Origin of the sequence: Arsenophonus sp. PmNCSU2021_1 (assembly GCF_036919435.1) — a bacterium.
Classification (GTDB): Bacteria; Pseudomonadota; Gammaproteobacteria; order Enterobacterales; family Enterobacteriaceae; genus Arsenophonus; species Arsenophonus nilaparvatae.
On the sequence record NZ_JAZHPL010000001.1, the window covers coordinates 112,044 to 226,650 of the forward strand.

Here is a 114,607-nt window from a genome sequence, read left to right on the forward strand (position 1 = left end):
TCGAGAACGTGACCACTGGTCGGCAGAGATTTGTCAGTTAAAAATGCCAAAATTGATAGAACAACTTGCGTTAAATGCTTATAAGGAAGCGTTAAGTGAAACGGAAATTTGTTTACATTTACGCTCAACGCAACGGCATTTGAATACTGAACCGGCGCATAAAACATTAACAAAAGCCTTGAGTGAGTTATATGGTAAGCCGATAAAACTGGTTATCATTGAAGATGATAATTCAGCCGTCAAGACACCTTTGGAATGGCGGCAGGTAATTTATGAAGAGAAGCTAGCACAGGCCCGTCAATCTATTATAGTGGATAAAACGATTCAGACTTTGCGCACGCTGTTTGATGCGCAGTTAGATGAAGAAAGTATTCGGCCGGTGTAGCCAAATGCATACCTTTAAGTATAATGTTGCAATGTTAAAATCTATTTTTGTAACAGATCAGAAAGAGAGAATATTATGTTTGGTAAAGGTGGGCTGGGTAACCTGATGAAACAGGCTCAGCAAATGCAAGAAAAGATGCAAAAAGTTCAAGAAGAGATTGCTAACATGGAGGTTACCGGCGAATCGGGTGCAGGTCTTGTTAAAGTAGCCATTAATGGCGCGCATAATTGTCGTCGGATTGAAATTGATCCTAGTTTAATGGCAGATGATAAAGATATGTTAGAGGATCTTATTGCTGCTGCATTTAATGATGCTGCGCGTCGTATAGAAGAAGCCCAAAAAGAAAAAATGGCCAATGTATCTAATGGCATGCAATTACCTCCAGGCTTTAAGATGCCATTTTGATGCAAACGAGCCCTCTTCTTGAATCTTTAATGGAAGCGCTACGCTGTTTACCTGGTGTAGGACCAAAATCAGCGCAACGTATGGCTTTCCATCTTCTGCAACGCAATCGTAGTGGTGGCATGCAATTGGCTCAGGCATTAACACGTGCAATGTCGGAAATTGGCCATTGTCAGGGTTGTCGAACATTTACTGAAAAAGATCACTGTTCTATTTGTACTAATCCGAGGCGTCAACAAACTGGCCAAATATGTGTAGTTGAAAGTCCGGCTGATATTTATGCAATTGAACAAACAGGGCAGTTTGCCGGGCGTTATTTTGTTTTAATGGGGCATTTGTCGCCATTAGATGGTGTTGGACCTAAGGATATCGGCCTGGAAAGCTTAGCCGATAAACTCGCGACTGAGACGGTATCAGAAGTGATCCTGGCGACCAATCCAACAATTGAAGGGGAAGCAACCGCTAATTATATTGCTGGCATATGTGCTCAATATGGGGTGATGGCCAGTCGTATTGCTCATGGCATTCCTGTTGGCGGTGAGCTTGAAATGGTTGACGGAACCACGCTATCACATTCAATTATTGGCCGTCAGAAAATTAATTATTGATAGTATAAGCGTAATATAAAATAAACATATGCAGAGGTTAAATACTCTGCTTATTTTTTTGTGAAAAAGTTAATCATATCGGCTATCAAGCACGCTTTTCACGACCGTGAACTTGAAATTTTCAAGTTATATCCCCATCTGAGTTTCATAACCATTCAACCTAATAAAATTATTCTAAAATTGAGGCTATTTAATGAGTATGAAAGGACAAGAAACTCTTGGATTTAAATCAGAAGTAAAACAGTTATTGCAATTGATGATCCATTCTCTTTATTCCAATAAAGAAATCTTTCTACGCGAGCTGATTTCAAACGCATCTGATGCAGCGGATAAATTACGTTTTAAAGCACTATCACAATCTGATCTTTATGAAAATGACTGTGATTTAAGAGTTAGAATTGCTATTGATAAAGACAAAAAAACTTTAACAATTAGTGATAACGGCATTGGCATGGCGCGCGAAGAGGTTATTGATAATTTAGGGACGATTGCTAAATCTGGCACCAAGGCTTTTTTACAGTCTTTAGGTAACGAACAAGCGAAAGATAGCCCATTAATCGGTCAGTTTGGTGTTGGTTTCTATTCAGCTTTTATTGTTGCAGATAAAGTGACAGTGCGTACTCGGGCAGCGGGCGTAGCCGCCGATAAAGGGGTTTTTTGGCAATCTCAGGGTGAGGGTGAATATACTGTTGCTGATATTGAAAAAGCAGAGCGTGGGACTGAAATTACCTTACATTTACGTGAAGACCAAACGGAATTCTTAGATAACTGGCGTTTGCGTTCAGTGATCAGCAAATATTCAGATCATATTGCCCTGCCAGTGGAAATTGAAGCTAAGAACGAAGAAGATGATACTGTTATTTGGGAAAAAATTAATAAAGCCCAGGCGCTATGGACACGTAACAAAAACGATATTACGGCTGAAGAATATAAAGAGTTTTATAAGCATGTTTCCCATGATTATGCAGATCCTTTAATATGGAGTCATAATCGGGTAGAGGGTAAACAAGAATATACCAGCCTACTTTATATACCGACTAAAGCGCCTTTTGATTTATGGAATCGTGATAATAAACATGGTTTAAAGCTTTATGTTCATCGTGTTTTTATTATGGATGAAGCAGAGCAATTTATGCCAAATTACTTACGTTTTGTCCGTGGGTTAGTTGACTCAAATGACTTACCATTAAATGTTTCGCGCGAAATTTTACAAGATAGTGATATCACCCGTAGTTTGCGCAGTGCATTAACCAAACGTGCATTGCAAATGTTGGAAAAATTAGCCAAAAGTGAACCTGAACAGTATCAACAATTCTGGCAGGAATTTGGACTAGTGCTGAAAGAGGGGCCTGCGGAAGATACAACTAATAAAGAAGCGATTACTAAATTATTACGCTTTGCATCAACGCATAATGAGAGTAATTTACAGAATGTTTCTTTAGAAGATTATGTTAGTCGTATGATTGAAGGGCAGGAAAAGATCTATTACATTACTGCAGATAGTTATGCCGCTGCGAAAAATAGCCCGCATTTAGAATTATTCCGTAAAAAAGGGATTGAAGTTTTATTATTATCTGATCGGATTGATGAGTGGATGATGAACTATTTGCCAGAGTTTGAAGGCAAATCCTTTCAATCTGTTAGTAAGACAGATGAGTCACTAGAAAAACTGGCTGATGAAGATAAGAAAGAGGAAGAAGAGACAGATAAAAAACTGGAGCCTTTCGTTGAGCGGGTAAAAAAATTATTAGGCGAACGGGTGAAGGAAGTGAAGTTAACACACCGTTTAACAGACACGCCTGCAATCGTGACGACCGATGCGAATGATATGAGTACTCAGATGGCAAAACTTTTTGCTGCGGTGGGTCAATCAGCGCCGGAAGTAAAATATAATTTTGAACTTAATCCTGAACATCCATTAGTTAAAAAAGCGACAGAGCTAACTGATGATGGCTTATTTTCTGAGTGGATAGAGGTATTATTAGATCAGGCGTTGTTTGTTGAACAAGGTAGCCTAGAAGATCCTAATCAATTTATTCGCCGTATGAATAAGTTACTTTTGGGCTAAAATTTATTTAATTAACCAAGTTGTTCATAAAACCACGTTTTAGTTATTTTAAGACGTGGGTTGTTTTTTTTAACGAAAATAATTTGATTATTCAATGGTTATCTGTTTTCTTGAGTTATAGGTATGCCTAATGATAAGGTAACTTTTCTTTCAAATTATAAAAATGAAATAGCAAGGGGTTTACGCAATGCGTATTATTTTGCTCGGCGCGCCAGGCGCAGGTAAGGGGACTCAGGCACAATTCATCATGGAAAAGTATGGTATTCCACAAATTTCTACCGGTGATATGCTACGTGCTGCCGTAAAGGCGGGTTCAGAGTTGGGTCTACAAGCGAAAGAATTAATGGATAATGGTAAGCTTGTCACTGATGAATTAGTTATTGCTTTAGTTAAACAGCGTATAGCCCAGGATGATTGCCGAAACGGTTTCTTACTAGATGGATTTCCTCGCACTATCCCACAAGCAGACGCAATGAAAAATGCGGGTATTGCGGTGGATTATGTGTTGGAGTTTGATGTACCCGATGAAATTATTGTTGAACGCATTGTTGGTCGTCGAGTTCATACGCCTTCGGGGCGTGTTTATCATATTAAATTTAACCCACCGAAAAGAGCAAACAGAGATGATATTACCGGTGAAGAATTAAGCATTCGCAAAGATGATCAAGAAGAAACGGTCCGCAAGCGATTAGTGGAATATCATCAGTTAACTGAGCCTTTAATTGCTTATTATCGTCAAGAAGCTGCTGCTGATCATACTAAGTACTTTAAATTGGATGGTACCCGTAAGGTTACTGAAGTCAGTGAAGAGCTGGCTAACATTTTAGGTTAGTTGTTAGTTGATAAAATAGGCATCCAATTTGGGTGCCTATTTTTTATTTATGGCTAATTAGTGGAAATAAAAATATTTAATAAGTTATGATAAAGTTATAAATAATTAGCGATAAATAAAATGGAGCCAAGTGGCATGAGCATTAAGAAGTATGGTGTTTTATTAGTTAATTTAGGGACGCCTGATGCACCAACGCCTACAGCAGTGAAACGTTTTTTGGCAGAATTTCTTAGTGATGTAAGAGTTATTGATATTTCGAGGATAATTTGGAAGCCGCTATTACATTTGGTTATTTTACCAATACGCTCGCCAAGAGTAGCTAAATTATATCGGTCAATTTGGACCGAAGCTGGTTCCCCATTGCTAAATTATAGTTTGCAACAGCGGGCTGCGCTGGCAAAACAACTGCCCGATATTCCTGTGGAATTAGGTATGAGTTATGGTTCGCCTGCTATTGCCGAAGCAATTGATAAACTATTAATTCAGCAGGTTGAAAATATTATTGTGTTACCGCTTTATCCACAATATTCTTGTTCAACCACAGCGGCAGTTTTTGATGCGATTAGCCGAGCGTTAAAAAAATATCGAACGATACCCGGTCTTAACTTTATTCGTAGTTATGCTGCTCACCCTTCTTATATTGATGCATTAAAAAGGTCGGTGGAGTTAAGTTTTGAACGCTATGGTACACCAGAGAGATTATTGCTTTCTTATCATGGTATTCCTAAACGGTACGCAGAAACAGGTGATATTTATCCGCAGGAATGCGAACTGACAACCCGTTTACTCAGTGAATTAATTAATTTCCCTGCTGATAAAATCATCATGACTTATCAGTCACGCTTTGGCCGTGAGCCTTGGCTTACACCTTATACAGATATTACCTTAAAAAGGTTGGCAAAGCATGGAATAAAACATGTTCAGCTGTTGTGCCCAGGTTTCTCGGTGGACTCTTTGGAAACTCTAGAAGAGATTGCTGAGCAGAATAAGAAATTATTTTATGCTGCTGGTGGCGAAAAATATCATTATATACCTGCGCTTAATGCCTCTGAGAGTCATATTATATTAATGGCTGAATTAGTCACAGATTTAGCCATTATTTAAATGGAAATCTAGCTAAAACTAAAAGTTATTTTAATGATTGTAATGCTATTACATATTTAAATTTATCGCTATAACTAATTGTTTTAAATGATTAATTTTAATTAATGCTTATAAAATCCCATATTGAATCCAGTAATATTAATTATTTATTGTATAAAATATTAAATAATTTTTATGACATTTAGTCGGTTTTAAGAAATTTTTTATTATTTACTTTTATATTTTAGAATAATTAGTATTTGGTTAAATTTTATTTGATTATTTTAGTATGCTAATTAGTTGAAATATAGTGATTGCAAAAATAAAAACATTATTGATAAAAATGAGTTGTGTGTTTTATTAATTTTGGCAATATAGAATATTATGACTAAACTTTTCTAGTTCGATGATAATTATTTGATTATTTAGTTATTCAAGCCTGTGTAAGATAAAAGTAGATGAGCATTTATAATTATTTATTAACAACATAACTGTTAGAAGCTATAACCTATGACAAATAGACCATTATTAGATGCAACTACAGAACTCGACCCCTCTTTTTATTCTGCCGATACGAAACAAGATGATGAAATTGATTTATTTGAACTTTTTTCTATTCTTTATCGATCTAAATTGTTGATTGCGATTTTTGTTGCCGTATTGTCCGCAGCCGCTTTTTGTTGGTCGTTATTTTTACCACAAAAATGGGCAAGCAAAGCCATGATTGTTCAACCTACCGCTCAAGAAACGTTTAAGCTGAATGAATTCCTTAGTCAATTAAGAGTAATGGATGTTGAAACAAATATCGATGCTGAGCAAGTTTATGCAAAATTTCTTGATGCTTATCGTTCTCAGTTGTTACAGGAAAATTTTCTGAAAAGTAGTTACTATTTTCAGCAGTTAGTTAAATCAACAGAGTCACAACCCTTAGAGAGAGAAGAACAGCTTTTACGTGATATGATAAATAATATTACTGTTGGCAACGTCATTTTTAGTAAAAATGCAAAAAATAATGTAGATAATATTACGCAGCCGATAGAAGCAAGCGTAGAGTTTTCGGCGGCAACTGCTCAAGATGCCAAGAATTTATTGTCTGATTATCTGCGTTATGTTGGCTCTAGTATACGACAGGAAATTAAAGCCGAGTTAAATGAAAAAATAGCACAACAAATTGTTTATGCTAAAGGTAAATATGCTATTAAGTTGACGGCTTTAAAAAATGCTAATCGGGTTGCGGTTCAGCGGTTGAAGAATTCGTTAACAATAGCTTAATCTGTTGGAGTTAAAAAAACCGGTTTCAACTACTCATAACTTTATTCAAGATGATTTAGATTACCCTATTGCATTAGGTTCAGAAGCTTTAGCTAAAAAGTTAGCTATTATTGAACAGGATAATGATCAGCTACCATTAGATCCTGAACTTTTAAATAGCCAACAATATATCCAGCAATTACAGGCGTTAGGCACTAAAAATATTTGGTTTCAGCCGGTGAAATATATACAAAAGCCAACTTTACCGCTTGCTAAACAGGCACCCAAGCAAATGTATATAGTTGTATTAGCTGGACTAGCCGGTTTAATTTTGGGTTGTGTTTATGTTTTATTACGTCATATGATAAATAGCCGCAAGCAACAAGTCTGATGAGATAATTTTATATAAGCGGCAGGTAATTTTCCTGCTGCTCAATGATGTTAGTTATGTTAGACTCGCTCCTTTCGTTATTACTAATCTACCTATTATGAAATTCCCTGGTCAATGTAAGTCCAAGCACTATTTTCCTGTTAGTCTTCGAGATCCCTTATTATCCAATCAAAAGTTAATCAATAGTGACAGTGATCATGCATATATAGTTGGTATAGATCAAACTTTGGTTGATATTGAAGCAAAAGTTGATGATGATTTTATTCAGTGTTATCAACTTAGTCAGGGGCACTCACTCGTTATTGAAGAGACTACTGCTGAAGAACTTTATCGTGAGTTAACGGAGCGCAATCTTATTAGTCATGAATTTGCTGGTGGCACGATAGGGAATACTTTACATAATTACTCGTTATTAGCTGATGATAGATCTGTGTTATTGGGTACGATGTGTAATAACATTCAAATTGGTAGCTATGCCTATCGTTATTTATGCCATACTTCGAGCCGGATGGATTTAAATTATTTACAGGGTGTTGATGGTCCGATTGGTCGCTGTTTTACCTTAATTACGGAAAATGGTGAACGAACATTTGCAATTAGTCCAGGGTTAATGAACCAATTGCGTCCTGATAGTATTCCAGAGCAAATTATTGCAGAAGCATCAGCACTGGTTATTACTGCTTATCTTGTCCGCTGCCAACCTGGTGAACCGATGCCTGCCGCAACAATGCAAGCAATAGAGTATGCTAAAAAACATGATGTGCCGGTGGTACTGACATTGGGCACTAAATTTGTTATTGCCGATGATCCCTCCTTTTGGCAAGATTTTCTCGCTAAATAGTTTCTGTTGTGGCAATGAACGAAGATGAAGCGTTAGAGTTGACGGGGATCAAAGATCCCTTATTAGCTGCCGATAAAGTGCTTGATTGGGTTGATCTGGTGCTTTGTACCGCCGGTGCTGATGGACTCTACATGGCTGGTTATACCGAATCAACTATAAAGAAGTAATTTATTTGATACTTGTGGGAACATCCGGGAATTGGCGGGAACTCATGGGATTTCTTAGGGTTAGCTCGGATTTATCTATTTGATACCGATGAGCAAAATATGAACAAAAATGAGCCTATAGGCAAAATATTTGATACTTACTGCAATGGATTTAATACCGTTTTAAAATAGCTTTAATATAGTAAAAAGCATTAGCTTAGCAAGCGCCTCAAGCACTGGCTTGGTGCTTATGATTTATTTCTTCAGAAAGGGTACTACATTGCTTGATTTCACGCAAAATCTCTCTTACGCGATTAGGTGGTAATTCCTGCAAACTAAGAGCTGCCTCCCTTGCCTCTCCTGAAAGTTTAAGTAAATCTACACCCCCCTGTTCTAGTAATAAAGCTAATAATTCAGCACCTTTGCGCCCAAGTAATCTAGCTAACTTTTCCCGTTCTACAGGCTCCAACGACCTTAAAATAGCATTAAGATCTTGCAAGTTACGATCAAGTAATGACTCATTCTGTTGTGGCTGTTGTGGCTGTTGTGGCTGTTGTGGCTGTTGTGGCTGCTGGCCATTAACTAACCAATCAATACTGACATTTTCTTTACAAGCGATTTTTTGAATCATACTTAGTAAAGGTTGAGTATTTTTGCTTAAGTAGTTATTCAAAGTTGATGTTGGAATCCCCCAGTCTTTTGCGGCTGCTCGTACACTTCTGCTACCTATAAGTGCTTTCAATCGGTCTTTAAAACTTTCTTTTTCAGTATGTTGCAAAGAAAAATCTTTGCTTTTAGCATCTGTCATTTTCTTTTCCTCTAATTTATTGAATCAAAAGGCTTTGTTTTAACTTGAGCAATTTTCGTGTTAAAAACGAAAAGAAAGGAGCTAATTTGCTTTACTTTGATTCAAGTTAAGATAATAATATCTATGGATAACACACCCATGTTATCTGCATATCTAACCTTTTAGGATAATCGAATAATGCTTATAAATGAAGTTTTAAACCGTGATTGGCACCGCCAACATATTGTGGCTGCGGTGCATGTGAAAGGGTTCACACTTCGCCAGCTCTCCGTTCAGGCAGGATTAAAGCCAGATTCACTAAAAAACGTGCTATATCGCCCCTGTAAAAAATACGAACGTATTGTTGCGGAGGCGATCGGTGTTGCTCCTGAAGAAATCTGGCCAAGTCGGTATCGTCGTGCCCGTGAGGTAGCCTGATTATGTTTGTATCAGTGAATGAATTAATCGGGATACCTGGTTTACCTAGTACTGTGCAAGGCTTGCGTTGGTCTCTAAATAAATGGGCCGCTGGTTCTGTTTCGATGAAACGCAAACGTCCAGGCACCAAGGCTTACGAGTACCACATTGATTGCTTACCACCTGAAGCCCAGAACGCGATCCGTGAGCGTCATCTTCAACAACTGATGATCGCTGCACCGGTGGATGATGCTGCCAAACAACCCACTGTATCAAAGGTCAACACCGATCCGGAGAAGCTTGGCAAGTTGGACGTTTATCGCCGTTGCCCTGCGTTGATTGGCAATAAACTGGCCGACCTGACGGACAAGCAGCGCCAGATTGCCGATGCGAGAATGTTACTGGTACAGCATATCCTTACTATCGGCCAACAGCCGCGTTATAGCTGCGCACAGGCCATCCGCTTTATTGTCCAGCAGGCGAAAAAAGGCCAGTTGCCCGAAAGCATCGCGCAAGCGGCACAGGTGGCTAATGCCAAGAAGGGCAAAAGCCGTCAACTCAGTGAAATCACCCTTAAGCGCTGGCTGGCCGACTACAAAAAAGCCGCCACGCCCGCCGAGCGCCTGATTATCTTGGCACCGGGTAAGCGCGAGGTGGTCAAACCGGAGCAGATAGCCTGGTTACATGACTATCTGGCGCACTATCGCAAGCCAAACGGGTGCAGCATGAAAGAGGCCTATGTGGATTTTTGCGCCGAATGGCAACAACGCTATGCCGATGAGCCGCTGATGTTGGCCGCGCAGCCTTCCTACGATGCGGTGCTGTACGCGATGGAGAAACTCCCCGAAATCGTCAAACAGCGCGGGCGCAAAACCGGCAGCGAATATCGCCAGCTGGAAGGGTTTGTCCGCCGCGACTGGACCAGCCTGCCGGTTAACTACGTCTGGATTGGCGACGGTCACGGCATGAAGATGAAAGTCGCCCATCCCGACCACGGTCAACCCTTTTCGCCGGAAGTGACTTTTATTATCGATGGCAGCTGCCGCTATATCACCGGCTGGAGCCTGTCGCTCTCCGAGAACGTGATTGCCGTTACCGATGCCCTGCGGTATGGCATTGCCACTCACGGCAAACCGTTTCTCTACTACTCAGATAACGGCAGTGGTGAAACCAATCTCACCCTGGATGCAGACGTGACCGGTATTCTGCGGCGGCTCGAGATTGACCACCCGACCGGTATCGCCGGCAATCCCCAGGGGCGCGGCATTATCGAACGCCTTAACCGTACCTTGCCCATGTACCTTGCCCGCCGCTTTGCCACTTATTACGGTACCGGCGCTGACCGGGAAACCGTGCGCAAGACTGGCAAGGCGCTTAAATCCGCCTTAAACGCTCAGGCAAAGGGCCATGCACTGACGGTCGCCCAGCAGAGCACGTTACGCAAGCTGCCCTCCTGGGAGAGGCTGATTGATGAAATCAAGGCCGGGGTCGAGTGGTACAACGCCCGTCCGCACAGTGAATTACCCAAACGCCCCGATGGCCAGCATTACAGTCCGGCCGAGTTTCGCCGCTGGAAGCTGGAAAACGAAGCCACCGAGCTGGAGTGGCTGACACAGTTTGAACTGCGCGACCTGTTTATGCCACAGACCGAGCGCACGGTCAGGCGCTGTGAAATCCGTTTCCTTAACAATATTTATTATGCCGCCAAACTGGCCGAGGAGCACGACCGCAAGGTGTTAATCAGTTACGACATTCACGATGCCAGCAAGGTTATCGTGCGCCGTATGGACGGTACTTACCTCTGTGACGCCCTGTGGGACGGCAATAAACAGCTGGCCTTCCCGGTAACGGCGGAATACCACAACCGGCAGCAACGTATCAAAGGGATGCGTAAGCGGGGTGAGGAGAAAGTGGCATTAGCAGAGGCAGAAAATACCCTGACGTTGCCGGCTGAAAAAGTCAATGACCTCGGCTTACCGGTCAATGTTTATCGGCAATTGGGGAATACCGCATTAAAAGCTGAGGTTGAAGAACAGAGCGACCTTGATGCGGAAGCCGCGTTACAACGGGGTTTGGCATTACTGGAAGCCCAGCAGATTGACCCGCTGTTGTAAAAAAGCCATCTGGTCGGCAAACCGAATGGCCTTATCGAAACACAAAAACACTTTCTTTCAAAGAGGCAAGATGATGACTCAAAATGATGATCTTATCAAGACGCTGCATCAACTGATTGATTCAGGCCAGGTCACACAGGCGCAGATTGCCCGTGAAACCGGCCAGTCGAGTGCAGTGATATCCAGCTTTATCAACGGTAGTTATAACGGCAATAACCAGCGCGTCGGTGAACTGTTAACCCGCTGGCTGACGGATTATCAGCAAAAAAAGACTTTGCCCGCGCCGCCGCAGTTTGTGGAGACGGCCACGGTCAAGGAGATATGGGCGGTGTTCCAGTTTGTCCGGCTGGCGCAGTGCATGAATGTGATTGTCGGGGTGCCGGGGGTGGGCAAAACCTTTGCTGCCTGTCAGTACTGCCAGCATGCCAATACCTGGATGGTGACCCTTTCCCCGGCCCACGCCAGCATTACCGAGTGTCTGCTGGAGCTGGCGGAAGCGTTGGGTCTTAGCGACCTGCCCAAAAACAAGGGGACGCTGGCGCGCGCGATACGGCGGCGGCTGACCGGCACTCACGGGCTGGTGATTGTCGATGAGGCTGACCACCTGGGCATTGACGGCCTGGAGCAGCTGCGCGCCATTCAGGGTGCGACCGGGGTCGGGATGGTGCTGATTGGTAACCCGCGCGGCCTGTCGAAATCGGCCCGCTCAACCCAGGGGGCGGATGACTTGGCTCGGCTGTACAGCCGTATCGCCCGCTCCAAACGGCTGTTAAAGGCCAAAAAAGCCGATGTGACCGCGATTGCTGCCGCCTGGGGCATTACCGGCGAAAGTGAGCTGACGCTGGTACAGGCCATTGCCCAGAAAGCCGGTGCCTTGCGGGTATTGTCGCACACCCTGCGCCAGGCGTGGCTGATGGCCAGCGGTGATGCACAGGTCCAGCTGGGGGAAAAATACATCAAGGCGGCCTTCAGGGAGGTGTATACCGATACCGACCTGCTGCCGGCAAGGGGGTGAGTATGGGCGGTGTGCTCTTTACCGACAGCGCCGGACGCCAGGTGCTGCTCAATACCCGGCGGGTGGTGTCTGTCTCGCTGGAATCGTCACACAGCCTGTTAGTGTCGTTTGGCAACCGGGGAGACGCGCTCTATGTGTTGCCGGATGCGCAGGAGGTGATGATGCAGGTCTGTCATGACATGAACCAGTTACTCAGGAGAGCCAGTGATGAATAACCCTTTACGCCATGAAGTCCGCGCCCTGCGGCGTATGGCCCGCTACGCCAGCTATAACGTTGATGGCACTATCCGGCCCAATATTACCCTGTCACGCGGGGCAACGCCGTACCTCTGGCTGGACCGGTATGAGATGGCGGCGGCGACCTTGCCCCCGGCCCAGCAACAGTATTACCGGTGGCAGGGATTTGATGTGGATGTCTGGGAAGCGCTGCAACTGGGCTGTTATCTCTCTGGCCCAAGCCGGCGTCAGGCGTGGTACGCCGCCTGGCACACCTTACGGGCATTGCTGTCCGGGCGGTCAGTGCCGTCCGAATCGGGGCCGGTTTTACTGAGCACGCTACTGTATGAGGCTCGGTTATCAATGAAAAGGCTGAATAAGGAAAGGTCATCATGATGAACATGTTTGATGCCATGAACGCCGTGCGCCGCCGGCTACGTCAGGCGGGCAGCGACATCCTGCATACCCGGCGTTACTGCCAGCGCCCGTTTATAAAAATCACCCCGCCGGTACGCCCGGGGGAGAGGGATAACGCGACGGAAATCACCCTTTGCTGCCAGGGAGAGCGCCGTCAGGTGTATGCCCGCCAGATTGAGGGGTGTCTGGTGTATTGGGACACCACAGAAGAGAAGAGACCACAGGAGTGATAAAAGCGATGAAAAATAGCGTGCAACGTATGAAAAATCCCGCGAGCGAAGCCGTACCACAAAGTCGGGAAGCGGTCTGCCAGGCGATAAAAACCCTGGGCGATCTGAAACGGGAACAAGTGCGCACCGAGACGCAGATGAATGACGCGATTGCCAATATTACCGGGCAATATGTTCCCAGGCTTGAACAGCTGAAAAAAGAAGGCAAGGCATTACTTAACGGTATCCAGTCCTGGTGTGAAGCGCATCGTCAGGCGCTGACGCTCGACGGTAAAGTGAAAACGGTCAACTTTACCACCGGTACCGTCAGTTGGCGATTGCGTCCAGCCTCCTGCGCTATCCGTCATACGGATGAGGTCCTGGAGGTACTCCGACGTATGCAGCTTGAACGTTTTATTCGGGTAAAGGAAGAAATTAACAAGGAGGCGATTTTAAACGACCCCAGTGCCGTAAAAGGGATTGTCGGCATTACCGTGAAAAACGGTGTGGAGGACTTTGAAATCAAGCCTTTTGAACAAAAAGACGCCGGATAATTCCGCGCGCGTTATTTCGTTTTACCTCTAATAACCTGAGTTCGGGATAAGCGTTAGTTATGAGAAAATAAAAATAGCTCATTTATCAATAAAAACCTTTTAAAATCAATAAAATGATAAAAAAAGGAATATTTTTAGTTGGTTGTAGGTTAAAAAATAAGCTATTTTCTCTGCTAAAATCATGAAAAAAGCCAAAATTTAGCACTGTTTTATGTAATAATTTTAATTTAAGTAATTGAATATATAATGAAAAAATTTATATTCCTTATCCCGAACTCAGGTTCTAATAGTGTTAAATCCGGCGCGTGCGTCAGGGCTTCGTGCGCGCCAAATTCAGCCGAGGACATATTATGTCAGTGAATGAACAGTCTATTTATGATGCCGCCCTGGCGCCATGACCGGCAAATGTTAAAAACCATTGAGCGCTGTGGGGCACTGGCCGGCGCGCTGTGCCGTTTTCTTTCGCAGGGGCAGAATATGCGACAAGTCTGTCAAACCGTGGCGGACATGGAAATCATGCTCGCCCAGCTTCGCCTGAACGGTCTGGCGGCGATGATTGACGATGAAAAAGTGCGCAAGCTGGACGCCTTGTCGCAACGCCTATTGACCCAACAACCGGCGACGATAAACACGGGGGAAGGATAAGTCATGAACCGGGCTACCTTAATCAAACTTATCCATGTGGCCCGTCGGGAGTTGCAGCTGGACGAAGCGACCTACCGCGCGGCGCTGATGAAGGTGTGCGCCGATAAAACCAGTTGCCGGGAAATGACGGTACCCGAGCTGGTCAGGGTGTTACATGCCTTTCAGCAAAAAGGCTTTACCGTGCGTTCAAAGCCGGTTTTACGCGGCGTTAAACCCGCGTCACCGGTCGCTAAAATCCTTGCCATCTGGCAGACCATGCACCGCCAGGGGTTTGTGCAGTCCGGCGATGAGGCAGCACTGAATGCCTGGATAAGGCGTACCACGGCAAGGGAGAACGGTGGCCTGGGGGTGGCACAGCTGGCCTGGCTCAATCAGGATAACGCCCTGGCCGTCAAGGTGCTTGAAAGTCTTAAGCGCTGGCATCGGCGCTGCATGCTGGCGACACTCCCCCCGGGTACGCCGGCTGAAAGTTATCCGCGCGTTTGTCAGCGTTATGAGGCCGAGACCCGTGTATCGTCATAACGTCGGTAACGGGGTATCTTCACCGTGGGCAGAAGGGGCGTCTCGCTTTAGGGTTATGGGATAATATATTGTATAATAACATTATTACTCAACTCACCTGATGAGGTAGACGATGAAGATACAACAAGCAGATTTACTCGCCGATGATACCCAGCTGCATGCGTTAATTGACCGAATAGACACGGTGGATGAGGAAACCTTACAGCCTCAGTGGCCACAATTACTCGCCGCGTTGGTGGATGTGATGGATAATGAACTGCAACGCCAGGGATTTACCGCCCCCCAATCTCGCCCTCTGGCGCGTAAAATGGCGGCGGCCCTGGCCGCGTATGCGGGTGGGCGTAACTATTATTTGCCCAAAGGCGACAGTCTGCTTACGGCGTTACGCGACGATGAAATTTTCCACCGCTGGCAGCAGGGCACACCGATTGAAACGCTACGCAAGGCATACCGGCTCGGCCAGATACAGATTTATAAAGTGATTGCCACCCAGCGCCAGCGCTATGTCAAGCGTACCCAACCCGCCCTGTTTGCCGACTAACCCCTGCTAACGTATCCGAACAATCGACTGGCCCCCAGGGGACGGATTGTTAACGGAGCGTAATCCCCCGCCTTATCACGCAACGCTTACCCTGTGACCAGGAATCCCTGTATCAAGGTATCGCTATGCCGCCGTTGCCCGACCCGTTACGTAAAAAACTCCTCGCCGTCTCCGGTGCCGGTCTGTTGACTATTGCCGCCTGCTATACCGCGTTCTGGGAAGGTCACGCCCTCCAGCCCTATGCCGACAGCGGCGGGGTGCTGACGGTGTGCTACGGCCATACCGGTAGCGATATCACCCCCGAGACGACCCAAACGCCGGCGCAATGTGAGGCCCTGCTGGCGGCGGATATGCGCCAGGCTTTCGCTGTGATTGACCAGCAGGTCACCGTACCGCTGTCAGACGGGCAGCGCGTGGCGCTCGCGGCGTTTATTCACAATGTCGGGTCGGGGGCCTTTGCGCGCTCGACCCTGCTAAAGCGCCTGAATGCCGGCGATATCCCGGCGGCCTGCGATGAGTTTCGTCGCTGGGTTAAGGTGAAGGGCGTCACGCTGAACGGTCTGGTCAATCGCCGCGCCGCCGATGAATGGCTGTGTCGGCATGGACTGCCTGACCCCGAGGCGACGCTGTGAACACGTTACTTAAAACGGGGCTGACGCTGTGCCTGCTGGCGTTATTACTCGCTACTGCCGGCTGGCTCTGGCAACGTGAACGCCTGCGGGAAACCGCGCTGCACGACTTGCGCCAGGAGCGGGACGAAGCCTGGCAGGCACTGGCAGAGCAACGCCAAATACAGCAGGTATTTCATACCTTGGAGCAGACCGTCACGCATGAAAAACAACACCTGCGCGGAGAAAGCGAAAAGGACCGCCAACAGGTGCGCCAGCGGTTATCGTGGGTCAATTGTGCCCGTGAGCCTGTGCCTGGCCCTGTGGCTGACCGGGTGCGCCGCGCCGCCCGTGAAAGTGGTGACGTTGCCGCCCGTACCGCTCCCTGAAGGCTTACTGGCGGCCTGTCCGGCTCCGCTACCACCGGAGCCGTTGACCTTTGGGGCCAGCGTGGACTATTCCCTGCAACTGCTGGCCGTGATTAAACAGTGTAATGCCGACAAGGCCGCGTTGCGCCAGGCCGAGCATTACCGACAAGAGCAACCCCATGATGAGTAAACGATGGAAACGATAACCCCCTCAATACCGGACAACGGACGGACCCGAACCCCGCCCGCGCGTTATTGCGCCGCGTGCCGGGTTCCGATAGACCCGGCAAGGCTGGCCGTGATGCCCCAGGCGCGCTGCTGTGTGGCCTGCCAGGCACGACGGGAGCGGCGGCGTGTGGGTTAACGTGCTTAAAGACTCTATTGCCCCGGCGCTCTCTGCTGCCAGCACCGCAGGGGCGCTGTTTATGTGGCTGATGCGCCGCTCCTTTGCCGGACGCGAGCAGGTCGAGCGCCTTAACGCCCGTCTGCTGACGGTAGAAACCCAGCTGGGTAATGCGCCGTCGGCACAGACAGTGCATGCCCTGAAAGTGGAAATCACCGAGCTGCGCGGCGATTTGAAAGAAACCCGCGCCAGCTTGCAGGCGGTGACGCATCAGCTAGAGTTACTGGTGGAAAAAGCCCTTTACCGGAGTGACGGATGATTGACGATATTTTGACGCAAGACCAACGCCTGGTGATAGTGCGTTCACTGAATGAGTATCACGGCGAATTAAATGAATCGGTGTTGCAGGACTGCCTCGACGCCTACGGTCATAAGGTGTCGCGCGACCGGGTGCGCGTGTTACTGGCCTGGCTGGCGGAGCAGGACCTGTTGCGGCTTGATACCTTGCCCGGGGGTTATCTAGTGGCCCATCTGAGCGGGCGCGGGCAGGAGGTCGCCGAGGGTCGCGCAACCGTGCCGGGCGTGAAGAAGCCACGTCGGCGCTAGGGAGGTCGCGATGGAAGAAAACCTCACGCGCGGGCGCGCCAGTAAGGTGGATTTATTACCGGCGGATATTCGTCAACGCCTGTTTGCCCTGCTGCGAGAAAAACGCATTACCCAGTTACAGATTGTGGACGAGATTAACCGCCTGATTGATGCCGCAGGCCTCCCGGTCGAGCAACAACTGTCCCGCTCAGGGGTGAACCGGCTGGCAACGCAAAACGAGCGCGTGGCGCGGGATTTACGCGAGCTGCGTGAGCAGACCCGCGCCCTGACCGCTGAACTGGGCGAAAAACCCACCGGCGAAACCTCGCGGCTGATTATGGAGATGGCGCGCTCCCTGCTGTTCAAGGGCATCCGCAAGCACCAGATTGCCAGCCAGGATAACGACGAGATTGATATTGATTTTCTCAAAGAAGCCATGCTGGCCGCCCAGCGCCTGGAGCGCACGGCAGAGATGAGCCACAAGCGCGAGGCACAAATCCGCCAGGCTTATGCTGAGGAAGCGGCGAATGCCGTCAGTGAAGCGCTCCGTGGACAAGAGGGCATGAGTCACCAGATGGAAAGCAAAATCCGCGACATTTTGCTGGGTAAGGCCTAATGCATTTTTTAACGGTTTGATTTTTAATGGAAACAGACAATGCGAACCGCTGAACAACCGGCCCCGATGCACCGATTGACCGACCCGCGCAAAATTGACCTGCGCGAGGCCACCCGCGCCTGCGGCGTCGATGTGCCCGAATCACTGGCGTTACCCGAAAATGAACCGGTGTTTTTGCCTTATCAACAACGCTGGTTCCTCGACGACAGCCCGGTGTGCATTGCCGAAAAATCCCGCCGTACCGGCCTGACCTGGGCCGAGGCCGGGCGCAACGTCATCACCGCCAGCAAGTCGCGGCGCGATGGCGGACGCAACGTGTTTTACGTCGGCAGCAAGAAGGAGATGGCGCTGGAATATATTGCCGCCTGCGCGCTGTTTGCCCGCGCCTTTAACCAGCTGGCCCAGGCCGATGTTTACGAGTCCACTTTCTGGGACAGCGAGAAACACGAGGAAATTCTCCAGTACATGATCCGCTTTCCGCACAGCGGCTTTAAAATTCAGGCGTTAAGCGCTCGCCCGTCCAACCTCCGTGGCTTGCAGGGCGACGTGGTGATTGACGAGGCGGCGTTCCATGAATCCCTTGAAGAGCTGCTCAAGGCGGCGCTGGCGCTCAACATGTGGGGCGCGCGGGTGCGGTTGATTTCCACCCATAACGGGGTCGATAACCCGTTTAATGCCTACATTCAGGACGCCCGCGAAGGGCGCAAGGATTACAGCCTGCACCGCATCACGCTCGATGAGGCGATTGGCGAGGGACTGTATCGCCGTATCTGCACGGTCACCGGGCAGATGTGGTCGCCTGACGCCGAAAAATCGTGGCGCGATAACCTGTATAAAAATGCCCCCAATCGCGAATGTGCCGAGGAGGAATACGGCTGTGTGCCGCGCAAGTCGGGCGGTGCCTATCTTGCCCGCCCGCTGATTGAGGCGGCGATGGCCCCGACAGGCCGTGTCCCCCTGCTGCGCTTTGAGGCCCCGGCGGTATTTGAACTGTGGAGCGCCGCGCAGCGTGAAGCTGAAGTGGAGGCCTGGTGTCAGGCGCACCTCGAGGCGGTGCTGACGACCCTTGCGCCGGACTGTCGTTACTGTTTCGGCGAGGACTTTGCTCGCAAGGGCGATCTGTCGGTGTTTGTGGTACTGGCCATCGCCCCGGATTTAAGCAAGCGCGAGGCGCTGCGCGTCGAGCTGCGCAACGTCACCTATGACCAGCAAAAGCAGATAATGCTCACCATCCTGACCCGGCTGCCGCGTCTGGTGGGGGCCGCCTTTGACGCCACCGGCAACGGCGGCTATCTGGCCGAAGCCGCCCGGCTGCATTTCGGCCCGGACATGGTGGATTGCGTCACGCTCTCGGCAAAATGGTATGCCGAATGGATGCCCAAACTGAAAGGTGAGCTGGAAGCGCAAAACCTGACCCTGGCCCGCCATCAGTCCACGCTGGATGATTTGCTGCATATCAAGGTAGTGAACGGGATACCGCAAATTGACAAGGGCCGCAGCAAGGATACGCCGTCAGGCGTTCAGGGCGCGCGCCGTCACGGCGACTATGCGGTGGCGCTCTGTATGGCCAACCGCGCCGCCGCGCTGGACGGTTTTGTGCTGGATGAGGCGGCCTGTCAGGCATTGCCAGCCCGTATCCGGGCGATGGAGTATGCCGATGAGGTCGGCGATGACGATGATAACGCTGATGAGCGAGGATGCTGGTAATGAAAAGGCTTGTAGATATTCAGGGACAGCCGCGGGTGTTTTCACCGGACAGCCAGACGGCAAAGACCGATATTCCCCAGGTGGCCAGCCGTGCGCCAGAACATCCGGCGTCCGGTATCACCCCTAACCGTGCCGCACGCTGTTTGCGGGCGGCAGAGCACGGTGACATGACCGCTCTGGTGGATTTGGCCGCCGATCTGGAAGAAAAAGATACCCATCTGTTTTCTGAACTCAGCAAGCGCCGCCTGGCGCTGCACAGTGTGGAATGGCGTATTCAGCCGCCGGATAACCCCAACGCCCAGGAGAAAGCCCAGGCAGTGGCGCTGGAAGCGCGGCTCACCGATGCGCCCTGGTTTGACAATGCGCTGTTTGACGCCACCGACGCCCTTCTCAAAGGCTATGCGATGCAGGAAATTATCTGGGGTCCCCGGCGCGGCGGCGAATTTTTCCCGCGCGCTGTCCACTGGCGCGATCCGGCGTTGTTCTGCGTCAATCCCGACGACTACCGCGAGCTGCGGCTGCGCGATGGCAGCTATGCCGGACAGGTGTTACAGCCGTTTGGCTGGATTTGCCATGAGGCCAAGGCCAAAACCGGCTACCCCGGCACCCAGGGGCTGGTGCGCACGCTGATTTGGCCGTTTATCTTCAAGAATTACAGCGTGCGGGATTTCGCCGAGTTTCTGGAGATTTACGGACTACCGTTGCGGGTGGGGAAATACCCCAGCGGCGCGAGTGCCGAGCAGAAAAGCGCCCTGATGCGGGCGGTGATGGATATTGGCCGCCGGGCCGGGGGGATTATTCCCGCCGGCATGAGCCTGGAGTTTGAGGCCGCCGCTAACGGTCAGTCTGACCCGTTTATGGCGATGATTGCCTGGGGAGAGCGCGCGATATCTAAAGCGATCCTCGGCGGGACACTGACCTCAGAGGCGGGCGATAAAGGCGCGCGCTCGCTGGGCGAGGTGCACAATGCGGTGCGCAAGGAGATCCGCAACGCCGATTTACGCCAGCTGTCACGGACCTTTAACCGTGATCTCATTTATCCGCTGCTGGCACTGAACAGCCCGGTCCCGCTTGACCCGCGGCGACTCCCCCGCCTGGTGTTTGATACGCTGGAATGTGAGGATATGGCCAGCTTTGCCGAGGCTATTCCCAAACTGGCGACCGGCATGGCGATACCGGTTTCCTGGATCTACGATAAGCTGCGCATTCCAGTGCCGGATGGCAATGAGGCGGTGTTTACCGTCTCGTCACCACCGGCAGTGGCGCAAACGGCGCTATCCGCGACCCTCACACCGGCAGCGCCGATAAGCGACGCGCTGGACGCGGTGCAGACAGCACTTGACGCCCCGGGATTGAACGCCAGTGCCGACCCGCTACTGGCACCGGTGATAGCCGCTATCCGTGAGCAGGGGCCAGAGGCGGCGCTGGAGCAGGCGGCGATTCTTTACCCCGAGATGGACGACCGCGCGCTGATTGAACTGCTGACCCGCGCCACCTTTGCACTGGAAGTCTGGGGGCGTCTCGATGCCACAACCGATTGATTTGGGCGTCGTCGCCCGCCTGCCGCCAAAAGAGGCCATCGCCTACTTCCGCGCCAAGGGGTATCACATCACCTGGAACTGGTTTGAGCAACAGGCGGACGTTCATGCCCGGATATTTACCGTCGCCAAGGCGGCGCGGCTGGACGTCCTGAGTGCGATCCGTGACGAGGTGGATAGAGCAAAATCACAGGGAATATCCCGGCAGGATTTTATCGACACGCTGACGCCCCGGCTGCAAACGCTCGGATGGTGGGGGAAGCAGGTCGTGGTCGACAGCCAGGGCAAGGCCGAAGTCGTACAACTGGGCAGCGCCCGCCGTCTGGCGACGATATATAACGTCAATACCCGCGTCGCCTATAATGCCGGGCGCTATGCACAGATGATGGCCACCGCAGACCTGTATCCCTACTGGCAGTATGTCGCCGTCGGGGATAGCCGCACCCGGCCCTCGCATGCCGCCCTGCATGGCAAGGTCTTTCGTTACGATCACCCCTTCTGGCAAAGTCATTACCCGCCCAACGGGTTTAACTGCCGCTGCCGGGTACGCGCCTTGTCAAAACGCCGACTCGATGCGTTGGGCCTGCACGTTACGGAAGAGGCCGGTCAGCTACACACGCATGAGGCAGCGGCGGGTGTCGATAAGCGTAGTGGGGAAATCGTCACCAGCCCCGTGACCACCTTTGATGATGGCAAGGTAAAAATGACGCCGGATGTGGGTTGGTCCTATCACCCCGGCGCGGCGGCGTTCGGTGTTGACCAGACCATGATCCGCAAACTCCTTGAGGTCAAAGACGCGGCGCTGCGTGAAGCCGTGGTGCAGGATCTGAACAACAGCCCGGTGCGTCAGTTGAGTTTTTCGCTGTGGGCCACGCGCATTATGCAAAGCCGGCGTGCCGGCAACGGCATTCACACGCTGGGCTTTTTGCCGGAAGCCATTGCCCGTGCGGTACAGGCACGCACGGGGCAAGCACCGGCCCGTCTGCTGGCAATGAGCGAAAAAAACCTGTTGCATGCCGACAGTGACAAGCACCCTAAAACCGGGGTGGCATTGTTGCCCGAGGATGTGGCCGCACTTCCTGGCTTGTTGGCAAAGCCTCAAGCTGTACTCTGGGATAAGGCTCACCAAAACCTGCTTTTTCTTGTGCCAGGAAAAGCGGGGCTGGCACGTATTGTGGTTAATGCGTCTTATGGCGTTAAGAAACACCCGGATACCCTGGATGTGGTGATCAATGCTTATCGCATTCTCAACCTCAATAAAGTGAAATCTGATTTGGCCGGTGGCAAGCTAGAACTGCTGGCAGGAACGTTAGACTAAACCGGTGGCAGGGATCGAACCTGCATACATGTTATGCCCCATTGCTGGGACTGACATCGACTTTACCATTAAGCGTACACCGGTCTATTGGCTGTATTTTAACCGACCCCCATACGGAGGGCAAGATGTCACAGACTGAATTAACCGCAGTGATTGATCGCCAGCGCCTGCAAACCCTGTTTGCTGAACTGCAACGCGTTGGCGAAGACGGCAAGGCGATCACCCGTATCGTTGCCGCCAGCCTCCTTTCGGCCACTGAGCAGGCGTTTGAACGCGAACGCGCGCCGGATACCGGGGCAGCTTGGGCACCCTTGAGCGATCCGTATCGCCGCTGGCGTGAGCGGCACGGCTATAGCCCGATCAAGGTGTTAACCCGTGAGGGCGATATGGCGCGCTCGGTGAGCATCGACTGGGGGGATAGCTGGGCGCGTATCGGGGCCAATGCGCCGCAGGCGGCCATCCATCAGTGGGGCGGCAAACCGGGGATGCGTCCGGGGCCGGCAGCCATCCCGGCCCGTCCGTTTATGGGACTGGATCCGACCGGCGAGCGGGATATCCTTGACGCCCTGGCGCAACGCCTGTCCAACGCCCTGCACCCATAAACGCCAGTGCGCCCCACCACGCGATGATGACGGAGAAGGTATACCTTGCATCAAAAAAATCTTTTGAACGCGCTACGGCGTTTTTGAAGGGGTTTTGAACGGGGTTATTCAGGCGATCGCCCGCCGTTGTCAGTGCCCATTGAAATCTGCCCCCCTGCCAACGTAAAACTGGCCCCCTCTTTGATTGTTAATGTAGCGTAATCCCACCGTCCGCACTCAGGCTGCCACACTGCCGGCATGACGACAAAACCCCCTGTTCCCAAGATAGCCTATGCGGTGCTCAACGCCGCGACGCTCTCGCCCTTTGATCATGACGGCTGGTGTCAGGTGATGCCCGCCGGCCATGTCCGGGCGCGTGACGGTCGCCCCGAGACGCCCGCCGAAGGCTGGCTGATTAACGAAGCCGCGTTTAACCGCATGGTGGCGCGGGTGGTGGCACTCAATCAGCCTGTCAAAATCGATTATAACCACCAGACGCTGTTTAAACAGGAAGCGGCCCCGGCAGCCGGCTTTGTTCCGGCTACCCCGGCACGTTTTCGCTGGGACGACAACACCGGGGTCTGGGTCAAGCCGGAGTGGAACCCGCCGGCGCTTGAGCGCCTAAAAAACAATGAATTTCCCTATTTTTCGCCGGTGATGGGCTATGACGCGCGCAGCGGCGAACCCCTGGAGCTAAGAATGTTAGCCATTACCGGCGATCCGGGTCTGACGGGCCTGCGCCCGGTGGCCGCTCTGAGCGCCGAAGATATCTACCAGGCGTTAACTGTTCCCCCTTCCTCCCCTAAGGAGCCTGCAATGAATCCATCGTTAACAGCGCTGCTGGCCGCGCTGGGCCTGACGGTGCCGGAGGGCGGCGAGCTGACCGATGAGGTCGCCACCGCCGCCCTGTCTGCCGTGACCACGCTAAAAAGCCAGGCGGACAAGGCTACCGCGCTGGAAACCACTATGGCGGCCCTGTCCGCTGACCTGAACGCCCTGAAAACCCAGGCACCGACGGCGGCCGTGGATTTACGCCGCTATGTCCCGGTCGAGACCTATAACGCGGTGCGTGAGCAGGTGGTGTCACTGTCCGCCGACCTGGGAAAAACCACCCTGGCGCAGACGCTGGACCAGGCCGAGCAGGACGGGCGGATATTGAAATCCGAGCGCCCCTACCTGGAAACACTCGGCGACCAGATGGGTGTGACGGCGCTGTCGGCGCAGCTAGCGACGCGCCAGCCGATAGCCGCCCTGACCCGGGTGCAGACCGAAACCCTGACGCTGCCGCCCGAAAACCGTGAAAAAACCGCCACCGTCGCCCTGTCGGCGGAAGAGTTACAGGCCGCGCGCGTGCTGGGGATGACCCCGGCGGCGTTCCAGAAAATCAAGACCGAGGACGCACTATAATGCCAACCCCCATTACCCCGTCGCAAATCACTGCCCTGATGACCGGCTTTCGCAAAGAGTTTCAGAACGGGCTGGCGATGGCCCCGTCTCACTATCAGCAGGTGGCGACCAGCGTGCCCTCGACGTCAAAATCCAATACCTACGGCTGGCTGGGGCAGTTTCCCGCGTTCCGTGAGTGGGTCGGTGCACGCAGTATCCAGCAGATGAAAGTCTATGGTTACACCATCAACAACAAGACCTATGAAGGTACGGTGGCCATTACCCGCGATGATTTCGAGGATGACAATCTGGGCGTGTATACCCCGCTGTTTCAGGAAATGGGGCGCGCTGCCGCCGCACAACCGGACGAACTGGTGTTTACCGCCTTGCGCGACGGCAATAAAACCGACTGCTACGACGGTAAACCTTTTTTTGATAGCGAGCATCCGGTCTATCCCAAGGTCGACGGCACCGGCACCGCCAAAAAGGTCGCCAACCAGTTGATTGAAAAAACCGGCACCGGGGCAACAGAAAAAGACTACGAGGGGGCGGTATGGTATCTGCTGGACTGCTCACGGGCGCTTAAACCGCTGATTTTCCAGAACCGCCGCCCGCCGGAGTTACTCGCCCTGACCAAGGTCGATGAGGGGCGCGCGTTTACCGATAACGAATTTGTCTTTGGTGCCTCCGCCCGGCGCAATGTGGGCTACGGCTTCTGGCAGATGGCTTACCGCATGCAGGCGTCACTGACGCTGGATAACCTCTGGAAAGGCTGGAGCGCCATGCGCGGCTTTAGTGCCGATGGCGGTCGCAAGCTGGGTATTCGCCCGACCCATCTGGTGGTGCCGGTGGAGCTGGAAAAAACCGCCACCCAGTTACTGGAGCGGGAATTACTGGCCGAGGGCAGCACCACGGTCTCTAACGAAATGAAAGGCAAGCTGACACTGTTGGTGGCGGATGCGCTCTAAACGCCCTTTAAACCGGGTTTTAACGGTCATTAACGGAGAGTCAGTGGATGTATGCCAGTGAGCAGGATTTACGCGCCCGCTATAGCGCCCCGTTGATAGAAAAACTGGTCGACGGGCGCGGCGATGAGGCGGCAGCCCGGCAGAAAGTGGACCAGGCGCTCAGCGATGCCAGCGCCCTGATGGACAGCTTTATCGCGGCCCGTTACGCGCTGCCGCTCTCGGTGGTGCCGTCGGTGCTGAAACAGCATGCCTGCACCCTGGCGTTTTACTACCTGAATGACGAGCGGGCCACTGAGCAAACCCGCCAGCGTTACCAGGATGCGCTGCGCTGGCTGGAGGCGGTGAAAAAGGGTGAACTGCCGCTCGGGGTGGATAACGATAACCAGGCTCCCGACAGTGCCGACCTGCCGCAGATGCAGGCCGAGGCGTCGGTGTTCGGGCGCAGGCAGAAGGGGTTTATCTGATGATTGTCTCCACCGAAAACGCCTTGCTGGCGCGACTACATGAGGTATTTGGCAACACGTTGCGTGATATCGCCACCCATCCCGGCGACTGGAGCGAGGCGGGGCTGCGTGATGTGCTACTTACACCGCCCTCGGTATATCTGGTGTGGCTGGGAGCGCAGGCGGGTCAAGTGAAAGGGGTGATTGACAGCCGTTTTGTTTTTTACGTGGTGGCCGAGGTTATCAATGGTGCCGAGGGAGACCGCCCCGGCCTCTACCAGATAGTGGCGCGGCTGATAGCGGGCTTGTCGGGTTTTCGTCCCGGTCATGCCGGACCGATGCGTTTTGAAGAAGGGCGCAACCTGTACACCGAGCAACAGGGGCAACATGGCGTGGTGCTGTATGGCACTTATTTCACCTGCGAGGAGCCGGTGCCGCCTTTGCTTCAGGATGACGGTGTGGATGCGTACCTGCGCCATTATCAAACCTTTACCCAGACGGACGGCAGCCCGCCGTTCGCCGCCCCTATCACCCTGCGCGGAGAGAACAACGACCATGAATGACACCGATAACGCTTTGATGCGCTTCCCTAACCCGCATGACTTACCGATGATTTTTGTGGTGCCGGCCCCGGAGCGTGCGGTGCGTGAACCGAATTCCCTGCGGATGTTACCGGATACGGGGGCCTGGGTGCCGCGCAATGCTTTCTGGCTAACACGCCTGCTGCGTTTCAAGGATGTGCTGGAAATCCCGCCCCCATCCAAACCGGCGGCCACCCGGCAAACGTCAGCCCCTGCCGCCTTGAGTAAACAGGAGTCGCCTTCATGACCATAAGCTTTAATGAAATCAGCGCCGGGGTTCGCCTACCGCTGACGCATATTGAGATTGATAATTCGCAGGCCGTCACCGGTACCCCGACCACGCTGACCCAGGTGCTGATGTTGGGTCAGGCCGCCATCAAGGACGGCAAGGTCGACGGCAGCGGCGCAGTAGACACGCCGGTCCGCATCACCCGCGCCGATCATGCCGCGACACTCTGGGGCCAGGGATCGATGCTGGCGGCGATGGTGAGGGAATTTTTAACCGATAACCCGGATGCGGTGTTAACCGTGATGGCGCAGGGTAACGGGGCGGGCAAGGCCGATGCCGGCAGCCTGACCTTATCGGGCACAGCACAACAGGCCGGGGTACTGAATGTCTATCTCGGCGGTGTGCGGGTGCGCGTGACGGTGGAGAAAGGCCAGCAGGGTAAGACGGTCGGTGATGCGTTGGCGACAGCGATTAATACCCTGCCGTCGCTGCCGGTGACCGCGGTGTCTGCCGCGCCGGGGGGTGAAAATGTCACTGCCGATCAAACGGTGGTGACCCTGACGGCACGGTTTATTTCCGACTATTCGGCGCAGGATATCCGCCTGAATTATTACGATGGCGAGATAACGCCGCCCGGGCTGGCAGTGACACTTGCCGCGCCCGCTGCACGGGCGACGAACCCTGATTTGGCCAACAGTATTGCCGCGCTGGGGGATACCCAGTATCACCATATTGTCATGCCCTGGCTCGATGCGGCTAATCTGAAATTATTGAGTGAAGCGCTGCGCGATCGCTGGGGACCGACCAAAATGTCTGACGGCATCGCCTGGGCGGCCCATACCGGCAGTCTGGGGGAAATCACCCAGTTCGGTAAGACGCGCAATGATTTTCTGCTGACCTGTAGCGGCATTCAGCGCGCCCCCGAGCCGGGCTATCTGTGGGCGGCCACCCTGTGCGCCATTGGCGCAAAACATTTAAGTCTTGATCCGGCGCGCCCGCTGCAAAGCCTGCGCCTGCCGCGACGGCTGGCGCCGGCATTGTCTGACCGGCTGCGCCCCAATGAGCGTAACCAGCTGCTGTATGACGGCATCGCTACCGTGACCGTGGGGGCCGACGATGGGGTGCAGATTGAGCGGCAGATAACCACCTATCGTACCAACGCCTATGGCGATCCGGATCCGTCTTACCTCGATGTGAATACCGTGGCGACGCTGTCTTATCTGCGCTATTCCACCGGGGTACGCATCACCCAGCGCTTTCCGCGCCATAAGCTGGCCGATGACGGTACGCCGGTGGCACCGGGGCAGGCGATGGTGACGCCGGCCATTATCCGCACCCAGTTACTGGCGCTGGCGATAGAGTGGCTGGAGGCGGGGCTGATTGAGAACTTCGAGCGCTTCCGCGACAGCCTGATTGTCGAGCGCAACAAAAACGACCGCAACCGGGTAGACGTACTGTGCAGGCCGGATGTGGTCAACCAGTTCCGCATTTTCGCAGAACAAATTCAGTTCATTTTGTAAGGGGGTACGATGGCATTTGGCAAACTGCAATACCAGGGCAAGGCCATTGTCCGGGTTAACGGGCAGGAATACCCGACCCTGACGGGGGCCACCTTTACCCCGTCCGGGGAAAAACGCGAGGAAGTGACCGGCGCACGCGTTTATGGCTACAAATCGACACCTCGCGCCGCCACGCTGGAATGCAAATTCCCGGCGCGGGGTGATCTGAGTGTGGACGTCATCAACGGCTGGCACGATGTCACGCTGGAGTTTGCCGCCGATTCCGGCGAAACGCACATGATGACCAACGCCTGGAGCAACGGGGAAGAATCCCTGACGGACGCGGGCGAAATTTCCGCCAAATTTACCGCCATTCGCAGCCAGCGTGTGGCGTAAGGAGCAAGCATGACCCACAGCATGGAAACCCTGGCGGCGGCCCACGAGGTTGAAGGGGTGTCGCCGGATATCGCCAGTGTCGCCGACGAACTGGCGCGCGGGCAACTGACCCTGGTTGACGGTCTGGTCACCGGCAGCGGTGATGATGAACAGCGCCATACGGACGTCACCCTGCGGCCATTAACCGGCAAGGACATTATTGATGCCGAATTGGCCGCCGAGCGGGTGGTGCAGACGGCTAACGGCTCAGAGTTAGTGCGTTCGCCAGCGATGGTGGAGTTTGAGCTGCTGCGCCGCCAGGTCGCCCGGCTGGGCAACCTCAACGGCCCATTGTCGCTGCTGCAACTGAAAAGCCTGTCGGCGCGGGATATTGAACGCCTTATCATCGCCCAGCGTCTGGGCGGCAGCGCGCTGGCCGGCCAGCTGGCGGCTGATGCGGGGCGACTGGATGCAGTGTCGGGAAAAAATTGAGGAAGCGGCGCTGATGCTCGCAACCGTTACCAAATCGGGCATGGACTGGGCGCTTTCCCTGCCGTTAATCCGGCTCTACCGGCACTGCCAGCAAGCCACCCATTTATTACAGCGTGAGTAACCGATGGCAGAAAAAAAAGTCAAAGCCGCCGTCATTGTTGACCTGCTGGGCACCCTGCCCCGGCAGGCGCGGCTGTTCGGTCAAAGTCTGGTCGGCATGGGGCGGCAAGGCGGCGCATCCCTGCACGGTCTCGGTCTGCGGGCGAATAGCCTGGGAAGTCAGCTTGACCGGCTGGGCCATCAGGGCCAGCGCACCTTTAGCGGTCTGCGCCTGGGGCTGGCGTCGGTGTCATCCGGTTTTGACCATCTGGAGACGCGCGCCAAGGCGGCCTATGGCGGCGTAGCACGCCTTTACGGGCTGCTGGCCGGGGGCGCGGCACTGGTTGGCCTGAAAAAAGCCTTTATCGACCCGGCGGCGGCAATGGAAAACATGACGCTGCGTCTGAACTCCCTGAACCATCATGATAAAGCCCAGACCGACGCTGACCTGAAATGGGCGCTACAGAATGCCAAGGACTCTACCTGGGGATTGCAAGGGGTGGTGCAGGAATACACCGCCAGTCGCGGGTTTGGCATAAGCCGTGAAGAAGCGCGCCACTTTATTACCATGCTGGAAGACCAGGGTGCGCGACACGGCTGGACGCTGCCGGAAGCCCAGGGAGCCTCTCTTCAGCTCAAACAGATGTATTCGCGCAAAAGCATTCAGGCGCAGGATGCAAGCCTGCTGACCGGCTATGGCATTGACGTCTATAGCGTGCTGGCAGAAAAGCTCGGCAAAAGCCGTAACGAACTGACCCAGCAAGGCGAAAAAGGGTTACTCGGGGCAAAATCGGTTGCGCTGTTGTTCCAGGCGCTGCGCGAGCAGGCCAAAGGGGCGCAGAAAGACGCCATGAACTCGTGGACGGGACTCACTTCCCAGCTGGGTCATGTCTGGCAGCAGTTCGCCGTCAAGGTAATGAATCAAGGGCCGTTTAAACGGCTTAAAACCGAGTTAAAAGACTTTCTGGATGTTGCCGGCGAGGCGCAGGAAAGCGGTTTGCAGGACCAATGGGCCAACCGGCTGGCCAGTCGTTTTAATGGCGTATTCGACAGCGCCCGCCGTGGGGTCACGCTGTTTAAAAATGGCCTGAACCGGGTCAATGCTGAATTGATAGCGCTACGCCAAGCCGGTTACGGCGACACCCTCGACACTATCGGCAAATATGCCGCTAACACCGCCAAAGCCATGCTGGCGATTTACGTCGCCTCGAAACTGGCCCGTGTCGGCATGGCGATAGCCCGTCCCGCCTGGGGGCTGTCGAGTGCGCCGGTACGCTATCCGTGGCGGGCTTATCGGTGGTGGTGTGGGCGCGGCAAAAATGCCCCGGCGGGTTTGCCTGGTCCCGCACCGTTTGCGATGGGCGGCGGACTGGGCGCGCCGGTGAGCGTGTTGGTCACCAACTGGCCGGCGGGCGGCGTCGGGGGTGGCAGTGAGACTTATGTCGATGGTAGCGGACGCACCCGCCGTAAAGGCTCGCGCCTGCGTCCGGGCCGTCCAGCGCTCTCGGTGCCGCGCTCCCGTTTGGGGCGGGCGGCCTCCGCCGTCTCAGGCTTCTTTGGCGGCCTGGTCAATCGCACTGGCGCACGGTTAAGCCGACTACCGGGCGTAAGCACGGTCGGGCGCTGGCTGTCCGGTGTGGGCGGCGGGTTGCGCGATATGGGGCAGCGCGCGCGTGGCCTGCTGGGTGGGGCCACGGCGCGGCTATCCGGTTTCACCGGCTGGCTGGGACGGTCTACGGGGGCACTCGGGCGCGGCGCAATGCGCCTGGGCGGCCCGGCGCTGACGGCGTTGTCGCTGGCCCCGACGCTGCTGGACAAGAATGCCAGCGCCGAGGATAAAGGTGGCGCACTGGGGTCGGCAACCGGGGCAACGGTGGGCGGCCTCGTCGGGGCCATCGGTGGCCCGATTGGGGCAGTGGCCGGCTCGATGCTGGGTAGCGTGCTCGGCGAAAAACTCGGCGGCTGGCTGGGCGATATCTACGCCCGGTGGGACAAGCAGGACGAGCAACAGGCGATGCCGCCACCCGTGAAAGCCCAGGCCGACATGCGTATCGCCCTGGCCCCGGGCCTGGTGCTGCAAAACAGCGCCGTCACCGACAGCAACGCCTTTGGCTTACAGCTCGATGTGTATAACGGCGATAATTATCATATTTATTGAGGTGCGCAGATGAAAAGTACCGGTCAGGGCCGCTTTCGCGGCGTGCCTTTCTGGGTTTACAAAGAGCAGCGCAGTCGCGGCGGTCGCCGGGTGGTGCGGCGGGAATATCCGCTGCGCGAACACGGCGGGGCAGACGATTTAGGAAAAAAACTGCCTGAGCACACCTTCACCCTGTCACTGACCGGCGATGATGTGCAGGCGCAGCGGGTACGGCTGACGCAGGCGCTCAATGCGCCGGGACCGGGCGAGCTGTTGCACCCGGACTGGGGTACGCTGTCGGTGCTGGTTGAACATTTTGAAAGCCGCTACAGCGTCGATAACCAGCGTCTGGTGGAGTTTACCGTCACGGTGGTGCCGGTGACCGATGAGACCGCCCCTACGGTGGCGCAAGATACCGCTGGGGTGGTCAATCACTTAGGGGATGGCACGCTGGCCGCACTCTTTTCCACCCTGGCTGACGGCTGGCAGACCTCGTTGCATGACGCGCAGGCATTAATGGATACCGTTAGCGAGCAGGCCAACACGCTGGAAAGCGCCCTCACGGGTCTGGGGCTGCTGGCCGATATGCAGAGCTTTATCGCCTCGTTTACCGCCCTGCGCGGCAATATCCAGGGCATTATCACCACCCCCGACCGCCTGGCGCTGGCCTTCAAGGGCATTTTTCAGGGCATACAGCGCCTGCCGGCTTACCCCCAACCTGAGCAGATAAAAAACCGGGCACGCGCGCCAGTCTCCCCGCAGCCCGGCGCTCTCCAGCACCAGATAGTCCAGCTGGCCGACCGGCTGGACAGCGCTTTGGTCCGTCAGGATCGCCTGCGCGATAGGCAGGGGCTGCAACCTGCCACTCGCGCCACGGTGCAACTGCTGCACAATACGCTGCGCCTGGCGGTGGCGGTGGTGCAGGTACAGATGTTGTCGTCCCTGCTTACCGCCAGTCTGGCGGCGGTCGGCCCAAACGCACCGGCGCAGGTGTTGCCACACACGGTCTCGCCCGCCCCGCTGCCGCTCAGTGACAGCGCCAGCGTCTGGCTGGAAAGTACGCCGGATGTGGTGCGCGTCAGCCAGCAGGTCGCGCGCCGACTGGATGCGTGTGCCCTGACCAGCTCGGCGCTGGGCTATCAGAGCCTGGCCTTGCAGGTGCGGGCGTTAAGCCGCGCCTTTGTGGCGGATTTATCCCATCGCGGCGTGGCGTTACCCGGCCTGATCCAGGCCGCAGTGACAATCACCGAGCCGGCGCTGGTGACCCTGTACCGCATCACCGGCGATGCGCGTGACACGGCGCGCTTTATTCGTCGCAACCGGCTGCGTCATCCGCTGTTTGTGCCGGGTGGCGAGCGCGTGGAGGTGCTCGGTGGCTGAGGTGGCGTTGCGCATCGACAACCGGATTTTTACCCACTGGCTCTCGGTCAGCATTACCCGGGGGCTGGCGCGTCTGGCCGGGGATTTTACCCTCGGGATCATGATGCCCGGCCAGGCGTTGCCCGACAGCCTGCGCGCCGGCGGGGCGCTGGCGCTGACCCTTGACGGGCAACCGGTCATCACCGGCTACCTGGACAGCGTATCGCACAAGATGGGGGCCGACGCGGCACAGGTCACGATAAAGGGCCGGGATAAAACCGGCGATCTGGTGGATTGTTCGGCGATCTATCCGGGCGGTCAATGGCGTCACCGCACCCTGCAACAGATTGCGCAAGACCTGTGCAGCCCTTTTGGCATTGCGGTGCGCTGGGCGGTGTCTGACCCCGAGGCCGCCAAACCCTTTACCTCCTTTACCCTTGAACTGTCTGAAAGCGTGGCGGATGTGCTGAGCCGGGCGGCGCGTCACCGGGGCGTTTTGGTGACCAGTGATGCCGACGGCGATCTGGTGTTTACCCAGGCGGCGAACACCGCCACTGACACCCTGCGTCTGGGGGAAAATCTGTTGTCCGCCGAGTACACCGAAGACTGGCGCGATCGCCACAGTCAATATCTGGTTAAAGGCCACGGCGGCGGCGGTGGGCACGCGGGCGACGCCAACACCAACGCGCTACGCGCTGCCCCCAAGGGAGAAAGCGACGATCCCGCGATTGCTCGTTACCGCCCCAAAGTGATTCTGGCTGACAGCAAACTGACCCCCGCCACCGCACGGGCGCGCGCGCTGCGGGAAAGTCGCCGGGCACTGGCCCAGTCAGAGCGCTTTACCGCCGTGGTCAAAGGGTGGCGGCGCGAAAGCGGCGAACTGTGGCAGACCAACCGGCTGACTCGCGTCATTGCGCCGCGTCTGTCGATGGTCAGTCGTGACCTTTTAATTAGCCAGGTGCGGTTTGATCTCGATGCAGACCAAGGGGAGCGTACAACGCTAATTCTTGCCCCACGCGAGGCGTTTATCGTGCCGGCGGAGGCGGAGCGTCAGGCCAACGGGGCTGACGGTGGCGTCGATGGCCTGGTGCGGGCCTGGCTTAACCAGGGGAATAAACTCGATGAGTAATATCGCACTGCAACGCCTGCTTGCCCCGGTGATGCGCGGGATCCGCCTGTTGTTCGGGCGGGGCGTCCTGACCGGGGTGAATGACGGTCTGAAAGCGCAAAACGTCCAGTTGACGGCGCTGGACGGCGAAACCTTCGATGAGGTCGAGCGCCCGCAACAATACGGGCATATCAGCGTGCCGTTGCCGGGGGCTGAGGTGGTGTTTGCCTGCCTGGGCGGCAGTCGTGATCAGGCGACAGTCCTGGTGATAGAAGACCGCCGTTATCGACCGACCGGGCTGCCCGCCGGGGATAGCGGCCTGTATCACTATGAAGGGCATCGCTTGCGTCTGACCCGGGACGGGCGCTGCATCATCACCTGTAAAACACTGGAAGTGGTCGCCGAGCAGGAGGCGGTGTTTAACACCCCGACCGCGCGTTTTACCGATGATGTGGTGATTGAGAAAAACCTGACGGTGAAACAGAACATGACGATTGCCGGGAACGCGGAGTCCCAAGGTCCCTTTGCCGCGCCGGAAGCCGTTATCGGTGGCGTCAAACACAGCACCCACCGCCATCAGGAAAATGGCCAGGGCAGTCTGACCGGGGGGCCGCAATGAGCGACGCGGCGCTGCGCTGGATGAATGGCGAGGGGATGCTGTTACAGGCGGGCGCAGATTTACTCGCCGACGACAGTCTGACGACCACGGTGCTGCTGTGTCTGTTTACCGACCGGCGCGCTGAGATCTCCGACCGTTTGCCGGATGGTGGCCATGACCGGCGCGGATGGTGGGCGGACAGTTATCGCGACCGCCCGGTGGGTTCTCGGCTGTGGCTGCTGTCACGGGAAAAGGCGCTGCCTGCGGTATTGGCGCGGGCAGAAGCCTACGCCCATGAGGCGCTGCGTGGCCTGCTGGACGCCGGGATGATCAGCCAGTTGCATTGCCAGGCGAGTGCCCCGCTGCCGGGCTGGCTGCGGCTGACCGTGCGCCTGACGCTCAAGGACGGCAGTGCGCGCCCGTTTACCTTTAAAGCCCGTTTGGAGGGGATGTAAATGCCGTATCAGATACCCACGCTCGGCGAGCTTATCAGCCAGACGCAGCAGGATGTGGCGCAACGCCTGCCGGGCGCGCTGCCGGCCGAGGACAGTCTGTTGGGGGCCATGGCGATGGCGCAGGCCGGGCTGTCGGCGCTGGAGCATGAGCACCTGGGCTGGATAGCCCGGCAGATTATTCCGAGCGATGCCGACGAGAGCGAGCTGCTCAAACATTGCGCCTTTTGGGGCGTGGTGCGCAAGCAGGCCGCCCGGGCCAGCGGCCCGGTCAGGCTGTCGCTGTATGATGCCGCCAGTGTGCCGGTTGGCGCGCGTTTGCAACGGGCCGACGGCGCGCTTTACCGCCTGACAGACGCCGCCCAAGGTAAGGCGGGAACCTTAACGGTTAACGTCGAGGCCGACCAGCCGGGGCTGGCAGGTGACTGCGGTGCGGGACAGACACTCGGTTTTGTCACCCCGGTTGCCGGGGTGGCCCCGCAGGCGCTGACCGATGCGCCCGGGATCCGGGGCGGCGCTGACCGCGAGCGCGTGGAGGAATTGCTGTCGCGCCTGCTGTATCGGGTGCAGTTTCCCCCAGGCGGCGGCACACGCTGGGATTACGAGCGCTGGGCGCGCGAGGTGCCGGGCGTCACCCGCAGCTGGTGTCTGCCCACCTGGAACGGGGCGGGCACGGTGGGCGTGACCTTCGTGATGGACCATCACCCGGATATCTTCCCCGGCCCGGCCGATATTGCGCGGGTGACCGACTATCTCGCGCGCCACCGGGACCCGGCCACCGGCGAGTGGGTCGGCCAACCGGAGGGGCCGACGGTGACGGTGTTTGCGCCGGGGGCAAAAAAGGTCGATATCACGCTGCGTATCGCCCCCAATACCCCGGATAACCAGGCCCGTATCCGCGAGGCGCTCAGGCAACTGTTTTACACCGCGGCCAAACCGGGCGAAACCCTGTTGCCCTCGGCATTCTGGCGCGTGCTGTCCGGGATAGGCGGACTGGATGATTACGCCCTGAAAACCCCGCTGACGCCGGTCAGTAGCGGAAAAACCGAGCTACTGGTGATGGGGGATATCACATGGCTTTAAAAGCACACCAACGCGCACTGCTGCAATTGCTGCCTAATGGCCTGGCCTGGGACAAAGCGCCGGATACGCTGCTGGCGTCGCTGGCCGACGGCCTGGCCCGCAGCACAGCACGCGTCACCGAACGCGCCGAGCAATTGTTGGCCGAGCGTTTTCCGCTGACCGCCACACGGTTGCTGGCTGACTGGGAGCGTTTTTTAGGGCTACCGGACTGTGATATCGGCGACGATGCCGGTATCGATGAGCGCCAGCGCTATGCGGCCAACAAGCTGCGGATGAAACCGAGCCTCAACCGGCAGTTTTACATTGACCTGGCGCGGTCTTATGGCTTTACGGTGAGCCTGAGCACCTTGCCGGATAATCAGTGGGTCACGATGGTGACGATTGAGACCCACGTGGACTATCGCCCGATGCATGTGCTTGACCCGATCACCACGCCGCTGCGTATTTATTACGCCGGGATACTCGAATGCCTGTTAAACCGCTATAAGCCGGCGCATCAGGACTTTCGCTATGTGTATGCTGACAAAAAGGAGAAAGGCTAATGTATTTTTTAGATAACAACAGCGGCATAGCCACCATGCCGCCGCTGAAAGAAACCCAGAGCACTACGCCGTTATGGTTTACCGAGGGTGACGGCCACAAGGGCATCAGCTGGCCGGGGGAGGACTGGTTCAATATCCAGCAAGCCGAACAACTGGCCTTGCTGGAAGCTGCGGGCATCCGCCCGGATAAGGGCAAGCTAAACCAGCTGACGTTGGCTATCCGGGCGATTATCGGTCAGGAGGCGTTACTGAAAACCCAGGCATTGGCGGAAATTGCCGCAGCGGGCAAAGGGGCACAGAAAAAGGCCCGTACGCATCTGGGCCTGGGCAAGCTGGCGACCCAGGACGGCATTCAGGAGGCGACGCTTCACCGCAAAGGGATAGTGCAGTTAAACAGTTCCCCTCGCAGCGCGGACGAAACTACCGCCGCGACGCCTAAAGCGGTCAATGACCGGGTGAATGCGGTTGTTGACAAAGCGCCGTCTGATTTAGATACGCTGAACAAGCTGGCGAAAGCGATCAGCAATAACCCCAAATTTGCTGAAAACGTCATGCAAATTTTGAGTCAAAAACTGGCAAAAAATGAGAATGGGGCCGACATCCCGGACAAAAATCAATTTATAAAAAACCTTGGTTTGTTAGAAACGGTAAATCTGGCTAAAAATGCCACACCCAATCAGCGTAAAATTAACGGCAAAACTCTCACTCAGGATGTGCAGCTAACTGCCACAGATGTTCATGCTGTTACACCCGAAGTATTGCGTGTCGAAATCCCGGTAGGTATTCCCCTGCCTTGGCCTGCTGAAAGAGCGCCGACCGGTTGGTTTATCTGCAACGGTGAGCCATTCGATAAGAAAAAATACCCGCTTTTAGCACTCGCCTATCCATCAGGAAAACTCCCTGATTTACGTGGTGAGTTTATTCGTGGCTGGGATGCTGGGCGAGGCGTGAATCCTAGGCGTAAGGTTTTATCGTCTGAAACTGCATCACTCGAGAGCCACGCTCATGGTTATCGGGACAGGTATTATGTTGAAGATGATGGTCCACTAGGCCACGCAAACAATAAAGAAAAAATGCCTGTAGGGTATAATGCAGATACAGGTTCACGTGCTACGGATGGAGATAATGATTCTTTTCTATTCATTGACAAAACAACGTCTAATGCAGGCGGTAGCGAAACCCGCCCGCGAAATGTCGCGTTTAACTACATTGTCAGGGCGGCCTGATAATGTTGAGTTAGTAGCAAACCAGCTCCCATGTTCTCGGCGCTTTAATCCCTGTTCTGGTATAATCTGCACTGATAATTAACGATTTTCCGACTATTTCGACATAAGTACCTAAATTGCCCTCGGGAGCAATACCTTTGTATTTTACCGTCGCGTTTGCCGAGAAAATGGCATGAGGGACGGGACAAGGTAAAGATACCGTATAAATCTGTCCGGCATTGAGTGGTGGTGTGATGCCCCATTGTCTGATAAGGCCGCTGTCACCACATTTCCACCATCCATTCGTAGCGAGGTGAGCTGTATTTTTTGCTCCTCGATTGTTAATCTGCATATTAAGCCAGCTGCTTAACGCCCCGCCCCAAATAGGGCCAGTTACATCACCATTTTCTTGATAAACCGCGGTTCTGCCGCCCCATGAGATATGCAAATTGCTATGAGTATTGATGGTTCCATCAATTTCTACACTCTTTAACCAATGCAATCGATCATTATTCCAGGAAGCTACTTTTGCATTATTAGCATAAAATGCCACGTTGCCATCGCCATTAGCCCGTAATCCTGAATCGTTATCGCCGATATGCACAGATTGGGTCACATGGAGGTTGCCATTGACGCTACCACCCGTTCGTTTATCCAGTGCATTTTTTGCACAATCTACCGTTTCCGTTAAACCAAGGTTTTATTGAATTCAGAATTTAGCTAATATTTTGACCAAAACCAGGCATAATAAGTCTTTTAGAGGAAGGTTAAGGGGCTAAAATGGCAAAAATAGGCTATATGAGGGTGTCAAAAAATGACCAAAACACCGATTTACAGCAAAAATCCTTGATTTGCGCAAATTGTGAACAGATTTTTGAGGATAAAATCAGCGGAAAAACAGACCAGAGACCCGGATTAAAACGTGCTCTAAACGCACTGAAATCGGGTGACACATTGGTGGTCTGGAAGCTGGATAGACTGGGTCGCAGCATTAAACATTTGATTACTTTAATATCCAAACTTGAAGATGAAGGCATTCATTTTCATAGTTTAACGGATTCTATCGACACCTCTTCGTCAGCAGGTCGTTTTTTCTTTCATGTGATGAGTGCCTTGGCGCAAATGGAGCGGGAGCTTATTGTTGAACGTACTCAGGCAGGTTTGGCTGCAGCGAGAAGCAGAGGACGAAGAAAAAAAACCGCTTTACCACGACGGCTGAACTTATGTTGCAACTCTCAACTGCAAAACGACAAAATAAGCTCAAACAATATCTATCACGTTCGGTGATGGCCCCGAAGTTATTGATCATAGATTAGATTGCATATCTACCGTTTGGGCGAGAGGAAGCAAACCTATTTTTCAATGTGATTGCCAAACGTTAGCAAAGACTTGAAAAATTTAGTGGAGTGTGAGACTAAAGAGACTGTATTTATTTAAGGGGGATAATAATGAGTGAATTTTCGGGAAAGGATTTATATCAAATAAAAATCACACTAATTGATAGTAAACCACTAATTTGGCGACGTTTGATCGTTCTGAAGACAATACCTCTTGATGAACTACACATGGTTATACAATTAGCTATGGGTTGGACAAATGATCATTTGTACAGTTTTGAAAAAGGAGATTTGCGATATGGAATGATTATGGACGATTTTAAAGAAACATATCTGCAAGATAGTACAGGTGTGCCTTTGAGCAAACTCCTTCGTAAGAAAGGAGAAAAAATGGTTTACTTATACGATTTCGGAGACAACTGGGATCATTGCATTTTGCTTGAAGAATCATCATTGCCTGATCAGGAATTACTCCAGCTCCCCATCTGTATAAAGGGAGCGGAAGCCTGCCCATCTGAAGACTCTGGGGGGCTTTGGGGATATTACCAAAAGCTCAAAGATATTCAAGATGTTGATAATCCAGAGCGTGAAGAATTACACGAGTGGCTAATGTGCGACATAGCTGAACGAGCATATGACCTTAAAACTATCAATCAGCGGTTGATTAATTTTTACTCTTGAAATATACACATGGAGTGTCCATAGTTCAAAAGGTAGCATTTTAAGTGCTACCTCTGAGACTAAGGTGAGAACATGAGTGCTCTATTGACGAGCAGTTTGGTTAATAAATATTCGCTATCTTGCCCTCGCTGGGACACAGCATCAAGAATTTAATCGGTTTAATCTCTGAATTGAAAGATAAAGGGATTCATTTTCATAGTTTGACAGATTCTATCAACATCTATTCGTAAGTAGGGCGTTCTTTTATGTGATGAACGCTTTGGGGCTAATGGAGCTTACAGCGGCGAGAAGCAGAGAGAGCGTATCGGCGGTAGGTCTTGCTCATTTATCTTATGTATAGGAACAGTAGGCTCAAGAATTACTTGAGTCCTGCCATAGTAGAAAAAAGCTTGTATTACTTTATCTAGTTTCATCGGCCATCATCTACAAATATTGTCCCGTTGATCGTACCACTAGAACAGACCAAAGTGCCTCCGATGAAAAATAACAGTGTAATTCCGTTGCACTGATGGAAACAAGAGTAGCTCACCATTTATCGCACGTTTTGGCTTCAAATATCGCACGCCGCATCAACAAACACTAAACGCCCTATCCTTTCACTAGAAAGAAAAGTGATAAATCGTGTTGAAAAAGCAATATCAATTTGTCCTACTAAAGTGTATGACACATTTAATAACTGCTGTTTGCCTATAGCAGCTCTATACAGCGCCAAACGTTTTAACAATAAACCTAAATCCAACTTTGGAGTCACTGCTAATGGTTGAGAATAAGAAAACAGTAAAAGTTAAAGAGGTAAAAATGCAAAACCACGAACCTGAATTAATGGGGAGTCAAAATACTGACGACCTATTAGATTTTCGTATTTATGCGCTAACTTTTTTCAATAACAAATTGACTTTATCAACCAATGACCGAAAAGATTTTTGGCTAGAAATCGCTCCCACCATTGGCTGGATAAAGTTTGAAAAACACAGCACGGAGGATGAATTTATCCCAAATGGAGCACTGTTTGTAGCCACTGAATTGCGTTCGGCATGTGATTTAACCCCTTACCCAATAATTCAAGCACGATGTGTTCTGTGGCGTCAGCGGGAAGCTGTTTTATCTGCTGTAAAAACAGCTTTTTTTCTTCAGAATCGTTAACATTTTGCTGAATAAATTCTCGAATAACCGCTAGAGATTCATTATGGAGTTTTACGGTAACGATCTTCAAAGAAGCTGAAATACCACCCTCCTCAGTAAGAAGGTTTATAGCGTCTTTGGTTGCTTTAATCAGATGTATTGCAGGTTCTTTTCCTGAAAGGCATTCAAGAATTCCTCCCTTAATCATTCCTTCTTCTTGCAAATAGGCGATGTTTTGAAGAAGCTTTTTCTTATCAACTAAACGTAAATGATCAGGAATATTTTCTGTTTCAATAACATCGGGATAATCGTACACCGCTAACTCAAGCAGTTCAAATTGTAAATTTCTATCGAAATTAGCTAATGAATCATTCATTACTCTACCTCTTGGTTGTTGTGGAAAACACCAAGTGTACCACTGCCGCCTGAGGTGGCTAAATAATCAGGTAATCAAATCAATTAAGAGTTAAATTGACTTTTAGCTAATTCAGAAAGAACTTGAGTCACTGTACCAGCATTAGCAAACAAAGTATCAACACATTTGCCTACAACAGATTCTGCGCCTTTTTCTTTCACTAGTTTTAAAAGCGTTTGCTTTTCTGGTTCAGCTAAATTAGCCGATCTGATAATTGTTTCAATTTGCTCAAGAGTATTTTTGTGTATTTTAATTGTAACGGCGTTTAGTTCACTACCGATAGTATCGGTATTGGCGTAATCAAAACCTTTAGCAGTTAAAGCCATATGCTCAACATAAAATAATGAATAATTATTATGACCTAAAACAACTGCACCTTTTTTAACAAGACCAATTTCAATCAAATAATTAAGATCTAATGCTAATTGATTAGTGCCTATCTTTTCCTCTAAAAAGTCAAATTTCTCAGTGCTTATTGGCTGCATGGGGCTATCAGGATTATTTAATTCTCGAATTAGCATTAAATGCCTCTCTTTAATTGGTGTCATTGAGCGTGTCATTCCTTTTTCTATGTGTTGTGGTGAGCATATAATAACCTGTTTTGTGTGTTGTGGTAAATACGCAAACCACTGCCGCCTGAGGTGGCTAAATAATCAGGCAATCAAATCAATTTCAGGATGTGTGAATGCGGCTCAGCGCTCGTGGGACAGTCAAGACTATAAATTATCTTTCAAAAATAGCTAAATATAGTTTGATTGCGTTTACCCGTCCGTGATGACTGTAATCGGACACCAAGTGGCACTTGGCACACATCCTACCTTTTCAGTAAATGTTAACGAGGGAGTACACATCATGAGATTGGATAATCCACACATTGTAACGGCAAAACACCCAAATATGGGAAATCTGGTTGGGGTGACTAATGGTAGCCGTAATTTGAGCGATGCGAAATACTTAAGCAGCATTGATATATGGAATGACGACGACATGGAAACAAGAACTTTCAAAACGATAATACACTGCTTAACAAAAGAAAATAATCGTCTCAAAAAAGAGAATTTAAGACTGATGAAGGTACATCGTGAGATTGCCGGGCTGTGCAGGACTTGAACCTGCAACCGAAGAATTAAACCCTCTGCTATATCATTAAGCTAACAGCCCTATGGTAATTATAGTGCAATAATTAGAAGAATTTGAGTATTGCTGTTGCAGCACTAACAATCCCTAACATGACAGCACTTAGCTTTATAAGGAGACTATTAGTTAAAGCTTCAACATCTTTTCGGACTAATGCTATATCAGAAGATAAATCTTTGCGAACATTAGAAATTTCAGCAGATAAATCTTTACGGACATCTGCAATTTGAGCATCAGTTTTTTCGAAACGTAAATTCATCTCAGCCGATAAGTCTTTACGAACATCAGCAATTTCAGCAGATAAGTCTTTGCGAACATCAGCGATTTGAGCTTCGTTTTTTTCAAAGCGAGCAACCATATCTTTACGTACGTCTTCTAAATCTCTTTTTGTTGCTACATCAGCAACCTTATGTGACTTACGTACAGCAATAGAAATTGCTTTTGCCTGCTCTTTTGGCAAACCTGCATTCTCTAATGTTTCGACAAATTCTTGTGTATCAAATGCAACCTGACCCATAACGTTATCCCCCTTTTTGGGAAGTATAACGGGTTTAGGGTTCAATCTGCAAAATCTTTCACGTTAATACCTTAATTCGTTTAACTACGGAGAAATATTTTTATGTCTAAATTAATTGTTATCGAAAATACCGTTGTTCGGCAAGATGCTTTCGGCCGTTACTGTCTAAATGATTTACATCGTGCAGCAGTTGCGCAAGGTAAAGTGACCGAATCTCAGCGGCCATCAGCTTTTTTAAAAAGCAAAGGTATTCGTAAGATAGCAAAAGCTTTAGGTAATAACTCATTAAACACAATGCATGGTGGCATTGAATCAGGAATTTGGGCTGTAGAAACATTAGCTATCCGTTACGCTACGTGGCTTAAAAAAGAAACAATTACATGAGTTTCGCACAGGCATATAAAGTTCTAGAAATGGCTTAAAAGCAATGGTTAATCTGTAAGTTACTAAAACACATAAATTTTATTAAATTACAATAACTTGTATTTAATTTATAAGGTTTTGTCTATTTATATATCATGCTGAATTAAACTTAAAAATAGCGCGTTTTTTTATTGGTGCGAAACTCGTGAATTATAGAAAAAAATAGAGCAACAACAGCCTGTAATTATAACCTAATAACTCATCAACAAGAATTTACCGATAAGATTAATGCGGGACTTATATTACTGGATTTTGCAAAAACAGAACTTAATCTCAAGCCTTCTGAAATAATTAACGCGACAAATAAATTGAGTAAGTACATAGGCATAGAAAATATTCTATCAACAGCCAATTTCCCAGACTGCTAAGCGTGATGATGAACGGGATTGCAGCATAATAAAACATTGACATTTTAAATACCCATTGACGAAAGAATAAATCATGCGCTATAGTTTACTTGCATCTGAAAAATCAGATGTCGGGTTTCACAGCTTCGGTGGTGGTAGTTAACCCTTATCTAAAGGTAAAAACTATGACTACTCAAACAATAACATTTCGTAATGTTCATTTTAATGTAATCCGTCGTAATAACCATATTTGGCTTACAGCTACAGAAATAGCTCAAGCTTTGGGTTATAAAAAATCAGATGCAGTAAGTCAGATCTATGATCGAAATGCGGATGAGTTTACCGCCGACATGACCTTGACACTCAATTTGAAGGTCAAGGGATTTGGTAACGGAAACTCAGAAAAAGAAGTGCGTATATTCTCCCTACGAGGTGCTCATCTTGTTGCTATGTTTGCTCGTACTCCAGTAGCCAAAGAATTCAGAAAATGGGTACTCGATATATTAGACAAGGAAGTTGGCAATCCACAACCCAGACCAGAAGCACCCGAACTCTTAAACGATAACGATACTCGTAACCTAGCTCATTTGGTATGGAGCATGGCGAATGGATTTAGATTTGAGAGAGCATGGACACAAGGTATTTGGTATGCGCTACGTGATGCGACAGGAGTTGCCTCACCTCAGCACTTCGAAGTCAATCAAATAGCAATAATCGCAGAAGAATGCCGACGAATTTACGGCATGACTAATACACTTAAATCCGCTATTTTTGATGCTGAAAAACAAGTTATTCGTCGTCTACTCCGCCATAAAGAAAATGTCGAGACGGTACTTCGTGAAATGCAACAACTGTTAGAAGCCAGTACTCACGAACACGATAGCGTCATGAGCCAATCACTTGAAAAATGGCAACAAGCGAACGTCAATCGCTTCCCCCAACGTAACTAAATAATCTTAACGCCCCTTTTCAGGGGCAATCATTCATCAATTTAACTATTGAGAGATTCTTACATGCAAAATTTAATCAATATCGAAACAAAAAACATTAGTGGTGAATTAATCCAAACGGTAAATGCTCGAGATCTACATGAATTTTTAGAGATTAAATCCAGATTTAATGACTGGATAAAAAATCGAATTAAAGAATATAACTTTATAGAAAACTTAGATTTTATAACGCTTACTAAAAATTTAGTAAGCGGTGGTTCAAGGGTTGACTATCACATTTCCCTCGACATGGCGAAAGAGCTATCAATGGTTGAACGCAACGAAAAGGGGAAACAGGCCAGGCAGTACTTCATTGAATGTGAAAGACGGATTTTACAACCTCAAACATTGCTACCAACAACCAAAGAACTGGCACTCATGGTTGTTCGGGCTGAGGAAGATAAAGAAAAGCTATTACTAGAAAACAAGAACCTCACAACAGAAATCGATAGCCTAAAAAACCTGTTTCAGGTTGGTATGTCACCCGTTCAGTTTTGCAAACAACTTAATGGCGTAAATATTAACCAGGTTAACCTTTTTCTAGAATCGCGTCATTTTCTCTACGATGCAGAAAAGGATATCAGCAAGGCTCATGTCTGGCGTGTTCATTCTTATGCAAGAGATAAATATTTAACCGAATCACCCTTCATCATGACAAACGATTACTGGCAACGTCAGTGTTACAAAATCGTTCTGCTAAAAAAGGGGGCTTCATGGCTATATAACCAATACCTCAAAACTAAGCTACCGATGAAGAAAGAGTGGAATGGTGAATTTACCCACGAAAAATATAGTCAGGTGGCATAAGGCGTAACGATGAACAAAGACAACATCCTGCTAGCACTGGCAAGAGAGGCAGCAAAGTTAGCGATTAATACCCAACGACAAGATATATGGCTAATCGCTTTATCACTGCAACTAAAAGCTTATGGAAAAAATCATCATGCCCCTTAAATCTGAAAAGGCGAAAAAACGCCATCTTAAAGAAAAAATTATCACTCTGCTACTGGATTCGTCCTTTTCACAAAATGAAATCGAGTTATTAGTCACAGAGATTAAAGCCAGAAAAAACAGGATGCTATTTCAGTTCGAGGAGGTCAAATGAACCCTTACGCCATGGAAGATTACTGGTACGAACAACAGCAAGAAATTGCTTATTGGGAGGACAGGCTGGACGACGAAATCAGCGAACTTGTCCAGCCTGTTTATGACTGCCTGCCTTCCTCAGTGATGCGAAAACTCAGTATTGAGGATTTTGACGATATCTGGAAGGCACTGTTTGACCATTTCAAAAATGAGAATATCCATCAGTACAAAGCACTTCGAGCGCCTAAGAGGAAATATCTATGAGCGAAACACAACATACCGAAAAAGAGAGCAGTTTTCAACAACAGGTTTGGGAAACGCTGTCGGCGATTAATGTTAACGATAAAGTTGAAAAGAAAAGCCGCCTTTCTTATCTCTCATGGGCGTGGGCGTGGGCGTGGGCGTGGGGCGTATTAATGGCACATTACCCAGAATCCTACTATGTCATTGATGCCGTTAGCTATAACAATGATGGCAGTGCGATGGTGTCATTAACCCTCACCGTCAAACAGGGTAATAACGAATGTCCGCGCAAAATGTGGTTACCCGTTATGGATTACCGGAATCAGGCTATTTCCAAACCTAACGCTGTTGATATCAACAAAGCGCTGATGCGCTGCCTCACTAAAGCCATTTCGATGTTTGGATTAGGATTTTATATCTATGCGGGTGAAGATTTACCTGAGCAAGAAAAAGTTGTGATGCAGAAAGAAGAAGCGCAACAAAAGGCTCGTTACAATCAATTAATCAAGGAATTAGAAATAGCAGCAAAAGGCGGTGTTGAATCAATGAAATCCCATTGGCTGCAATTAAAACCAGAAGAGACGGATATCATTGGCGAAGAAAATAAAATGGCTATTTATCGCAACATTGCAATGAAAAATGAGGCTAATCATGAAGCAGAAAACGGACGAGTGGTTTCAGGCAAGACTTGGGAAAGTCACCGCCAGCAATTTACACAAGGTGTTATCCAAAGGCAAGGGAACAACACAACGAAACTACCTCATGCAGTTAATCTGTGAAACGCTCACCGGACGACGAGAAGAAATTAAAACCAATCAGGCCATTGAACGGGGCATTGCCCTTGAACCTCAAGCCAGAGCACGATATTGCCTCAATGAGTTTGATGTCACGGTCACCGAAGTGGGCTTTATTCCCCACCCGACTATTGCGCTATTTGGTGCTAGTCCTGACGGTTTGGTGAATGATGATGGACTTATCGAAATAAAATGCCCCAACACCACTACCCACATTGAAACCATTATCACAGGAAAACCCAAACACGAATACCTGTTACAAATGCATGGGCAAATGACGTGTACAGGGAGAAACTGGTGCGATTTTGTCAGCTATGATGACAGACTCCCCCCTAACCTTGCCTACTATAAAATCCGAATTATCAAGGATGACAATTTAATTAACGAGATTGAACAGGCTGTTCAGGCATTTATTGAAAAATTGAAATCAGAAATCAACAAAATTAATCAATACGTGGAGGCTCCATGGCAAACCAGAACCAGTGTCACTTTACCGGACGCATCGGTAAATTAGAAATCCGCTACACCCAGGATAAAAATCCCATATCCGTATTTTCTCTCGCTATCAGCAAATCAAGAAAAGACAATAGCGGTCAATGGATTGATGACACAACATGGATAAACTGCAAGGCATTTAAGCAAATAGCCGAATATATTGAGAAGCATGCACAAAAAGGCACTTTTGTTCGTGTTACCACTGCCTATCAGGAAAATAAATGGACAGACAAATCCAGTCAGCAAAGGATATCCCCCGAATTTTTAGTCAATGACGTTGAAATATTGGGCAACCGGAAGGAAAGAAAACCGCAGGAAAGTCAAGGTAAAACGGGTATACCAACCACTAACCAGCCGAACAGTAACGCTATTCATCAAGCTGATTTTGAAGACGAAGATATACCTTTCTAGACGCTAATTATACCGGAGGTTAAGTTATGAAACTTAACATCATTAAATTATTAATCACGACATTATTGTTTATCAGCGCGGCATTTGCTTTCGAATTGATAGTTGGTCACATTGCGCATGCCGATACCATTATTGACCCACAAATCAGATTTAAACGTGGCGAATTAGGCAATATTCATTTAGGCGGGCAAGAGCTACTGGTTATTGGCATCATGCTAGTTCCTGCACTCTTAATCTATTTTGGGATATTTCTCGATACCTTGAAGAAATAGTTACAAAACAAGAAGTCATTACCCATCCTAATCTATTCCACTTAATCAACATCAATATTCATTTCATCAATTAATTTTGAGGTATTCCTATATGCAAAATTTAATCAATATCAAAACAAAAAACATCAATGGTGAATTAATCCAAACGGTTAACGCCCGTGATTTACATGCGTTTTTGGAAATCGGTAAAGATTTTACTACATGGATCAAAGACAGAATTAAGCAATACGGCTTTGCTGAAAATCAGGACTACATAATTGTAGAAAATTTGAGCTCCCCAAAATCGGGGAGCGCGAATTCTAGGCAACAAGTGCTTAAAGAATACGCAATCTCTCTCAATATGGCGAAAGAGCTATCCATGGTTGAGCGTAATGAGAAAGGGAAACAGGCGAGGCAGTACTTCGAATGCGAAAGACGGATTTTACAACCGTCATTACCGGGTAATTACATCGAAGCGCTGGAAGCCCTAGTTATCTCCGAAAAGGAAAAAGCCGTTATTACTGACCAGAGAGATCAAGCACTTCGAACAAAATCACAAATCAGCCGCACTCGTGAAGCTTCTGCAATGGGTAAACTTAGTGTGGCTACCCGTAAAAATCGGGAGCTAACAGAACGGTTGGGAGAAAGTTTTAAACATGCCACTATCACAGCAGTAAAGAATGCCACAGGGAAAGAATATAAATTTGCGCCACTTCGTCGATGGTGTCGTGAGAATCAGGTGGAAGCGACCGAAGTACCCGATATTCGTTATGGTCAGGTTAAGTCATGGCCTGCTGAATCATGGCTACAGGTATACGGTATCAATCTGAAATCGTTATTTGCTAATAGCCAACGTATTCACTAGAAATTGACAGCTATTTGGCACTTCCAAATATCTCAAAAAAAGACCAGCGCAAGGCTGGCCAACACCAGGGAAAATGTTGCTGTTAACCAACACACAACGGCAACAATACTACCACAAACACTTCATAAATGACCATATTTCAATCAACATTTACATTCATTTAATAAATAAAATCAAGAGTTTTACACTATTTATTAACAAATAACTAGAGGAACTGTATGAATAACACCCATGAATACCGAACAACGTTACATCATGTCAAAGCAGGGATGCAGGTTATTTATCATGGTGAGATGATGAAAATAATTGGATTGAAGGAGAAAAAATTAACAAACAAAGGATTGATATATCAATTTTATACCGATGGAGAAAACGGAACATTAACCGGAAATGGCGGCAATAAAATCACTGTGTTAGAAAAAATAGACGACTTGCATAAAAATAAAAGCGGGTATGTTTAGAAGATGAAGTGAAGTATGACCTGATACTCGCAGACCCACCCTGGCAATACCAAAACAAAGCATCAAACGGCGCAGCAAATAAATCCTAATACTCTTCCCCACAAATCATATCCCCTTACCTAACAAAGAACGAATATCACCATTCGTGCTTAGGCTATCTCTTTTTGTGGGGCAATGAAGCGCCTGAGAATAGTGTGAGTTTTTAAATGAGGATAAATAAACATGATTACTTTAGCGGAATGGAACGCTCGAAGGGATAGGCCACGCCGAATGGATACCGTCAGAATTTGGGCAAGAAACGGACTTATACAGCCCCCACCCATCAAGGACGGCAGAGAATACCTTGTCGAAGAATATGCCGTCAAAGTTAACTGTATTAGCGAAATTAGCCATCAAAGTATGTTGCTGCAAAGGATAGGTTATGACCGGAATCAGAAAAATAAAAAATAGAGATTTGCCCCCTAACCTGTACAAAAGAAATGGATATTATTCCTATAGAGACCCGCGTACACGGAAAGAATACGGATTAGGCAGAAACAAAGCCTATGCAATTAACGAGGCTATCAGTGCGAATCAGTTATTGCTCAATACAGAGAAAGTAAAACCTCTAACAGAAAGGATCGATGGACAGGGAAGTGTCTATTTTCATGAGTTTTTAGATAGATATGAAGAAATATTGAAAACAAGGGGCTTAAGAGAAAAAACATTAATAGATTACAAAAGTAAACTGTTAGCGATAAGAAAAGGAATTCTTGACGCGCCGATAGAAAATATTTCTACTAAAATGATCACCGACTTTATTCATGCATATATAATTGACGGAAAAACTTCCTCAGCAAGCATTTACAGAATAACACTAAAAGATATATTCAATGAAGCATATTGTTTAGGTATTATAAACAATAATCCTGTTTTACCTACAAAGTCACCAAAAGTTAAAGTACAAAGAACAAGGTTATCTTTAGATGATTTTAATTTAATTCTAGAATCAATAGATGATGAAGCACATTGGTTAACAATAGCCCTGAAATTAGCTTTAGTTACAGGTCAGAGAGTCTCTGATATATCAAAAATGAAATATGAAGATCTTCATGATGACAAGTTATGGATTATTCAACAAAAAACAGGAACTAAAATAGTTATTCCTTTAACCGTTGAAATAATAGGTATTAAGCTATCAGCCATAATAAAAATTAACGAAAACGATTCAGAATATATTATTAATGATGCTGGCAAAAAAGTTTCAATAGAAAAAATATCAAAAGGATTTGCAAAATTAAGGGATAAAACAAATTTAACATGGGAAGGTACACCTCCATCATTTCATGAAATAAGAAGTTTATCTGCAAGATTGTATACAGAGAAAAATGGCAGTGATTTTGCTCAAAAATTACTAGGCCATAAATCAGCGAAAATGACCGCAAAATATCAGGATGATAGAAATAATGGATGGATTGAAGTATAATTCATAGTGAATGAACAGTGAATTATAGTGATAAAGTAAATATAGTTTATTGATATATAATGAAAAAATATTGTAGCATCTTTGGAGATAGAAGATGGAGCACAATGAACAGCGAATGCTTTACCAGTGGTTAACTACCGGTTTGGCAAAAGGTAATTGTCGCATTCAGCTTGCTTATGTTGAAGGGGATGGTCAGTGGTGGTCATGGTTATCGAAAGATTCGGCAGGTATTTGGTGTGACCACTCTAATTGGCAGCAGGCGCTGCAAACCTATAGTGGTAGTGCTGATCCAACGCTTGTTACTGAAGATTTGTTTCCTTGCATTAGCGCAGCCTGGTTTGCATTGCTTGGTGAAACGGTTAATGCAAAATTGAGCCAACAGCCGATTAATTACCGGTTACCTAAGGGCATTTATCCCGTTATTACGGTAGATGAATGTCAGTTTGTGGTGGTTAATATTGGAGCAGAAAAGTGGCAGGCAGCTTTCGCAGATTGGACGCCATTTCAAGCCCCACCTGTGCAAGTGACGGTTAAATTGTTAGCCGGTTTTATTGCTGATTGTGAAAATATTCGTCATAAGTATGGTTATTGGTTAGCTGGTGATGTGGATATTCGACAAGGCGAAGCATTATTATGGTGGCATGAACCATTGGCTATCGTGACATTAACTGATGTTAATCAATTATGGGTAAAGGAAATCCGACCGACGGTTACATTTAACCAAATACCCTATTTAGCTCAGATTGCTACCATCGATTTGCCATTAGCACAACTGTATACCCTCATAGCCGCCGAAAATTTGACTGGTAAGGTGATGTTAGAGACACGAGTCTGTTTATTGCGAAATGAACAACGCGTTGCTTGGGGTGAGTTATTAACTGCTCGAACTGGGATGGCATTTCATTGTCTTGAACTTGAAAAATAGTTTTACTGTTTTTTCTTGCCTCTTTTTCTAATGCAATAATATTAAAAATATTTAGCTTAGACAAAAGAGGTAGAAAAAACAGTGTGTCATCAAACTAGATATGATCATGTTTATGATGACATGCAATGCATTTGATTTTATCAGATAAATACAGCAGGATTAACGATACGATTACCGCGCCAATAAGGTATAAATAGCCAGTGGCTTTGTCATGCCAGTCGAATAAAAACATGCAGAGTAGAATGAAATCGATGATATTAACAGAAAAGCGATTATCATCAATAAGTACGACACAATCAGCGATAGGCATTTTTTCATATAACCTCCTATTAGATTAGATGACAATATTATTTAAACATCTATCTTTCATTAATATGATCCTAATTATAGATGATTATTAACGGATCGTATAAAAAATTTAAATTTTTCATTATATTTAATATCTTTTGCTACCGTTAATAATCATTTTTTAGGCTATTATAAATTTTTTTGCAGCACTTATCGCCAGGCGGATGGTTGAATTTTTTTCAAAACATCATGACAGTGCTCTATTGCATAATCAATCATCAGATCATATAAAATGGCAGTGCAAGAAAAAGCGTTTTCGCAGCCAAGTAATCGATTCTTCCAATTATTAAAGGTATCTTGCGCAATCAGCGTGGGATCAAGTTTATGGGCTTTTTCCATTAAGGCGTAAGCATAATATCTTAGCATCAGAGGAGAATCCAATTCGGTACCAAACACAGCACTGGATGAATAACGGGTAAAAACAGCGGATAAAGCCAGCAGATGTTCAGCTTTATTTCGTTCGCTACTGTTAGCCAAATTATATAGTTTTATGATTTTATTATAATTTTCATTTTTTAAGCTATAGCCATGCTCAAAATCAAGCACATGAGTAAAAATCTCTTTTAGTGTCTGTTGCGACGCCTGATCAACTAATTTAGTGGTAGAAATATTGGATTTTTGTGCATTAAGGAATAGCGTGTCCAGCTGTTCGCCTAAATTTAGTGCTTCAATCAGCTTATTGAATGTTGCTTGGTGTTGGCTATAAGAAAAATGACTAGAAAACAGCGAGAAATCTTGGTTGAAGCATTCATCTAGACTGAATTGTTGCGGGCCTAAATTTTCGCCATCGTGAAAAATAAAAATGTTATTCCACTTGGTTTCCAGATCAGGATGTAGCATTTTTGTCAGAATATTTTCCGCAACTATTAATGTTCTACCTGCATTTTTCGGTGAAAGTAACAGATAGTTTTGCGCGTTGCTCTCTGCCCAATCTGCCTTTCCATCATAATTGCCAAATATTTCCTTAATTTGTTGATATGCTAGTTGTTGTTTTATTTCAGGAAGTTGTAGATATTGTTCATACAATTGGTTAGCCATTGGGGCGATTTTGCTATCAATATTTCCTACTGTTCTAGCAGCCAATATAGTTTGAATAAAGCTACTGTTAAATTGGGGGGAAACCATGAGTTTTGGTTGATGGTTAAAATAATCGAGAAAAATATTAATATTAGCAGGACGCGCTTCCAGCATATTAATTAATTGTGTTGAGGGGTTTGCCAGGTAATTATCCATCAGTTTATTGATAAAATTGCTAATTTCTTCATTGCGAATAAACGGCGGTTTACCCAAAATATCTAATAGTGGTAAAGTGACATGGCTGAGATTAATGTCTGGCTGGTCAAGGGAATGAACGAGCTGTAGAGCTAATTTGTTTTTTAGTTCACTATACCGGTTATCGATCGTATTAAGGCTAGTTAGCAGACTGCTTTGGTTGTTGAAATGATTCAGTAGTGCATCTAGGGTATCCTCATCCCACTCGCCAGGCAGGTGAAGGGTAAAACTGTCGTGTAAAGAAGCACCGGCAAAATTAGTGTTACTAATTGTTAACTCTTTTAAGATAGTATTACTCAGATCAGCGTTGCTAACATCGCTGTTCGCAAGGTTAGCCCCAGTTAGGTCAGCTTGATCAAAAATCGCCTCACGTAGTGTAAGGCCATTCAATTTGGCTTGCGTTAAATTGGCACTAGTGAAATTTACACCATTGATGTTAGTATCAACTAATATCACACCAGTTAGATTAGCCTTGGTCAGATTGGCGTCAGTCAAGTTAGCGTTCGCTATCTTAGCTTGCGCCAAATTGGCGCCAGTCAAATCACTATTAGTCAAGTTACTATTATTTAAGTAGGCTTCTTGCAGTATAGTTCCGTTCATTGCAGAGTTGACTAAATTAGTGTTACATAAATTAGCCTTAGTTAAGTTAGCTCCTGCTAATTGTGCTTCAATTTAGATTAGCCATGAGTAAATTAGCATTAGCCAGCTGAGTTTGGTTCATTATCGCTTTTGTTAGGTTAGCTTCCATGATGATAATGTCTTTCAGGTTAGATCTGCTTAGATTAGTACCTTGTAAATTTGCGTGAGCAAGGTTATGGTAGCCACCAAAAACTTGGGTAAGATCCATGTAACTTAAGTCTTCACTTGATAAGTTAAGTTTGCTCCCAATCCGGCGTTTTGCCAATTGTGTGCTTAATGCTTGCAGTTTTTGTTGTTGTGATTGGTAGAAAGAGGAAACTTCAGATTGAAGTGGCCAATTTTTAGCGGCTTCATTCGCCCGTTTGCCGCCCATTCCTTGAGTTTTTAGTTGATAAAGCCGCTCGCGGATTGACACTGGCGCTAATTTCAGTTCACCTGTCGAATTGCGCAGATATTTACAGCCAAAAAGGTATTCGTTTCCAGATTGATCTGCACCCAAATGTCTTTACCCCGCTGTTTACCGATCTTAACTACCTGAACCTCTTTTTCCAAATCAGGACGATAAGCCACCTCTATTTTAAACGGCTTAATCGGCTCATGCGGCAAATCTTGCGTTTTTTTTTCCAGTGCTTTGATTAATGGGGTTAATCCGCGAACTTTCTGCGCGGCGTTTTTTAAGGCATTAATACCTTTTCTTCCCCACGATATTAATAATTCAAAACCGGGATCCGCACCACGTAAAAAATTCACGCCTAAGTCTAAGTAAGTTTTAGCCGGTAAACGGTTTGCTATATGAGGAATACCAAATTTAACAAACTGTTTGCCCCCTTCACGTAATGCTTGTTTGAATGCCGCCTGCTTTAATGCGGTTCGTGTGCCATTAATTGCAGCCTCTCCGATCGCTATACTGAACCGCCCCCCAGCCTGCGCGCCTTTACCAATAAAGGGTAAAAAACCTAACAGATCAAATGCGCCTGCCATAATAGCCTGCTCGGTATTGCCCTTTTTCGCCTCGGTGATCATGGTATAAAATGGAATCAGACTTAAACACGAGTTTCGCACAAAACTAATTTGGGTACGCTAATAAAACACGGATTTGCTCAGTAATAGCACTTTTGATTACGTCCCAATTTTGTTGATAAAGGGTTATTTTTGCAGATATACGACGTTTATGTTGTTCAAACCACGCAGAAATAGCGAGAAAAATATGATTTCTTTGCGCTCGGCTCGTGCGAGCATGACAGCGTTCAATACCACAGTTTTGTTTAACTTCTCGATGATAAACTTCAACAGACCAACGTGCATCCATGATAGATTTGAGGTATTGACGGGTGGGATTCTCTTTGTTTGTTACTATGTAATCAATACGGCCGTTTTTGGCTGTAAATTTGAAAACGGTTACCCAACCATATCCTCGCAAGTGTATTGACGTTCCTTCTTCTGAGATGTCTAACTTGTTCAGTTGTTTGTTATGGTTAACAATCCTATTTTTCCTCAGCGTGGTTACCCAGATCCAACCATGAGAGCGAATTGATTTCAGGTTATCCAGGCTAGAATACCAAGCATCCATCACTACCGCTTCTGGCATGATCCCTCTTTTTTTAGCAAGAGTGAGCATTTCGGAAAAGTGCGTGTTTTTTGTTTTTCCATCAGAATCTTTATCATAAATACGATAATTGATAGGAATTGATTCAACCTTCGTCAGATCATGCCAAAGCAAATTAACTAAACCTATGCCAGCAATAACATCATGTTCATTACCTGAATATCGATAATGGACCATCTCTATTTTTTTACTACGTGTTTTGGCAATCAATGTATCATCGGCAATTAGTACGCAAGGGCTTTTTTTGTCTATAGAAGGTTCAACTAATCGCCATAGGTCTTTAGGTCTAAAACATCTATTTTTTAGCCATCGGCTAACAGTGTCATGAGATAAAGGCGATGGGCTTACTTCTGATAACGCTAAACCAGAGTATCTTAAACTGCTTACTTGTAAGAATGTTTTATAGATATCTTTAATACATGGATAACCCGACAAAATATGAACCCCCTGATTTTTTCTTGTTTTTAAATTTATACTTCTTTTTTGGAGATTGCGAAACTCGTGTTAAAATAAAAGCTTCCACTTTTTGCCGGGTTGTTTCCTCATAACCTGCCTGTTGCAGTTTTTCGCATAATTTTTCACCCCGCCGTTTAATAAGCTTGTCGATTAGCATGTCTGGCTTATCATTGGCGGTTTTTAAGCACAAAATGGCAGAGGGTTTTAATTTATAATCATCATCATCGCGTGCTTTACCATCATGATAAAACAGCTCAAGAATGGCGTTTTTATTATTGTCGACACGATGTAATTTATAATTGCCGATACCTTGTTTAGTGGTTAATGCATACATCCGTTGTTTGCCGTTAAATGTACACTTTAGCATATCGATCGATTCAGGTACGCGGCTGACAAATTCATCTGAATTCCTTATTCCTTGCCTTGCAGATGGCGGTAGCGGAACACTATTGAAACTATCAGTAGCATCAAATTTGACCTCCATCAGTTGAATGTCAGACTGTTGAATAAAAATTTGTTCTTCGTTGCTAAGTGAGTTAAAGGACTGAGGTAGTAGGATCTTTTCTATCTGTTCGGTCAGCTGAGCAATTTGTTGATTCTGATCTTTAAATACATTATCGATATTGGGTAATAATGGCGTCTCACCTCGCTGATTGGTATATTTAACCTCTCGATTTTTATACAAATAGTCATTTAACCAACCTTCATCAATATCATGCTGTTTTAATTGTTGGCGGGCAAGCTCTGGCCGGGATTGCCATTTCTGTAGCAAAGTAATCAGTTTGATAAAAGGATTATTTTGGCCAGATTGTTTTAAATAATCAAAATAACTGTCATATACGGACGTCATTGCCAATGGTGTTGCTGGTGAGCTATTTTCGCTGCTTAGCTGGCCATGGATCATGGCCGGTAATTTGAAATATTGATTATATTCAGCCGGGACAAGTTGTTCCTGCAAAAGCGCGGCTAGCAGCATACCGTTATTGCTGATATCTTCCAGACTCATGTTGTTAATTTCAGCACCACTTTCATTTAGTAATGTCATGCCAGCATGGAGCCTGTACATAAATTTGTATAATTGCCTGATTTTGATATGTTCAATCCAGCATCAAATGAAGGTTAATTTATGGACGAAAAACAATTGCAGGCTCTGGCTAATGAATTGGCCAAAAATCTCAAAACCCCTGACGATCTCAGCCAGTTCGATCGTCTGCTGAAGAAAATCAGCGTTGAGGCGGCTCTCAACGCCGAAATGTCCCACCATCTGGGCTACGATAAAAATCAGCCCAAACCGGGTGCCAACTCCCGCAACGGCTATTCCACAAAGACCGTTACCACCGGCGATGGTCCTCTGGAACTACGCACTCCGCGCGATCGTGACGGTTCTTTCGAACCGCAACTGGTGAAGAAAAACCAGACCCGGATCACCGGGATGGATAACCAGATTTTATCGTTGTACGCCAAAGGGATGACCACCCGCGAGATAGCGGCTGCGTTCAAAGAACTGTATGACGCGGATGTCTCACCGGCGCTGGTCTCGAAGGTCACCGATTCCGTGATGGAGCAGGTTACCGAATGGCAAAATCGCCCACTGGATGCAGTCTATCCTATTGTTTATCTTGACTGTATCGTCCTGAAGGTCCGGCAGGACAGTCGCGTCATCAATAAATCCGTGTTTCTGGCCCTGGGTATCAACATCGAAGGTCAGAAAGAACTGTTGGGTATGTGGCTGGCCGAAAACGAGGGCGCGAAGTTCTGGCTCAGTGTGCTGACATAACTAAAAAACCGTGGTCTGAACGATATCCTCATCGCCTGTGTCGACGGTCTGAAAGGCTTTCCGGACGCCATCAACACCGTGTATCCGGAAGCCCGCATTCAGCTGTGCATCGTGCATATGGTGCGTAACAGCCTGCGGTTCGTCTCCTGGAAGGACTACAAAGCCGTCACACGCGACCTGAAAGCCATCTATCAGGCTTCCACGGAAGAAGCAGGCCAGCAGGCGCTGGAAGCGTTCGCCAGCGCATGGGACAGCCGCTACCCGCAGATAAGCCGGAGCTGGCAGACAAACTGGGCCAACCTGGCGACGTTCTTCGCTTACCCGGCAGACATCCGCAAGGTGATCTACACAACGAATGCCATAGAGTCGCTGAACAGCGTGATCCGGCATGCCATCAAAAAGCGTAAGGTGTTCCCGACGGATGACGCAGTGAAAAAGGTGGTGTGGCTGGCAATCCAGGCGGCGTCACAGAAATGGACAATGCCGCTTAGGGACTGGCGTATGGCGATGAGCCGCTTTATTATCGAGTTCGGTGACCGCCTGGACGGTCACTACTGAGAAAAGGCATTTACACAGAATCGTGTACAGGGTCCAACCGATATTCATAAAGCTAGCACGCAGGATCCCAGCTGCTCCTAATGTGATGGCGATTAGTACCGCAGTTGACATTTCTTTACGCAAGATCTGCCATATGTGATTAATTGAAAGCTCTCCAATTGCCATTGAACGTACAATTGTTGATGTGATCTGAGTACCGCTGTTCCCACCTGTTCCTACCAATAGTGGAATAAAGAAGGCTAAAGCAATTACAGCCTCTAATTGATCTTCAAATGATTTAATGACAGTACTGGTATAAGCTTCCGCAATAAACAGTAAAAGTAACCAAACACTACGTTTTTTCCATAGAGCAAAAGGCGTCATTTGAAGGTAGGGTTTATCTAACGGTAAACTACCACCTTGCAGTTGAGCATCTTCGGTTGCATCATCTTCCAATATGCGATCAATTTCTCGTTCGCTAAGTGCACCAACTAATAATCCTTTATCTAACACTGGTACTAGATCAAAACCACAGTCATGCAACGATTTTGCTAATTCAGTGCGTTTATCACCAGGAGCAACAAAGAAAAAATTAGGTTGCATGAGTTGGTTGATACTATCACTTTCGTTAGGGTATTTTAATAGTGATTTCACTGATAAAATACCCATTAATTTATCATTAGTGGTAATGAAAATTTGGTTAGTAATACTATTTTCCTCAAGTTTTTCCAGAAAAACTTTTTTTGCTTCAGCGACAGAAATATGTTCTGGTAGAGTCATATAATTCTGGGTCATATATGAAGCCGCAGTCGCGTTTGTCTGGTCTACATGATAGCGAGGTTTAAATGTATTTTGTTGGATAGGTAAAGCCATATAACAGTCCCCTATAGGTGTTAATATCTCTCACCGGGGCGAACTAACGTGGGAAATGGATCCCAACGTTTAGCTTTTAGCTTCTAACAACGTATTCCAAGCGTAAAGTTACTTTTGTAAGACCTTGATTCGATCATACCTGTTTTACCAATACAAGCCTGTCTCCATGCAAGTACGGCAGTAACTTTTGTTTGTTAGGTAGCCTCGCCATAACGAGATCGTTTATTGTATTTCACGTCAACAATGTTGAACGCCAGCGATTATAAATTTACTTATCTTGATTACAATTTTTTCTTAAAGTTGTTTAGTTAAGATTTAACAAAATTAAATTTTAACTGTGAAAAATAAGGAAATATTGTTTTTATCTGATTATAAAGTAAAAGATATGTTTGTTTGAAATATGAATGGAGAAAAATTAGCTGGTTTTTAATCGAAATATTATAAATATTTTTAACTTTTTGTTTTTACTACCTTAAATCATTTCATTTATTTTATATAAGTGTTTCTGGAGCGATAATAGTAAATGCGCCTTTAACAATTAAAATAAATACGGCTGCCCATATTGCCGCTGATAATAAACAGATACTGTATACTTTAGTCCTATTCATTAATAACATGCCGGCGACTAATCGGATCATGTACCTTAATACTGCAATAAAACGTGAGGTAAATAACACCGTCATTCCTTGGTTTTGCAACTTGTTATGGGCATTATCAATAGTTCACGAGTTTCGCAATCTCCAAAAAAGAAGTATAAATTTAAAAACAAGAAAAAATCAGGGTGTTCATATTTTGTCGGGTTATCCATGTATTAAAGATATCTATAAAATATTCTTACAAGTAAGCAGTTTAAGATACTCTGGTTTAGCGTTATCAGGAGTAAGCCCATCGCCTTTATCTCATGACACTGTTAGCCGATGGCTAAAAAGTAGATGTTTTAGATCTAAAGACCTATGGCGATTAGTTGAACCTTCTATAGACAAAAAAAGCCCTTGCGTACTAATTGCCGATGATACATTGATTGCCAAAACACGTAGTAAAAAAATAGAGATGGTCCATTATCAATATTCAGGTAATGAACATGAGGTTATTGCTGGCATAGGTTTAGTTAATTTGCTTTGGCATGATCTGACGAAGGTTGAATCAATTCCTATCAATTATCGTATTTATGATAAAGATTCTGATGGAAAAATAAAAAACACGCACTTTTCCGAAATGCTCACTCTTGCTAAAAAAAGAGGGATCATGCCAGAAGCCGTAGTGATGGATGCTTGGTATTCTAGCCTGGATAACCTGAAATCAATTCGCTCTCATGGTTGGATCTGGGTAACCACGCTGAGGAAAAATAGGATTGTTAACCATAACAAACAACTGAACAAGTTAGACATCTCAGAAGAAGGAACGTCAATACACTTGCGAGGATATGGTTGGGTAACCGTTTTCAAATTTACAGCCAAAAACGGCCGTATTGATTACATAGTAACAAACAAAGAGAATCACACCCTTCAATACGTCAAATCTATCATGGATGCCCGTTGGTCTGTTGAAGTTTATCATCGAGAAGTTAAACAAAACTGTGGTATTGAACGCTGTCAGGCTCGCACGAGCTGAGCGCAAAGAAATCATATTTTTCTCGCTATTTCTGGGTGGTTTGAACAACATAAACGTCGTATATCTGAAAAAATAACCCTTTATCAACAAAATTGGGACGTAATCAAAAGTGCTATTACTGAGCAAATCCGTGTTTTATTAGCGTACCCAAATTAGTTTTGTGCGAAACTCGTGTCTACTTTGATTTGCCAGCCGCGCTTTTTAGCTTCAATTTCTAAGGCTTCTGCTGCCATAAAAGTATGAGCTACCCCAGTAGGACAAGCAGTCACGGCTAAAACACGCTGATTTTTTGCCACCGCTGGTTTGCTAAAATTGACCTTGTCCACAATAATCGCTTCTTTTTTGGCTATAGAGAGAATTTTTTCTGACTTACATATTGTCTGTGTTTCATCAGTAAAAAAAACTTTTTTACCAGTTAATTGGTATTCATCAGATATATTTTCACCAATAACAATAATTAGTTCCGCTTCTGCAATATTATCCGTTAATTTTAAGGATTGTTGTTGTATCTGTTGACATAATATTTGCTTAGCAAGATAGGTTCTTGGTGGCATTTCGGTGGCGTGGCTAACCAGGCACCGGACGAGTTGACCCACATTGCACCTTCTTCACCCAAGGAAATGACAACATGAGCAATGCCTTGAGTGCGTAATTGCTGTGCTGCTTTGGCAATTTCTTGATAGCTAGGTAAGGGGTGGCCAATCCAGCTTTCTAATTCATGTCGATTTGGTTTTACCAACCAAGGATTGGCTTTTAAACCAGCAATCAATGCTTCTCGGCTACTATCAAATATGACGCACATACATTGATCACGTAGCTGTTTCATCCAGTCACGAGTTTCGCACAAAACTAATTTGGGTACGCTAATAAAACACGGATTTGCTCAGTAATAGCACTTTTGATTACGTCCCAATTTTGTTGATAAAGGGTTATTTTTTCAGATATACGACGTTTATGTTGTTCAAACCACGCAGAAATAGCGAGAAAAATATGATTTCTTTGCGCTCGGCTCGTGCGAGCCTGACAGCGTTCAATACCAGAGTTTTGTTTAACTTCTCGATGATAAACTTCAACAGACCAACGGGCATCCATGATAGATTTGAGGTATTGACGGGTGGGATTCTCTTTGTTTGTTACTATGTAATCAATACGGCCGTTTTTGGCTGTAAATTTGAAAACGGTTACCCAACCATATCCTCGCAAGTGTATTGACGTTCCTTCTTCTGAGATGTCTAACTTGTTCAGTTGTTTGTTATGGTTAACAATCCTATTTTTCCTCAGCGTGGTTACCCAGATCCAACCATGAGAGGGAATTGATTTCAGGTTATCCAGGCTAGAATACCAAGCATCCATCACTACCGCTTCTGGCATGATCCCTCTTTTTTTAGCAAGAGTGAGCATTTCGGAAAAGTGCGTGTTTTTTGTTTTTCCATCAGAATCTTTATCATAAATACGATAATTGATAGGAATTGATTCAACCTTCGTCAGATCATGCCAAAGCAAATTAACTAAACCTATGCCAGCAATAACCTCATGTTCATTACCTGAATATTGATAATGGACCATCTCTATTTTTTTACTACGTGTTTTGGCAATCAATGTATCATCGGCAATTAGTACGCAAGGGCTTTTTTTGTCTATAGAAGGTTCAACTAATCGCCATAGGTCTTTAGGTCTAAAACATCTACTTTTTAGCCATCGGCTAACAGTGTCATGAGATAAAGGCGATGGGCTTACTCCTGATAACGCTAAACCAGAGTATCTTAAACTGCTTACTTGTAAGAATGTTTTATAGATATCTTTAATACATGGATAACCCGACAAAATATGAACACCCTGATTTTTTCTTGTTTTTAAATTTATACTTCTTTTTTGGAGATTGCGAAACTCGTGCCAGTCAGTAAAATCATCTAAATCGATACCTTTGGGTAAACTACCACTTACACATACCATCACGAGTTTCGCACCAATAAAAAAACGCTCTATTTTTAAGTTTAATTCAGCATAATATGTAAATAGATAAAACCTTATAAATTAAATATAACTTATTGTAAATTAAGTAAATTTATGCATTTCAGTAGTTTGCAGATTAATCATTACTTTTAAGCCATTTCTAGAATTTTATAGGCCTGTGCGAAACTCGTGACCATATCAAATTGGCTTAACCAGCTCAGTGAATCTTGAGCAAAATGCTGCCAATCCTGTTTGTTGACTTCAAAACCGGAAAAATTAAAATCACTAACTACACTATTTTTTCTGTCAATTTGACATTAATTCGAGTTCTACCTTCGATGACATGAAAACGATTTATGATCCCGCGTTCCTTAAAATCCTGTTGGAAACCGGTTAAATTTTCTTTCCCTAAAAAACCACCAACAGTGACATTAATATTTAGATTTTTTAATGTATTAGCAACATTAATGCCTTTACCTGCTGGATATAATCCATGGGTTTTAACTAAATTGACGGCACCTTTTTCAATATTGTCTAGCATACCGACTAAATCATAGGTGGGATTTAATGTAATGGTAGCAACCTTACTTTTCATGCAATTTCCTCATCCATATTAGCGCTAATGACCTGTTCAATAGCATGTAAGGTTGCTTGGGCGTCAGGGCCACTGATCTTAAATTGGATACGATGATTTTGACGTGCAACTAATCCAATGACACTCATTATATTATGGCCATTGGCGGGAATTCCGCTTCCATCCAAATTAGTAATAGTGACTTTGCTATTAAATTTTTTTATTGTATTAACTAATTGTCAACTTGGGCGTGCATGTAATCCATGTTTATTGTTTAACGTACACGAGTTTCGCACCAATAAAAAAACGCTCTATTTTTAAGTTTAATTCAGCATAATATGTAAATAGATAAAACCTTATAAATTAAATATAACTTATTGTAAATTAAGTGAATTTATGCATTTCAGTAACTTGCAGATTAATCATTACTTTTAAGCCATTTCTAGAATTTTATAGGTCTGTGCGAAACTCGTGACGTAAACTCCACGGATAGTGTCTCTTTTTCTTCGTTTGTTTCAGTCGTTAGCAAGCTAAATACTTGTACGGCATTTGATGCTTGTAATAATTTCGCTATTTTTTTATCGATCAATAAATTGGCCAGGTGATTTAAAGTATTATTAGCTAGATTATCTTTGAATGATAGAGTGATAAGTAGGCAAAGTTGATGATCTTGATAAGATAAAGGCTCTTTAGGGCGTGCAATGGCCATTGCTGTTTTTAGATTACCTTTTTTACTATCACTCAGCCAGATACCTTGGCCTAAATAAAGCGGTGGATTAGTGATCACATCAACGATAAAATCATTATTGATGGCATTTGCATCCTGTAAGTGATTAATATTTAACGCTTGTAGTGTCATGATATGGTCGGTATCAACATCTAAAGAGATCATGGAAGCGTTGAAAATGAAGTCATCAATCGACTCTTGGGCAAGCAATATATTATATATTGTGTCTATTGATGTCGTGGTTGCCAATCGCTTGGCAATATTTTCATCACTTAGAATATGTGTCAGTTGTCGTAATAAGGTTAAATGTTCCTCTGATTTAGCGGCGATGCCGATGACAATATAAGCTTTGTGGCCATTATCCCAATCTATGCCCTGTGGAAACTGAAATACTTGTACACCTGTCTGTAATACATTATGGCGCGTTTCTACGGTACCATGAGGAATCGCAATACCATTGCCTAAATAAGTTGACGCTTGATTTTCCCTTTTTTGCATACCGATTAGATAATCTGGCGTAACGTAACCCGCATTGATCAATGCTTGGGCAACTTGTGCGATGGCATGTTGTTTATGATAGGCAATTTGTGCTAAATGGATATCTTTTTTAGGCATATCAAACATGTTTTCTCCTATTCACATAAATGAGTGAAACGCTGCAGTTTTTATACAGTCAAACCACAAAAGCTATTTTAGGTTTTATTTTATGCAAGCTGAATCGTTTCAATTTGCATGTAACTTTAGATAAAAACAGATATATTTATCTAATGGTAATTTTTGTTTTTATGAGTTTGTTCACGAATAAAATGTTTTTTGATTTACTAAACGAAAAAATATAAGCCTAGGTTGGCAAAATAAAAAAATGAAAGTAAGTTAATTGATATAAAAATGTGATCTTAATAGTAGATTAAAATAAAATAAAATAAAATAATTAAATTTTAGTGATATATATTTTAATTTTGGGAAATATAATGCAACTTTGTTAATTAAAATTAAAATTAAAATTAAAATTAAAATTAAATTAATGTTGATAATTATTTGTATTTATTTTGCTTTAATCTGCATATAGCAATATTTTTCTGTGTAATATCAAATAGTAGTCTGGCTATTTAGTTATTTTTTGTTGAAGACTAAATAGTAAGATAATTTGGGCTAATTTTAATAATTAATTAAATATATGTGAAATATAATGTTTAATTGAGTGACAAATTGGTAAATATTTTTTCTTAATGTTATTAACTAATTATTTTTACATTTTAATGAAAAATGATAAAAAATGTTTATTTTTAGTTAAATAAAAAAACAATGATGCGACAACATTATTAACTGTTATTGGTGCAGGGATGCATAGTTATTGTTTTTTATTAATTAACCCGATAGTGAAATGTTATATTATAACATAAGTATTTTGCTATTTATCACTAATGAAGCATTTTTTATTTTAACTAGGCCACACAGGGAGTTTTCATTACTATGAATTGTGCTATAACTCGTCCGTCCAACGTTAGTAATCGATTATTATCGATCGATGCATTAAGGGGCATTGTCATGCTTTTAATGTTATTAGATCATGTGCGAGAAACATTTTTCCTTCATATGCAGGTCCCTGATCCAATGATAGCGGGTGAAACACCGGCTGATCTTTTTTTTAGTCGATTTACTGCTCATCTTTGTGCGCCGGTTTTTATTTTTTTGACCGGTTTATCGGCTTATTTGTATGGAAGTAAAAAAACATATTCCCAGTTAGCCACTAGTCAATTTTTATTTAAACGCGGGTTATTTCTTATCATCCTTGAACTCACGTTGATCAATTTTGCTTGGACTTTTCAATTACCGCCGGCAAAAATTTTTCTGCAGGTTATATGGGCGATTGGGTTTTCGATGATTGCCTTAGCAATTTTACTTTGGTTACCAAGATGGCTGCTGGTAGTGCTGACGGTTTTATTGATTGCGGGTCATAATCTATTAGATACATTGCATTTCCCAACCGATCATTTTATGCATATTCCTTGGGCAATACTGCATGATAGAGGATGGATTGAGATTACTGACAGTATCAAAGCGCGTACATCTTATCCAATACTACCATGGATCGGTTTAATTATATTTGGTTATTTGGCTGGTTCATGGTTTACAGAAAGTTGTAATCAGCAACAGCGATTAAAGAAACTAAATTGCTGGGGTGTTGGCCTGTTAGTTGGTTTTATTTGTTTAAGAACAATTAATATCTATGGCGATAAACCATGGATATTAGCGGGCTCTTGGCTGGATACCGTGATGAGTTTTTTGAATATTACCAAATATCCGCCCTCTTTATTATTCATTATGTTGACGCTGGGTATTGGCTTACTACTGCTTCGATTACTTGAGCTAAAACAAAATTTACCATGGTTAAAGCCCTTAGTAACCTATGGTTCAGTAACGATGTTTTTTTATATTTTGCATCTTTATATATTGAAATTTCTCTATTTGATCGCAGTGGCTATTTGGGGAACAAATCAAGGTGAGTATTTTGGTTTTGATCATGTTGCGATGATCTGGTTAGTGACCATCATATTAGCGATACTTTTTTATCCGTTTGTGAAGCTGTTTAGCCAGTTTAAAGCGCGCCGCAAGGATTTAATTTGGCTAAAATATCTATAAATTATTTGGCAAAATTACCTAGTGTGATGGGACGGAACTGGATGGTGAGAATTGATTCTAGTTAAAATAATTACCTACAGCAATTGTCCATATGTGATGAGTTAAATCTTCTGTTTATCATTTAGCCCACTTGATGTGGGCTTTTTTGTTTATTGATAGCTATCACTAAGCGTAATAATAGGGCGTAGCCGTTTGCCTGCCAACTTTGAGTTACCATAAAAAAGTTAGCAGTAATTTTATTTAATGATTGCAAATATATTGTGTTTTATAACCATAAGATTTACCTGTTTTCAATGGAGTAGTTTATTGAACTTGTTTTTTTATTTTTTTTGCTTTCTCTTCAATCTTTTTGGTAGCTATATTAATGTCTGCCAGAAATTCTCTTTTGCACGAGTTTCGCACAAAACTAATTTGGGCACGCTAATAAAACACGGATTTGCTCAGTAATAGCACTTTTGATTACGTCCCAATTTTGTTGATAAAGGGTTATTTTTTCAGATATACGACGTTTATGTTGTTCAAACCACGCAGAAATAGCGAGAAAAATATGATTTCTTTGCGCTCGGCTCGTGCGAGCCTGACAGCGTTCAATACCACAGTTTTGTTTAACTTCTCGATGATAAACTTCAACAGACCAACGGGCATCCATGATAGATTTGAGGTATTGACGGGTGGGATTCTCTTTGTTTGTTACTATGTAATCAATACGGCCGTTTTTGGCTGTAAATTTGAAAACGGTTACCCAACCATATCCTCGCAAGTGTATTGACGTTCCTTCTTCTGAGATGTCTAACTTGTTCAGTTGTTTGTTATGGTTAACAATCCTATTTTTCCTCAGCGTGGTTACCCAGATCCAACCATGAGAGCGAATTGATTTCAGGTTATCCAGGCTAGAATACCAAGCATCCATCACTACGGCTTCTGGCATGATCCCTCTTTTTTTAGCAAGAGTGAGCATTTCGGAAAAGTGCGTGTTTTTTGTTTTTCCATCAGAATCTTTATCATAAATCCGATAATTGATAGGAATTGATTCAACCTTCGTCAGATCATGCCAAAGCAAATTAACTAAACCTATGCCAGCAATAACCTCATGTTCATTACCTGAATATTGATAATGGACCATCACTATTTTTTTACTACGTGTTTTGGCAATCAATGTATCATCGGCAATTAGTACGCAAGGGCTTTTTTTGTCTATAGAAGGTTCAACTAATCGCCATAGGTCTTTAGGTCTAAAACATCTACTTTTTAGCCATCGGCTAACAGTGTCATGAGATAAAGGCGATGGGCTTACTTCTGATAACGCTAAACCAGAGTATCTTAAACTGCTTACTTGTAAGAATGTTTTATAGATATCTTTAATACATGGATAACCCGACAAAATATGAACACCCTGATTTTTTCTTGTTTTTAAATTTATACTTCTTTTTTGGAGATTGCGAAACTCGTGATGTAGTGGCTTTAATTTCTCCGTTGGGTAGTTTTAATCTGGCCAGTTTTGCATTACTCAAGTCAGCCTTAATAAATGTTGCGTCATCCAGATTAGTGCCCGCTATGGTAGCTCTTACTAACAATGCTGAGTCTAATACTGCATGATTGAATGTCGTGTTTTGAATGGTTGCATCGACCATGTTTACGCGAGTAAGTGTTGCGTGATCAAAATTAGCGCCAGCTATAGAGGCTCTTTCTAATAATGCTGAATCTAATTTTGCATATTTGAATGTCGTTTTTTCAATTTTTGCGTCGTTTAAATTTGCTTCAATTAATTTTGCATTATCAAATGTTGTATTTATAATATTCGTGTTTTGCAGATTGGCGTCGGATAAGTCTGTTCCGTTTAGATTTACATTTGAAAAATATGCCTCGCTTAAATCAATTCCTTCTAAAATTCTGGCAGATAGATCTGTATTTAATAAATGAATCTTTCCTTCCTTTATAAATATGTTTGGATCAACCCTATTGTTTAATAACATTAAAGTGGCGGTATTTTTAAATCCTTTTACATCAATATCTGAAGTAAAACTCTCTCCTGTTTGTCCTTCAACGGTAACAGATAATTTGTCTGAATGATATTCAGAGGGTTTAATAGCTACCGTGCAACCATCAAAATTAAATTTGAGTTCTTTAGGAATATGATAATAATTTGAATTGGCAATTTTTTCTTCTAGTGCGGTGGTCATTGTTTGCATGAAATTATCGTATTGTTTAGATAATTTTCTTTCCACCCCGCCTAGGGTAAAAAAGTTTATAATATGTTCAAATAAGCTTTTCGGTGACGTCGCTAATTCTTTTCCTTCTATCGGGTTAATATTTATTGCGTAATTAGTAAACATTGAACAACGATTGGGATCCATATTTATATATGCCATACTTCCTATTTCCCTAATAGTATTAAATTTAAAATAAGTGCAATTGGCTTATTTTTGATTAATGGTATTACAACAATAGATATATATTAATATTACTGAATATGTTATTAGTATTGATATATAATCAGATATATCGAATTTATACTATATAATTTTTCTAATTTTTTCTTTAAATTCAACATAATAATGCAATACAATAATTTATATTAATTAGATTATTTATTTTATCCAGATCGTTATTTCTTATAAGATAAGACGTATAAGCTTTTTAATATTCATATTTATTTTCTTGATGTTGTTCAACATCAATTATGCTTATAACCTATTATCAATACTTAAATTCTATCAATAGACTTTTGCAGATTTCCTAATGAGTTAGTTTATATTTTATCCATAACTTGGCTGTTAACTTTTGAATGCAAATTTATCAATAAGTTATTTTTGTTCAGTTATTGGCCATGAATTTAAACTGAAATAGTTAATAAATAAATTACACACAGCAAAATCATTAATTTCACTTATTTTGTTTATAAAACAAGCATATGATTTATAAAGACTAGACCCGCACTAAAACAGCACGTATAATGCACCCCACTTAGGCCCCTTGGCTCAGTGGTTAGAGCAGGCGACTCATAATCGCTTGGTCGCTGGTTCAAATCCAGCAGGGGCCACCAAATTTTAGCTATAATAGCAGCCAATTGATACCACTCTCCTATGAGTGGTTTTTGCTATTCTAAAGCCACAGATTTTGCTTGTCTTTGTAGGCAACGGATTTATCACTAACGGCCAGCAGCTAGCGGTGGCGACAATTATCGACGACATCAGTGCAATTAAAACAACCATTTCTGCTCTATAACTGGCAATAATTAATATTGATGGATAACTAAATATCAGATTGGAAATTGAATCGAGGGTGTTTAGGCAACATTTTGTTAGCGTTTTTACCATGTTATCTAATTACAGTAGCTAAAACTTTTATTAATGATCTGCTGAGTTAACATAACTATCAATAAAAAAGCACCTATCTAGAGGTGCTTTTTATTACTCTAAAGATAAATAAGCGTTATTCATCCAGGAAACTACGTAACACTTCTGAACGACTTGGATGGCGCAGTTTACGTAACGCTTTTGCTTCTATTTGTCGGATCCGCTCGCGAGTAACATCAAACTGTTTACCCACTTCCTCTAGCGTGTGATCCGTATTCATATCAATACCAAAGCGCATGCGCAGAACTTTTGCTTCACGGGTCGTTAAGCCAGCTAGAACTTCGTGGGTAGCTGATCTTAGACTTTCCGAGGTAGCAGAGTCTAACGGTAACTCTAGAGTAGTATCTTCAATGAAATCACCAAGATGTGAATCTTCATCATCGCCAATAGGTGTTTCCATCGAGATAGGTTCTTTAGCAATTTTTAGTACTTTACGGATTTTATCCTCAGGCATTAACATGCGTTCTGCCAATTCTTCAGGCGAGGGTTCACGACCCATTTCCTGTAACATTTGGCGAGAAATGCGGTTCAATTTGTTGATCGTTTCGATCATGTGCACTGGAATACGAATTGTGTGCGCCTGATCAGCAATTGAACGGGTGATCGCCTGTCGGATCCACCAGGTTGCATAAGTTGAAAACTTATAGCCACGACGGTATTCAAATTTATCAACCGCTTTCATTAGACCAATGTTACCTTCCTGGATCAGATCAAGGAATTGAAGGCCACGATTGGTATATTTTTTAGCAATAGAGATAACTAACCGTAAGTTAGCTTCAACCATCTCTTTTTTCGCTCGACGCGCTTTTGCTTCACCAATAGACATTCGGCGGTTAATATCTTTAACCTGTTCAATGGTTAAACCAGTCTCTTCTTCAATTTGTTGTAGTTTTTGCAACGAGCGTTGTATATCTTCTTCGACTTGAACTAATTTTTCAGACCAGGGTTTATTCATTGCTTTTGCCGCAGCTAACCAATTACCATTGGTTTCATTACCTGAGAATAGGGTAATGAAGTTTTTCTTCGGCATCTTGCATTGTTCAATACAGAGTTTCATGATGAGACGTTCTTGAGAACGAACACGTTCCATCATATCACGCATATTGTTCACTAAATAATCAAAATGTTTTGGTACTAAACGGAACTGTTTGAAAATCTCAGACAACTGCTCGATTTCTGCTACTGAATTAGCATGGTTACGGCCACTTTTTTGGATTTCAATGGACGTACGTTCATATTGCTCACGAAGTTCTGAAAATTTCTGTCGAGCGAGTTCTGGATCGACATTGTTTTCATCACTGTCGTCACTATCGTCGTCTTCGTCTTTATCTTCGTCATCATTTAAGGCTTCTTCCGGTAACACTGAACCGATATGTGTTGCTGTCGGTGCTAAATCCTCTTCGGCGTTTGGATCAACGAAGCCGGTAATAATATCAGATAGGCGGATTTCACCTTTTTCAACACGTTCGTATTGGTCTAATAGATAAGCGATAGCCTCAGGATATTCAGCAACAGAACACTGAACCTGATTAATGCCATCTTCGATGCGTTTAGCGATATCGATTTCACCTTCACGGGTCAGTAGTTCTACGGTGCCCATTTCACGCATATACATCCGCACAGGATCTGTTGTGCGGCCTATTTCACTTTCAACACTGGATAATACCTGGGCAGCAGCCTCAACAGCATCATCGTCAGTATCAGTTTCTGCCAGAATAAGATCGTCGGCATCAGGCGCTTCTTCCATCACTTGAATGCCCATATCATTAATCATTTGGATGATATCTTCTATCTGATCTGAATCGACGATATCTTCCGGCAGATGGTCGTTGACCTCAGCATAGGTCAGGTAGCCTTGCTCTTTACCTTTGGTAACTAGTAGCTTCAGCTGTGACTGCGGGTTTTGCTCCATAAGAGGGTATCCACACTTCATAATTTGGGTTGGTGTTGGTCGGCGAAAACAAGTCAGCCAACAATAAAATTAAAGGGAATTTAATTATTTTATGTGCCATGCCCTTTACATCATGGCAACTTACAGGCGCTTGCCCTACGTTATACGGCACTTAAGCCGGATGTTTTTTACTTTTTCAAGATTACTGCTTTATTCTTGCAACAGTAATTAAACGAACTTCTTCACGTTCTTCACTGGTTAAGCCTTCTGTTCGCTCTTTTGCCATCAGAAATGCGAACCTTTCATCAAGCGCGGTAATAAATAAATGCTCCAACGCATCCTTGAACATTTTTTCCGCTATCTCTTCTATCTCTATATCGTTCCAAGTTGCCAGTTTTTCAAGTTGTTTAACAAATTTATTATTACGATAGCATTCCAATAATTGACCAGTATTTATGCCAGGATGAGATTGACAAAGTTCAACTAACTCTAAAAACAGCGCTAATCCTGGTAATTGTGAGTGCTTAATTCCATCAAGAGTAGGAATTAGGCTGACAAAATTTGGATTTTGTACCAATAATGCGATCAATATTCGCATTGTTGTCGGTTTAATTTTTGGTGTCTGATAATTTGTTTTTTCCGCCGATCCTTTTTCGATCATGGCAAAAATACGCGAAGTATCAGGAATACCAATAAAATTACCTAATTCTTGTGCCAAATATAACTGTAAAGTATCACCAGGCACTTTTTTAATTAAAGGGATAGCAAGACGATTGAATTTTGCTTTACCTTCATGACTGCTTAAATCAACTTGTGCAAGCAATGTATCAAACAAAAATGTAGACAAAGAGTGGGATTTATCCATCCGTTGTTCAAAATTTGTTTTACCTTCTTTGCGTATTAGTGAATCAGGATCCTCGCCATCAGGTAAAAACATAAATTGTAGTTGGCGGCCATCACTCAAATAGGGAAGTGCCGTTTCAAGCGTTCGCCATGCGGCTTCGCGACCAGCTTTATCCCCATCATAACAACAAATAACCGTATCTGTTGTCCGAAAAAGTAACTGGATATGCTCTGCCGTGGTTGATGTACCTAATGACGCTACGGCATAATTAATACCAAATTGCGCCAGAGCGACAACATCCATATAACCTTCGACAACTAATAGTTTAGAAAGTGCCAGATTATTTTGTGTTGCTTCATATAAGCCGTATAATTGACGGCCTTTATGAAAAATCTCAGTTTCTGGTGAATTGAGATATTTTGGTAATGTGTCATCTAAAACACGGCCACCAAATGCTACGACACGTCCTCTACGATCCCGGATTGGAAACATTATACGTTCACGAAAGCGATCGTAAGTGCGGCCATTATTATTGGTAACTAACATACCAGCAGCATCTAGCTGTTTATGGCTATCAGCGTGTTTAGCGAAATGCTTGAGTAGGTTGTCCCAGCCGCTTGGGGCAAAACCGATAGAAAAGCGATAAATAACTTCATCACTTAAGCCGCGCTGTATTAAATATTGTTTTGCACTCTGCGAGTCTAATTTATTCAATAAATGTTGATAAAATTGATTAATTTCATCCATTAATTGATAAAGATTTTGTCGCTGATGCCGCTCTATTTGGTTTGAACTGTTGCCGGTTTCATAAGGAATTTCCAGTCCGTGCATGGTAGCCAGTTCTTCAATCGTTTCGACAAAATCAAGCTTGTCATAGTTCATCAAAAAATCAATGGCATTACCATGAGCGCCACAGCCAAAACAGTGATAAAATTGTTTATCGCCATTAACTGTAAATGAGGGCGTTTTTTCATTATGAAATGGACAACACGCGTGATAGTTTTTGCCTTGCTTTTTTAGCGGCATTTTAGTATCAATAAGATCAACGATATCGGTTCTGGCCAATAAATCATTGATAAATGTACGCGGGATTCGTCCAGCCATAAACTCTTCATTGATGAAAGATAACAAGCCGTGCTTCCTGTTAGAAAGCACGGCCTTCTTGTAATCACTTAATCACTGCTGTCGAATTGTTACGATTGTTGAACCGTAGCAATTAGTACAAACGAGTACGACGTGCGCTCTCGCGAGCCAATTTTTTAGAGTGGCGCTTTACTGCTGATGCTTTGTCACGTTTACGTACAGTCGTTGGTTTCTCATAGAACTCACGACGGCGCACTTCAGCTAATATTCCTGCTTTTTCGCAAGAACGCTTAAAACGACGTAGTGCTACGTCAAATGGCTCGTTTTCACGTACTTTAATTACCGGCATGTGCCTTTCACCTCAAAAAAATCGGTTTTTGCTAGCAATATCATAGCCAGCTGTCTTTAAAATGGTGCTGAATTTTACTTCAATGTGTAGGGCTTTGTAAAGTGCTGTATAAAAACGAAACGCACAAAATCACCCAATTATTTATTTTTAATAACAAAATAGTTGGCATAGTCTAGATGATAATGAATAAGCCCTACAAATTATTTATATTAATTATAACTGATTTAATCCAGATAGACAGTTATTTATTTGCTGAGAAGTTGCACCTTTTTTACATAAATAGTGATAAACTTGCGATATTAGCTAAGGTGGTGAGTAATATATGCGTGTTTTAGGTATAGAAACATCTTGCGATGAAACGGGTATCGCGATTTATGATGATCAATTAGGTTTATTAGCCAATCAATTATATAGCCAGGTAAAATTACATGCCGATTATGGCGGAGTGGTGCCTGAATTAGCTTCTCGCGATCATATTCGTAAAACAATTCCTTTAATTAAAGCGGCACTACAACAAGCGGATTCAACTGCTGGTGATATTGATGCGGTTGCTTATACCGCGGGTCCTGGTTTGATCGGTGCTTTATTGGTGGGAGCAACAATCGGGCGTTCATTAGCATTTGCTTGGCAAGTGCCGGCTATTCCTATTCATCACATGGAAGGGCATCTACTGGCGCCAATGCTGGAAGAAAATAGTCCTGAATTCCCTTTTGTAGCATTATTGGTCTCTGGTGGGCATACTCAGTTAATTAATGTAATAGCGATTGGTCAATATCAGTTATTAGGCGAATCAATTGATGATGCTGCGGGTGAAGCTTTTGATAAGACAGCAAAATTATTAGGTTTGGATTATCCGGGCGGGCCAGCACTCTCATTGATGGCAGGGCAGGGACAGGCTGGCTGTTTTGTATTTCCTCGTCCGATGACAGACCGCCCGGGACTGGATTTTAGTTTCTCAGGGTTAAAAACTTTTGCTGCCAATACCATTCGTAATAATAGTATGGATCAACAAACCGCTGCTGATATTGCTCGGGCATTTGAAGATGCTGTTGTGGATACATTAGTGATCAAATGTAAACGTGCTTTAGAACAAACGGGTTCTAAGCGTTTGGTTATGGCAGGTGGTGTAAGTGCAAATCGTACCTTACGGCTAAAAATGGCAGAATCGATAACAAAAATTGGCGGCCAGGTTTTTTATGCTCGACCAGAATTTTGTACTGATAATGGCGCAATGATAGCACTGGCCGGCATGATCCGTTTAAAAAATAGCGTAAGTAATAGCCTGGATATCAACGTGAAAGCACGTTGGCCACTAGCAGATTTATCACCGTTAGCAACAACAACTGTGCATAAATCGACTTAAAGTCTAAAAATTAACACAGTAATCAGTAGTTAATCATTTTTTTCTTGCTTTTTAGTGGCTTGAATCAGTTCTTTATTTGTTTTTTCGCTTTTTTTCTTTATTTTTTGCCATATACGGCTTTCTTGGCCTCTCCACAGACGCTGAATGTTATCATGATGGCGAAAGAGTATGAGACATGAAAGCATCGCAACCGGGAAGGTGAATTCCGGTTTAAACCACCAAACATAGAAGGGAGCTAATAGAGCAGTGACAATAGCTCCTAATGATGAATATCCACTGAGTAGTACAGTCAGTAGCCAGTTACCTGCGACAACGCCAGATAACCCCCAGCCAATGGCAACAATTGAGCCAAAAGCAGTAGCAACGCCTTTTCCACCTTTAAAACCAAAGAAAATGGGGTAAATATGGCCCAAACAGGCGGCAATGGCAATAATTCCAAGGTAAAAAGGAGGAATATTTAAATAATAGGCTAGCCATACTGGGATCATCCCTTTTAGGATGTCGCAAATGAGCACAGCTAAAGCAGCCGCTTTTCCACCAATGCGTAACACGTTGGTTGCTCCAGGATTCTCGGAACCATGGCGTCTGGGATCAGGAAGACCTATCAATCGGCAGATCAAGACGGCGCTGGAGATTGAACCACAGAGATAAGCGAAGATAATCATGCCAAGTGCGATTGCACTCATATCATTACTCCAAATAATCAAGACCTTTTTAACTTAACGCATTAATAATACATGTATTTTATCGAAGTATTATTTGCATACCGTGTTTTAAAGATCATAGGGATATCAGATCATTAATAAAATATACAGTATAGTTGTTAGTGAAACTAAGGAATATCTTTGCTAAATTTATTTTTTAGTTATAGTGAATTATTTTTCAACTTTTTGGTTTTTTTGCAAAATCTGTCAGCATGATAGTCGTTAATCTCCTATTATTGCCGCAAATTTTACTAAAATGAGTGATCATTGGGCCATTTTTGTCAATGATAATAGAGAAGTATCTGGAAAGCGATTATTTATCGCAATTAAAAAATGAGAGAAGGTTAAATGGACATTATATTTATTGAACAGTTATCAGTATTCACAACCATTGGTGCTTATGATTGGGAACAAACGATCCAACAGAAATTGTTGCTCGATATTGAGATGGGATGGGATAATCAGCGGGCAGCCAAAAGTGATCAAGTGGAAAATTGTTTAGATTATGCGCAGGTTAGCCAAGTGGTAATTAAACATATAGAAACACAAAAATTTGCATTGATAGAACGGGTTGCGCAGGAGATTGCTGATATTATTTTAAATCAGTTCAATAGTTGTTGGGTCCGCGTTAAAGTTTGTAAGCCAGGTGCGGTGGCGCAGGCTAAGCAGGTTGGTGTGATTATAGAGCGGACAAAATCTGTTTAGGTTAGCTTAAATCGGTAGAATGGTTTGTTGCTGCCACCAGTCAGTTAATGTTTGGATACGTTTTCGGTTAAGCTCATCCCTGATCGCGATCCCCGTTATACCCTGCTCAATAAGATCTTTGCTTGATACTTGTTGTACAGTCTTAAACGCTTCAATAACAAATTTAGCTTGTTGTGGATAAGTGATATGCTCTCGCCCTATCCGGCCGCGGGTATCTGCTTCACAGGCGATGACTAATTGATTGATACGCTCCGGCTTGCGCCAACTATCTAATTGATTAAATAGATTAATAACAGTTTCTGGTGTTAACTGATGAATTTGGTGGATTTGTTGATGAAAACGAGCCACTAATTTAGCTAATTCTTTCATTCTATTAGGAATACGTAGTCGATTGCACATAGCCTCAATTAGCGAAATACCTTTGCTAACATAATCGTCATGAGCGGGACATTGTTCAGATGGGGTCAGCGCTTTACCAAAGTCATGGCAGAGAGCAGCGAAGCGAGTTTCGACATTGTCAGTTAATGAGGCCGCTACCTTTAAGGTTAAAAGCGTATGTATTCCGGTATCTATTTCGGGATGTGATTTTGCCGCTGCCGGTGTGCCAAATAATTGATTAATTTCAGGAAAAAGAATAGCTAGCGCGCCACAATCATATAAGACACGAAAATAGATTTCAGGCGATAATGATTGTAGTGCTTTTTCCGTTTCTCCCCACACTCTTTCTGCGCTAATTGTACTAAGCTCATGATTAAAAACCATTTTTTTTATCAACGAATGTGTTTCATTGGCAATAGTAAATTTTTGGTTAGCTAGCCGAGCAGCAAAACGTGCCACTCTGAGTATTCGCAAAGGATCTTCGGCAAAAGCAGCGGAAACGTGGCGTAATAGGCGATTTTTTATATCCCGTTCACCATGGTAAGGATCAATCAGTTGGCCATCTTCAGTTTGCGCAATCGCATTGATGGTCAAATCTCGACGTAACAGATCCTCTTCTATCGTGACATCAGGTGCGGCATAGCAAGAAAAACCGGTATAGCCAACACCCGTTTTGCGTTCTGTACGAGCCAGGGCATACTCTTCACGTGTTTTTGGATGGAGAAAAAACGGGAAAATCCTTACCTACTTGCTGGAAACCTAATTTGATTAAATCATCTGGGGTAGCTCCGACTACTACCCAGTCACGATCAGAAACAGGCAACCCTAATAGCTGATCTCTTACCGCGCCCCCAACAAGATAAATCTGCATGGTATTTTTTTAATTCATCCAGCGTTCATTACGTTTTTTACGTCGTGGGATGAGATGAGGTAATAATAAACCAAAAATTAAACCTGCACCGGCAACGCCACCGCCATACATAAACCACTGTAAAATGAGCTCACGGCGATTATTATCAAGATTGATTTGTGCAATCTCTAATTTTTTTCCTGAGCGGATTAACTCATTTTTCAGTTTTTCGTTTTCTGCGGTTAGATTAGCAATAGTTTGATCACTGGCTGCCACTTTGCTTTGCATTTCACTGGTTTGATTATTCCAGTTACTATCAATGCTGGTCAATTTTTCACGTAATTCTTGATTTTCCTTTTCAAGTAAGGGAATACGTGCTTTTACACTGGGTGTTTTGCTGAGTTGATTTTTGGGTAACCAAGCAACTCGTCCTTTATAATCACGAACTTGGGCGTAGCCGGTTTCAGCATCTGTGTTCAATAACTGAACTTGATCACCACTTTTAAGGCTACCAATAATGCGATAATCGGTTCCAGGTCCTCGATGGATAAAGGTAGGCAGTTCATCAGAAACATAAAGCGTTTCTTCTGCTTGAGTTGTCATTGGCAGGTTAAATCCTATCAATGCTAAGATAAATAAAGGAAATTTTCTCATTGTATTCAACTATCTTCAAACTGTGAAAAAAGTGCTATTAGCTGATACTAATGCGTTAAATGTATTGATGCAAATCTAAAAAGGTAAAATAATAATTCTTTTAATTGATTTGCCATTATTAATAATATTTCATTTTTTATTATTTTCAGGTAAAAACCATAGAATAAAATTCTTTGTTAGTTATTTTTCTGGTGTTTAGTTATTAATATAGACTTAATTAATATTAGAATTGTTTGTTTTTAGAAAAAATTTTTTACTGTTAGTAAGGAAAAATGAATCACGCTTTGGCTGCTGTTTTCTGGCTTATTTATGTTAAACTTAAAACTCCTTTATATCGTTAGTCATGAAACTGTCCGTTTTTAATCAGCGACAGAGTAAATAGAAAAAATAACAATCTACATTAAGTATGCGTCTAGACAGTATAAATAAAAATAGAAACGTTTATCCTTCGGGGGAGAAATATCCGAAAATCTGGACTAAATATGCGTCAGCTAGAAATTGAATTAAAATTATCTGTTCTCCCGGAAGCTATTAAGCGGATCCGTGAAAAAATAATATGTTTTCGCTATACACATTTCTCCTTACATAAACTGTCAAATATCTATTTTGAAACAGTGGATCATCAATTACGTCGCTGGGATATGGGGTTAAGGATCCGCGGTTGTGATGGTCGTTATGAAATGACGATAAAAACTGCCGGTAAGGTTATTGGTGGTTTACATCAACGGCCTGAATATAATGTAGAAATTAATAAACCTGAGCTGAATCTTTTGGCATTTCCACGCGAAATATCGCCAAAAAATACCAATGTTGCTCATTTACAGTCACAGTTAACAACCTTGTTCTATACTGATTTCTCTCGTGAAAAATGGATTGTTACTTATCAGGGGAGTGAAATTGAAATTGTATTGGATCAAGGTAGCATTTATGCCGGTGCCAGAAAAAAACCAATTATGGAAATTGAACTGGAACTAAAAAAGGGCACATTGATCGAGCTGTTAGCGTTTGCAAAAGAGTTTGTTAACATTGAAGGGTTGCGTTTAGCAAATAAAAGTAAGGCTGAACGAGGCTATTCGTTAGTTCAACATAGCGACTATATTGATACTAAATACTTTTTGCCACACTGTAACTGGCATACTATGCCGATTGAACAGGGCTTAAACCAGTTATTAGCGTATTGGCAGCATTATGAAGAGTGTTGGTTAGATAATCAGCCACAAGCAAAGCAAAATTTGAGTCATTTGCTGGTATTGATACAGGCATTTTTAGTCCATTATTCTCATTCTATTCCTCATTTTGTTCAAGCATCGCCATTAAAAAAAATAATGGCATTATTGGCTACTGCGGATATTCAACCCCAGCAACTCTGTTATAGTGCGGATTGGTTGCGTTGCAAACTTGCTTTTACCCAATGGCTTACGGCTTTAACACTATCCTAATGAAAGGCATTTTATGAAATTGCTGCCATCAATCTTGGTTCAGCAGACGCAAAGGGTGGTAGATGATTTTCAGCGTTACGCGCCTGAACTTTTACCTCTATCGTCACAGGAAAAAATATTTTTTGCCTTAAGTGATTTTGCCTACTTGCAGATCAAAAACCATCCTGCCTGGTGGACGGTTATACGTCAACAGCCACCGCAAATAGGCGAATGGCAACATTATCATCAATGGTTAATCGAACAGCTAGCCAATATAACTGCCGAGGAAGAGTTGCAGCGGATCCTAAGGCAATTTCGCCATCAAATGCTGATTAGAATAGCGTGGCTACAGATATTACATAAGGATAGTACGCCGCAAATATTGCAGCATCTGAGTGTGCTTGCCGAAACGTTAATCATCGCTGCGAGAGATTGGTTGTATGTCCAGTATTGTCATAATTGGGGAACACCTTGTGATAACCTAGGGCAACCACAACCATTGTTGATCCTTGCTATGGGTAAGTTAGGCAGCGGAGAGTTAAATTTTTCATCTGATGTTGATTTGATTTTTGCCTTTCCTGAAAATGGAGTTACCCAAGGGGGTCGTCGTCAGATGGACAATGGCCAGTTTTTTACCCGATTAGGCCAAAAATTAATTAGCCTATTAACGCAAAAAACGATAGATGGTTTTGTCTATCGCGTTGATATGCGTCTACGTCCGTTTGGTGATAGTGGACCATTAGTTTTTAGTTTTGCTGCTTTAGAAGATTATTATCAGGAGCAGGGGCGCGACTGGGAACGTTATGCCATGATCAAAATGCGCATGATAGGTAATGATCGCTCAATTTATACTGATGGATTAAAAAATATGTTGCGCCCCTTTGTTTTTCGACGTTATATCGATTTTAGTGTTATTCAATCGTTGCGTAATATGAAAAACATGATAGCGCGTGAAGTACGCCGTCATGGTTGGCAGAATAATATTAAATTGGGTGCAGGTGGTATCCGTGAAATCGAATTTATTGGCCAGGTTTTTCAGTTAATTCGAGGTGGTCGTGAACCTAAATTGCGCTCACAGGCTTTGTTACCTACATTGATTGCAATCGGTGAGCTTTCATTGCTGACAAAGGAGCAAGTCACGCAATTAACGGATAATTATCTGTTTTTGCGTCGAGCAGAAAATATATTGCAATCGATTAATGATCAACAAAGCCAGACGTTACCTGAGCAAACTTTACATCCCGCTCGACTGGCATGGGCGATGGGGTTTGACGATTGGTCGGCGTTTTATCAGCAACTCATCGTCAGAATGCAAAGTGTCCACGCTATATTTAAGCAAATTATTGGCCAAGATGATGAGAAAAGCGATGATACGGAGTTAACATTTTTTGTCTATTTTTGGCAACAAATTGCTAATGAAAGTGAATTGCCCCCACTATTTTCTGAATTTAATGACGAAAAAAAGCAAAATATTATTAAACAGTTATGGCTATTTCACCAAGATTTAGCTAAGCGAACTATCGGTCCCCGTGGTCGTGATGTTCTTGATCAATTGATGCCAAAATTGATAGCTAAAATCTCTCATAGAGATGATATTAATAGTATTTTGCAACGAATTATTCTTTTGCTACTTAGTATAGTTAGCCGAACAACTTATTTAGAATTAATTTTAGAGTCTGAACAGGTATTAACCCATGTGATCCGTCTTTGTGCGGCTTCCCCAATGATCGCTGAGCAATTAGCTAGTCATCCGTTGTTACTGGATGAATTAATCGATTCCTTCTCACTATATCAGCCTTTACCTGTTACGGCTTATCGCGATGAATTGAGACAATATTTATTGCGTATTGATGAAGATGATGATGAACAGCAACTTGAAGCATTGCGGCAATTTAAACAAGCACAGCTGTTACGCATTGCGGCAGAAGATATTTCTGGTGTTCTTACTGTTATGAAAGTGAGTGATCATTTAACCTATTTAGCGGAAGCCATTATTGATGCAGTGGTAAGACGGGCGTGGAATAAGTTAATTAAGCGTTATGGTAAACCTGCTCATTTATCTCAACAACAAGCTGCTGTAACTGGTTTTGTAGTGGTTGGTTATGGTAAGCTAGGTGGCTTTGAATTGGGTTATGGTTCTGATTTAGATTTGGTTTTTTTGTTTGATTGCCCATTGGGTGTTGTTACCGATGGGCGACACATAATCGAAGCTCGCCAGTTTTATTTACGATTAGCTCAGCAAATTCTTCATCTTTTTAGTACGCGAACTTCATCGGGTATTCTTTATCAGGTAGATGCTCGTTTGCGTCCATCTGGTGAATCTGGCATGTTGGTAAGTACTTTGCAATCATTCGAGGATTATCAGAAAACGCAAGCATGGATCTGGGAGCATCAAGCTTTGATCCGAGCACGAACGATTTTCGCTGAACCGTCATTAGAACAAGAGTTTAATCGAATTCGACGCGAAGCACTGCTCATACCAAGAGAAGAAACGATATTACGTCAACAGATCGTTGAAATGCGACAAAAAATGTATCAGCATCAAGCTAATCGGCAGCAGGCATATTTTGATTTAAAAACCGATCCTGGTGGTATAACTGATATTGAATTTATTGCTCAATATCTGATATTACGTTACTGCGCAGACAATGTAGCATTACTCCGTTGGTCAGATAATGTACGTATTTTTACCATGTTAGCTGAATATGCTGTAATGCCTACCGAGGAAGCTGAAAAGTTAATTCAAATTTATACTGAAATGCGAGATACCTTGCATCATTTGTCATTACAGGCGTTACCCAGTAAAGTGTTAGTCTCTCAGTTTGAACAGCAACGTAAAAAAGTTCTGCTTAGTTGGCAAAAATGGTTTTATGCTAGTTAAGTTGAAATAGAATTGACTCGCCGTACTTTTAGTATGATTGATAGAGTTGGGCTATGTTACTATTGGTAGCAATCTTGATTGCGGTAATTTATTTGTAATTGGAGTATGGATGAAAATCACTCTCCCTGATTTTAAACAGGCTAGTATTTTGGTGATCGGCGATGTTATGTTAGATCGTTATTGGTATGGACTAACTAACCGAATTTCACCAGAAGCGCCGGTTCCGGTCGTTAAAGTGGAAATGAAAGAAGAACGTCCTGGTGGTGCTGCTAACGTTGCCATGAATATTGCAGCTTTGGGTGCTAATGTTCGTTTGCTAGGGCTGACTGGTATTGATGATGCTGCTGAAGTATTAACCGAGAAGCTTAATCAAGCTAATGTATGTTGTGATTTTGTTACATTATCAACGCATCCTACGATTACTAAGCTGAGAATTTTATCGCATAATCAACAACTTATTCGACTAGATTTTGAAGAAGGATTCGGTGATGTCGATATAAATCCGCTGTTAGATCGGATTCGGCAAGCTTTGCCACGCGTCGGGGCACTGGTATTGTCTGATTATGGTAAGGGTGCGTTAGCACAAATTTCGCAGATCATTGCATTAGCAAATGCTGCTCAAGTGCCAGTTCTTATTGATCCGAAAGGTAGTGATTTTGAACGTTATCGTGGAGCGACTTTATTAACTCCCAATATGTCTGAATTTGAAGCTATTGTTGGTAAATGTGCAAACAATAGCGAAATTGAGCAGAAAGGAATGAAGTTAATTGATTCCCTTGATCTTAAGGGATTACTTATCACTCGTTCAGAACGCGGGATGACACTGTTGCAGCGTGAAAAACCGCCTTTACATTTACCGACCCAAGCGCAGGAAGTTTATGATGTTACCGGAGCTGGTGATACGGTTATTGGTGTTTTGGCAACGGCGTTGGCGGCTCGACTCGATTTTCATCAAGCTTGTGTATTAGCTAATGCGGCTGCTGGAGTCGTGGTTGGAAAACTGGGTACTTCAACGGTATCACCCATTGAGCTGGAGAATGCCATTCATGGTCGAACTGATGATGGTTTTGGTGTGATGAATGAGCAGCAGCTAAAGCATGCTGTTGCAGCTGCCCGCAGCCGTGGCGAAAAGATTGTGATGACCAACGGTTGCTTTGATATCTTACATGCTGGGCATGTTATCTATTTAGCCAATGCACGTAAGTTAGGCGATCGATTAATTGTTGCGGTGAATAGTGATGCTTCAACTAAACGGCTAAAAGGTGATGATCGTCCTATTAATCCATTAGTTCAGCGTATGACCGTGTTAGGGGCGCTAGGTTCAGTAGATTGGGTGGTCTCTTTTGAAGAGGATACTCCTCAACGCCTGATCAGTGAAATCTTACCCGATGTATTAGTCAAAGGTGGCGATTATAAGCCGGAAGATATTGCTGGTAGCCAAGAGGTCTGGGCGGCAGGTGGTGAAGTTAAAGTGCTTAATTTTGAAGCGGGGCTGTCGACGACAAATATTATTAATACCATTATGAAAAGTGATTAATATTTTGAGATAAAAAATAGCGATGCCACGATAGTAGTATCGTGGCATTTTGTTATTCATTCTTGTTTTCGTTGGCTAGCCGTTTTTTTTCTAATTGTTCAATGCGTTTTTCCATTTGTGCCATTTTTTCACGGGTTCGCAGTAAAACTTGTGTTTGAATATCAAACTCTTCACGTGAGACTAAATCGAGTTTTCCTAACTGGGACTGTAATATTGCCCGTAGCTTTTTATCAAGATCTTCGCTTAAGTCGCGTATTCCTTGCGGTAAGGTATCTTTGATCTGGCGAACAACTTGTTCAATTTTTTTCGCGTCAAGCATTACGCTATCCTTTTAGGTCACAAATTATAATCTATAGGTTATTTAGTAGCAGATCTTAAAATAATCAGCTTACTTTGACAAAATTATTTTTAATAAATTTGCTGAGAATAATGGGTCTAAATTAGTGCAATAACCACTTAATACTAAGTTGGCTGACTATATAAATGAAAATACTATTCCACGATATATTTTGTTATTGTTGATTGCTACAGAATTATATTCACGATATAGTTTAGCTGTTTATCTCAGGGCGGAGTGAAATTCTCCACCGGCGGTGATATTTATTCTGTTAATTGAATAATTAAGTCCGCGAGCGTTCCATTATAGCATTTTGTGATGGAAGTCAGCAGATCCAGTGAGATTCTGGAACCGACGGTTATAGTCCGGATGGGAGAGAATAACGATATCTGTAGTTTTGAGGCCTGCCAATTGTGTGCAGATTTTTAAGATACTGATTTGATTTTTTATACTCCCACGTTTGCCCTGGTTCTGGTAATTTAGTATTTATTGATGAGGTTTTACCATGAATCAGACGTCACTTTCCACGTATGGCAATCCGATCGAACGTATAGAACGTGCTCTTAAGGCATTACGTCAAGGTAAAGGTGTTATGGTACTTGACGACCAAGACCGTGAAAACGAGGGTGATATTATTTTTGCTGCTGAAACTATGACTGTTGAACAGATGGCATTAACTATCCGCCATGGCAGTGGAATTGTTTGTCTTTGTATAACGGAAGAACGCCGTAAGCAGCTAGCATTACCGATGATGGTTGAAGAAAATTCTAGTCAATTCCAAACCGCATTTACTATTACCATCGAGGCTTCCGAAGGTGTAACAACCGGCGTTTCAGCCAGTGATCGTTTAATGACTATCCGTAAAGCAATTGCCGATGATGCAAAACCGACCGATCTTAATCGGCCTGGACATGTTTTTCCGTTGAGAGCCCAAGAAGGAGGGGTATTGCAGCGTCGTGGTCATACCGAAGCTACCATTGATTTGGTGACTTTAGCCGGTTTTAAGCCAGTAGGTGTTTTATGTGAGTTGACAAATGACGATGGTACCATGGCCCGTATGCCAGAAGTACTTATCTTTGCCAAGCAACATGATATGCCGGTAATAACTATTGAGGATTTGGTAACTTATCGTCAGCAATTTCCCAAAAAAGCAGGTTAGCAGTTTGAATAAGCTATTTCTGGTGATTGAATTTTATCCTATCTGAGTTTTATGCTTAAACCAGTATGTTCAATACTGGAAAGTTTTCTCTCAAATTCCTGCCATATTGAAATATATCGCCATAATGGAAAACTATGGCGATTGAAGAATGATGCGTAAATTTGTTTTGCCGGTAAAACCGGATTGTTTCAATTGGCAGCTCTATATTATTTCAATTATTCCATCATGATCATCATATTTTAAAAGGAATTTTAAACATGAGTCAGATAGATAATTTGTTGGAAAAGCTTAAAAAATATTTTCATCGTCTTAGTGGTCCAAATTATGTTCGCCTAATGGATACTCCGCACGCTTGGGGAAGCTCATTCGATGAACAAATTATGCCCCATTCTTTTAAGCGCCAGCAAGACTTTGCGACAGCTATCATTGAGATAATCAAAAAAGCACGTTACCGCTGTGATATTTCTTCACTTAACAGCCCTGATGCTGATTGGCGTAAAATTATATTGCAGGCGATTGATAATGGGTTGTCAAAAAAAATAGGGCGAACCAGACCAACTCAATTTCGTTTTCTTTTTGGTCAGTCGCCAACAGTATTTTTAAATGGATTGTCGGCGGTAGAAACAGGTCCCTTTGATTACGTTGCTTTTAAAGATGAGCTATTAAAACTTATTCAATCACGAGCGCAAGATTGGGAATTAATGCCTGAAATTTGGATAAGTCGCTTTTTCCGCCTTGATGAAGGAATGATCAATTCTTTTATAAAAAACCTTTTTCCAGATTTTCTGCCAATTAATGATACCAGAATGACCTGGAATCATACCAAGATCATTGCTGTTGATGGGGTTGAATCTCTGGTAGGGGGGCATAATTTGAATATGGATTTATTCAGAACACGAGTTTCGCACAAAACTAATTTGGGTACGCTAATAAAACACGGATTTGCTCAGTAATAGCACTTTTGATTACGTCCCAATTTTGTTGATAAAGGGTTATTTTTTCAGATATACGACGTTTATGTTGTTCAAACCACGCAGAAATAGCGAGAAAAATATGATTTCTTTGCGCTCAGCTCGTGCGAGCCTGACAGCGTTCAATACCACAGTTTTGTTTAACTTCTCGATGATAAACTTCAACAGACCAACGGGCATCCATGATAGATTTGACGTATTGAAGGGTGTGATTCTCTTTGTTTGTTACTATGTAATCAATACGGCCGTTTTTGGCTGTAAATTTGAAAACGGTTACCCAACCATATCCTCGCAAGTGTATTGACGTTCCTTCTTCTGAGATGTCTAACTTGTTCAGTTGTTTGTTATGGTTAACAATCCTATTTTTCCTCAGCGTGTTTACCCAGATCCAACCATGAGAGCGAATTGATTTCAGGTTATCCAGGCTAGAATACCAAGCATCCATCACTACGGCTTCTGGCATGATCCCTCTTTTTTTAGCAAGAGTGAGCATTTCGGAAAAGTGCGTGTTTTTTATTTTTCCATCAGAATCTTTATCATAAATAACCTGAGTTCGGGATAAGCATTATCAATTATACTTGAAGATACGTACCTGCAACAGGTATCTTTGGTTTAGATGGCATTAAACAATATGCAACCAGTCCGCCTAATAAATTCACTACAAAGTTAGCCGGAGAGCGATGTCGCGTATGCTCTATTTGACAAAGATTTTTTAACTCATCAAATACCGTTTCAATGACAGAACGATGACGCAAGATGGCTTTGTCGAAACAAGTCTGTTTAATAGGCTTCATTTTCTTCTTGATATTCGTTATAAGGCTAATTCCCATCGTTTTGAGTTGCTGTTTCAGTGAAGCCGATAAATACCCTTTATCTGCGTACAAACAACCAGAAAGATCCTTTGTCAGCTCAGGCAATGGTTTCCGATCATCGGTGTTTCCTGGTGTGAGTCGAAAACTGAGTATTTCCCCCAAATGATTGATAATTACATGAAGCTTGAAACCAAAGAACCAACCTGTTGAATTTTTTCCCCGTTCAGCTATCCCATTGAAGACTTTATGTCTGCGGATCCGTAAGTTATCACACACCGCTATCGGAGTAGAATCGGCAACCGATAGCCCCGTGCATTTTCCCTTAATTGACTCAAACAGTGCCGTTAACGCTAAGGCACTACGCGGAAGTAACTCTACACAGCGTGAATAGGATGGCAAGTTAGGAAATTCCTTCCGGAGATATAAGCGGACATAATAGAGATAAAATACCTTGAATTGCCTGAATCGGAGTTGATGAAACAACACAACCAGTGTCATCATTTCCGCCAACGAAAGCTGAGTAGACCGTCTACGACGCTTAGTACCGTTAGTCAGCAAATATTCATGCATTTTTGGCTCGAAGTCTTTGCAAAAATCATCCATCAGGCAATAAAGTTCAGTAAGATTTTCCATAATTGTTTAACAATGCTCTACTCTTTAACCAGACTGTTAGAGTATTTTAACAAAACAGGCTCATTCAACTATTTGAATATCAAGACTTTCTCTTTATTTCTTATCCCGAACTCAGGTTACACAGCGTGAATAGGATGGCAAGTTAGGAAATTCCTTCCGGAGATATAAGCGGACATAATAGAGATAAAATACCTTGAATTGCCTGAATCGGAGTTGATGAAACAACACAACCAGTGTCATCATTTCCGCCAACGAAAGCTGAGTAGACCGTCTACGACGCTTAGTACCGTTAGTCAGCAAATATTCATGCATTTTTGGCTCGAAGTCTTTGCAAAAATCATCCATCAGGCAATAAAGTTCAGTAAGATTTTCCATAATTGTTTAACAATGCTCTACTCTTTAACCAGACTGTTAGAGTATTTTAACAAAACAGGCTCATTCAACTATTTGAATATCAAGACTTTCTCTTTATTTCTTATCCCGAACTCAGGTTACTTAAATGAAATGTGGTTATGCAATAGTGCTCTGCTCAAGAAAGAATATTTTGATGTAAAAAGTATGTCATGGCAGATTGGCACTGAATTACAAGGAAAACTGGAAGATCCACTACAAGATCCAGTTGTGATGATGTCGGTAACCGAGCAGCAAAAATATCTGCTTCAGCTGCATGAAGATATTGATAATCAATGCGGAGCAAGCAACTGTCTTGAACAGTATATTTATGGAGCAACGTTATGATACGACTCATCCCATTCTTGGTTCTTTCTGAGAATCGCATTCAGGATAGTCAGCAGTTTGCGCATACAGGCAACCAGCGCCACTTTTTTGGCTTTTCCTGCTGCAACCAGCCGTGTGTAAAATGCTTTTATCACCGGATTGAAACGAGTTGCAACCAGTGCAGCCATGTACAAAGAGGTTCGAACTCCGGCCCGACCGCCAAAAATGGTTCGTCGGCCACGCATGGTTCCCGAGTCTCTATTAACAGGAGCTACCCCAACCAGTGCACTGATCTCCCTGCGCGAGAGTTTCCCTAACTCAGGGACTTCTGCCAGCAATGTAGCAGCAGTCATCATACCAATGCCTTTGATAGTACTTAGCCGCTCTGCAAGCTCGTTGAAATGATCCGTAATATGCTTATGCATATCCTCGTCAATCCGTTTAAGTTCATTTTCTAGTGCATTGATGATGTTACTGATGCTTTTTCTGTTTTGCGGGTGAGATGGATGCATCCGGTTTCTTTCAGCTACAAGCATTGCAATCAGCTGGCGTCTGCGCACCACCATAGCAGCAAGAATCTGACGCTCTGCATCAGGAATAGCCTGGATAAAACGTGACCGCTCAGGATGGCGGTTAATGACATCAGCCATCTGAGCTAAAACTCTGGCATCTATTCTATCAGTCTTTGCCAGATAGCCCATGGATCGAGCAAAGTCTCTGGCTTGCCTGGGATTGATAACGGCAACATCAAAACCTTCAGCCTGAAGAGCGCATGCAATCGCTGCCTCGAGACCACCTGTAGCTTCCATCAGAATCAAGGCTATGTTGTTCTTTTTCAGTTGATAAATGATGGTATCGAACCCGTCAGGGTTATTGCTGACTCTGAACTGCTCAATGTTATTGGTGCCTGCAATATCCAATGAAGCTTTAGAAACATCAATTCCTACACAAATTGGATTTAGCTGACTCATATTACCCATCCTTGCAAATACGTTATGAATTACGGACAACTGTTCGGGTTTCAGATGAGTGGCTAAGTGTATGCATCATTCGCTTTGCTACGGGCTATAAACCCCAGGGACAATCGGATTACATACACCTTGCCAAATCTAATCGCTATTATTATAACCAAATTTCAAGATACAAGGGAGACGACTATAGTAAAATCGAAGAATATAAGCGAGCTGATAGGATATTGTCTGTTGGTAAATACTGGACTGGACCTAATATGAATACCGATTATCATCACGGCTCAGAAATTATGAAAGAACATCTGATTAAAAATGCCCGCTATATGATTAGGATCTCGCAGCAAGATTTAATTAGTGCATGGAAAAAAAGATCGGTTGATCATACTGTTTGCCGGTGGCTTATTGAAGCATTGCTTGCTAATAAATCATTACAACTCCATGTGGTTGTGTCTCCTTTGGATGCCGCCGCCGGGGCAGCGGGTGATCAATACTCTTTTGGCTCCGGTGCTGAACGAACCTTTGAATTGTTAAAATATTACATCACTCATGATCTTGATACCGATGAATTATTGAGTGATGAAAATGGCGATCGTGCTGATGCATTGAAGCGAGTATTGATAGCGCCCTTTTTTTTCACTGATAGGCTATCAGAACAGCAAACTACGGAGGGAAAAACCTATCAATGGCCGAATCTCGATTTGGCGGCATATACCGCCACGCTTAAGCAGCAGCCTCTGGTAAAAAAGCCGCCATTACGAGGTATAATTGGTAGTTCTCTTATGTCAACCATTGAAGGCAGTGGGTTTATTTACCCTAAGGTGCCGGCTGCTCCGGCAAATCATGCCAAGTTAATGATTATTGACGATGAACTATATGTTGTCGGCTTTGGCAATCTTTATCCAGGTCATCTTTCTGAGTTTAATTATGTGGTAGAAGGCAAAAAGGCGGTGGAAGAATTAATTGCAGAATATTGGCAGCAGGTATGGAAATACTCAAGTCCCCATGTTTTTCCCAAGTTAAATCAAGATTTGTATTGTTCATCTGGCAATGCCAATTAGACAAAAAATAGTTTGTAAATAATTAGCTGGCAATGGAATTTTACTTGTTATTTTTTCAACTCATTAGTCATAATAGCACGAGTTTCGCACCAATAAAAAAACGCTCTATTTTTAAGTTTAATTCAGCATAATATGTAAATAGATAAAACCTTATAAATTAAATATAACTTATTGTAAATTAAGTGAATTTATGCATTTCAGTAACTTGCAGATTACTAGAATTTTATAGGCCTGTGCGAAACTCGTGTTTGTGTTTTGAGGAAACACAATATCGTGAGTAACCGGATTAGCGTCCTGCGCTTCATCAAACAAAATAACGTCAAAACGGTGAGAAAGGTTAGGTTGTGAAAGTTGGTACAGCTTCAAATACATATCATGAATAACGGGGAAATTATCAGAAAGGTTAATCATTCGATGCCAGAGTTGTTCACTCTGGCTGACCACCTCATTAGCGGTAAATGATTTTTTAACTTCACCCATCAATATTGAGGGACAGTGGCGTAACATAATCTGACTATCCACACTGCACATAAAATTCTTTAAAGTGTCCTGAATCGCTTTTACGTATAGCCAGTCATCACTCTGAGTGGCATTAGCAATATCCAAAAGCCGCAGAGAATGGGTTAATCGATTAGCATAATTTCTACCAAAACCAGGCCATGCCAGTTGATGGGATGTTTTACAAAGCACATTAGCGGGAAATTTTTCGTCCGCCTCTTCTCCACTGAGCGATTAAAGGCAATGTAGAGCATTCTAAGCTCCGGATGTTTTTCGGCGTATTTCACTAACGCACGAGTTTCGCAATCTCCAAAAAAGAAGTATAAATTTAAAAACAAGAAAAAATCAGGGTGTTCATATTTTGTCGGGTTATCCATGTATTAAAGATATCTATAAAACATTCTTACAAGTAAGCAGTTTAAGATACTCTGGTTTAGCGTTATCAGAAGTAAGCCCATCGCCTTTATCTCATGACACTGTTAGCCGATGGCTAAAAAGTAGATGTTTTAGACCTAAAGACCTATGGCGATTAGTTGAACCTTCTATAGACAAAAAAAGCCCTTGCGTACTAATTGCCGATGATACATTGATTGCCAAAACACGTAGTAAAAAAATAGAGATGGTCCATTATCAATATTCAGGTAATGAACATGATGTTATTGCTGGCATAGGTTTAGTTAATTTGCTTTGGCATGATCTGACGAAGGTTGAATCAATTCCTATCAATTATCGTATTTATGATAAAGATTCTGATGGAAAAACAAAAAACACGCACTTTTCCGAAATGCTCACTCTTGCTAAAAAAAGAGGGATCATACCAGAAGCCGTAGTGATGGATGCTTGGTATTCTAGCCTGGATAACCTGAAATCAATTCGCTCTCATGGTTGGATCTGGGTAAACACGCTGAGGAAAAATAGGATTGTTAACCATAACAAACAACTGAACAAGTTAGACATCTCAGAAGAAGGAACGTCAATACACTTGCGAGGATATGGTTGGGTAACCGTTTTCAAATTTACAGCCAAAAACGGCCGTATTGATTACATAGTAACAAACAAAGAGAATCCCACCCGTCAATACGTCCAATCTATCATGGATGCCCGTTGGTCTGTTGAAGTTTATCATCGAGAAGTTAAACAAAACTGTGGTATTGAACGCTGTCACGCTCGCACGAGCCGAGCGCAAAGAAATCATATTTTTCTCGCTATTTCTGCGTGGTTTGAACAACATAAACGTCGTATATCTGAAAAAATAACCCTTTATCAACAAAATTGGGACGTAATCAAAAGTGCTATTACTGAGCAAATCCGTGTTTTATTAGCGTACCCAAATTAGTTTTGTGCGAAACTCGTGAATAGTAAAAACAGCAAGATAATGATTGCTTTATCATTATCTTGTTCTTATGTTGCATGGATTAATTTAGAATAATATGCGGGTAAAAGCGGGATAGATCTTGGGTAATTAATTGTTTGTCTTCTCGAATACCAATTCCTGCCGGTTGATCATTTACCAGCCAACCACCGATTAATGTATAGTTATTTTCAAATTGTGGTAGCGGATAAAATTGTTGAATAATCATCCCCTCTTCGCCATATGGACCGTCTACTGAGGCAATTTCACGTTCATTATCGATGATACGAATATTTGCTTCTTCTCGTGAAAAAATAGGTTTGATTACATAGCTGTCCAGTTTTGGCGGATTAGCTTCTGCAAAATAGGCCGGTAACAAATTGGGGTGATTAGGAAACATTTCCCATAGCATAGGTAGTAATGCTTTGTTAGAAATAATGCTTTTCCAAGCAGGTTCTAACCACCTTACGCCAGCATCTGCTAACTTAGTAGAAAAAATCTCTCTAAACATAAATTCCTGTCACCGATCATGCAAAACTGATCCACTAACGATCATCTAAAACTGATCCACTTGGTATTATTCGCACATTTTTGTACGGATAATTTATGTTAACCAAGGAGATATTTGTGGATATTCATGTTCGCTTTGCACAAGGACAAAGCCTTCGAAAAATTGCCCGTGAATTGGGCATATCCCGTAACACCGTAAAACATCATTTACAACAACAGACAATGCCAACTTATGCTAAAAGAAGTCAACAACCGACTAAATTAGCACCCTTTAAACCTTATTTGCTTCAGCGAATTGAACTGGCTAAACCTGATTGGATCCCTGCAACAGTCTTATTTGATGAAGTAGTTGAAAGCGGCTATCAAGGCGGTATTGCTCAATTACGCCGATTTGTTTGTCAATTTAAACCAAGCATTGTTCCCGAAGCTGTCGTCCGTTTTGAAACACAGCCAGGTCAACAAATGCAAATCGACTTCACCAGCATCCGGCGAGGTAAAAAATCACTAAAAGCGTTTGGTGCAACGCTAGGCTATTCGCGTGCGAGTTATGTAAAGTTCTTTGATAATGAACGAGCAGAATCGTGGCAACAAGGTTTACGAGAAGCTTTCGACTATTTTGGTGGTGTACCACAGGAAATATTGTGTGATAACGCAAAATCCCTCATCATCGAACGGGATGCTTATGCAGAAGGTGAACATAAATTACATGTCGAAATGCTTCAAATGTCGAAAGATTACGGGTTTAAATTGTGTGCTTGCAAGCCCCTACAGGGCAAAAACTAAAGGGAAAGTAGAGCGCTTTAACCACTATTTAAAAAACAGCTTTATCGTACCATTAAATACCGACCTTCGTGCTCATAATCTTGAACTGGATATTGAGATAGCTAATGCAAGAGTGGGGCCCTGGTTACAACGCGTTGCCCATCAGCGGATTCATGGAACAACGTTAGAGAAGCCAGCAGATAGACTAGCTAAGGAAGTTAAGTATCTTCTACCCTTACCAGCAAGGGTTTGCCAATCTATCCCGCAGACTGATACGCTTAATATCCGTATCGTACCGCCCCTTGAATCTGTCAGTTTGCAACACTCAATCAGCGTATACGAAGCATTGCTGGGAGGTGAACATGTTATTGCATGAACAAATTGAACACCTGTGTGAGTCATTGAAATTAAATTCTATTCCGACTCATTGGTCATCACTTGCCGAACAATGCATTGCCCAAGACAAAAGCTACGGAGAGTTTTTACTGTCCCTATTAAAATGTGAGCAACAACAACGAGATGAACGAACCCGTAATCTTTTGAGTCGGATGGCAGGATTCCCAGCACATAAAGAACTTAATACGTTCGATTTTAAGTTTGCAACGGGGATCCCCAAACAACACATACAGGAATTAAGCGCATTAACGTTTATTGAACGTAATGAAAATGTCGTGTTGCTTGGCCCAAGCGGTGTAGGCAAAACGCATTTAGCTATTGGGTTAGGATTAAAAGCAGTACAGGCCAAGAAGAAAACCCGCTTTACCACGGCAGCTGAACTGATGTTGCAACTCTCAACTGCCAAACGACAAAATAAGCTCAAACAATATCTATCACGTTCGGTGATGGCCCCGAAATTGTTGATTATCGATGAGATTGGATACCTGCCGTTTGGGCGAGAAGAAGCAAACCTGTTTTTCAATGTGATTGCCAAGCGTTATGAGCATGGCAGTGTCATATTGACGAGTAACTTATCATTTGGGCAATGGCCAAATGCTTTTGCTGATGACGCAACATTAACTGCCGCTATGCTTGATCGTTTACTTCATCATTCGCATGTACTGCAATTAAGCGGTGAAAGCTATCGATTGAAAGATAAGCGGCGCTCAGGAGCAATGACTGAGTAAAAGTGGATCAATTTTGATTGATCGGATTTAGCTAAAAAGTGGATCAGTTTTCGGTGATCGTTGACAAATTCCCAAGGATATAATTTAAACAGATTGCTAATAACTTGGTTATTAGGATCGGTAAACTGTCCTTTTTCACCTAAACCGATTTGATCAATATAGAGAAATTCGGTGGGAATATTGGCTTCGTTAGCACAGTCTTGTAGGTATTGTATGGTGCCGCGATCTTCGTCACTATCTTGGCAGCAGCTGAAATGTAACCAGTTAAAACCAAATGATTCACGCAAAAACGCAAAGCGTTCAATAAGTTGTTCTTGTATGCTATTAAATTGATCAGCATTGATTTGATCTTCTAACCAAATCCACTGAAAAAATGCGGTTTCATATAAAGATGTTGGTGTATCTGCATTATTTTCTAATAATTTTGCAGGTCTTTTACCGTCATAAGCTAAATCCAATCGAGAATAAAGTGAAGGTTGGTTAGTTTTCCATGAGTGATTAACAAATTCCCAACAATGTTTAGGGATCTGAAATTTTATCAATAATTCCTCGTTACTAACCACTTTTTCGACCACTTGCAGGCACATTTGATGTAATTCAGCGGTGGTTGCTTCAAGATCTTCGATTTGTTGCATAGTAAATTGGTAATAGGCATTTTCACACCAGTAAGGTTCACCGTATAAGGTGTGAAAATGAAAACCAAACACGAGTTTCGCACGGGCATATAAAATTCTAGAAATGGCTTCAGAACAATAATTAATCTGTAACTTGCTAAGACGTATAAATTTACTTAAATTACAATAAGTTATTTTTAATTTATGAGATTTTTTCTATTTATCACGAGTTTCGCACAGGCCTATAAAATTCTAGAAATGGCTTAAAAGTGATGATTAATCTGCAAGTTACTGAAATGCATAAATTCACTTAATTTACAATAAGTTATATTTAATTTATAAGGTTTTATCTATTTACACATTATGCTGAATTAAACTTAAAAATAGAGCGTTTTTTTATTGGTGCGAAACTCGTGCCAAATTCAGCTGCCTTTTCTTTCCAATCAGTGCGTTCAGTGATGGGCATCCTTATCATCGCTATCAACCTCCCATAGAACGCTGAGAAGGCGTTGTGGCACTTTGACGCTGCATGCGAGTCTGTTGTTTAGCGACTGATTCACCGAAACCGCCACGAGTGATAGTGGTGGTCGTTGCCGGTTTAGGAGCAAGAGCTGATGGAGGTAAGGCCATAGTTCTACCTCCCGCTACAGCCGGCCCATAGTTTTTGCCACTAGCATCAACAAATTTTCCATTGGCGGGACTTGCAGGATTGCTTGAGCTAAAGAGAGGTTGCGCTGCAGGGGCTGGCGCAGCTGTACCACCACCCATTAGACGTCCCATCATGTAACCTGCCATTAATGGCATCCAGAAGCTACCACTTTGTCCACTAGCTTGATTTTCTGTCGCTAAACCAGCTTGAGCTTGAGATGCAGTTTGGGTTGTAGTTGTGGTTTGAGTTGCGGTTTGAGTGGGAGCCTGAGTACATTTTTCTTCCCCAAATTCGGCCACACAGTCTTCACGTGTCGCATATTTAGGTGCAGTTTTAGCCGCTTCCTGCAATGCATTTTTATAAGCCAGCGAACATTGTTCACTTTGAGCCGGGTTTTTTTTGGGCACAATCCTCTGCGTTAGTATATAAAGAGACGGTTTCGTCGCTTTGCTCACAAGCGGACAACATAAATACCGTACTAATAGCTAAGGCAACAGGTGCTAAGCGGTAGACGCGCCAGCTTTTGCGAAAAGCACCTTGATTAATATTTGTCAATGCCAACTGAATTCTGATCCACTTTGCTAAAGTAAAACTGATCCACCCCCTTTAATTTACTCGCTAAGTTCCGGTTTCAATTTTTTATGTAGCTGACCGCTTTTTAGCTTGTCTTTTAACCGATAACTTTGTCCACTAATCTGTACAATATGTGCATGGTGCAGCAATCTATCCAGCATAGCCGCTGTTAGCGTCTCATCGTCACCAAATGTACTTGACCACTGAGCAAAAGACAGATTACTAGTTAAGAGCACACTACCCGCTTCATATCGCTTTGCCACCACCTGGAAGAACAGGTTTGCTTCTTCCTTGCCAAAAGGTAAATAGCCAACTTCATCGATAATCAATAGTCTAGGTTTACTGATAACTCGGGTAAGATATCCTTTAAGGTCACCTTGTCGATGAGAGGTAAGCAGCTGCAACATCATGTCCGCCGCAGTTAGAAAACGGATGCTTAATCCCTGCATCGCAGCCCTATAGCTGATGGCAGTAGCAAGGTGGGTCTTACCGACACCAGACGGACCTAACAACACGATATTCTCCTGGCGCTCAATAAAAGCCAGTCCAGCCAGTTCCTGTATTTGGTTACGGGGAACACCGCTGGCATATTTGTAATCAAACTGCTCCAACGTCTTTATCACTGGCAGCCCAGATAAACGGAGTATCGTTTGACGCCGACGTTCAGTAAGTCCTTCATACTGGTGTCGTAAAACAGACACTAGAAAGTCAGCGAGTGTACCGTTCTTGTCGACAGTTCCTTGCGCTACAGCTGGCCACTCTGTGCTTAGTCTGTCCAGTTTAAGCTGCTGGCAGAATTTTTCGATGCGTTCATACTGAAGACTCATATCGGCATCTCCAGAATCGACTGATAGACGGACAAAGGATGTTGTAGGCTCTCGATAGGAATGGGGCGAGTCTGATGTATCGGTAAAGGAAATGCTTGCATGACTTTCGGCAGCGGCAACAGTGCCAAGCGTTCTGTAGCATGCGCTCTTCCGGCGATACACCCGTAGTGCCGTGTTTACGTACATTAGCTATTGTACTCAGCCAGTCTCCAATACGTGAGTTGGCGGCGGTAGCATCCAAAGTAAGCCCTGCCTGACGAAATGACGCGGTTAGTGGAACAATGAAACTGTTCTTAAGATAGTGATTAAAAGGTTCAACCTTACCTTTAGTCTTCGCCCTGTATGGACGGCAGACTTTCGGACTGAAAGCATATTTTTCGGCAAGCTTGATAAGCTGTGGGTTCCAGCGGTGTTTACCAGGACCATAAACATCACGCTCAATGATAATGGTCTTCGCATTATCAAATAGCAGCTGACGAGGCGTACCGCCAAAATACTGTAGGGCTGACTCAATCCCGTCGCCCCAGGCTGCTGAATTTTGACAGATGTAAAACCTAACAAAAGTGGAGCGACTCCAGCCTAACGTGGCAACGAATGCCATCAAAGGATTCTTCCCCTGTCTGATAATCGTGAAGTCAACCTGCATCTGTTCACCGGGTTCAGTCTCAAAGCGGACAACATCTTCAATAACGGTTTTTTTCATAGGATGAAGAAAAGCGGTCAGCAAGCTATAGCTGCCTGTGTAGCCTCCTTCACGGATCTCCGGTAGCAATACGCAGGCCGGTATCCAATCAGGTCTGGCCGCCTCTACGCGTTCGAGAATATATACCTTGAAGGGATCCAACTTACCGGGTCTAGGCGCTCTCGATTTATAACGCATATTCGCCGCCGCTTCAGTGCTACGAAGATATGGCCTCACGGTTACTCTTGAGCATGAAAGCCGTCGCGCAATCGCACGTATAGACATACCCCGGCGATGTAAAACAGAAATTTCCACTCTGATCTCCAATGTTATCATCGGCAGTACCTTAAAACTGCCATATTTACTCTTAGTGGATCAGTTTTACATTAGCAAGTGGATCATTTTTACATTGGTAGCGAAATATTTTTCGGGCGCTTTATTTTCATCATCATTTACCTATCCTAAAGGTCGAAATAAAAATCGTGAAACTAGGATAGAATAGGGTAATTACGCTGGAAATTAAAGCATAAAACGGATAGAAAGATGGCTATCAACCTGATTATTTCACGAGTTTCGCACAGGCCTATAAAATTCTAGAAATGGCTTAAAAGTAATGATTAATCTGCAAGTTACTGAAATGCATAAATTTACTTAATTTACAATAAGTTATATTTAATTTATAAGGTTTTATCTATTTACATATTATGCTGAATTAAACTTAAAAATAGAGCGTTTTTTTATTGGTGCGAAACTCGTGTATTTATTTTAAGTGGTAAAAATACAACTTTTCTAATTAACTTTCGTTACAATAAAAAATACCCACAATATATGGGTATTAATAGTGGGTTATTTATTTAGTGTATTTGCGGAACACTCATCGGATTGATAATAGCATCCGGTGAGGTAGATAATGTTTTTCCTAAGCTACTATTTAAACGGAGCAGATCGCCTTCATTTAAAGTCCCACGGGCATACTGAATTTTCAGATCATTAATCAGATAATCATAACGTGCATTGGCTAAATTCTGTTTCGCCTGAAAAAGGGCTGTTGTTGCGTTCAATACATCCACGATAGTCCGAGTGCCGACCTGATAGCCTGCTTCCATCGCATATAACGAACTTTGTGCTGAAACAACCAATTGTTGGTAGGCTTTAATGCTACTAATAGAAGAAATCACATTATTATAGGAAGAGCGTACTATCTGAATAACATTGCGATAAGTACTTTCAAGCTGTTCACTGGCACTAATATAACCATACTGTGCTTGCTCAACGCGTGAGTTAGTTCGGCCAGCTGTATATAAAGGCACACTCAACGTTAATCCGACACTATTTTGGCCAGTATAGCTAGGACCATTTCTATTCCATATTTGTTGATTAGCACTACCATGATACTGGGTGTTACTAACACCGGTTGACGCTTCTAATCCAAGGGTAGGTAAATGTCCTGATTGTTCATAACGAATATTTTCTCGCGCCAGATCTTGTGATAAACGGGCGCTAAGTAAACTTAAGTTGCGTGTTTCAGCATCTTTTAATAGCTTCTCTACTCGTGCGGGTGTCTGGGTACTGAAATGAGCAATATTTAAAGCCGCTAATTGACTGTAATAGATGCCGCTAACTTGACGTAACTTTTCCAGCGAATTTTCTAATTGATTACGGCTCGATACTTCTTGAGCTAATACGCTGTCATAATTAGCGCGGGCGTTTTGTACATCGGTAATCGCGACTAATCCTACGTTGAAACGTTGGGTTGTTTGATCTAACTGGCGATAAACGGCTTTTTTCTGTGCTTCAATATAGTCTAATAAGTCAATAGCACGTAATACGTCAAAATAAGCTGTGGCGGTATCAAGAATTAATTTTTGCTGGTTAGTTTGATAAGTGACATCTGCAATACCGGCGGTTTTTTCCTGCATGTCTAACTGTTGCCATTTTGACATATCAAAGATGGTTTGGGTGAGTTTCAGATTGGCGCCAAGTTGGTTGTTCTCTGTGTCACGATTATCACGATAACCGCTGTTATAGGTGAAATTTGCGCCTAAACCTAATTGTGGTAGCAAAGGACTACGAGATTCATTAATTTTTTCAAATGCTTGATTACGTTCTGCTAGCGATTTACGTAAATCCGGATTACTTTCTTTTGCTTTCTGATAGACTTGCAATAAATTTTCAGCTTGCCCAGTGGCACTTAGTCCAACTAGGCTAATTGTGATAAAAAGAGAGATAAATTTTTTCATTCTGATTCCTTGATTATACAATTTTTTGCTTTAGTTATCTCAGAAAAACATGAACACCGCTAATTTTAGCAGAATATGTCATTATTCCATAGTAGCTGTTTGTGCCATCTATCATGTTAAATCTGGCCAATGCTACATTATTTATAAGCTAATTTCCTTAAAAAACGTTATACAAGTCTCACTTTTTGTCAGTTAGTGCATATAAATTCAGAGAGTTTCTATGAGCGATAAAAAAAATTTACCTTTCAAGTTTAGCCAAAATGATGTGGAAATTACCGCTAAATTCGATCTTTATAATGGTTTTTTTCGTTTTGTTGAATACCATTTTCGACATAAGTTGTTTAATGGTGGTTGGAGCAAGGAAATTCGGCGAGAAGTTTTGGAGCGGGGTAATGCTGGCGTTATTTTACCCTATGATCCCTGTCTTGATAAGGTAGTGTTAGTTGAACAAGTACGGATCCCGGCGATGGATACGAGCGAAACACCGTGGTTGTTAGAAGTTATTGCTGGCATGGTAGAACAAAATGAAAACTTAGAACAGCTAGTTCGTCGCGAAGCAAAAGAAGAAGCGGGTATTACCATTCAGCGTTGTTACTATGCTCTAAGTTATCTTACCAGCCCGGGGGGTACAACTGAGCGTATTTATGTTCATATCGGTGAAATTGATGCATCTGCTATCAAACCCGGCAGTGTACATGGATTAAGCAGTGAAAATGAAGATATTCGTGTCCATGTTGTTAGTCGTGAACAAGCTTATCAATGGATGGAGTTAGGGGTAATTGATAATGCGGCTACCGTAATCGCAATACAATGGTTACAATTAAATCATCTTAGGTTGAAAAATAACTGGTTGAAGAACTTAAAATAACGGTTTGTCATAACATGAAAAAGAAGTGTGTATCAGCCTACAGATATTAATAAAGTATTAATGTTAAAATAACGTATAAAGTAGGTAGAAACTAAGGAAATTGCTTGGATAGTCTGTTTAAATTAACAACAAAGCAAAAAAGACTGGTGAGGATCTTGCAAATTACCGATACTCACCTTTTTGCTAATGTTGATGATACTCTACTTGGCGTCAATACTTTTAGTAGTTTTCATGCAGTAATTGATGCAATTTTAGCGTGCAATGAAAATGTTGACTTGGTTGTTGCTACCGGTGATTTGGTTCAAGATCAATCGGCATCAGCTTATCAGCATTTTGCGGAAGGGATCAAACGGTTATCTGCTCCTTGTGTTTGGTTGCCGGGCAATCACGATTATCAACCGGCAATGGTTGCTACTTTAGCAAAAGCAGGAATTTTACCCTCTAAGCAGGTGCTAATTAATGATAATTGGCAAATCCTGATGTTGGACAGCCAAATTCAAGGTGCTGTGCATGGAAAATTATCTAAGCAACAGTTGTTATGGATGAAACGTTGTTTTGATGCATACAGGGAGCGTAGTCATTTACTAATGTTACATCATCATCCTTTGCCTTCGGGTTGTACCTGGCTTGATCAACATAGCTTGCGTAACTCTCATATTTTGGCTGACTATTTAAATCAATATCAACAAGTTAAAGCGATTTTATGTGGGCATATTCACCAAGAAATAGATGAATATTGGCAAGGGGTTCGTATGATGGCAACACCATCAACCTGTATACAATTTAAACCTCATTGTACTAATTTCACATTAGATACAATGGCACCGGGGTGGCGTTATCTTGATCTTTCTATCAATGATAACGGTGAAAATGTGTTGGATACACAAGTTTTCAGATTGGATAGTGATAAATTTCGCCCAGATTTCGACTCAGGTGGTTATTAATGTCAACATTAATTTATATACATGGTTTTAATAGTTCCCCCTTATGGCAGAAGGCAAATAGCTTAAAAACTTGGCTAGAGCGACAACATCCAGCAGTTAATATGTTGATACCCCAGCTTCCTTGTTATCCAGCAGAAGCGATTGAGTTATTACAGAATCTCGTAGCAGCCCATGCGGGAGAGCAGATTGGGTTGTTAGGTTCTTCATTGGGCGGTTATTTTGCTATTTGGTTATCGCAGAAATTTAATTTACCCGCTGTGGTTGTCAATCCAGCGGTACGTCCTTTTGATTTGTTTGAGCAGTATTTAGGTGAGGAAGTCAATCCTTATACAAAGGAACGCTACATTTTACAATCCCACCATTTAAATGAACTACAAGCAATACAAATTGATGCATTAACCGCTCCTGATTTGATTTGGCTATTACAACAAACAGGTGATGAAATATTGGACTATCGTCAAGCTGTTACCTATCTTATGGAGTGTAAGCAAACAATAGCGCCAGGAGGTAACCATGCTTTTGTTGGATTTGACTACTATTTTCCACAAATTATGCGTTTTTTAGCTTTGGCAAAGACAAAATAAGTAAAAAATTATCCAAAATAGCTAAATGACTGTTATTATCATCAGTATCTCAGCATTTATTTGCCTAATTAATCGTCAATTACCGCAGAAAATAATATGACTCAATCTAGTTATAATGCAGAGGCAATCGAGGTCCTCAGTGGTTTAGAACCTGTACGTCGTCGCCCAGGCATGTACACTGATACTTCTCGACCAAATCACCTGGCACAGGAAGTAATTGATAATAGCGTGGATGAGGCGCTTGCCGGTTATGCTAAACGTATCGATGTAATCTTGTATGAAGATCAGTCACTGGAAGTGATTGATGATGGCCGAGGTATGCCGGTTGATATTCATCCAGAAAAGAAGGTACCGGCTGTAGAGCTGATTTTGGGGCAGTTACATGCCGGGGGAAAATTTTCTAATAAAAATTATCAATTTTCTGGCGGGCTACATGGTGTTGGTATTTCAGTGGTCAATGCATTATCAAAACGTATTGAAGTAACTGTTAGTCGTGATAGCCAAATATACCGAATTGCTTTTGAAAATGGTGAAAAAGTTCAGGAACTTGAGGTTATTGGTAGTTGTGCTAAACGCACGACCGGTACCGGTGTCCGTTTTTGGCCTGATAGCCATTTTTTTGACAACCCACGCTTTTCCATTTCGCGTTTAGTGCACGTATTAAAAGCCAAGGCTGTGCTATGCCCTGGTGTTGAAATCGTCTTTAAGGATAAAATAAATAATACTGAGCAGACATGGCGTTATAACGATGGCTTGACCGACTATCTAATGGAAGCAGTGAACGGCTTAGTGACTTTACCTGAGAAAGCGTTTGTTGGTAATTTTGCCGGCCAAATAGAAATGGTCGATTGGGCTCTGCTTTGGTTACCAGAAGGTGGAGAACTATTAACCGAAAGTTATGTTAACCTTATTCCAACCCCACAGGGGGGTACCCATGTTAATGGGTTACGCCAGGGCTTACTGGATGCGATGAGGGAGTTTTGTGAATACCGTAATTTACTTCCGCGCGGTGTTAAATTGACAGGTGATGATATTTGGGAACGCTGTGCTTATGTCTTATCAGTCAAAATGCAAGATCCACAATTTGCCGGCCAAACCAAAGAACGTCTTTCTTCTCGCCAGAGTGCTGCGTTTGTTTCCGGTGTAGTAAAAGATGCTTTTAGTTTGTGGTTAAACCAAAATGTTCAAGAAGCTGAGCAATTAGCGGAACTCACCATTTCAAGTGCACAAAGGCGTCTGCGAGCAGCGAAAAAAGTCGTGCGCAAGAAACTGACCAGCGGGCCTGCGTTACCCGGCAAGTTAGCTGATTGTACTTCTCAAGATCTTAATTTTACTGAGCTATTTTTAGTTGAAGGAGATTCAGCCGGCGGCTCGGCTAAGCAGGCTCGTGATCGAGAATATCAGGCGATTATGCCGCTAAGAGGGAAAATATTGAATACTTGGGAAGTCTCTTCCGATGAGGTTTTAGCTTCACAGGAAGTCCATGATATTTCAGTAGCTATTGGTATTGATCCAGACAGCGATGATCTTAGCCAACTCCGTTACGGTAAGATTTGTGTGCTTGCCGATGCAGATTCAGATGGATTGCATATTGCAACCTTACTCTGCGCGCTTTTTGTTCGCCACTTTTCCGCTTTAGTAAAAGCAGGCCATATTTATATTGCTATGCCACCCTTATACCGTATTGATCTAGGTAAAGAAGTCTATTATGCCCTCGATGAAGGTGAAAAAGACGCGGTTCTCGACAGACTAAGCTATAAGCGTGGCAAACCGAATGTCCAGCGTTTTAAAGGGTTAGGCGAAATGAATCCGACTCAATTACGTGAAACCACACTTGATCCCAATACACGACGTTTAGTGCAGCTCATTATTAATGATGAGAATTATCAAGAAACACTAGCGATGATGGATATGTTATTGGCGAAAAAACGGGCAGAAGATCGTCGAAATTGGTTACAAGATAAAGGCGATGCGATAGAAATTGAAGTGTAATCGATACTGTTAACCAGAGATTAAGGAATCAAATGAATGAGTGAGATAACTCACGATGGTGTAGAGCAGCAACCACTTTATACCTTTACCGAAAATGCCTATCTCAATTATTCCATGTACGTCATCATGGACAGAGCATTGCCATTTATTGGTGATGGGTTAAAGCCTGTTCAGCGACGAATTGTTTATGCCATGTCTGAACTTGGTTTGAGTAATGCCGCTAAGTATAAAAAATCAGCTCGTACAGTCGGTGATGTATTGGGAAAATATCATCCGCATGGTGATAGCGCTTGTTATGAAGCCATGGTATTGATGGCACAACCATTTTCCTATCGTTATCCATTAGTTGATGGTCAGGGAAACTGGGGAGCCCCTGATGATCCTAAATCGTTTGCTGCGATGCGTTACACCGAGTCAAGATTGTCAAAATATGCTGAAACGCTACTCAGTGAATTAGGATTGGGAACGGTATCCTGGACACCTAATTTTGATGGAACATTAACCGAACCCAAAACACTACCGGCAAGATTACCCAATATTCTGCTAAATGGCACGACAGGAATTGCCGTTGGTATGGCGACCGATATTCCGCCGCATAATGCTCGTGAGGTAGCAAGCGCGTTAATTGCTTTACTGGAAAATCCAAAAGCTGATCTTAAAATGTTGATGGGTTTTATTCCCGCTCCTGATTATCCAACAGAAGCAGAAATTATTTCATCAAAAGAAGATATTCAAAAAATTTATCAAACAGGCCGTGGTTCTATTCGGTTACGTGCTGTATGGGAAATGGATGATGGCAATGCCGTTATTACTGCACTACCTCATCAAGTTTCAGGTGCTAAGGTGTTGGAGCAGATTGCTTCACAAATACGTGCCAAAAAATTACCGATGGTAGAAGATCTACGTGATGAATCAGATCATGAAAATCGAACACGTTTAGTGATTGTACCTAGAAGTAATCGGATTGATTTAGAACAAGTGATGACACATTTATTTGCCACGACCGATCTAGAAAGAAGTTATCGGGTCAATTTGAATATGATTGGTCTGGATAATCGTCCGGCAGTTAAAGGACTGGTAGAAATTTTAAATGAATGGTTATTATTTAGGCGAGAAACCGTACGTAATCGCTTAAATCATCGTTTAGAAAAAGTATTAAAACGCTTACATATCCTTGAGGGTTTATTAATAGCTTATCTTAATATAGATGAGGTTATCCATATTATCCGTAATGAAGATGAGCCTAAAGCAGTATTAGTGTCCCGTTTTGCGCTTTCAGAAACTCAGGCTGAATCTATTCTGGAATTGAAATTGCGTCATTTGGCTAAACTGGAGGAATTTAAATTACGTGGTGAGCAAGATGAATTAGCTAAAGAGCGTGATCAACTGCAAGCTATTTTAGGCTCTGAGCGTCGTTTAAACACCTTGATCAAGAAAGAAATTGAAACCGATGCCCAGACTTATGGTGATGATCGTCGCTCACCACTTAAGGAGCGTATTGAAGCAAAAGCCATGAATGAACATGATATTTTGCCTTCTGAGACGGTTACTATTGTTCTTTCTGTTATGGGATGGGTGAGAAGCGCAAAAGGCCATGATATTGATCCGACTAATCTTAACTATAAAGCCGGAGATGGTTTCCGTAGCTCAGCAAGGGGCAAAACGAATCAACCGGTTGTTTTCCTTGATAGTATTGGACGTAGTTATTCCCTTGATCCGCTTGATCTTCCTTCTGCCCGCGGACAAGGAGAGCCACTTACTGGTAAATTGGCATTACCACCTGGCGCAACGGTTGAACATGTATTGACTGCTCCCGAAGAACAAAAATATTTGTTAGCATCGGATGCAGGTTATGGTTTTATTTGTACTTTTAGCGATTTAGTGGCAAAAAATAAAGCAGGTAAGGCATTAATTACCTTACCTAATAATGCAAAGGTACTGGCGCCATTAGAAGTCAATAATGAACAGCAAGATTTATTATTGGCAATTACTAACGCAGGAAGAATGTTAATATTTCCTGTTAGTGATCTCCCTCAGCTCTCTAAAGGTAAAGGCAATAAAATTATTAATATTGCAGCGGTTCAATCAGCCAGCAGAGAGGATTTGCTAGTTTGGTTAATGTTTTTGCAGCCTCAGTCTTCAATTACCCTCTATTTTGGCAAACGAAAACTGAAATTAAATCCAGAAGATTTGCAAAAATATCGTGCTGAACGAGGTCGTAAAGGTTCTTCATTACCTCGTGGATTACAGAGTATTGAACGTATAGAAGTAACTCCTCCCAGTAATGGATAATTTTTGATTTTTTTATAGGTGTGTGAAGTTACTTATTACTTGAGGTAAATATGTTAGCTATTGTTCGTATTATTATTGTGATCCTATTTACGATATTGGTTTGCGTGTTAGGTTGTTTTTATTGCTTATTAAGTCCAAGAAATCCACACCATGTTATGCGCTTTGGCCGACTGTTTGGCAAATTATCTTATGTCTTTGGTATTACTATTATTAATCGGGTGCCTTCTGAAGCGAAAGATTACGGTCCCAGTATTTATATCGGTAATCATCAAAATAACTATGATATGGTAACTATGTCAAATGCAGTACAGCCAAATACCGTTACTGTTGGAAAAAAGAGCTTAGTATTTATCCCTTTTTTCGGTCAACTATATTGGTTGGCCGGTAATATTCTTATTGATAGGGCTAATCGAACTAAAGCGCACAATACCATTTCACAGGTTGTTAAGCAGATAAAAAAAAGAAAAATTTCTGTTTGGATGTTTCCTGAGGGAACCCGTAGTCGTGGTCGAGGTTTACTACCATTTAAAACCGGTGCATTTTATGCAGCAATTGCAGCTGGGGTTCCGATAGTACCAGTCTGTTTATCTGAAACAGAAGGGCGCATTAAACTGAATCGTTGGAATAATGGAGTAGTGATTGTCGAAATGCTACCGCCTATTGATACAACAAAGTATAATCGGGAAAACGTGCGTGAATTAGCAGAATATTGCCATGATTTATTCAAAGTTAAAATTGCAGAATTAAATAAAGAAGTGGCAGAAATAGAACAAAAAATGAAATAAAGTTTAAGTTCATTTTTTAAGCAAATTAGTTTCTAAATTGTCATATTTAACAATATATTAATATTTGGCGTTGTATCAATCTATCGTCTTAATGGAATATAGTTATCAAACAATTGTGATAATACAATTACTAGCGGATAGTAAGATAAGGATCTTTCCTGGATGAACAATAAATGGCGCTAGCTTATTAATGATTTTGTGGAGAAGATATGTCACTAAGTCGGCGTCGATTTCTTAAGCTATCAAATATAGCTATGAGTCTTTCTATGCTTCCTGCTGCGGTTAGAGCAGAAAAAAATGAAGGGTATCCATTATTGGCAATCCCACCTTTATTGGAATCTCATGTTGGTCAACCGCTGTTTCTTACGTTGAAAAAATCTTATTGGTCTTTTGATGGTAGTCATCGCACTAATACTATTGGTTGTAATGGTTATTATTTGGGGCCAACCATTCGAATAGAAAATGGTAGTGATTTGAAATTGGTATATAGCAATCGACTTTCTGAAGAAGTAGCTATGACAGTCAGTGGGTTGCAAGTTCCAGGAACTCAAATTGGTGGGGCGGCAAGATTAATGTCACCCAATGTTGATTGGTCGCCGGTACTGCCGATCTGTCAACCGGCTGCGACCTGTTGGTATCATGCTAATACACCTGGCAAGATGGCAAAACAAATTCATGATGGCTTGGTTGGTATGTGGATTGTGTCAGATAAAACCAGTAAGAATTTAAATATTCCTAATCATTACGGTGTTGATGATTTTCCTATTATTATGCAAGATAAACGGCTAGATAGTTTTGGCGCACCTCACTATAAAGCAACAGCTGAAGGTTTTTTAGGTGATACTTTATTAGTTAATGGTGTGCAGGAGCCGTATATTAAAGTTGCTCGCGGCTGGCTCCGCTTACGGCTGCTTAATGCATCGAATTCAAGGCGTTATATATTGGAAATCAGTGATAAGCGGCCATTTTATTTGATAGGTAGTGATCAAGGGCTGCTACCTGCTCCAGTAAGTATCGAAAGATTACCTATGGCGCCTGGCGAGCGTCGAGAAGTGTTGATTGATATGTCTAAAACAGAGTTATTGACGATAACGGCTGGAAGAGCAGCAGGGGTTATGGATCGTATCAAAGGACTTTTCGAACCGTCAACTTTATTAAATTCAACCAAAGTTTTAACCATTTGTTCTTCAGGATTATTATCCTTAGTAACAGATAATTTACCAGAGACTCTAGTTAATGACACGAGCCAAATCGCGTCGACGATCCGTAATCGTGAAGTGATCCTTAGCAAACCTTTTGGCATTAATGGTATGATGCGGGATGTAAATCGTATTGACTTAATCACCCAGCAGGGAGCATGGGAACGCTGGACGGTAAAAGCGCATGAGCCGCAAGCATTTCATATTGAAGGTGTTCGTTTCAAAGTTATTAATCATAATGGCGTTGTACCAGGGCCGGAAGATTATGGCTGGAAAGATACAGTATGGATCAATGGATACAGTGAATTATTAGTTAATATGCTACAACCGTCTTATGATCATTTTCCTTTTTTGTATTTTAGTCAAAATTTAGAGAAAGCGGATAAAGGCTCAGTTGCGCAGATGGTGATCAATCCATCAACTTAATTTATTTCTATAATATAGAATATTTTGTAGCTGATTATAAAAAAGTGATTGTATTATTTTATGTTTTGTTATTTCGATTGTTATTTATTATTTAAAATTATCTATATAATAGTAATTAATAATTTGATCGTTTTTATAAAAATGTAGATTTATCGAAGAGTGATTGGATTTATTAAATGTAAAATCCAATTTTCTATTATGCCAATATGGTGACCTAATGAATATTAGTTTAATCGCAGCAATGGCGGCGGATCAGGTGATTGGTTTGGAAAATAACATGCCATGGGTGTTATCCGGTGATTTAGACTGGTTTAAGCGTAATACGTTAAATAAGCCAGTTATAATGGGACGTATAACTTATGAATCTATAGGTAAACCTTTACCTCAACGTTTGAATATTATTCTTAGTCATACTCATTCGAGTGATGATAATGGCGTTGTTTGGGTTAACTCAGTTGATGAGGCACTAGCTGCAGCAGGAGAAGCAGAAGAAATAATGATTATAGGCGGGGGAAAAATTTATGAATTATTCTTACCTCTGGCGAATCGTCTTTATTTAACGCATATAGATGCGGAAGTGATTGGTGATACCTATTTTCCTGTTTATGAGCCTAATGAGTGGGACTCTGTATTTACTGAATACCATGAAGCAGATGATAAAAATTCTCATAATTATTGTTTTGAAATATTAGAACGCCGTTCACAAAGCTAAGAGAGATTCTTGGTGGTAATAAAAAATCGAAGGCTAATACTTCGGTTTTTTATTATTAATTTGAATTAGTGGATGTTAAATATATAAATAAAAATTAAATTTGTATTCTTAATTAAATAATTTAAGTCAAATATTTATAAATAAGGGTCTATTCAAATAGCTTTTATAGCTATTATTTTAGTCATATTAAAACAAAATTAATTAATTTATTACTTATATTCCATTATTTGTTGCATAGCAAAATAAGCATAGTATTAGTTATCTTTTGGTAAATGCAGGCTGGTGAAAATATTTTTTATCTTCCCAGCGTAATAAAGTCAATTTTCCTCCCCAGCAACAACCGGTATCAAGCCCATAAATATCTTCAGGTGTTCCTTTCCCTTCAAGGGAAGCCCAATGACCAAAAATAATGGCGTATTCTGGTGGTATTTTTCGCGGCAGATCAAACCAAGGCTTTAAAGGAGGAGGTGTGTTTTCAGGTTTATTTTTCCAGGTCATGTTTAACTGACCGTCAGGAAAGCAATAACGCATACGAGTCAGGACGTTAGTACTAAAGCGTAAACGGGATAACCCTGTTAAATTGGGTGACCAGTTGTTCGGTATATCGCCATACATGGAGTCGATAAATAAAGGATAGCTATCACTACTAAGAATAGCCTCTACTTCTTTGGCACACATCTGTGCTGTTGCTAAATCCCATTGTGGTGTGATCCCAGCATGTGCCATGATGATTTTTTTCTTATTGTCAACTTGTAATAATGGTTGACGTCGTAACCAATTAACTAATTCATCAGCATCAGGCGCTGTCAGTAATTTTTTCAGTTTGTCTTTGGGTTTATTATGGCTAATATTGGCATATACACCGATAAGGTGGAGATCATGATTACCTAGTACCATTCTGACGGATGAGCCTAATGTTTTAATGTAACGTAAAACTTTGAGTGAATCCGGGCCTCGGGAGACGAGATCACCGGTGAGCCATAAAACATCCTTTTGTGGTTCAAATTTCACTTGCTTGAGAAGTGCTTTAAGTTCACGATAGCAACCGTGAATATCTCCTATAAGATAAGTAGCCATAATTAGTTTATAACTGTTGGGATAGCAAGACGAAAGACTGGGATATCAACATAAAAATTTTTACCATCATTATCTAACATCACATAATGGCCCTCCATGGTTCCCATTGGCGTTTCTATAATAGCACCACTGGTATAACGAAATTCGGCGCTTGGTTGAATGATAGGTTGCTCTCCTACCACGCCCTGTCCTTGTACTTCGGTACGTTTACCATCACTATTGGTAATTAACCAATAGCGACTTATTAGCTGTACCGGCGTGCGGCCTAGATTGCGAATAGAAACCGTATAGGCAAAAACAAATCTGGCTTCTTCCGGGAAAGATTGATTTTCAATATAGACACTTTGAACTTGTATACAGATGTTAGGTTCATTTAGCATAGTGCCCCCAAAGTTTATCACTATTAGCGAGAGGTTTTAGCCAATTTGCTGGCTAACTTGCAATAATTTTCTACTGAAATATTTTCAGCGCGACAATTTGGATCAATACCTAATTGCTCAAAATCTTGCACGCTAAATAAATCACTTAAACTATTACGAATAGTTTTACGTCGTTGATTAAATGCCTGTGTAGTAATACGACTTAATAATTTGACATCACAAATAGGGTAAGGGTTTCGTTGATGAGGAATTAAACGCACGACAGCTGAATCCACTTTTGGCACAGGTGAAAAAGCCGACGGCGGTACTTCTAAGATAGGGATTATCTGACAATAATATTGCGCCATAACGCTAAGGCGACCATATGCTTTAGTATTCGGTCCTGCGACTAAGCGATTTACAACCTCTTTTTGTAGCATAAAATTCATGTCAGCAATAGCATTAGTATATGTAAAAAGATAGAACATTAGCGGAGTTGAAATATTGTAAGGAAGATTACCTAACACTCTAAGGGGTTGACCCTTTTCTTTCGCTATTGCGCCAAAATCAATCGTCATTGCATCGTTTGCTATAATTGTTAGTTTAGCACTTAGCGCAGGGTGTGCAGCTAAACGGGCGGCAAGATCACGATCTAACTCGATTACCGTCATATTCTCTATAAGTGCACTAATAGGTAATGTTAGGGCGCCTAGACCCGGGCCAATTTCAACAATAGCTTGATCAGGCTTTGGGTTAAAAGCAGTAACCATATTGTCAATAATAAATGGGTCAGTTAAAAAATTTTGCCCAAAGCGCTTACGGGCAAAGTGCCCTTGATGGATTCGTTTATTCATTGTTATTTTGTATCATGCTAATAGCTAATTTTAAGGCGGTTATAAAACTGTTAACATCTGCTTGCCCACTTCCTGCTAGCTCTATCGCTGTACCATGGTCAACCGATGTACGAATAAAGGGTAAGCCTAAAGTAATGTTTACCGCGTGGCCAAAACCTTGATATTTTAGCACAGGCAGACCTTGATCGTGATACATAGTTAAAATCACATCAGCTTGGTTCAGATATTTGGGTTGGAATAGAGTATCCGCCGGGAAAGGGCCATAAAGCTGCAATCCTTCATGACGCAATTTCTCGATAACTGGGATGATAGTATCGATTTCCTCATGTCCCATATGTCCGCCTTCGCCGGCATGAGGATTTAATCCACAGATATAGATGGCGGGTGTTTTAATGCCAAATTTAGATTTTAATTCTTCATTTAAAATATAAATAACTTCTTGTAGGCTTTGAAAAGTAATTGCAGCGGGAACCTGTTTGAGCGGTAAATGGGTTGTTGCTAGCGCAACACGCAATGTTTCTGTCGCTAACATCATGACGACTTTTTTTGTTTTACTTCTGTCAGCAAAAAATTCAGTATGCCCGGTAAAGGGAATACCTGCATCATTGATAATTCCTTTATGAACAGGGCCGGTAACTAATCCTGAAAATTCACCAGTCATACAGCCATCGCAGGCGCGGCTAAGTGTTTCTATTACATAAGTGCTATTTCGTTTATTAAGTTGGCCTGCTTTGACCGGCGCAGGTAATTTTATTGGTAACACGGTCAATGTTTTGGCAGCTTGGTTGTTATTCGGAGTTCCTGGCGAATAAATAGTTAATTCTAATTCTAAGCCGAGTTGATCCGCTCGGCTTATTAGCAGGTCTGGATCAGCACAAGCAACTAATCTAACCGGCCAATTTTGTTGAGCGAGTTGGATCAAAAGATCAGGGCCTACCCCGGCCGGTTCACCGGGGGTGAGAACTATAGTATTAGTTTTTTTTTCCATAAAGATTACTGTGCATCGCTATCATTAAGAATTTTTACATAGGCAGATGCGCGTAGTTCTTGCATCCAAATTTGCGCTTCTTCGTTAAATTTACGATTGAATAATAGACGATAGGCATGATCTTTCTGGGCTACATCGGTTTTATCTACTTGGCGAGTATCTTCCAGCTGAATAAGATGCCAGCCAAAAGAGGACTGGATTGGTTGACTTGTTTCACCTTTATTTAAACGCATTAAACCATCACGAAATGCTGGATCATAAACATTGGGCATATTCCAGCCAAGTTCACCGCCACGTAATGCAGAGCCAGGATCTTGTGAATATTTTTTAGCTGCTTCGGCAAAGGTTAGTTGACCCGTTTTAATTTGCTGTGCAATTTGTT

The 114,607-nt window shown here is 43.8% G+C and carries 118 protein-coding genes, 1 tRNA gene, 19 pseudogenes and 2 riboswitches (2 of these 140 only partly in view); of the genes and pseudogenes, 90 read left to right on the plus strand and 48 right to left on the minus strand.

Annotated elements, in window-relative coordinates:
• The 10 genes and pseudogenes from dnaX to V3224_RS00765 all read left to right on the plus strand — a co-directional run.
• Window positions 1–385: the final stretch of a DNA polymerase III subunit gamma/tau gene (gene dnaX, locus V3224_RS00720; protein ID WP_334467867.1), read on the plus strand. 1,595 nt of this gene lie to the left of the window's left edge; only the last 385 of its 1,980 coding nucleotides appear in the window; its start codon lies off the left edge, out of view; it ends in the stop codon at window positions 383–385.
• A gap of 75 nt (window positions 386–460) precedes the next feature.
• Window positions 461–790, plus strand: coding sequence for a YbaB/EbfC family nucleoid-associated protein (locus V3224_RS00725; RefSeq protein ID WP_334467869.1), 330 nt, complete (start codon window positions 461–463; stop codon window positions 788–790).
• Window positions 790–1,395, plus strand: coding sequence for a recombination mediator RecR (recR, locus tag V3224_RS00730; protein ID WP_032115144.1), 606 nt, complete (start codon window positions 790–792; stop codon window positions 1,393–1,395). The genes V3224_RS00725 and recR overlap by 1 nt, the downstream gene beginning before the upstream one ends.
• Before the next feature lie 193 nt (window positions 1,396–1,588).
• On the plus strand, window positions 1,589–3,463 hold the full coding sequence (gene htpG, locus V3224_RS00735) for a molecular chaperone HtpG (RefSeq protein WP_334467870.1): 1,875 nt from the start codon (window positions 1,589–1,591) through the stop codon (window positions 3,461–3,463).
• 187 nt (window positions 3,464–3,650) lie between these two features.
• A complete protein-coding gene (adk, locus tag V3224_RS00740; RefSeq protein ID WP_334467871.1) occupies window positions 3,651–4,295 on the plus strand; it encodes an adenylate kinase in 645 nt (214 codons plus the stop codon).
• 135 nt (window positions 4,296–4,430) lie between these two features.
• On the plus strand, window positions 4,431–5,399 hold the full coding sequence (hemH, locus tag V3224_RS00745; RefSeq protein WP_334467873.1) for a ferrochelatase: 969 nt from the start codon (window positions 4,431–4,433) through the stop codon (window positions 5,397–5,399).
• A 489-nt stretch (window positions 5,400–5,888) separates the two neighbouring features.
• Entirely contained in the window at window positions 5,889–6,650 is a 762-nt protein-coding gene (locus V3224_RS00750; protein ID WP_334467875.1) for a Wzz/FepE/Etk N-terminal domain-containing protein, read from the plus strand.
• 4 nt (window positions 6,651–6,654) lie between these two features.
• Window positions 6,655–7,020, plus strand: coding sequence for a GNVR domain-containing protein (locus V3224_RS00755; RefSeq protein WP_334467877.1), 366 nt, complete (start codon window positions 6,655–6,657; stop codon window positions 7,018–7,020).
• A 97-nt stretch (window positions 7,021–7,117) separates the two neighbouring features.
• Window positions 7,118–8,025: pseudogene (locus tag V3224_RS00760) on the plus strand (inosine/guanosine kinase); the annotation flags it as partial.
• Between the two features lie 15 nt (window positions 8,026–8,040).
• Window positions 8,041–8,199 carry a hypothetical protein gene (locus V3224_RS00765; RefSeq protein WP_334467879.1) on the plus strand — a complete coding sequence of 53 codons (159 nt, stop codon included), beginning with the start codon at window positions 8,041–8,043 and terminating at the stop codon, window positions 8,197–8,199.
• A gap of 37 nt (window positions 8,200–8,236) precedes the next feature.
• On the opposite strand, the gene V3224_RS00770 is transcribed toward V3224_RS00765, so the two are convergent.
• Complete coding sequence (locus V3224_RS00770) at window positions 8,237–8,815, minus strand: helix-turn-helix domain-containing protein (protein WP_334467881.1); 579 nt, start codon at window positions 8,813–8,815, stop codon at window positions 8,237–8,239.
• A 177-nt stretch (window positions 8,816–8,992) separates the two neighbouring features.
• Between V3224_RS00770 and V3224_RS00775 the strand changes: the two genes are divergently transcribed.
• The 18 genes from V3224_RS00775 (at window position 8,993) to V3224_RS00850 (ending at window position 19,671) form a co-directional block, all read left to right on the plus strand.
• On the plus strand, window positions 8,993–9,232 hold the full coding sequence (locus V3224_RS00775; RefSeq protein ID WP_334467883.1) for a helix-turn-helix domain-containing protein: 240 nt from the start codon (window positions 8,993–8,995) through the stop codon (window positions 9,230–9,232).
• Window positions 9,233–9,234: 2 nt separating this feature from the next.
• A complete protein-coding gene (locus V3224_RS00780; protein ID WP_334467884.1) occupies window positions 9,235–11,325 on the plus strand; it encodes a Mu transposase C-terminal domain-containing protein in 2,091 nt (696 codons plus the stop codon).
• Window positions 11,326–11,398: 73 nt separating this feature from the next.
• Window positions 11,399–12,340, plus strand: a complete 942-nt coding sequence (locus V3224_RS00785; protein WP_334468085.1) for an AAA family ATPase — start codon at window positions 11,399–11,401, stop codon at window positions 12,338–12,340.
• Between the two features lie 2 nt (window positions 12,341–12,342).
• Window positions 12,343–12,555 carry a hypothetical protein gene (locus V3224_RS00790; RefSeq protein WP_010618224.1) on the plus strand — a complete coding sequence of 71 codons (213 nt, stop codon included), beginning with the start codon at window positions 12,343–12,345 and terminating at the stop codon, window positions 12,553–12,555.
• Entirely contained in the window at window positions 12,548–12,952 is a 405-nt protein-coding gene (locus V3224_RS00795) for a hypothetical protein (RefSeq protein WP_334467886.1), read from the plus strand. Before V3224_RS00790 ends, V3224_RS00795 begins: the two co-directional genes overlap by 8 nt.
• Window positions 12,949–13,203: a hypothetical protein gene (locus tag V3224_RS00800; RefSeq protein ID WP_334467887.1), complete on the plus strand. Its 255-nt coding sequence runs from the start codon at window positions 12,949–12,951 to the stop codon at window positions 13,201–13,203. Before V3224_RS00795 ends, V3224_RS00800 begins: the two co-directional genes overlap by 4 nt.
• A gap of 8 nt (window positions 13,204–13,211) precedes the next feature.
• Window positions 13,212–13,736 (plus strand): host-nuclease inhibitor Gam family protein, encoded by a 525-nt coding sequence (locus tag V3224_RS00805; protein WP_334467889.1) that lies wholly within the window; start codon window positions 13,212–13,214, stop codon window positions 13,734–13,736.
• Between the two features lie 360 nt (window positions 13,737–14,096).
• Window positions 14,097–14,381 carry a hypothetical protein gene (locus tag V3224_RS00810; protein WP_334467891.1) on the plus strand — a complete coding sequence of 95 codons (285 nt, stop codon included), beginning with the start codon at window positions 14,097–14,099 and terminating at the stop codon, window positions 14,379–14,381.
• A gap of 3 nt (window positions 14,382–14,384) precedes the next feature.
• Window positions 14,385–14,903: a gp16 family protein gene (locus tag V3224_RS00815; RefSeq protein WP_334467893.1), complete on the plus strand. Its 519-nt coding sequence runs from the start codon at window positions 14,385–14,387 to the stop codon at window positions 14,901–14,903.
• Between the two features lie 112 nt (window positions 14,904–15,015).
• Window positions 15,016–15,444, plus strand: coding sequence for a Mor transcription activator family protein (locus V3224_RS00820; protein WP_334467895.1), 429 nt, complete (start codon window positions 15,016–15,018; stop codon window positions 15,442–15,444).
• Window positions 15,445–15,569: 125 nt separating this feature from the next.
• The gene (locus V3224_RS00825) at window positions 15,570–16,076 is read left to right on the plus strand and encodes a lysozyme (RefSeq protein WP_334467897.1); all 507 of its coding nucleotides are present in this window, start codon (window positions 15,570–15,572) and stop codon (window positions 16,074–16,076) included.
• The gene (locus V3224_RS00830; protein WP_334467898.1) at window positions 16,073–16,441 is read left to right on the plus strand and encodes a hypothetical protein; all 369 of its coding nucleotides are present in this window, start codon (window positions 16,073–16,075) and stop codon (window positions 16,439–16,441) included. Before V3224_RS00825 ends, V3224_RS00830 begins: the two co-directional genes overlap by 4 nt.
• A complete protein-coding gene (gene lysC, locus V3224_RS29635; protein ID WP_442889673.1) occupies window positions 16,413–16,610 on the plus strand; it encodes an Rz1-like lysis system protein LysC in 198 nt (65 codons plus the stop codon). The genes V3224_RS00830 and lysC overlap by 29 nt, the downstream gene beginning before the upstream one ends.
• Before the next feature lie 3 nt (window positions 16,611–16,613).
• Window positions 16,614–16,784, plus strand: coding sequence for a TraR/DksA family transcriptional regulator (locus tag V3224_RS29640; protein ID WP_442889627.1), 171 nt, complete (start codon window positions 16,614–16,616; stop codon window positions 16,782–16,784).
• A complete protein-coding gene (locus V3224_RS00835) occupies window positions 16,774–17,082 on the plus strand; it encodes a DUF2730 family protein (protein WP_334467899.1) in 309 nt (102 codons plus the stop codon). The genes V3224_RS29640 and V3224_RS00835 overlap by 11 nt, the downstream gene beginning before the upstream one ends.
• Entirely contained in the window at window positions 17,079–17,369 is a 291-nt protein-coding gene (locus tag V3224_RS00840; RefSeq protein ID WP_010618208.1) for a VpaChn25_0724 family phage protein, read from the plus strand. The genes V3224_RS00835 and V3224_RS00840 overlap by 4 nt, the downstream gene beginning before the upstream one ends.
• 10 nt (window positions 17,370–17,379) lie before the next feature.
• A complete protein-coding gene (locus V3224_RS00845; protein ID WP_334467901.1) occupies window positions 17,380–17,964 on the plus strand; it encodes a DUF3486 family protein in 585 nt (194 codons plus the stop codon).
• 39 nt (window positions 17,965–18,003) lie between these two features.
• Window positions 18,004–19,671, plus strand: coding sequence for a hypothetical protein (locus V3224_RS00850; RefSeq protein WP_334467902.1), 1,668 nt, complete (start codon window positions 18,004–18,006; stop codon window positions 19,669–19,671).
• A 19-nt stretch (window positions 19,672–19,690) separates the two neighbouring features.
• Here the strand turns inward: V3224_RS00850 and V3224_RS29645 are convergent, their stop codons facing one another.
• Window positions 19,691–19,840: a hypothetical protein gene (locus tag V3224_RS29645; RefSeq protein ID WP_442889630.1), complete on the minus strand. Its 150-nt coding sequence runs from the start codon at window positions 19,838–19,840 to the stop codon at window positions 19,691–19,693.
• Here V3224_RS29645 and V3224_RS00855 point away from each other — a divergent pair.
• Window positions 19,839–21,212, plus strand: coding sequence for a DUF935 domain-containing protein (locus V3224_RS00855; protein WP_442889632.1), 1,374 nt, complete (start codon window positions 19,839–19,841; stop codon window positions 21,210–21,212). The two genes, V3224_RS29645 and V3224_RS00855, sit on opposite strands and share 2 nt — an antisense overlap.
• Entirely contained in the window at window positions 21,196–22,527 is a 1,332-nt protein-coding gene (locus V3224_RS00860) for a phage minor head protein (RefSeq protein WP_334467906.1), read from the plus strand. The genes V3224_RS00855 and V3224_RS00860 overlap by 17 nt, the downstream gene beginning before the upstream one ends.
• On the opposite strand, the pseudogene V3224_RS00865 reads toward V3224_RS00860, so the two are convergent.
• A pseudogene (locus tag V3224_RS00865) lies at window positions 22,527–22,611 on the minus strand. The gene V3224_RS00860 and the pseudogene V3224_RS00865 sit on opposite strands and share 1 nt — an antisense overlap.
• A gap of 41 nt (window positions 22,612–22,652) precedes the next feature.
• Between V3224_RS00865 and V3224_RS00870 the strand changes: the two are divergent.
• Complete coding sequence (locus V3224_RS00870) at window positions 22,653–23,129, plus strand: phage virion morphogenesis protein (RefSeq protein ID WP_334467908.1); 477 nt, start codon at window positions 22,653–22,655, stop codon at window positions 23,127–23,129.
• Between the two features lie 104 nt (window positions 23,130–23,233).
• Here the strand turns inward: V3224_RS00870 and V3224_RS00875 are convergent, their stop codons facing one another.
• Window positions 23,234–23,368 (minus strand): hypothetical protein, encoded by a 135-nt coding sequence (locus V3224_RS00875; RefSeq protein WP_334467910.1) that lies wholly within the window; start codon window positions 23,366–23,368, stop codon window positions 23,234–23,236.
• On the opposite strand from V3224_RS00875, the gene V3224_RS00880 reads away from it, so the two are divergent.
• From V3224_RS00880 to V3224_RS00960, 17 genes are read left to right on the plus strand one after another with little or no spacing between them, the layout of a single operon-like run.
• Window positions 23,367–24,515: a phage protease gene (locus V3224_RS00880; RefSeq protein ID WP_334467911.1), complete on the plus strand. Its 1,149-nt coding sequence runs from the start codon at window positions 23,367–23,369 to the stop codon at window positions 24,513–24,515. The genes V3224_RS00875 and V3224_RS00880 overlap by 2 nt on opposite strands.
• Window positions 24,515–25,462: a Mu-like prophage major head subunit gpT family protein gene (locus V3224_RS00885; protein ID WP_334467912.1), complete on the plus strand. Its 948-nt coding sequence runs from the start codon at window positions 24,515–24,517 to the stop codon at window positions 25,460–25,462. The genes V3224_RS00880 and V3224_RS00885 overlap by 1 nt, the downstream gene beginning before the upstream one ends.
• Before the next feature lie 47 nt (window positions 25,463–25,509).
• Window positions 25,510–25,926, plus strand: coding sequence for a gp436 family protein (locus V3224_RS00890; protein WP_334467914.1), 417 nt, complete (start codon window positions 25,510–25,512; stop codon window positions 25,924–25,926).
• Window positions 25,926–26,468 (plus strand): phage protein Gp37, encoded by a 543-nt coding sequence (locus V3224_RS00895; protein WP_334467915.1) that lies wholly within the window; start codon window positions 25,926–25,928, stop codon window positions 26,466–26,468. Before V3224_RS00890 ends, V3224_RS00895 begins: the two co-directional genes overlap by 1 nt.
• A gap of 46 nt (window positions 26,469–26,514) precedes the next feature.
• The gene (locus V3224_RS00900) at window positions 26,515–26,733 is read left to right on the plus strand and encodes a DUF2635 domain-containing protein (protein WP_334468087.1); all 219 of its coding nucleotides are present in this window, start codon (window positions 26,515–26,517) and stop codon (window positions 26,731–26,733) included.
• Window positions 26,730–28,235 carry a phage tail sheath subtilisin-like domain-containing protein gene (locus V3224_RS00905; protein ID WP_334467917.1) on the plus strand — a complete coding sequence of 502 codons (1,506 nt, stop codon included), beginning with the start codon at window positions 26,730–26,732 and terminating at the stop codon, window positions 28,233–28,235. Before V3224_RS00900 ends, V3224_RS00905 begins: the two co-directional genes overlap by 4 nt.
• Window positions 28,236–28,244: 9 nt before the next feature.
• The gene (locus V3224_RS00910; protein WP_334467919.1) at window positions 28,245–28,610 is read left to right on the plus strand and encodes a phage tail tube protein; all 366 of its coding nucleotides are present in this window, start codon (window positions 28,245–28,247) and stop codon (window positions 28,608–28,610) included.
• Between the two features lie 9 nt (window positions 28,611–28,619).
• Window positions 28,620–29,081 carry a hypothetical protein gene (locus V3224_RS00915; protein ID WP_334467921.1) on the plus strand — a complete coding sequence of 154 codons (462 nt, stop codon included), beginning with the start codon at window positions 28,620–28,622 and terminating at the stop codon, window positions 29,079–29,081.
• A complete protein-coding gene (locus V3224_RS00920; RefSeq protein WP_334467923.1) occupies window positions 29,059–29,202 on the plus strand; it encodes a hypothetical protein in 144 nt (47 codons plus the stop codon). Before V3224_RS00915 ends, V3224_RS00920 begins: the two co-directional genes overlap by 23 nt.
• Window positions 29,203–29,205: 3 nt before the next feature.
• The gene (locus V3224_RS00925; protein ID WP_334467925.1) at window positions 29,206–31,338 is read left to right on the plus strand and encodes a tape measure protein; all 2,133 of its coding nucleotides are present in this window, start codon (window positions 29,206–29,208) and stop codon (window positions 31,336–31,338) included.
• Window positions 31,339–31,347: 9 nt separating this feature from the next.
• The gene (locus tag V3224_RS00930; protein ID WP_334467927.1) at window positions 31,348–32,697 is read left to right on the plus strand and encodes a DNA circularization protein; all 1,350 of its coding nucleotides are present in this window, start codon (window positions 31,348–31,350) and stop codon (window positions 32,695–32,697) included.
• Complete coding sequence (locus V3224_RS00935; protein ID WP_334467928.1) at window positions 32,690–33,805, plus strand: phage baseplate assembly protein; 1,116 nt, start codon at window positions 32,690–32,692, stop codon at window positions 33,803–33,805. Before V3224_RS00930 ends, V3224_RS00935 begins: the two co-directional genes overlap by 8 nt.
• The gene (locus V3224_RS00940) at window positions 33,798–34,403 is read left to right on the plus strand and encodes a phage baseplate assembly protein V (protein WP_334467929.1); all 606 of its coding nucleotides are present in this window, start codon (window positions 33,798–33,800) and stop codon (window positions 34,401–34,403) included. Before V3224_RS00935 ends, V3224_RS00940 begins: the two co-directional genes overlap by 8 nt.
• Window positions 34,400–34,837 carry a phage GP46 family protein gene (locus V3224_RS00945; RefSeq protein ID WP_334467930.1) on the plus strand — a complete coding sequence of 146 codons (438 nt, stop codon included), beginning with the start codon at window positions 34,400–34,402 and terminating at the stop codon, window positions 34,835–34,837. The genes V3224_RS00940 and V3224_RS00945 overlap by 4 nt, the downstream gene beginning before the upstream one ends.
• A complete protein-coding gene (locus tag V3224_RS00950) occupies window positions 34,838–35,917 on the plus strand; it encodes a baseplate J/gp47 family protein (RefSeq protein ID WP_334467932.1) in 1,080 nt (359 codons plus the stop codon). It begins immediately after the preceding gene.
• Entirely contained in the window at window positions 35,908–36,459 is a 552-nt protein-coding gene (locus V3224_RS00955; RefSeq protein ID WP_334467934.1) for a YmfQ family protein, read from the plus strand. The genes V3224_RS00950 and V3224_RS00955 overlap by 10 nt, the downstream gene beginning before the upstream one ends.
• Window positions 36,459–37,685, plus strand: a complete 1,227-nt coding sequence (locus V3224_RS00960) for a tail fiber protein (RefSeq protein ID WP_334467936.1) — start codon at window positions 36,459–36,461, stop codon at window positions 37,683–37,685. The genes V3224_RS00955 and V3224_RS00960 overlap by 1 nt, the downstream gene beginning before the upstream one ends.
• A 10-nt stretch (window positions 37,686–37,695) precedes the next feature.
• Here the strand turns inward: V3224_RS00960 and V3224_RS00965 are convergent, their stop codons facing one another.
• Window positions 37,696–38,280, minus strand: a complete 585-nt coding sequence (locus V3224_RS00965; protein WP_334467938.1) for a gp53-like domain-containing protein — start codon at window positions 38,278–38,280, stop codon at window positions 37,696–37,698.
• 164 nt (window positions 38,281–38,444) lie between these two features.
• Between V3224_RS00965 and V3224_RS00970 the strand changes: the two are divergent.
• The 3 genes and pseudogenes from V3224_RS00970 to V3224_RS00980 all read left to right on the plus strand — a co-directional run.
• Window positions 38,445–38,852: pseudogene (locus tag V3224_RS00970) on the plus strand (recombinase family protein); the annotation flags it as partial.
• Window positions 38,853–38,854: 2 nt separating this feature from the next.
• Window positions 38,855–39,043: pseudogene (locus tag V3224_RS00975) on the plus strand (ATP-binding protein); the annotation flags it as partial.
• A 69-nt stretch (window positions 39,044–39,112) separates the two neighbouring features.
• On the plus strand, window positions 39,113–39,682 hold the full coding sequence (locus V3224_RS00980; protein ID WP_334467940.1) for a plasmid pRiA4b ORF-3 family protein: 570 nt from the start codon (window positions 39,113–39,115) through the stop codon (window positions 39,680–39,682).
• Window positions 39,683–40,232: 550 nt separating this feature from the next.
• Here V3224_RS00980 and V3224_RS00985 read toward each other — a convergent pair.
• The 3 genes from V3224_RS00985 to V3224_RS00995 all read right to left on the minus strand — a co-directional run bounded on the left by V3224_RS00985 (window position 40,233) and on the right by V3224_RS00995 (window position 41,779).
• Window positions 40,233–40,421, minus strand: a complete 189-nt coding sequence (locus V3224_RS00985; RefSeq protein ID WP_334467942.1) for a hypothetical protein — start codon at window positions 40,419–40,421, stop codon at window positions 40,233–40,235.
• A gap of 249 nt (window positions 40,422–40,670) precedes the next feature.
• Entirely contained in the window at window positions 40,671–41,180 is a 510-nt protein-coding gene (locus V3224_RS00990) for a hypothetical protein (RefSeq protein ID WP_334467944.1), read from the minus strand.
• 83 nt (window positions 41,181–41,263) lie between these two features.
• Window positions 41,264–41,779, minus strand: a complete 516-nt coding sequence (locus V3224_RS00995; RefSeq protein WP_334467946.1) for a hypothetical protein — start codon at window positions 41,777–41,779, stop codon at window positions 41,264–41,266.
• 235 nt (window positions 41,780–42,014) lie between these two features.
• Between V3224_RS00995 and V3224_RS01000 the strand changes: the two genes are divergently transcribed.
• Window positions 42,015–42,329, plus strand: coding sequence for a hypothetical protein (locus V3224_RS01000; RefSeq protein ID WP_334467948.1), 315 nt, complete (start codon window positions 42,015–42,017; stop codon window positions 42,327–42,329).
• 73 nt (window positions 42,330–42,402) lie between these two features.
• On the opposite strand, the gene V3224_RS01005 is transcribed toward V3224_RS01000, so the two are convergent.
• Window positions 42,403–42,873 (minus strand): DUF1640 domain-containing protein, encoded by a 471-nt coding sequence (locus V3224_RS01005; RefSeq protein ID WP_334467950.1) that lies wholly within the window; start codon window positions 42,871–42,873, stop codon window positions 42,403–42,405.
• A 102-nt stretch (window positions 42,874–42,975) separates the two neighbouring features.
• Between V3224_RS01005 and V3224_RS01010 the strand changes: the two genes are divergently transcribed.
• The 14 genes and pseudogenes from V3224_RS01010 to V3224_RS01075 all read left to right on the plus strand — a co-directional run bounded on the left by V3224_RS01010 (window position 42,976) and on the right by V3224_RS01075 (window position 51,628).
• A complete protein-coding gene (locus V3224_RS01010; RefSeq protein WP_334467952.1) occupies window positions 42,976–43,257 on the plus strand; it encodes a KilA-N domain-containing protein in 282 nt (93 codons plus the stop codon).
• 571 nt (window positions 43,258–43,828) lie between these two features.
• Window positions 43,829–44,176, plus strand: a pseudogene (locus V3224_RS01015) (BRO-N domain-containing protein); the annotation flags it as partial.
• A 480-nt stretch (window positions 44,177–44,656) separates the two neighbouring features.
• Entirely contained in the window at window positions 44,657–45,439 is a 783-nt protein-coding gene (locus V3224_RS01020) for an antA/AntB antirepressor family protein (RefSeq protein WP_334467953.1), read from the plus strand.
• Window positions 45,440–45,448: 9 nt separating this feature from the next.
• Window positions 45,449–45,586, plus strand: a complete 138-nt coding sequence (locus V3224_RS01025; protein ID WP_334467954.1) for a hypothetical protein — start codon at window positions 45,449–45,451, stop codon at window positions 45,584–45,586.
• 147 nt (window positions 45,587–45,733) lie between these two features.
• Window positions 45,734–45,982, plus strand: a complete 249-nt coding sequence (locus tag V3224_RS01030; RefSeq protein ID WP_334467955.1) for a hypothetical protein — start codon at window positions 45,734–45,736, stop codon at window positions 45,980–45,982.
• Window positions 45,979–46,449 (plus strand): annotated as a pseudogene (locus V3224_RS01035) (Sak single strand annealing protein); the annotation flags it as partial. The gene V3224_RS01030 and the pseudogene V3224_RS01035, both read left to right, overlap by 4 nt.
• Before the next feature lie 163 nt (window positions 46,450–46,612).
• Window positions 46,613–47,269 (plus strand): lambda exonuclease family protein, encoded by a 657-nt coding sequence (locus tag V3224_RS01040; RefSeq protein ID WP_334467957.1) that lies wholly within the window; start codon window positions 46,613–46,615, stop codon window positions 47,267–47,269.
• Complete coding sequence (locus V3224_RS01045) at window positions 47,221–47,661, plus strand: single-stranded DNA-binding protein (RefSeq protein ID WP_334467959.1); 441 nt, start codon at window positions 47,221–47,223, stop codon at window positions 47,659–47,661. The genes V3224_RS01040 and V3224_RS01045 overlap by 49 nt, the downstream gene beginning before the upstream one ends.
• A gap of 26 nt (window positions 47,662–47,687) precedes the next feature.
• Window positions 47,688–47,933, plus strand: coding sequence for a hypothetical protein (locus V3224_RS01050; RefSeq protein WP_334467960.1), 246 nt, complete (start codon window positions 47,688–47,690; stop codon window positions 47,931–47,933).
• Between the two features lie 91 nt (window positions 47,934–48,024).
• The gene (locus V3224_RS01055) at window positions 48,025–48,777 is read left to right on the plus strand and encodes an antA/AntB antirepressor family protein (RefSeq protein ID WP_334467962.1); all 753 of its coding nucleotides are present in this window, start codon (window positions 48,025–48,027) and stop codon (window positions 48,775–48,777) included.
• A 218-nt stretch (window positions 48,778–48,995) separates the two neighbouring features.
• Window positions 48,996–49,238 (plus strand): hypothetical protein, encoded by a 243-nt coding sequence (locus V3224_RS01060; RefSeq protein WP_334467964.1) that lies wholly within the window; start codon window positions 48,996–48,998, stop codon window positions 49,236–49,238.
• Between the two features lie 270 nt (window positions 49,239–49,508).
• Window positions 49,509–49,688, plus strand: coding sequence for an excisionase (locus tag V3224_RS01065; protein ID WP_334467966.1), 180 nt, complete (start codon window positions 49,509–49,511; stop codon window positions 49,686–49,688).
• Window positions 49,660–50,703, plus strand: coding sequence for a site-specific integrase (locus V3224_RS01070; RefSeq protein WP_334467968.1), 1,044 nt, complete (start codon window positions 49,660–49,662; stop codon window positions 50,701–50,703). Before V3224_RS01065 ends, V3224_RS01070 begins: the two co-directional genes overlap by 29 nt.
• 94 nt (window positions 50,704–50,797) lie before the next feature.
• A complete protein-coding gene (locus V3224_RS01075; protein ID WP_334467970.1) occupies window positions 50,798–51,628 on the plus strand; it encodes a hypothetical protein in 831 nt (276 codons plus the stop codon).
• A gap of 94 nt (window positions 51,629–51,722) precedes the next feature.
• On the opposite strand, the gene V3224_RS01080 is transcribed toward V3224_RS01075, so the two are convergent.
• The 7 genes and pseudogenes from V3224_RS01080 to V3224_RS01105 all read right to left on the minus strand — a co-directional run bounded on the left by V3224_RS01080 (window position 51,723) and on the right by V3224_RS01105 (window position 56,994).
• Window positions 51,723–51,938 carry a hypothetical protein gene (locus tag V3224_RS01080; RefSeq protein ID WP_334467972.1) on the minus strand — a complete coding sequence of 72 codons (216 nt, stop codon included), beginning with the start codon at window positions 51,936–51,938 and terminating at the stop codon, window positions 51,723–51,725.
• Between the two features lie 188 nt (window positions 51,939–52,126).
• On the minus strand, window positions 52,127–53,803 hold the full coding sequence (locus tag V3224_RS01085) for a pentapeptide repeat-containing protein (RefSeq protein WP_442889647.1): 1,677 nt from the start codon (window positions 53,801–53,803) through the stop codon (window positions 52,127–52,129).
• A gap of 3 nt (window positions 53,804–53,806) precedes the next feature.
• Window positions 53,807–53,920: pseudogene (locus V3224_RS29650) on the minus strand (pentapeptide repeat-containing protein); the annotation flags it as partial.
• On the minus strand, window positions 53,916–54,386 hold the full coding sequence (locus V3224_RS01090; protein ID WP_334467974.1) for a pentapeptide repeat-containing protein: 471 nt from the start codon (window positions 54,384–54,386) through the stop codon (window positions 53,916–53,918). The gene V3224_RS01090 and the pseudogene V3224_RS29650, both read right to left, overlap by 5 nt.
• Window positions 54,314–54,868: a hypothetical protein gene (locus tag V3224_RS01095; protein ID WP_334467976.1), complete on the minus strand. Its 555-nt coding sequence runs from the start codon at window positions 54,866–54,868 to the stop codon at window positions 54,314–54,316. Before V3224_RS01095 ends, V3224_RS01090 begins: the two co-directional genes overlap by 73 nt.
• Window positions 54,869–54,953: 85 nt before the next feature.
• On the minus strand, window positions 54,954–55,928 hold the full coding sequence (locus V3224_RS01100) for an IS701 family transposase (RefSeq protein ID WP_334467977.1): 975 nt from the start codon (window positions 55,926–55,928) through the stop codon (window positions 54,954–54,956).
• A complete protein-coding gene (locus V3224_RS01105; RefSeq protein ID WP_334467979.1) occupies window positions 55,906–56,994 on the minus strand; it encodes a hypothetical protein in 1,089 nt (362 codons plus the stop codon). The genes V3224_RS01100 and V3224_RS01105 overlap by 23 nt, the downstream gene beginning before the upstream one ends.
• A gap of 81 nt (window positions 56,995–57,075) precedes the next feature.
• Here V3224_RS01105 and V3224_RS01110 point away from each other — a divergent pair.
• Window positions 57,076–58,284 (plus strand): annotated as a pseudogene (locus V3224_RS01110) (IS256 family transposase).
• Here the strand turns inward: V3224_RS01110 and V3224_RS01115 are convergent.
• Window positions 58,192–59,136 carry a magnesium transporter gene (locus V3224_RS01115; protein ID WP_334467981.1) on the minus strand — a complete coding sequence of 315 codons (945 nt, stop codon included), beginning with the start codon at window positions 59,134–59,136 and terminating at the stop codon, window positions 58,192–58,194. The pseudogene V3224_RS01110 and the gene V3224_RS01115 overlap by 93 nt on opposite strands.
• A 54-nt stretch (window positions 59,137–59,190) precedes the next feature.
• Window positions 59,191–59,360, minus strand: a riboswitch (M-box (ykoK) riboswitch).
• Window positions 59,361–59,928: 568 nt separating this feature from the next.
• On the opposite strand from V3224_RS01115, the pseudogene V3224_RS01120 reads away from it, so the two are divergent.
• Window positions 59,929–60,903 (plus strand): annotated as a pseudogene (locus tag V3224_RS01120) (IS701 family transposase).
• Here V3224_RS01120 and V3224_RS01125 read toward each other — a convergent pair.
• The 6 genes and pseudogenes from V3224_RS01125 to fruB all read right to left on the minus strand — a co-directional run bounded on the left by V3224_RS01125 (window position 60,900) and on the right by fruB (window position 64,625).
• Window positions 60,900–61,301 carry a hypothetical protein gene (locus tag V3224_RS01125; protein WP_334468090.1) on the minus strand — a complete coding sequence of 134 codons (402 nt, stop codon included), beginning with the start codon at window positions 61,299–61,301 and terminating at the stop codon, window positions 60,900–60,902. The pseudogene V3224_RS01120 and the gene V3224_RS01125 overlap by 4 nt on opposite strands.
• A pseudogene (locus tag V3224_RS01130) lies at window positions 61,298–61,579 on the minus strand (PfkB family carbohydrate kinase); the annotation flags it as partial. The pseudogene V3224_RS01130 and the gene V3224_RS01125, both read right to left, overlap by 4 nt.
• Before the next feature lie 17 nt (window positions 61,580–61,596).
• Window positions 61,597–62,571, minus strand: a complete 975-nt coding sequence (locus V3224_RS01135) for an IS701 family transposase (RefSeq protein WP_442889675.1) — start codon at window positions 62,569–62,571, stop codon at window positions 61,597–61,599.
• 320 nt (window positions 62,572–62,891) lie between these two features.
• Window positions 62,892–63,295, minus strand: a pseudogene (locus V3224_RS01140) (PfkB family carbohydrate kinase); the annotation flags it as partial.
• Window positions 63,292–63,501, minus strand: a pseudogene (locus V3224_RS01145) (HPr family phosphocarrier protein); the annotation flags it as partial. The pseudogenes V3224_RS01140 and V3224_RS01145, both read right to left, overlap by 4 nt.
• A gap of 215 nt (window positions 63,502–63,716) precedes the next feature.
• Entirely contained in the window at window positions 63,717–64,625 is a 909-nt protein-coding gene (gene fruB / locus V3224_RS01150; protein ID WP_334467985.1) for a fused PTS fructose transporter subunit IIA/HPr protein, read from the minus strand.
• An 849-nt stretch (window positions 64,626–65,474) separates the two neighbouring features.
• Between fruB and V3224_RS01155 the strand changes: the two genes are divergently transcribed.
• Window positions 65,475–66,644 carry a DUF1624 domain-containing protein gene (locus V3224_RS01155; protein WP_334467987.1) on the plus strand — a complete coding sequence of 390 codons (1,170 nt, stop codon included), beginning with the start codon at window positions 65,475–65,477 and terminating at the stop codon, window positions 66,642–66,644.
• A gap of 406 nt (window positions 66,645–67,050) precedes the next feature.
• Here the strand turns inward: V3224_RS01155 and V3224_RS01160 are convergent, their stop codons facing one another.
• Together V3224_RS01160 and V3224_RS01165 are read right to left on the minus strand one after the other, a co-directional pair.
• Window positions 67,051–68,025, minus strand: coding sequence for an IS701 family transposase (locus tag V3224_RS01160; protein ID WP_334467989.1), 975 nt, complete (start codon window positions 68,023–68,025; stop codon window positions 67,051–67,053).
• Window positions 68,003–69,013, minus strand: coding sequence for a pentapeptide repeat-containing protein (locus tag V3224_RS01165; RefSeq protein ID WP_334467990.1), 1,011 nt, complete (start codon window positions 69,011–69,013; stop codon window positions 68,003–68,005). The genes V3224_RS01160 and V3224_RS01165 overlap by 23 nt, the downstream gene beginning before the upstream one ends.
• Window positions 69,014–69,611: 598 nt before the next feature.
• On the opposite strand from V3224_RS01165, the gene V3224_RS01170 reads away from it, so the two are divergent.
• Window positions 69,612–69,687 (plus strand) — tRNA-Ile (locus tag V3224_RS01170).
• Window positions 69,688–70,076: 389 nt separating this feature from the next.
• Here V3224_RS01170 and rpoD read toward each other — a convergent pair.
• From rpoD to rpsU, 3 genes are all read right to left on the minus strand, one after another.
• Entirely contained in the window at window positions 70,077–71,912 is a 1,836-nt protein-coding gene (rpoD, locus tag V3224_RS01175) for an RNA polymerase sigma factor RpoD (RefSeq protein WP_334467991.1), read from the minus strand.
• Window positions 71,913–72,093: 181 nt separating this feature from the next.
• Window positions 72,094–73,839, minus strand: a complete 1,746-nt coding sequence (dnaG, locus tag V3224_RS01180) for a DNA primase (protein ID WP_334468094.1) — start codon at window positions 73,837–73,839, stop codon at window positions 72,094–72,096.
• Window positions 73,840–73,951: 112 nt separating this feature from the next.
• On the minus strand, window positions 73,952–74,167 hold the full coding sequence (gene rpsU / locus V3224_RS01185) for a 30S ribosomal protein S21 (protein WP_334467993.1): 216 nt from the start codon (window positions 74,165–74,167) through the stop codon (window positions 73,952–73,954).
• Between the two features lie 322 nt (window positions 74,168–74,489).
• On the opposite strand from rpsU, the gene tsaD reads away from it, so the two are divergent.
• Complete coding sequence (gene tsaD / locus V3224_RS01190; protein WP_334467994.1) at window positions 74,490–75,530, plus strand: tRNA (adenosine(37)-N6)-threonylcarbamoyltransferase complex transferase subunit TsaD; 1,041 nt, start codon at window positions 74,490–74,492, stop codon at window positions 75,528–75,530.
• Window positions 75,531–75,559: 29 nt separating this feature from the next.
• Here tsaD and plsY read toward each other — a convergent pair whose 3' ends face one another.
• Window positions 75,560–76,216, minus strand: a complete 657-nt coding sequence (plsY, locus tag V3224_RS01195; protein ID WP_334467995.1) for a glycerol-3-phosphate 1-O-acyltransferase PlsY — start codon at window positions 76,214–76,216, stop codon at window positions 75,560–75,562.
• A gap of 366 nt (window positions 76,217–76,582) precedes the next feature.
• On the opposite strand from plsY, the gene folB reads away from it, so the two are divergent.
• Entirely contained in the window at window positions 76,583–76,939 is a 357-nt protein-coding gene (gene folB / locus V3224_RS01200) for a bifunctional dihydroneopterin aldolase/7,8-dihydroneopterin epimerase (protein WP_032114516.1), read from the plus strand.
• A 6-nt stretch (window positions 76,940–76,945) separates the two neighbouring features.
• Here folB and V3224_RS01205 read toward each other — a convergent pair.
• Window positions 76,946–78,188, minus strand: a pseudogene (locus V3224_RS01205) (multifunctional CCA addition/repair protein).
• A 9-nt stretch (window positions 78,189–78,197) separates the two neighbouring features.
• Complete coding sequence (locus V3224_RS01210) at window positions 78,198–78,821, minus strand: TIGR04211 family SH3 domain-containing protein (RefSeq protein WP_032114518.1); 624 nt, start codon at window positions 78,819–78,821, stop codon at window positions 78,198–78,200.
• Between the two features lie 482 nt (window positions 78,822–79,303).
• On the opposite strand from V3224_RS01210, the gene V3224_RS01215 reads away from it, so the two are divergent.
• The 3 genes from V3224_RS01215 (at window position 79,304) to hldE (ending at window position 84,657) form a co-directional block, all read left to right on the plus strand.
• Entirely contained in the window at window positions 79,304–80,260 is a 957-nt protein-coding gene (locus tag V3224_RS01215) for a CYTH domain-containing protein (RefSeq protein WP_334467999.1), read from the plus strand.
• A 13-nt stretch (window positions 80,261–80,273) separates the two neighbouring features.
• Window positions 80,274–83,120, plus strand: a complete 2,847-nt coding sequence (glnE, locus tag V3224_RS01220; protein WP_334468001.1) for a bifunctional [glutamate--ammonia ligase]-adenylyl-L-tyrosine phosphorylase/[glutamate--ammonia-ligase] adenylyltransferase — start codon at window positions 80,274–80,276, stop codon at window positions 83,118–83,120.
• Window positions 83,121–83,229: 109 nt separating this feature from the next.
• Window positions 83,230–84,657: a bifunctional D-glycero-beta-D-manno-heptose-7-phosphate kinase/D-glycero-beta-D-manno-heptose 1-phosphate adenylyltransferase HldE gene (gene hldE / locus V3224_RS01225; RefSeq protein WP_334468002.1), complete on the plus strand. Its 1,428-nt coding sequence runs from the start codon at window positions 83,230–83,232 to the stop codon at window positions 84,655–84,657.
• A 52-nt stretch (window positions 84,658–84,709) separates the two neighbouring features.
• Here hldE and ubiK read toward each other — a convergent pair whose 3' ends face one another.
• Window positions 84,710–84,976 (minus strand): ubiquinone biosynthesis accessory factor UbiK, encoded by a 267-nt coding sequence (ubiK, locus tag V3224_RS01230; RefSeq protein WP_334468003.1) that lies wholly within the window; start codon window positions 84,974–84,976, stop codon window positions 84,710–84,712.
• Between the two features lie 237 nt (window positions 84,977–85,213).
• Window positions 85,214–85,379: riboswitch (FMN riboswitch) on the plus strand.
• A 120-nt stretch (window positions 85,380–85,499) separates the two neighbouring features.
• Here ubiK and ribB point away from each other — a divergent pair.
• Window positions 85,500–86,153, plus strand: coding sequence for a 3,4-dihydroxy-2-butanone-4-phosphate synthase (ribB, locus tag V3224_RS01235; RefSeq protein ID WP_334468005.1), 654 nt, complete (start codon window positions 85,500–85,502; stop codon window positions 86,151–86,153).
• 257 nt (window positions 86,154–86,410) lie between these two features.
• Window positions 86,411–87,106, plus strand: coding sequence for a hypothetical protein (locus V3224_RS01240; RefSeq protein ID WP_334468006.1), 696 nt, complete (start codon window positions 86,411–86,413; stop codon window positions 87,104–87,106).
• On the opposite strand, the pseudogene V3224_RS01245 reads toward V3224_RS01240, so the two are convergent.
• The 3 genes and pseudogenes from V3224_RS01245 to V3224_RS01255 all read right to left on the minus strand — a co-directional run.
• A pseudogene (locus tag V3224_RS01245) lies at window positions 87,066–87,668 on the minus strand (transposase); the annotation flags it as partial. The gene V3224_RS01240 and the pseudogene V3224_RS01245 sit on opposite strands and share 41 nt — an antisense overlap.
• Before the next feature lie 28 nt (window positions 87,669–87,696).
• Window positions 87,697–88,569, minus strand: coding sequence for an IS982 family transposase (locus tag V3224_RS01250; RefSeq protein WP_334467716.1), 873 nt, complete (start codon window positions 88,567–88,569; stop codon window positions 87,697–87,699).
• 117 nt (window positions 88,570–88,686) lie between these two features.
• Window positions 88,687–88,944 (minus strand): annotated as a pseudogene (locus V3224_RS01255) (IS982 family transposase); the annotation flags it as partial.
• 72 nt (window positions 88,945–89,016) lie between these two features.
• On the opposite strand from V3224_RS01255, the gene V3224_RS01260 reads away from it, so the two are divergent.
• Entirely contained in the window at window positions 89,017–89,307 is a 291-nt protein-coding gene (locus V3224_RS01260; protein WP_334468008.1) for a hypothetical protein, read from the plus strand.
• Here V3224_RS01260 and V3224_RS01265 read toward each other — a convergent pair.
• Entirely contained in the window at window positions 89,289–90,257 is a 969-nt protein-coding gene (locus V3224_RS01265) for an IS110 family transposase (protein ID WP_032115191.1), read from the minus strand. The two genes, V3224_RS01260 and V3224_RS01265, sit on opposite strands and share 19 nt — an antisense overlap.
• On the opposite strand from V3224_RS01265, the gene V3224_RS01270 reads away from it, so the two are divergent.
• Window positions 90,239–91,315 carry a hypothetical protein gene (locus tag V3224_RS01270; protein WP_334468011.1) on the plus strand — a complete coding sequence of 359 codons (1,077 nt, stop codon included), beginning with the start codon at window positions 90,239–90,241 and terminating at the stop codon, window positions 91,313–91,315. The two genes, V3224_RS01265 and V3224_RS01270, sit on opposite strands and share 19 nt — an antisense overlap.
• 168 nt (window positions 91,316–91,483) lie before the next feature.
• Here V3224_RS01270 and V3224_RS01275 read toward each other — a convergent pair whose 3' ends face one another.
• Complete coding sequence (locus V3224_RS01275) at window positions 91,484–92,005, minus strand: hypothetical protein (RefSeq protein ID WP_334468012.1); 522 nt, start codon at window positions 92,003–92,005, stop codon at window positions 91,484–91,486.
• A gap of 169 nt (window positions 92,006–92,174) precedes the next feature.
• Here V3224_RS01275 and V3224_RS01280 point away from each other — a divergent pair, with 169 nt between their 5' ends.
• Complete coding sequence (locus V3224_RS01280; protein WP_334468014.1) at window positions 92,175–93,149, plus strand: IS701 family transposase; 975 nt, start codon at window positions 92,175–92,177, stop codon at window positions 93,147–93,149.
• 79 nt (window positions 93,150–93,228) lie between these two features.
• Here the strand turns inward: V3224_RS01280 and V3224_RS01285 are convergent.
• Window positions 93,229–93,681: pseudogene (locus tag V3224_RS01285) on the minus strand (glutathionylspermidine synthase family protein); the annotation flags it as partial.
• Window positions 93,682–93,770: 89 nt separating this feature from the next.
• Between V3224_RS01285 and istA (V3224_RS01290) the strand changes: the two are divergent.
• Window positions 93,771–94,812 (plus strand): annotated as a pseudogene (istA, locus tag V3224_RS01290) (IS21 family transposase).
• The gene (istB, locus tag V3224_RS01295) at window positions 94,799–95,560 is read left to right on the plus strand and encodes an IS21-like element helper ATPase IstB (RefSeq protein ID WP_334467780.1); all 762 of its coding nucleotides are present in this window, start codon (window positions 94,799–94,801) and stop codon (window positions 95,558–95,560) included. Before istA (V3224_RS01290) ends, istB (V3224_RS01295) begins: the two are co-directional and overlap by 14 nt.
• Here the strand turns inward: istB (V3224_RS01295) and V3224_RS01300 are convergent.
• From V3224_RS01300 to tolC, 5 genes and pseudogenes are all read right to left on the minus strand, one after another.
• Window positions 95,515–96,300, minus strand: a complete 786-nt coding sequence (locus V3224_RS01300; protein ID WP_334468097.1) for a glutathionylspermidine synthase family protein — start codon at window positions 96,298–96,300, stop codon at window positions 95,515–95,517. The two genes, istB (V3224_RS01295) and V3224_RS01300, sit on opposite strands and share 46 nt — an antisense overlap.
• Before the next feature lie 354 nt (window positions 96,301–96,654).
• A pseudogene (locus V3224_RS01305) lies at window positions 96,655–97,384 on the minus strand (DUF1190 family protein).
• Window positions 97,385–97,434: 50 nt separating this feature from the next.
• A complete protein-coding gene (gene istB, locus V3224_RS01310) occupies window positions 97,435–98,223 on the minus strand; it encodes an IS21-like element helper ATPase IstB (protein ID WP_334468016.1) in 789 nt (262 codons plus the stop codon).
• Window positions 98,220–99,241: pseudogene (istA, locus tag V3224_RS01315) on the minus strand (IS21 family transposase). Before istA (V3224_RS01315) ends, istB (V3224_RS01310) begins: the two are co-directional and overlap by 4 nt.
• Before the next feature lie 518 nt (window positions 99,242–99,759).
• Entirely contained in the window at window positions 99,760–101,145 is a 1,386-nt protein-coding gene (gene tolC, locus V3224_RS01320; RefSeq protein WP_334468017.1) for an outer membrane channel protein TolC, read from the minus strand.
• A gap of 220 nt (window positions 101,146–101,365) precedes the next feature.
• On the opposite strand from tolC, the gene nudF reads away from it, so the two are divergent.
• The 8 genes from nudF (at window position 101,366) to folA (ending at window position 110,947) form a co-directional block, all read left to right on the plus strand.
• Window positions 101,366–102,013 carry an ADP-ribose diphosphatase gene (gene nudF / locus V3224_RS01325; RefSeq protein ID WP_334468019.1) on the plus strand — a complete coding sequence of 216 codons (648 nt, stop codon included), beginning with the start codon at window positions 101,366–101,368 and terminating at the stop codon, window positions 102,011–102,013.
• Window positions 102,014–102,117: 104 nt separating this feature from the next.
• The gene (cpdA, locus tag V3224_RS01330) at window positions 102,118–102,957 is read left to right on the plus strand and encodes a 3',5'-cyclic-AMP phosphodiesterase (protein WP_334468021.1); all 840 of its coding nucleotides are present in this window, start codon (window positions 102,118–102,120) and stop codon (window positions 102,955–102,957) included.
• The gene (gene yqiA / locus V3224_RS01335; protein ID WP_334468023.1) at window positions 102,957–103,541 is read left to right on the plus strand and encodes an esterase YqiA; all 585 of its coding nucleotides are present in this window, start codon (window positions 102,957–102,959) and stop codon (window positions 103,539–103,541) included. Before cpdA ends, yqiA begins: the two co-directional genes overlap by 1 nt.
• 96 nt (window positions 103,542–103,637) lie before the next feature.
• Window positions 103,638–105,533: a DNA topoisomerase IV subunit B gene (gene parE, locus V3224_RS01340; protein ID WP_334468025.1), complete on the plus strand. Its 1,896-nt coding sequence runs from the start codon at window positions 103,638–103,640 to the stop codon at window positions 105,531–105,533.
• 36 nt (window positions 105,534–105,569) lie between these two features.
• Window positions 105,570–107,825: a DNA topoisomerase IV subunit A gene (gene parC / locus V3224_RS01345; protein WP_334468026.1), complete on the plus strand. Its 2,256-nt coding sequence runs from the start codon at window positions 105,570–105,572 to the stop codon at window positions 107,823–107,825.
• A 50-nt stretch (window positions 107,826–107,875) separates the two neighbouring features.
• Window positions 107,876–108,610 carry a 1-acylglycerol-3-phosphate O-acyltransferase gene (locus V3224_RS01350; protein ID WP_032114531.1) on the plus strand — a complete coding sequence of 245 codons (735 nt, stop codon included), beginning with the start codon at window positions 107,876–107,878 and terminating at the stop codon, window positions 108,608–108,610.
• Window positions 108,611–108,819: 209 nt separating this feature from the next.
• Window positions 108,820–110,235 (plus strand): cell division protein FtsP, encoded by a 1,416-nt coding sequence (gene ftsP / locus V3224_RS01355; RefSeq protein ID WP_334468029.1) that lies wholly within the window; start codon window positions 108,820–108,822, stop codon window positions 110,233–110,235.
• A gap of 217 nt (window positions 110,236–110,452) precedes the next feature.
• The gene (folA, locus tag V3224_RS01360; RefSeq protein WP_334468031.1) at window positions 110,453–110,947 is read left to right on the plus strand and encodes a type 3 dihydrofolate reductase; all 495 of its coding nucleotides are present in this window, start codon (window positions 110,453–110,455) and stop codon (window positions 110,945–110,947) included.
• A 258-nt stretch (window positions 110,948–111,205) separates the two neighbouring features.
• Here folA and apaH read toward each other — a convergent pair whose 3' ends face one another.
• The 5 genes in view from apaH to surA are tightly spaced (at most 23 nt apart) and all read right to left on the minus strand, a layout consistent with a single transcriptional unit that may run on beyond the window.
• Complete coding sequence (gene apaH, locus V3224_RS01365) at window positions 111,206–112,024, minus strand: bis(5'-nucleosyl)-tetraphosphatase (symmetrical) ApaH (RefSeq protein WP_334468032.1); 819 nt, start codon at window positions 112,022–112,024, stop codon at window positions 111,206–111,208.
• 2 nt (window positions 112,025–112,026) lie between these two features.
• The gene (apaG, locus tag V3224_RS01370) at window positions 112,027–112,404 is read right to left on the minus strand and encodes a Co2+/Mg2+ efflux protein ApaG (protein ID WP_180816244.1); all 378 of its coding nucleotides are present in this window, start codon (window positions 112,402–112,404) and stop codon (window positions 112,027–112,029) included.
• Window positions 112,405–112,427: 23 nt separating this feature from the next.
• Window positions 112,428–113,237 carry a 16S rRNA (adenine(1518)-N(6)/adenine(1519)-N(6))-dimethyltransferase RsmA gene (gene rsmA, locus V3224_RS01375; RefSeq protein WP_334468036.1) on the minus strand — a complete coding sequence of 270 codons (810 nt, stop codon included), beginning with the start codon at window positions 113,235–113,237 and terminating at the stop codon, window positions 112,428–112,430.
• Complete coding sequence (gene pdxA / locus V3224_RS01380; RefSeq protein WP_334468038.1) at window positions 113,230–114,225, minus strand: 4-hydroxythreonine-4-phosphate dehydrogenase PdxA; 996 nt, start codon at window positions 114,223–114,225, stop codon at window positions 113,230–113,232. Before pdxA ends, rsmA begins: the two co-directional genes overlap by 8 nt.
• Window positions 114,226–114,230: 5 nt before the next feature.
• Window positions 114,231–114,607 carry the end of a peptidylprolyl isomerase SurA gene (gene surA / locus V3224_RS01385; RefSeq protein WP_334468040.1) on the minus strand. The gene runs 925 nt beyond the window's last position, so only the last 377 of its 1,302 coding nucleotides appear in the window; its start codon lies beyond the right edge, outside the window; its stop codon occupies window positions 114,231–114,233.

Coding starts and splice junctions, on each gene's coding strand:
- V3224_RS01155 (WP_334467987.1), top strand. CDS start 65,475: ATGAATTGTGCTATAACTCGTCCGTCCAACGTTAGTAATCGATTATTA.
- V3224_RS00790 (WP_010618224.1), top strand. CDS start 12,343: ATGGGCGGTGTGCTCTTTACCGACAGCGCCGGACGCCAGGTGCTGCTC.
- ribB (WP_334468005.1), top strand. CDS start 85,500: ATGAATCAGACGTCACTTTCCACGTATGGCAATCCGATCGAACGTATA.
- V3224_RS00750 (WP_334467875.1), top strand. CDS start 5,889: ATGACAAATAGACCATTATTAGATGCAACTACAGAACTCGACCCCTCT.
- V3224_RS00860 (WP_334467906.1), top strand. CDS start 21,196: ATGCCACAACCGATTGATTTGGGCGTCGTCGCCCGCCTGCCGCCAAAA.
- V3224_RS00920 (WP_334467923.1), top strand. CDS start 29,059: ATGCAGTGTCGGGAAAAAATTGAGGAAGCGGCGCTGATGCTCGCAACC.
- V3224_RS01125 (WP_334468090.1), bottom strand. CDS start 61,301: ATGCCACCAAGAACCTATCTTGCTAAGCAAATATTATGTCAACAGATA.
- V3224_RS00950 (WP_334467932.1), top strand. CDS start 34,838: ATGCCGTATCAGATACCCACGCTCGGCGAGCTTATCAGCCAGACGCAG.
- nudF (WP_334468019.1), top strand. CDS start 101,366: ATGAGCGATAAAAAAAATTTACCTTTCAAGTTTAGCCAAAATGATGTG.
- V3224_RS00930 (WP_334467927.1), top strand. CDS start 31,348: ATGAAAAGTACCGGTCAGGGCCGCTTTCGCGGCGTGCCTTTCTGGGTT.
- V3224_RS00770 (WP_334467881.1), bottom strand. CDS start 8,815: ATGACAGATGCTAAAAGCAAAGATTTTTCTTTGCAACATACTGAAAAA.
- plsY (WP_334467995.1), bottom strand. CDS start 76,216: ATGAGTGCAATCGCACTTGGCATGATTATCTTCGCTTATCTCTGTGGT.
- V3224_RS00845 (WP_334467901.1), top strand. CDS start 17,380: ATGGAAGAAAACCTCACGCGCGGGCGCGCCAGTAAGGTGGATTTATTA.
- V3224_RS00900 (WP_334468087.1), top strand. CDS start 26,515: ATGATTTTTGTGGTGCCGGCCCCGGAGCGTGCGGTGCGTGAACCGAAT.
- tolC (WP_334468017.1), bottom strand. CDS start 101,145: ATGAAAAAATTTATCTCTCTTTTTATCACAATTAGCCTAGTTGGACTA.
- V3224_RS00925 (WP_334467925.1), top strand. CDS start 29,206: ATGGCAGAAAAAAAAGTCAAAGCCGCCGTCATTGTTGACCTGCTGGGC.
- parE (WP_334468025.1), top strand. CDS start 103,638: ATGACTCAATCTAGTTATAATGCAGAGGCAATCGAGGTCCTCAGTGGT.
- V3224_RS00805 (WP_334467889.1), top strand. CDS start 13,212: ATGAAAAATAGCGTGCAACGTATGAAAAATCCCGCGAGCGAAGCCGTA.
- V3224_RS00885 (WP_334467912.1), top strand. CDS start 24,515: ATGCCAACCCCCATTACCCCGTCGCAAATCACTGCCCTGATGACCGGC.
- folA (WP_334468031.1), top strand. CDS start 110,453: ATGAATATTAGTTTAATCGCAGCAATGGCGGCGGATCAGGTGATTGGT.
- V3224_RS29645 (WP_442889630.1), bottom strand. CDS start 19,840: ATGTCACCGTGCTCTGCCGCCCGCAAACAGCGTGCGGCACGGTTAGGG.
- apaH (WP_334468032.1), bottom strand. CDS start 112,024: ATGGCTACTTATCTTATAGGAGATATTCACGGTTGCTATCGTGAACTT.
- ftsP (WP_334468029.1), top strand. CDS start 108,820: ATGTCACTAAGTCGGCGTCGATTTCTTAAGCTATCAAATATAGCTATG.
- adk (WP_334467871.1), top strand. CDS start 3,651: ATGCGTATTATTTTGCTCGGCGCGCCAGGCGCAGGTAAGGGGACTCAG.
- V3224_RS00855 (WP_442889632.1), top strand. CDS start 19,839: ATGACCGCTCTGGTGGATTTGGCCGCCGATCTGGAAGAAAAAGATACC.
- V3224_RS01350 (WP_032114531.1), top strand. CDS start 107,876: ATGTTAGCTATTGTTCGTATTATTATTGTGATCCTATTTACGATATTG.
- V3224_RS01080 (WP_334467972.1), bottom strand. CDS start 51,938: ATGCCTATCGCTGATTGTGTCGTACTTATTGATGATAATCGCTTTTCT.
- pdxA (WP_334468038.1), bottom strand. CDS start 114,225: ATGGAAAAAAAAACTAATACTATAGTTCTCACCCCCGGTGAACCGGCC.
- V3224_RS00875 (WP_334467910.1), bottom strand. CDS start 23,368: ATGCCGGCAGTGTGGCAGCCTGAGTGCGGACGGTGGGATTACGCTACA.
- V3224_RS01045 (WP_334467959.1), top strand. CDS start 47,221: ATGGCAAACCAGAACCAGTGTCACTTTACCGGACGCATCGGTAAATTA.
- V3224_RS00780 (WP_334467884.1), top strand. CDS start 9,235: ATGTTTGTATCAGTGAATGAATTAATCGGGATACCTGGTTTACCTAGT.
- V3224_RS01050 (WP_334467960.1), top strand. CDS start 47,688: ATGAAACTTAACATCATTAAATTATTAATCACGACATTATTGTTTATC.
- rpoD (WP_334467991.1), bottom strand. CDS start 71,912: ATGGAGCAAAACCCGCAGTCACAGCTGAAGCTACTAGTTACCAAAGGT.
- rpsU (WP_334467993.1), bottom strand. CDS start 74,167: ATGCCGGTAATTAAAGTACGTGAAAACGAGCCATTTGACGTAGCACTA.
- V3224_RS01115 (WP_334467981.1), bottom strand. CDS start 59,136: ATGGCTTTACCTATCCAACAAAATACATTTAAACCTCGCTATCATGTA.
- V3224_RS00945 (WP_334467930.1), top strand. CDS start 34,400: ATGAGCGACGCGGCGCTGCGCTGGATGAATGGCGAGGGGATGCTGTTA.
- V3224_RS00840 (WP_010618208.1), top strand. CDS start 17,079: ATGATTGACGATATTTTGACGCAAGACCAACGCCTGGTGATAGTGCGT.
- V3224_RS00785 (WP_334468085.1), top strand. CDS start 11,399: ATGACTCAAAATGATGATCTTATCAAGACGCTGCATCAACTGATTGAT.
- V3224_RS01005 (WP_334467950.1), bottom strand. CDS start 42,873: ATGGGTCAGGTTGCATTTGATACACAAGAATTTGTCGAAACATTAGAG.
- V3224_RS01040 (WP_334467957.1), top strand. CDS start 46,613: ATGAAGCAGAAAACGGACGAGTGGTTTCAGGCAAGACTTGGGAAAGTC.
- V3224_RS01105 (WP_334467979.1), bottom strand. CDS start 56,994: ATGACATTACTAAATGAAAGTGGTGCTGAAATTAACAACATGAGTCTG.
- V3224_RS29640 (WP_442889627.1), top strand. CDS start 16,614: ATGGAAACGATAACCCCCTCAATACCGGACAACGGACGGACCCGAACC.
- V3224_RS00940 (WP_334467929.1), top strand. CDS start 33,798: ATGAGTAATATCGCACTGCAACGCCTGCTTGCCCCGGTGATGCGCGGG.
- V3224_RS00825 (WP_334467897.1), top strand. CDS start 15,570: ATGCCGCCGTTGCCCGACCCGTTACGTAAAAAACTCCTCGCCGTCTCC.
- V3224_RS00800 (WP_334467887.1), top strand. CDS start 12,949: ATGATGAACATGTTTGATGCCATGAACGCCGTGCGCCGCCGGCTACGT.
- V3224_RS00870 (WP_334467908.1), top strand. CDS start 22,653: ATGTCACAGACTGAATTAACCGCAGTGATTGATCGCCAGCGCCTGCAA.
- V3224_RS00775 (WP_334467883.1), top strand. CDS start 8,993: ATGCTTATAAATGAAGTTTTAAACCGTGATTGGCACCGCCAACATATT.
- rsmA (WP_334468036.1), bottom strand. CDS start 113,237: ATGAATAAACGAATCCATCAAGGGCACTTTGCCCGTAAGCGCTTTGGG.
- V3224_RS01095 (WP_334467976.1), bottom strand. CDS start 54,868: ATGGCAGGCGCATTTGATCTGTTAGGTTTTTTACCCTTTATTGGTAAA.
- V3224_RS01265 (WP_032115191.1), bottom strand. CDS start 90,257: ATGAGTCAGCTAAATCCAATTTGTGTAGGAATTGATGTTTCTAAAGCT.
- tsaD (WP_334467994.1), top strand. CDS start 74,490: ATGCGTGTTTTAGGTATAGAAACATCTTGCGATGAAACGGGTATCGCG.
- V3224_RS00880 (WP_334467911.1), top strand. CDS start 23,367: ATGACGACAAAACCCCCTGTTCCCAAGATAGCCTATGCGGTGCTCAAC.
- hemH (WP_334467873.1), top strand. CDS start 4,431: ATGAGCATTAAGAAGTATGGTGTTTTATTAGTTAATTTAGGGACGCCT.
- folB (WP_032114516.1), top strand. CDS start 76,583: ATGGACATTATATTTATTGAACAGTTATCAGTATTCACAACCATTGGT.
- V3224_RS01165 (WP_334467990.1), bottom strand. CDS start 69,013: ATGGCATATATAAATATGGATCCCAATCGTTGTTCAATGTTTACTAAT.
- V3224_RS01010 (WP_334467952.1), top strand. CDS start 42,976: ATGTCTAAATTAATTGTTATCGAAAATACCGTTGTTCGGCAAGATGCT.
- V3224_RS00815 (WP_334467893.1), top strand. CDS start 14,385: ATGAACCGGGCTACCTTAATCAAACTTATCCATGTGGCCCGTCGGGAG.
- V3224_RS00980 (WP_334467940.1), top strand. CDS start 39,113: ATGAGTGAATTTTCGGGAAAGGATTTATATCAAATAAAAATCACACTA.
- apaG (WP_180816244.1), bottom strand. CDS start 112,404: ATGCTAAATGAACCTAACATCTGTATACAAGTTCAAAGTGTCTATATT.
- V3224_RS01055 (WP_334467962.1), top strand. CDS start 48,025: ATGCAAAATTTAATCAATATCAAAACAAAAAACATCAATGGTGAATTA.
- V3224_RS00905 (WP_334467917.1), top strand. CDS start 26,730: ATGACCATAAGCTTTAATGAAATCAGCGCCGGGGTTCGCCTACCGCTG.
- V3224_RS00995 (WP_334467946.1), bottom strand. CDS start 41,779: ATGACACGCTCAATGACACCAATTAAAGAGAGGCATTTAATGCTAATT.
- V3224_RS00960 (WP_334467936.1), top strand. CDS start 36,459: ATGTATTTTTTAGATAACAACAGCGGCATAGCCACCATGCCGCCGCTG.
- V3224_RS01075 (WP_334467970.1), top strand. CDS start 50,798: ATGGAGCACAATGAACAGCGAATGCTTTACCAGTGGTTAACTACCGGT.
- ubiK (WP_334468003.1), bottom strand. CDS start 84,976: ATGCTTGACGCGAAAAAAATTGAACAAGTTGTTCGCCAGATCAAAGAT.
- hldE (WP_334468002.1), top strand. CDS start 83,230: ATGAAAATCACTCTCCCTGATTTTAAACAGGCTAGTATTTTGGTGATC.
- V3224_RS01060 (WP_334467964.1), top strand. CDS start 48,996: ATGAATAACACCCATGAATACCGAACAACGTTACATCATGTCAAAGCA.
- V3224_RS01025 (WP_334467954.1), top strand. CDS start 45,449: ATGAACAAAGACAACATCCTGCTAGCACTGGCAAGAGAGGCAGCAAAG.
- yqiA (WP_334468023.1), top strand. CDS start 102,957: ATGTCAACATTAATTTATATACATGGTTTTAATAGTTCCCCCTTATGG.
- V3224_RS01250 (WP_334467716.1), bottom strand. CDS start 88,569: ATGGAAAATCTTACTGAACTTTATTGCCTGATGGATGATTTTTGCAAA.
- V3224_RS00915 (WP_334467921.1), top strand. CDS start 28,620: ATGACCCACAGCATGGAAACCCTGGCGGCGGCCCACGAGGTTGAAGGG.
- V3224_RS00990 (WP_334467944.1), bottom strand. CDS start 41,180: ATGAATGATTCATTAGCTAATTTCGATAGAAATTTACAATTTGAACTG.
- V3224_RS01240 (WP_334468006.1), top strand. CDS start 86,411: ATGAGTCAGATAGATAATTTGTTGGAAAAGCTTAAAAAATATTTTCAT.
- istB (WP_334467780.1), top strand. CDS start 94,799: ATGTTATTGCATGAACAAATTGAACACCTGTGTGAGTCATTGAAATTA.
- V3224_RS00820 (WP_334467895.1), top strand. CDS start 15,016: ATGAAGATACAACAAGCAGATTTACTCGCCGATGATACCCAGCTGCAT.
- V3224_RS00795 (WP_334467886.1), top strand. CDS start 12,548: ATGAATAACCCTTTACGCCATGAAGTCCGCGCCCTGCGGCGTATGGCC.
- V3224_RS01030 (WP_334467955.1), top strand. CDS start 45,734: ATGAACCCTTACGCCATGGAAGATTACTGGTACGAACAACAGCAAGAA.
- istB (WP_334468016.1), bottom strand. CDS start 98,223: ATGAGTCTTCAGTATGAACGCATCGAAAAATTCTGCCAGCAGCTTAAA.
- V3224_RS01070 (WP_334467968.1), top strand. CDS start 49,660: ATGACCGGAATCAGAAAAATAAAAAATAGAGATTTGCCCCCTAACCTG.
- V3224_RS01210 (WP_032114518.1), bottom strand. CDS start 78,821: ATGAGAAAATTTCCTTTATTTATCTTAGCATTGATAGGATTTAACCTG.
- recR (WP_032115144.1), top strand. CDS start 790: ATGCAAACGAGCCCTCTTCTTGAATCTTTAATGGAAGCGCTACGCTGT.
- V3224_RS00955 (WP_334467934.1), top strand. CDS start 35,908: ATGGCTTTAAAAGCACACCAACGCGCACTGCTGCAATTGCTGCCTAAT.
- V3224_RS00850 (WP_334467902.1), top strand. CDS start 18,004: ATGCGAACCGCTGAACAACCGGCCCCGATGCACCGATTGACCGACCCG.
- V3224_RS00895 (WP_334467915.1), top strand. CDS start 25,926: ATGATTGTCTCCACCGAAAACGCCTTGCTGGCGCGACTACATGAGGTA.
- V3224_RS00910 (WP_334467919.1), top strand. CDS start 28,245: ATGGCATTTGGCAAACTGCAATACCAGGGCAAGGCCATTGTCCGGGTT.
- htpG (WP_334467870.1), top strand. CDS start 1,589: ATGAGTATGAAAGGACAAGAAACTCTTGGATTTAAATCAGAAGTAAAA.
- dnaG (WP_334468094.1), bottom strand. CDS start 73,839: ATGGCTGGACGAATCCCGCGTACATTTATCAATGATTTATTGGCCAGA.
- parC (WP_334468026.1), top strand. CDS start 105,570: ATGAGTGAGATAACTCACGATGGTGTAGAGCAGCAACCACTTTATACC.
- glnE (WP_334468001.1), top strand. CDS start 80,274: ATGAAATTGCTGCCATCAATCTTGGTTCAGCAGACGCAAAGGGTGGTA.
- V3224_RS01215 (WP_334467999.1), top strand. CDS start 79,304: ATGCGTCAGCTAGAAATTGAATTAAAATTATCTGTTCTCCCGGAAGCT.
- V3224_RS00810 (WP_334467891.1), top strand. CDS start 14,097: ATGAACAGTCTATTTATGATGCCGCCCTGGCGCCATGACCGGCAAATG.
- V3224_RS00725 (WP_334467869.1), top strand. CDS start 461: ATGTTTGGTAAAGGTGGGCTGGGTAACCTGATGAAACAGGCTCAGCAA.
- V3224_RS01020 (WP_334467953.1), top strand. CDS start 44,657: ATGCAAAATTTAATCAATATCGAAACAAAAAACATTAGTGGTGAATTA.
- V3224_RS01065 (WP_334467966.1), top strand. CDS start 49,509: ATGGATACCGTCAGAATTTGGGCAAGAAACGGACTTATACAGCCCCCA.
- fruB (WP_334467985.1), bottom strand. CDS start 64,625: ATGTTTGATATGCCTAAAAAAGATATCCATTTAGCACAAATTGCCTAT.
- V3224_RS00890 (WP_334467914.1), top strand. CDS start 25,510: ATGTATGCCAGTGAGCAGGATTTACGCGCCCGCTATAGCGCCCCGTTG.